Genomic DNA, 110,965 nt, shown 5'->3' on the forward strand with positions numbered 1-110,965 from the left:
CAGGCGGTGCTGGAGCCGCAGGTCTGGAAGGGCAGCGAGAAGACCGTCAAGCTGGGCCAGCCGCAGCCGATCGTGCTGGCGGTGCCGGCCGGCAGCGCCTCCAAGATCAAGACCCAGGTGGTCCGCCCGGATCCCCTGGTGGCGCCTTTCACCAAGGGCCAGCAGGTCGGCACGCTCAGGATCCTGTCCGGCGAGCAGGTCCTGCGCGAGGTGCCGCTGGTGGCCCTGCAGGGGGTGGAGCAGGCCGGCATCTTCGGCCGCGCCTGGGACGCCATGCGCCTCTGGATCAAGTGATCCGCCAGCCCCCTGCGCGGGGCTGACCCACCCGCCCGCTTGAGGGTTTCCCCCGTCGGGATATACTCGCGGGCTTTCCCGCAATTTGGGGCGGGAGAGGTATTTGTGTTGCCGCATCCGCGGCAATCGGTTTTCACGAACGTTTAGGGACGTTTTCTTAATGCCAACCATCAATCAACTGGTGCGTCAGGGGCGGGAAGTCGAGAAAGTCAAATCAATCCCCCGCGATGCAGAACAGCCCCCAGCGCCGGGGCGTGTGCACCCGCGTGTACACCACGACGCCGAAGAAGCCGAACTCGGCTCTCCGCAAGGTCGCCAAGGTCCGCCTGACCAACGGCTTCGAAGTCATCTCCTACATCGGCGGCGAAGGCCACAACCTGCAGGAACACTCCGTGGTGCTCGTGCGCGGCGGCCGTGTCAAGGACCTGCCCGGTGTGCGTTACCACATCGTCCGCGGTTCGCTGGACCTGCAGGGCGTGAAGGATCGCAAGCAGTCCCGTTCAAGTACGGCGCCAAGCGCCCGAAGAAGGCTTAACAGCCAGTCGTAGTTTGTCGGTGCTCGTTCGGCCCTGGCAGGCTGAAAGAGCGTAGTGACCCACTTCCGGGTCGAGTAAGCGGGCCAGCCTGATGGCGCCCTGGGTCCCTCGAGGGCCAGCTGAAGCAAATAGAGAGGTTTGAAATGCCACGTCGTCGCGAAGTCCCTAAGCGTGAAATCCTGCCGGATCCCAAGTACGGCAACGTCGAGCTCGCCAAGTTCATGAACGTCATCATGCAAGGCGGCAAGAAGGCGGTCGCCGAGCGCATCGTCTACGGTGCCCTCGAGCAGATCGAGAAGAAGAACCCCGGACGCGATCCCCTGGAAGCGTTCACCATGGCCATCTCCAACGTGAAGCCCATGGTGGAAGTGAAGTCCCGCCGCGTCGGCGGCGCGAACTACCAGGTCCCGGTGGAAGTGCGCCCCGTGCGCCGCCTGGCGCTCTCCATGCGCTGGATCAAGGAAGCCGCGAAGAAGCGCGGCGAGAAGTCCATGGCCCTGCGCCTGGCCAACGAACTCATGGAAGCCACGGAAGGCCGCGGCGGCGCCATGAAGAAGCGCGACGAAGTGCACCGCATGGCCGAGGCCAACAAGGCCTTCAGCCACTTCCGCTTCTAAAGTCCGTCCCCATCTTGGAGTGCGGGCCCGCCACGAGCGGGCCTGTGCCCTTTAACGAAAGACTCATCATCATGGCCCGCAAAACGCCCATCGAGCGCTACCGCAACATCGGTATCTCTGCGCACATCGACGCCGGCAAGACGACCACCACCGAGCGCATCCTGTTCTACACGGGTGTGAACCACAAGATCGGCGAAGTGCACGACGGCGCCGCCACCATGGACTGGATGGAGCAGGAGCAGGAACGCGGCATCACGATCACGTCCGCGGCCACCACCTGCTTCTGGAAGGGCATGGACATGTCCTTCCCCGAGCACCGCATCAACATCATCGACACCCCCGGCCACGTGGACTTCACCATCGAGGTGGAGCGTTCCATGCGCGTGCTGGACGGCGCCTGCATGGTGTACTGCGCCGTGGGCGGCGTGCAGCCGCAGTCGGAAACGGTCTGGCGCCAGGCCAACAAGTACCGCGTGCCGCGCCTGGCGTTCGTCAACAAGATGGACCGCACCGGCGCCAACTTCTTCAAGGTCTACGACCAGATGAAGCTGCGCCTGAAGGCCAACCCGGTGCCCATCGTGATCCCGATCGGCGCCGAGGAAAAGTTCACCGGCGTGGTCGACCTGCGCAAGATGAAGGCCATCTACTGGGACGAAGCGTCCCAGGGCATGAAGTTCACCTTCGAGGAAATCCCGGCCGACCTGGTCGAGCTGTCCAAGGAGTGGCGCGAGAAGATGGTCGAGGCCGCGGCCGAGGCGTCCGAGGAGCTGATGAACAAGTACCTGGAAGAAGGCGACCTGACGGAAGCCGAGATCACCCTCGGCCTGCGCACGCGCACGATCGCCGGTGAGATCCAGCCCATGCTGTGCGGCACCGCCTTCAAGAACAAGGGCGTGCAGCGCATGCTCGACGCCGTCATCGAACTGATGCCCTCGCCGATCGACATTCCCCGGTCAAGGGCATGGACGACGACGAGAAGCCGGTCACCCGCAAGGCGGACGACAACGAGAAGTTCTCGGCCCTGGCGTTCAAGCTGATGACCGACCCGTTCGTGGGCCAGCTCACGTTCGTGCGCGTGTACTCGGGCGTGCTGACCAAGGGCGACAGCGTCTACAACCCGATCCGCGGCAAGAAGGAACGGATCGGCCGGATCGTGCAGATGCACGCCAACAACCGCCAGGAAGTCGACGAGATCCGCGCCGGCGACATCGCGGCCTGCGTGGGCCTGAAGGACGTGACCACGGGCGAGACGCTGTGCGACCCGAGCGCCATCGTCATGCTCGAGCGCATGGTGTTCCCCGAGCCGGTGATCCGCCAGGCCGTGGAGCCCAAGACCAAGGCCGACCAGGAAAAGATGGGCATCGCGCTGCAGCGCCTGGCGGCGGAAGACCCGTCGTTCCGCGTGAACACCGACGAAGAGTCGGGCCAGACCATCATCGGCGGCATGGGCGAACTGCACCTGGAAATCATCGTCGACCGGATGAAGCGCGAATTCAGCGTGGAAGCCAACGTCGGCAAGCCCCAGGTGGCCTACCGCGAAACCATCCGCAAGAAGGTGACCGACCAGGAAGGCAAGTTCGTGCGCCAGTCCGGCGGCAAGGGCCAGTACGGCCACGTGGTGTTCACCGTCGAACCCAACGAGACCGGCAAGGGCTTCGAGTTCGTCGACGCCATCAAGGGCGGCGTGGTGCCGCGCGAGTACATCCCCGCGGTGGAAAAGGGCGTGGTCGAGGCGCTGAACAGCGGCGTGCTGGCCGGCTACCCGGTGGTGGACGTGAAGGTCACGCTGACCTTCGGTTCCTACCACGAGGTGGACTCGTCGGAACAGGCGTTCAAGATGGCCGCCATCTTCGGCTTCAAGGAAGGCGCGAAGAAGGCCCAGCCCGTGATCCTCGAGCCGATGATGGCCGTGGAAGTCGAGACGCCGGAAGACTACGCCGGTAACGTGATGGGCGACCTGTCGTCCCGTCGCGGCATGGTGCAGGGCATGGACGACATGCCCGGCGGCGGCAAGGTCATCAAGGCCGAAGTCCCGCTGTCCGAGATGTTCGGCTATTCGACGACCCTGCGCTCCATGTCGCAGGGCCGCGCGACGTACACGATGGAGTTCAAGCACTACGCCGAAGCTCCGAAGAACGTCGCCGAAGGCATCATCGCGGCGCGCGCCAAGTAATTCCAGACGGCCGCGCGAGCGGCCCGTCTGCGACTGCGTGCCCCCGTACGCCGGTGGCGGGGGAAACAGCAACGCAGTGCAGACGTAAAACCCATACACCGGCATTGCTCTTTATCGGAGATTTCTCAATGGCAAAAGGTAAGTTCGAGCGCACCAAGCCGCACGTCAACGTGGGCACCATCGGCCACGTGGACCATGGCAAGACGACCCTGACGGCGGCGATCACCACGGTGCTGTCGGCCAAGTTCGGCGGTGAGGCCAAGGCCTACGACCAGATCGACGCGGCTCCGGAAGAAAAGGCGCGCGGCATCACGATCAACACCGCGCACGTGGAGTACGAGACCAAGGCGCGCCACTACGCGCACGTGGACTGCCCCGGCCACGCCGACTACGTGTGAAGAACATGATCACCGGTGCCGCCCAGATGGACGGCGCCATCCTGGTGGTGTCCGCGGCCGACGGCCCGATGCCCCAGACGCGCGAGCACATCCTGCTGGCCCGCCAGGTGGGCGTGCCCTACATCATCGTGTTCATGAACAAGTGCGACATGGTGGACGACGCGGAACTGCTGGAACTCGTGGAGATGGAAGTTCGCGAGCTGCTGTCCAAGTACGAGTTCCCCGGTGACGACACCCCGATCATCAAGGGCTCGGCCAAGCTGGCGCTGGAAGGCGACAAGGGCGAGCTGGGCGAGCAGGCCATCATGAAGCTGGCCGACGCGCTGGACAGCTACATCCCCAACCCGGAGCGTGCCGTGGACGGCGCCTTCCTGATGCCGGTGGAAGACGTGTTCTCCATCTCCGGCCGTGGCACGGTGGTGACCGGCCGCGTGGAGCGTGGCGTGATCAAGGTCGGCGAGGAAATCGAGATCGTGGGCCTGACCCCCACCGTCAAGACCACCTGCACCGGCGTGGAAATGTTCCGCAAGCTCCTGGACCAGGGCCAGGCCGGCGACAACGTGGGTATCCTGCTGCGCGGCACCAAGCGCGAAGAAGTGCAGCGTGGCCAGGTGCTGGCCAAGCCGGGCAGCGTGAAGCCGCACACCCACTTCACCGCCGAGATCTACGTGCTGAGCAAGGACGAAGGCGGCCGCCACACGCCCTTCTTCAACAACTACCGCCCGCAGTTCTACTTCCGCACCACCGACGTCACCGGCGCCATCGAGCTGCCCAAGGACAAGGAAATGGTCATGCCCGGCGACAACGTGACCATCACGGTCAAGCTGATCGCCCCGATCGCCATGGAAGAAGGCCTGCGCTTCGCCATCCGCGAAGGCGGCAAGACCGTCGGCGCCGGCGTCGTTGCCAAGATCATGGAGTAATCGTCATGGCATCGCAGAAAATCCGCATCCGCCTCAAGGCCTTCGATTACAAGCTGATCGACCAGTCCGCCGCCGAGATCGTCGACACCGCCAAGCGCACCGGTGCCATCGTCAAGGGCCCCGTGCCCCTGCCGACGCGCATGAAGCGCTTCGACATCCTGCGTTCGCCGCACGTGAACAAGTCGAGCCGCGACCAGTTCGAGATCCGCACCCACCAGCGCCTGATGGACATCGTCGACCCGACCGACAAGACGGTCGACGCCCTGATGAAGCTGGACCTGCCGGCCGGCGTGGACGTGGAAATCAAGCTGCAGTAAGCCTGCGGCTGAGGTTTCGGGAAGGCCGCCTGCGGGCGGCCTTTTCGTTGCTTGGCAGTCCTGTAGGAGTACTGCTATACTTGCGGGCTTCGCTCGGTTTCAGGCCGGGCGGAGCTTTTTATCAACCCTCTTTCGTCTGTCCGTCCGCGGGCAGAACGTGGCAGCCAATTGCAGCGGCCCCGGCGAAAGCAACGGAGTAACAACATGAGTCTGAGCAGCCTCGGGTTGCTGGGCCGCAAGGTGGGCATGATGCGCCTGTTCACTGATGAGGGGGACGCTGTTCCCGTCACGGTGATCGACGTGTCGAACAACCGCGTCACCCAGGTCAAGTCCCAAGACACCGACGGCTACGTGGCCCTGCAGGTCACGTTCGGTGCGCGCAAGACCTCGCGCGTCACCAAGCCGCTCGCCGGCCACCTCGCCAAGGCGGGTGTCGAAGCCGGTGAAATCATCCGTGAATTCCGCGTCGAAGCCGACGTCGCCGGCAAGTACGCCGCCGGCGGCACCGTGCCGGTGCAGGACCTGTTCGCCGCCGGCCAGCGCGTCGACGTGCAGGGCACCTCGATCGGCAAGGGCTTCACGGGCACCATCAAGCGCCACAACTTCAAGTCGCAGCGCGCGTCGCACGGCAACAGCCGTTCGCACAACGTGCCCGGCTCGATCTCCATGGCGCAGGATCCCGGCCGCGTGTTCCCGGGCAAGAAGATGTCCGGCCACAAGGGCGACGTCACCGTCACCACACAGAACCTCGACGTGATCCGCGTCGACGAGACCCGCGGCCTGCTGATGGTCAAGGGCGCCGTTCCCGGTTCGAAGAACGGTTTCGTGACCGTGCTGCCGGCCGTCAAGGGCCAGCCCAAGCCGGTCGTCGCGAAGCCCGCCGCCGAGAAGGGGAAGAAGTAATGCAACTCGAACTCCTGAACGAGCAGGGCCAGGCCGCGTCGAAGTTCGACGCCCCCGAGACCGTGTTCGGCCGCGAATACAACGAAGCGCTGGTGCACCAGATCGTGGTGGCCTTCCAGGCGAACGCCCGCCAGGGCACGCGCGCCCAGAAGGACCGCGAGCAGGTCAAGCACTCGACCAAGAAGCCGTTCCGCCAGAAGGGCACCGGCCGCGCGCGCGCCGGCATGACCTCCTCCCCGCTGTGGCGCGGAGGCGGCCGCATCTTCCCGAACAGCCCGGAAGAGAACTTCACCCAGAAGATCAACAAGAAGATGTACCGCGCCGGCATGGCGTCCATCTTCTCCCAGCTGGCGCGTGACGGTCGCCTGGCCGTTGTCGACTCCCTCAAGATCGACAGCCCCAAGACCAAGCAGCTGGCCGCCAAGTTCAAGGCCATGAACCTGGAGTCGGTGATGGTGATCGCCGACGAAGTGGACGAAAATCTGTACCTCGCGTCCCGGAACCTGCCGAACGTGCTCATCGTCGAGCCGCGTTACGCCGATCCGCTGTCCCTGGTGCACTACAAGAAAGTGCTCGTCACCAAGGGCGCGATCGACAAGCTCAAGGAGATGTTCGCATGAGCGCAGCATCCAAAAAGTTTGACGAAGGCCGCCTGATGCAGGTGCTGGTCGCCCCGATCGTCTCCGAGAAGGCGACGATGGTGGCGGACAAGACCAACGCCGTGACCTTCAAGGTCCTGCAGGACGCCACCAAGCCCGAGATCAAGGCCGCCGTCGAACTGATGTTCAACGTGCAGGTCAAGGGCGTTTCCGTCGCCAACATCAAGGGCAAGACGAAGCGCTTCGGCCGTTCCGTGGGTCGCCGCGACAACATCCGCAAGGCGTATGTGACGCTGCAGGCCGGCCAGGAGCTGAACTTCTCCGGGGAGACCGCTTAATCATGGCAGTCGTGAAAATGAAACCGACCTCCCCTGGCCAGCGCCAGGTGGTGAAGGTCACGCGCGACCACCTGCACAAGGGTGATCCGTATGCGCCGCTGCTGGAAAAGAAGTTCCAGAAGGCCGGCCGCAACAACAACGGCCACATCACCGTGCGCCACAAGGGTGGCGGCCACAAGCACCACTACCGCGTGGTGGACTTCGTCCGCAACAAGGACGGCGTCCCGGCGAAGGTGGAGCGCATCGAGTACGACCCGAACCGCACGGCCCACATCGCCCTGGTGGTGTACGCCGACGGCGAGCGCCGCTACGTGATCGCCCCGCGTGGCCTGGAAGTGGGCGCGACGCTGGTCTCCGGCGCCGAAGCCCCGATCCGCGCCGGCAACACCCTGCCGATCCGCAATATCCCGGTGGGTTCGACGATCCACTGCATCGAGCTGCAACCCGGCAAGGGCGCGCAGATCGCGCGTTCGGCGGGCACCTCCGCCACGCTGCTGGCCCGCGAAGGCGTGTACGCCCAGGTCCGCATGCGTTCCGGTGAAGTGCGCCGCATCCACATCGAGTGCCGCGCCACCATCGGTGAAGTCGCGAACGAAGAGCACAGCCTGCGCCAGATCGGCAAGGCCGGCACCAAGCGCCACATGGGCATCCGCCCGACGGTGCGCGGCGTCGCCATGAACCCGATCGACCACCCGCACGGTGGTGGTGAGGGCCGCACCGGCACCGGCAAGCCGCCGGTGGATCCGTGGGGCAACCTGACCAAGGGCTACCGCACGCGTAACAACAAGCGCACGCAGACGTTCATCGTCTCGCGCCGCAAGAAGTAAGGGGTCGCACAAATGACGCGTTCTCTCAAGAAGGGTCCGTTTGTGGACCACCACCTGGTGGGCAAGGTCGAGAAGGCCAATGCCAACAAGGACAAGAAGCCGATCAAGACCTGGTCGCGCCGCTCGATGATCCTGCCCGATTTCATCGGGCTGACCATCGCCGTTCACAACGGCAAGCAGCACGTGCCGGTCTACATCACCGACCAGATGGTGGGCCACAAGCTGGGCGAATTCGCCCTGACGCGCACCTTCAAGGGTCACCCCGCCGACAAAAAGTCGTGAAGAAGTGAGACTGAACCATGGCTGAAACCAAAGCAGTCCTCCGCGGTGTGCGCCTGTCTGTCGACAAGGGCCGCCTCGTGGCCGACCTGATCCGCGGCAAGAAGGTGGATCAGGCCCTGAACATCCTGAACTTCACGCAGAAGAAGGGTGCCGTCATCGTCAAGAAGGTTCTGGAGTCCGCGATCGCGAACGCCGAGCACAACGACGGCGTCGACATCGACGAGCTGAAGGTCAAGACGATCTACGTGGAACAAGGCGCCGTGCTGAAGCGTTTCACCGCGCGCGCCAAGGGCCGCGGCAACCGCATCAGCAAGGGTACGTGCCACGTGTACGTGACCGTCGGGAACTAAGGAAGAACATGGGACAGAAGATCCATCCGACCGGCTTCCGCCTGGCCGTCACGCGCAACTGGAACAGCCGCTGGTACGCGAACAACCGCGACTTCGGCGACATGCTGGCCGAGGACATCAAGGTCCGCGACTACCTGAAGACCAAGCTGAAGAACGCCGCGGTCTCCCGCGTGCTGATCGAGCGCCCCGCCAAGAACGCCCGCATCACCATCTACTCGGCGCGTCCGGGCGTGGTGATCGGCAAGAAGGGCGAGGACATCGAGAACCTGAAGAAGGAACTGGCCACCCGCCTGGGCGTGCCGGTTGCCGTGAACATCGAGGAAGTGCGCAAGCCCGAAGTCGATGCACAGCTGATCGCCGACTCGATCACCCAGCAGCTCGAGAAGCGCATCATGTTCCGCCGCGCGATGAAGCGCGCCATGCAGAACGCGATGCGCCTGGGCGCGCAGGGCATAGATCATGTCCTCGGGCCGCCTGAACGGCATCGAGATCGCCCGTACCGAGTGGTACCGCGAAGGCCGCGTGCCGCTGCACACGCTGCGCGCGGACATCGACTATGGCTTCTCCGAAGCCAAGACCACCTACGGCGTCATCGGCGTCAAGGTGTGGGTCTACAAGGGCGACACCCTGGGCCGCAACGACCTGCCGTCCCTGGACAGCACGCCGCGTCCCGAAGGCGAAGAGCGTCGTGGCCCGCGTGGCCCGCGCCGTGACGGCGACCGCCGTGGCGGTCCCGGCGGTGACCGCCGTGGCGGCCCTGGCGGCGGCCGTGGCCCCGGCGGCGGTGCCGGCCGTTCGATGTCCGGCACGACCAACGTCGCGCCGGCCGACGGCAGCGACAAGCCGCAAGAAGCAACCGCAGGCGCTCCCGAAGCGCCGAAATCTACCGTTAAGCGCGTGCCCCGCAAGACCCCTGCGGCCGGCGCCGCGCCGGCCACCCCGGCCGACGGTAAAGGAGAGTAAACATGCTGCAACCCGCTCGCCGCAAATACCGCAAAGAGCAAAAAGGCCGCAACACGGGCATTGCCACCACCGGCAACTCCGTGGCGTTCGGCGACTTCGGACTGAAGTGCACCGACCGCGGCCGCCTCACGGCCCGCCAGATCGAGGCCGCGCGTCGCGCGATCTCCCGTCACGTCAAGCGTGGCGGCCGCATCTGGATCCGCGTGTTCCCCGACAAGCCGATCTCCCAGAAGCCCGCAGAAGTGCGGATGGGTAACGGCAAGGGCAACCCGGAGTACTACGTGGCCGAGATCCAGCCGGGCAAGGTCGTGTTCGAGATCGTGGGCGTGCCGGAAGAACTGGCGCGCGAGGCGTTCAAGCTGGCCGCTGCCAAGCTGCCGCTGCGCACCACGTTCGTGTCCCGCCAGCTCGGCGCCTGAAGGAGCGAAGAGAAATGACGAAAGCCAAGGATCTCCGCACCAAGGACGCCGCCGGCGTCGAAGCCGAAGTGAAGTCCCTGCAGAAGGCCCATTTCGGCCTGCGCATGCAGAAGGCGACGCAACAACTCAACAACACCGCCACGCTGCGTTCCACGCGTCGTGACATCGCTCGGGCCAAGACCATCCTGGCCCAGAAGCGTGCGGAATCCGCCAAGTCGTAAGGAGTGAACATGACGGAAGCCAAGACCTCCCTCAAGCGCACCCTGGTCGGCAAGGTGGTGAGCGACAAGCGCGCCAAGACCGTGACCGTTCTGGTCGAGCGCCGCGTGAAGCACCCGCTGTACGGGAAGATCGTGATCAAGTCGAGCAAGTACCACGCGCACGACGAGACCGGCCAGTACCACACCGGCGACGTGATCGAAATCCAGGAGAGCAAGCCGATCTCCAAGACCAAGAACTGGGTCGCCACCCGCCTGGTCGAGAAGGCCGCCGAGGTCTAACCCTCGCTGCCCTGCAGGCAATCCGGAAACGGCCCACAATCGTGGGCCGTTTTCTTTGTCCAACCCCAACGAGGAGATGACCATGATCAAGGTAGGCGACCAGCTGCCCGACGCGACGCTGATGGAATATTCGGAAGTCGAAGGCAACGGCTGCAGCATCGGCCCCAACCCGGTGAAGGTGAGCGAAGCCACCAAGGGCAAGACGATCGCGCTGTTCGCGCTGCCGGGTGCCTTCACGCCGACCTGCTCGGCCAAGCACGTGCCCGGCTACGTCGAGAAGTTCAACGACCTCAAGGGTGCGGGCGTGGACGAGATCTGGTGCGTGAGCGTCAACGACGCCTTCGTGATGGGCGCCTGGGCGCGCGACCAGAAGACCGCCGGCAAGGTGCGCATGCTGGCCGACGGCAGCGGCGACTTCGCCAAGGCCACCGGCCTCACGCTGGACCTCACCGCGCGCGGCATGGGCCTGCGCAGCAACCGCTATTCGATGCTGGTGAAGGACGGCAAGGTCGCTGCGCTGAACGTCGAGGCACCGGGCAAGTTCGAGGTGAGCGACGCGCAGACGATGCTGTCGCAGGTGAAGGGCTGACGCCGCTTCAGAGCCGGCTGCTCAGCGGAGCAGGCCGGCTGTCCCAGAGGTCCGCCTTCAGGTAGTGCGCCCCCGGGATGGGGTTGTGATAGTAGGGCGGGATGTCCTCGAAGCCGAGGTCCTCGTAGAGCGCGCGGGCGGCTTCCATGTCGTCCAGCGTGTCCAGCAGCACGCAGTCGTAGCCGGCGCGCCGTGCGGCATCGAGCGCTGCCTCCGCCAGCTGGCGGCCCAGCCCGAAGCCGCGGAAGGCCTTGCGCACGTACAGGCGCTTCATCTCCGAGGCATTGGGGTAGTCGGCGTTGTCCAGCGCGCGCAGGGCGCAGCAGCCCGCCAGTTCGCCATCCACGCGCGCCAGCAACAGTGCGCCGCGGGGCGGGGCGTAGTCGCCGGGCAGGCCGGCGAGCTCGTCCTCGAAATGCTGGAAGCACAGGTCGACGCCGAGCCCATCGGCGTATTCCCGGAAGATGACGCGCACCGCGTCGAGGTCGCGGGCGTTTTCCGGTGTCGTCAGTTCGATCAGGGGCAGGGGGCGGTGTCCAAGGTCGGGGAAGCGAGTCCATGGACGACGGATTTTAATCCCGCCGCAAGGTTGAGCTATTCCACCCGGGCCGTACCGCCGATGCCGACCACCCAGGCCACCAGCGCGCCGCAGGCCAGCAGCACCACGAGCGCGACCATGCGCGAGCGCAGGTCGTCGCGCGAGGACGGCGCGGGCGCCGCCAGCTCCTTGTCGCCCACCACCATCGGCCGCACCAGGTTCTGCTGCCTGCGATGCAGGTACCACACGACGGCGGCCACATGCAGCACGACGAGGCCGATCAGCAGCCACTGCCCGACCTGCTTGTGATACCAGGTCGCGCGCAGGCCGGCGGCACTCGAGACGAAGCGGTTGAGCGGGCCGGTGAAGGCGATCTCGTCATCGCCGATCAGGCCGGTGGCGACCTGCGCCAGCAGCACCAGCAGCATCGCGAACACCGAGCCCGCGCCGAGCGGGTTGTGGCCCACGAGATGGTCCGGATGCGCGCGTCCGCCGATGTACGCGAGGATGCTCGAAGGCCCGTGCAGGAAGTTCGCGAAGCGGGACCAGTGGCCGCCGATGAAACCCCAGACGATGCGAAACAGCAGCAGCGTGAGCACCGCGTAGCCGAAGCGCGCGTGCCATTGCATCGCGTTGCCGCCGGTGTAGCCCGTGATGACGAGACCGGTCACGAAAAAACAAGTAACCAGTGGAATAAACGAGTGGGCAGGTCCCAGACACGGACGCGATGCGACATGGAGTCCTCTTCTTGTTGGAGGCATGCGACGAAAGCCGTTGTGCGCCGCTGCCGGCTCCTAGTAGATTCCCGGGGTGCCTGCGTCATGCGCGAACTTTTTCACGCACTTCCGTCAACATCAGGCCTACCGGCAATCGCCACTTTAACCAACGGAGAAGAGTTCATGAAGTTTGCTGCCACCCTCGCCGTCGCCGCCGCAGCGTTCACGCTGGCAACCCCCGCCTCCGCCCAGTTCGCGAAGCCGGAAGACGCGGTGAAGTATCGCCAGAGTTCCATGTTCGTGCTCGGCCAGCACTTCGGCCGCATCGGCGCCATGGCCAACGGCCGCGTGCCCTACGACGCGCAGGCCGCCGTTGCGAACGCGGAAGTGGTCGCCGACATGGCCAAGCTGCCCTGGCCCGGCTTCCACGTCAGCACCAAGGACGTGACCCAGACCAAGGCCAAGGGCGAGATCTGGGCCGAGCAGGTCAAGTTCAAGGAAGGCGCCGACAAGATGCAGGCCGAAACGCAGAAACTGCTGGCCGCCGCCAAGACCAACAACCTCGACACCCTGAAGACGCAGTTCGGCCAGACCGCGCAGACCTGCAAGGCCTGCCACGACAACTACCGCAACCAGTGAGCACTGGCGGCACCATGAAGAAAGCCCCGCGACGCGGGGCTTTTTCCTTTGGGCTCGCACCTGCGGATCAGGTCTCCGCCAGCAGCTTCTCGATCAGCTGGTGCAGCTCGCGAAGTTCGGCTCGCCGACATAGCGCTTCACGATCTCGCCCTTCCGGTTCACCAGGTAGGTGGTGGGCGTCAGCTGCACGTCGCCCCAGGCCTTGGCGACGCCGCCGGTGTTGTCGATGGCGACGCTGAAGGGCAGCTTGCGCGTCTGCGCGAAGTTGACGACGTAGCTCGGTGGGTCGTAGCTCATGGCCACGGCCACGTGCTCGTAGCCCCTGGCCTTGTACTTGTCGAAGGTGGAGACCATCTTCGGCATCTCCGCCACGCAGGTGGTGCAGCTGGTCGCCCAGAAATTCACCAGGGCCACCTTGCCCTTGAGGTCGCTGGTGGTCTTCTTCGATCCGTCCAGCAGCACGAAGGTCGTCTCCGGCGCCGCGGACGATCCGCCTGCCACGAAGAATGCGCCCGCTGCCGCGATGGCCAGCGCCGCCGCTCCCAGGATCCACTTGCTCTTGCCCGCCATGTCTGCTCTGCCTTGTGCGCCATGGTGGCGCTGCAGGAAGGATTCTGGCCCAAGGGAAAAGTTCGCGCCGCGCGCCGCCTGCTTGACCCCTGGCAAGGCCCGCTCAGGCGCAGGCCACCAGCATGCGCGCCAGCTCCTGCGGCGCGCTCACCATCGGGTCGTGCCCGGTGGCCAGTTCGTGCACGCGGATGCCGCCGCCCGCGGACCAGGCGCCGTCCCAGAAGTTCGCATCGCGCACGCGCGGGCGGATCGAATCGATGGTGCCGAGGCGCGGCTGCACGCAGTCGATGAAGGTGCGCGGCACGGCCGCCACGCGCTTCGGGTCGAACTGCAGTGCCGCCTGGTAGGTGTGGCCGGGATGCGGCGTCTGGCGGCGCTGCACCCAGGCGTGGTCTTCGGCAGCCAGGCCGAACACCGCGGGATCGGGCGCGGGGAAGCTGTAGTCGTCGGAGGCCTTGGCGGCGGCGAGGCGCGCCTCGCGCGTGGCGCTGGCGTGTGTGCTGCTCCAGCTCTCGCCCGGCTTGGGCACCACCGCGTCCACGTACACCAGGTGCTTCAGGCGCTGCGGCATGCGGTCGGCGATGGCCGTGCCTATCATGCCGGCGTACGAGTGCGCGGCCAGCACCACGTCCTGCAGCTCCTCGGCCTCGATCAGGCCGGCGACGTCGGCGATGTGCGTCTCCAGCGTGATGAGCGGCGACATCAGGTGCGCCCGCTCGCCCACGCCGGTGAGCGTCGGCGCGAACGCACGGTGCCCTTGCGCATGCAGCGCATCCACCACCCGCCGCCAGCACCAGCCGCCATGCCATGCGCCGTGCACGAGAACGAAGTTCGCCATCAGATCACCTCCTGGGCGCGCAGCGCCGCAATGCGTCCGGCATCCCAGCCCAGGACTTCCGCCAGCACCTGGCCGGTGTGCTGCCCGAGCAGCGGCGGCGGGATGTCCGTGCGGACCGGCGTGCCACTGAGTTTGAGGGGACTCGCAACCAGGTCCAGCGCACCGGCGAGCGGATGATCCCACCGGTGCACCATGCCGCGGCCGCGCACCTGCGGGTCGGCGAACACTTCGGCCAGGTTGTTGATCGCGCCGCACGGCACCTTGGCCGCCTCCAGCGCCGGCAGCCAGTCGTACTTGCGCCGCGTCTTCATCACTTCTTCCAGCAGCGGCACCAGCACGGCGCGGTTGCGCACGCGGTCCTGGTTCTTGGCGAAGCGCGGATCGCCGGCGAGCTCGGGCCGGCCCGCCACCTGGCAGAACTTGGCGAACTGGCCGTCGTTGCCCACGGCCAGGATGATGTGGTCCTTGCTGCCGTCGGCCGCGGGTGCCACTTCGAACACCTGGTAAGGCACGATGTTCTGGTGCGCGTTGCCGGCGCGGCCCGGCGCCTTGCCGCTCACGAGGTAGTTGGCGCCCAGGTTGGCGAGCATCGCCACCTGCGTGTCCAGCAGCGCCATGTCCAGGTGCTGGCCTTCGCCGGTGCGCTCCGCGTGGCGCAGCGCCGCGAGGATGCCGACCGCCGAATACATGCCGGTGAAGAGGTCGGCTACCGCCACGCCCACCTTCTGCGGGCCGCCGCCCAGGTCGTCGCGCTCGCCGGTGATGCTCATGAGCCCGCCCATGCCCTGGATCGCATAGTCGTAGCCGGCGCGCTCGCGGTAGGGACCGGTCTGGCCGAAGCCCGTCACGCTGCAATACACGATGCGCGGATTGATGGCGCGCAGCGCCTCGTAGTCCAGGCCGTAGCGCGCCATGTCGCCGACCTTGAAGTTCTCCACGAACACCTGGCAGTGCTGCGCCAGTTCGCGGATCAGCGCCTGGCCCTCGGGCCGCGCGATGTCGCAGGTGACCGAGCGCTTGTTGCGGTTGGTGCCCAGGTAGTAGGCCGCTTCCGCCGTGTCCTCGCCCGCGCGGTCCTTCAGGAAGGGCGGGCCCCAGGTGCGCGTGTCGTCGCCGGTGCCCGGGCGTTCGATCTTGATCACGTCCGCGCCCAGGTCGGCCAGCGTCTGCGTGCACCACGGGCCCGCAAGCACGCGGGACAGGTCGAGCACGCGGATTCCATCGAGAGCATTCATGCGCTCCATTATGGGGAAACGGATAATGGGCGCAGCGGACGCCAGAGCCGCGCATCCCTCCATCCAGGAAGCTCATGTCCCTGCTCGCGCGCCGCCAGGTGGTGGCCGTCTTCCTTGCGTTCGCCTTCACGTACTTCTTCTCCGCACTGCTGCGGGCGATCACGGCGACCCTGTCGCCGACGCTGACGCAGGAGTTCCAGCTGCAGGCCGGCGACCTCGGCCTGCTGGCGGGTGGCTATTTCCTCGGCTTCTCGGCCATGCAGCTGCCGCTGGGCACCTGGCTGGACCGGCACGGGCCGAAGAAGGTGCTGGTGTGGTTCCTCGGCGTGGCGGTGGTCGGCTGCCTGGTATTCGCCTTCGCCACCAACTTCTCCACCTTGCTGGCGGCGCGCGTGCTGTGCGGCGCGGGTGTGGGAGCCTGCCTGATGGCGCCGCTGACCGGCTTTCGCCGCTGGTTCAGCCCGCAGGTGCAGTTGCGCACCAATTCCTGGATGCTGATGACGGGCTCCTTCGGCATGCTGGCCTCGACACTGCCTGTGCAGTGGCTGCTTCCGGTGGTCGGCTGGCGGCCGCTGTTCTGGGGCCTGGCCGTGCTGCTGGTGGTGGCGATCGCGGTGATCGCGCTGGTGGTGCCGAACTGGCAGGCCGTGCCGCACGAGCCCGGCAGCGAGCCCGGCAGCTACCGGGCCGTGTGGCGGCACCCCTATTTCTGGCAGATGTCGCCGATCGGCTTCTTCAACTACGGCGGCATGATCGCCGTGCAGACCTTGTGGGCCGGGCCGTGGATGGTGCGCGTGACCGGCTTCGACCCGCTCGCGTCCGCCGCCGGACTGTTCACCATCAACATCGCCATGCTGGTGACCTTCTGGACCTGGGGCCTGGTCACGCTGCGCCTGCAGCGGCGCGGGCTGGACGCCGACCGGCTGATCGCCTGGGGCACGCCGCTGAGCCTGCTGGCGCTGGCCGCGCTGATCCTGGCGGGGCCGCAGGCCGGGCCGCTGATGCTGGCCTTGTTCTGCGTCAGCACCACCTTCGTCGCCCTGGCCCAGCCCTCGGTCGGCATGGCCTTCCCGGCCTCGCTGGCCGGCCGGGCCCTGTCCGGCTACAACCTGGTGATCTTCGGCGGCGTGTTCGTCGTGCAGTGGGGCATCGGCCTGCTGATCGACGGCTTCGGGGCCCTCGGAATGGACGTGGTCAGCGCATTCCGTGCCGCCTTCGCCACGTACCTGGTCGCCAACGTGCTGTCCTATGGCTGGTTCCTGTGGAGCAGAAGCCATAATCGGCAGCAAAGCCCATGAACGCCATCCTGCTGATCGCCCACGCGCCCCTGGCCAATGCCTTGCGGCAGTGCGCGCTCCACGTGTTCCCCGACTGCGGCGAGCATGTCGTGGCGATCGACGTGCAGCCCAACCTGTCGCCGGACGAGACGCTGGGCGCCGCGCGCATCGCGCTCGACCAGCTGGGCCGCCTGCCGCAGATCAAGGGCGTCCTGGTGCTGGCCGACATCTTCGGCGCCACGCCGAGCAACGTGGCCCAGAAGCTCGTGGACGGCGTGTCCTCGCGCCTGATCACGGGCGTGAACTTGCCCATGCTGCTGCGCTCGGTGAGCTACCGCCACGAGTCGCTGGACACGCTGGTGTCGCGCGCGGTGGTCGGCGGCACGCAGGGCGTGATGCAGGTGGCGATCACGGCGCCGCAGAACCAGCCTCGACGCAACCATGATCAAGAAGAACACGACCATCAACAATAAGCTGGGACTGCATGCCCGCGCCTCCGCCAAGCTCACCAAGCTGGCGGGCAGCTATCCCTGCGAAGTCTGGATCAGCCGGGGAGCGGCGGGTGAACGCCAAGAGCATCATGGGCGTGATGATGCTGGCCGCGGGCATGGGCACGGAAATCACGCTGGAGACCAGCGGCGACAAGGAGCAGGAAGCGATGGACGCTGCTGGCGCTGATCCACGACAAGTTCGGGGAGGGCGAGTGACCTTCTCCGTCCATGGCATCGCGGTCGCGCGTGGCATCGCCATCGGGCGCGCCGTGGTCATGGGCTCGGGCCGCGCCGACGTGGTCCACTACTTCATCCAGCCCTCGCAGGTCGAGGCGGAGATCGAGCGCATCCGCGCCGGCCGCAATGCGGTCGTCGACGAGATCCACCGGCTGCAGCAGACGATCACGACCATGGGGCCCAAGGAAGCCCCGCACGAACTGTCCGCGCTGCTGGACGTGCACCTGATGCTGCTGCAGGACGAGGAGCTGATCAGCGGCATCAAGCACTGGATCACCGACCGCCTGTACAACGCCGAATGGGCGTTGACCACCCAGCTGGAAGCGCTGTCGCGCCAGTTCGACGAGATGGAGGACGAGTACCTGCGCGAGCGCAAGGCCGACCTCGAGCAGGTGGCCGAACGCATCCTGCGCTACATGAAGGGCATGCCCTCGCCCGTGCAGCAACCGGCGCCGCGCCGCAAGACGCAGCAGGACCTGCTGCTGGACGACAGCGTGGACGTGCCGCTGGTGCTGGTGGCGCACGACCTGTCGCCGGCCGACATGCTGCAGTTCAAGCAGAGCGTGTTCGCCGGCTTCGTCACCGACGTCGGCGGCAAGACCTCGCACACCGCGATCGTCGCGCGCAGCCTGGACATCCCGGCGGTGGTCGGCGCACGTTCGGCCAGCAACCTGGTGCGGCAGGACGACTGGGTGATCATCGACGGCGACACCGGCGTGATGATCGTGGACCCCTCGCCAATCATCCTGGCCGAGTACGGCTTCAAGCAGCGCCAGGTGGAGCTGGAACGCGGCCGCCTGGGCCGCCTGCGCCACACGCCCGCCGTCACGCTCGACGGCCAGAAGGTGGAGCTGCTCGCCAACATCGAGCTGCCCGAGGACGCCGAGGGGGCGCTGCGGGTGGGCGCGGTCGGCGTCGGCCTGTTCCGCAGCGAGTTCCTATTCATGGGCCGCGGCATCGGCGACATGCCCGACGAGGAGGAACAGTACCTCGCCTACCGCAAGGCCGTGGAGGGCATGCAAGGGCTGCCGGTGACCATCCGCACGCTCGACGTTGGCGCGGACAAGCCGCTGGACGAGAAGCCGCGCGACGAGGCGCACCTGAACCCCGCGCTGGGCCTGCGCGCGATCCGCTGGAGCCTGGCGGAGCCGGAGATGTTCCGCACGCAGCTGCGCGCCATCCTGCGCGCCTCGGCGCACGGCAAGGTGAACATGCTCATCCCCATGATCGCGCACGCCACCGAGATCCGGCAGACGCTGTCGCTGATCGACTTCGCGCGGGCCGAGCTCGACAACCGCGGCGTGCCCTACGGCAACGTGCCGATCGGGGCGATGATCGAGATCCCCGCGGCCGCGCTGTCCCTGCGCACCTTCCTGAAGTACTTCGACTTCCTGTCGATCGGCACCAACGACCTCATCCAGTACACGCTGGCGATCGACCGCGCCGACGAGTCGGTGGCCCACCTGTACGACCCCTGCCACCCGGCGGTGCTGCGCCTGATCGCCGGCACCATCTCCGAGTGCGTGCGCCAGGGCAAGGGCGTCAGCGTGTGCGGCGAGATGGCGGGCGACACGCAGTTCACCCGCCTGCTGCTCGGCCTGGGGCTGCGCAGCTTCTCCATGCACCCGGCGCAGATCCTCGCGGTCAAGCAGGAGGTGCTGCGCGCGGACGCCGGCCGGCTGGCGCCGTGGTCGCGCGAAGTCGTGGACTCCGAGGACCCTGGGCTGGCGCTGTCCGCCTGAATTCGCCGAGTCGATCTACCATCGCTCCCAACCAACAGGGAGCATGGACATGAAGCTGGATGCAGGTCCTTTTCGGTGGCTGTTCGCGGCTGCGCTGCTGCTGGCGCTGGCTGCCTGCGGCGGGGGCGGCGGCGGCGGCAGTGGCGAGATTCGCACGATCAGCCCCGGAGGCGCGGCGCTGCAGGGCACGTGGCTGCGCACCATCACCTTCCAGGGAGGGACGGTCGGCGCCACCTCCACGCAGCTCACGGTGACGGCAGCGGACGTGCCGACCGAAAGCGAGGCCGGCGCGTTCACGACCAGCACGGCCGCGGCATTGCAGGCGGGCCGGTTCCCGAACAAGACGGTGACCGCCAATGGCAGCACGATCTCGGTCACCGACCCCGACAGCGGCTTCACCGTGCAGGTGCACGGCCTGTCGATCACCAACTACGTGGGCTGCGGCTCCTGCGCAGTCGGCACGGCCGTCACCCTGACGATCACCGCCGACCTCACGGAGGGAGGACTGTTCGACGGGACCACGTTCACCACGGTCCGGCACAACGTGGTGCTGACCCTGCGCTACGAACGCGTCTCCTGACCAGGCGTCAGCGCGCCCGCGTCCCCAGCACCGCCGCACCGATGATCAGCGCCCCGGCGAACGCGATGCTCGCCGTGAACGCGCGTCCGGTGACCAGCACCAGCAGCGTGGTCGAAGCCAGCGGCGTGAGGTAGCTGAGGATGCCGATGTGGCGCGCGTCGCCGGTCTTCAGCGCCTTGTCCCAGAGGAAGAAGGCGGCGCCCAGCGGCCCCAGCCCCATCAGCGCGATGAACAGCCAGTCCCGTGAATGCAGCGTGGTCGCGGGCTCCAGCAGCGCATGGCAGGCGAGCGACAGCAGGCCCGAGACCAGGCCGAACAGGCCGATCGCCGCCGTCGGGAAGGCCGGCACGCGCCGCGTCCACAGCGAGTAGCTGGCCCAGATGAAGGCGGAGGCCAGCGCCGGCAGGTAGCCCCAGGACCAGGTGCCGCTGGCGCTGCCCGCGCCGAGGATGGCGATGGCCGCGCCGGCAAAACCGGCCAGCCCGGCCACCACGTGCGCCGCCTTCAGTCGCAGGCCCGGCAGGAACACCGGCGCCAGCACCACGATCAGCAGCGGCCACAGGTAGTTCACCAGGTTCGCCTCTACCGGCGGCGCCACGCGGAAGGCGATGAACAGCAGGAAGTGGTAGCCGAACAGGCCGTAGAGGCCCAGGGCCAGCGTGCGCGCCGGCACCTTCCACTGGCGCGCGAGCGGCCAGGCCGGCACGCTGCCGATCACGAGGGCCAGGCCGGTGAGCAGGAAGGGCGGGACGTGGCGCAGGGTGACGGCCAGCGAGGCGAGCGAGGCCCACAGCGCGATGGCACCGAGCGCGTAGAGCTTGGAATGCATGGGGCGCGAGCTTAGCGCGCCCGCCGGGCAGGGCCTCAGCCCTGGCCGTCGACCGCCACGCCCGCCGCGTGTGCCTGCTGGTCCGCGTGATAGAGAGTTGCGCACCATGGCGCCCACGGCGGCATGCGAGAAGCCCATCTCGTGGGCCTTCTGCTCGAACATCTTGAAGGTGTCCGGGTGCACGTAGCGGCGCACCGGCAGGTGCGAGGTGGTCGGCGCGAGGTACTGGCCGATGGTGAGCATCTCGATGTCGTGCGCGCGCATGTCGCGCATGGTCGCCAGGATCTCCTCGTCGGTCTCGCCCAGGCCGACCATCAGGCCGCTCTTGGTGGGGATGGCGGGGAACATCGCCTTGAACTTCTTCAGCAGGTTCAGGCTGAACTGGTAGTCGGAGCCGGGACGCGCTTCCCGGTACAGGCGCGGGATCGTCTCCAGGTTGTGGTTCATCACGTCCGGCGGCGCCGCCTTCAGGATCTCCAGCGCGCGGTCGTCGCGGCCGCGGAAGTCGGGTACCAGCACCTCGATCGTGGTGCCGGGCGAGAGCTCGCGGGTCTTGCGGATGCAGTCGACGAAATGGCCGGCGCCGCCGTCACGCAGGTCGTCGCGGTCCACGCTGGTGATCACCACGTACTTGAGCTTCAGGGCGGCGATGGTCTCGGCCAGCTTCTGCGGCTCGTTGGCGTCCAGGGGATCCGGGCGCCCGTGGCCCACGTCGCAGAAGGGGCAGCGGCGCGTGCACTTGTCGCCCATGATCATGAAGGTGGCCGTGCCCTTGCCGAAGCACTCGCCGATGTTGGGGCAGGAGGCTTCCTCGCACACGGTGTGCAGCTTCTGCTCGCGCAGGACCTGCTTGATCTCGTAGAAGCGCGAGCTCGCGGAGCCCGCCTTGACGCGGATCCAGTCCGGCTTCTTGAGGATCTCGCCCTGCTCCACCTTCACCGGGATGCGCGAGAGCTTGGCGGCCGCCTTCTGCTTGGCGGTGGCCTCGTAGGTCTCGACGGACTGCGCCTCGCGCACGACGTTGCTGGAGCTCATGGGGGTCCTTGCGGGTCAGGAGAGCAGCGCCTCGAGCTTGTGGCCCAGCAAAGCGGCAGCCTCATTCCATGTGGTGGAAACGCCGATTGTAGAAAGGTCCACCGTCCGAAGTCCTGCGTAACCGCAAGGGTTGATCCGTTCGAAGGGTTGCAGGTCCATGGACACGTTCAGGGCCAGGCCGTGGTAGCTGCAATGGCGGCTCACCTTGATGCCCAGGGCGGCGACCTTGCCGAGGCCGGCGAAGGGGTCGCCGCCGGGCGCCGGGCCGGTCAGCGCCTCGTGCGAGGACGGGTCGGCCAGCCGGACGTAGATGCCGGGGGCGCCCGCCACCCGATGGCCGGTCACGCCGTATTCGGCCAGGGTGCGGATCACCGCTTCCTCCAGCCGGTACACGTACTCCTTGACGAAGTAGCCGGCGCGCTGCAGGTTCACCAGGGGATAGGCGACCACCTGCCCGGGGCCGTGGTAGGTGACCTGGCCGCCGCGGTTGGTGGAGACCACGGGGATGTCCCCCGGATCGAGGACGTGGTCGGCCTTGCCCGCGAGCCCCTGCGTGAACACCGGCGGGTGTTCGCAGATCCAGAGTTCGTCGGGGGTGCCGGCGACGCGGCCTTCGGTGAAGGCCGCCATCGCCTGGTACGTGGGCAGGTAGTCCACCCGCCCCAGCACCTTGACTTGCATGGTGCTTACAGGACGACCTTGACCATCGGATGCGAGGTCAGCGCCATGTAGATGGCGTCGAGCTGCTCGCGGCTGGTGGCCGTGATGGTGATGGTGACGCCCAGGTAGTTGCCCTTGCTGCTGTCACGCAGTTCCACCGTCGATGCGTCGAAGCTCGGGTCGAACTGCGCCGCGATCTGCGTGACGGCGTGCACGAATCCATCCACCTTCGCGCCCATCACCTTGATGGGGAAGCGGGACGGATATTCGATGAGCGACTCCTTGCCGGCGGCGGCAAGGGACTTGGGCGGGAAGATGGAAGCGGACATTCTGGTCAGGAGCGTTTGGCTTGCTGGTAGCCTGAGAACAGCCTGTCGTAGATGGGGCCGGGCCGGCCGTTTCCAACTGGCTGTCCGTCCAGCGTCGTGCACGGCAGGATCTCCTTGGTGGCCGACGACAGCAGGATCTCGTCGGCCGCGAACACCTCCTCGCGGCTGACGCGGCGCAGCTCGAAGGGGATGCCGGCCTTGTCGCACAGGTCTTCCAGCAGGCCGTAGCGGATGCCTTCCAGCACCAGGTTGTCCTTCGGCGGGCCGAGCACCACGCCGTCCTTCACCACCCACACGTTCGAGGCCGCCGCTTCGCTGAGCCAGCCGTCGCGGAACATGATGGTCTCGTTGCCGCCCACGTCCGCGCTCATCTGCCGCGAGAGCACCGCGCCGGCCAGGCTGGTGCTCTTGATGTGCGCCTTCTTCCAGCGGAAATCGTCCGCCGTGACGCACATGACGCCCTTGGCCCGCTCCTCGGGCGTGTAGATGTACAGGCGGTTGACCATCGCGAACACCGTCGGCTCGATGTCCGACGGCATCACGTGGTCGCGCATCGCCACGCCGCGCGTGACCTGCAGGTACACCAGCTGGTTGGTCTCCGCCGGCTTCTTGCCGACGTGCTTCGCATAGGCGGCCACCAGGTCGTCCACCAGCTTGCGCCAGGAAGCGCGGTCCAGTGGGTTGCGGATGCGCAGCTCGCCCAGGCTGCGGTCCAGGCGGTTCATGTGTTCCTCGAAGCGGAAGGGGCGGCCGTCGTAGGCGGGCACCACCTCGTAGACGCCGTCGCCGAAGATGAAGCCGCGGTCCAGAACGCTCACCTTGGCTTCGCGGACCGTGCTGAATTCGCCGTTGAGGTAGCAGGGCAGGGCAGGGATGTCGTCACGCATGGCGTCATTCTCTCCGGTTCACGGATTCGCAGGCTGGCGGCGAGCGCCAGCGAACCCCAGCGCTGGGGTTCACGCTGTCGCGTTCACCGCCAGCCTACCGGATCAACGCCACAACAAGACCGCTGCGATCGCCAGCCACCCCAGCCCCAGGTTCACCTTCACCAGCATCGCGATCTGCCCGGCGCGCTTGCCGCCTTCCGGCCACTCCTGCGCCGCCACTGCGCGCTGCATGCGCCGCCACGGCCCGAAGAAGATGTGGCCGAACACCAGCACCATCAGCACGCCCAGTCCCGCCATCGCGTGCCAGCCGCGCGGCGCCTGCGCGCCAGGCACCTGCATCAGCAGCGGCCCGCCGGTGGCCAGCAGCACCACGATGCTGGCGATCACCACGACGAAGAAGCGCCGCAGCACCTGCACCATCAGCGGCAGGCGCTGCGGCGGCTGCAGCTGCGCGTGCAGCGCGGGGCGCAGCGCGAGCACCACGAAGGCCATGCCTCCCATCCAGAAGATGGCGGCGGCGAGATGCAGGAACAGGAGCAGGTTGCGCATGGAATTCCAGGGAGCGGAGGCCGCGGATTGTGCGCGCGCCGGCGGCGCGATGCGGCCCCGGCGTCTGAGCGGCATCAGGGGGCTTGGGGACGGCGGGGGTTTCTACTTATAATGGGAGGCTTTCCGAAATTTTCAGGACTTACAGCGGCGGTCCATGCCAACCAGAAGAATCGCCCCGCTGCCTGAAGAAGACACTCAGGAATCCCCGGTCCAGCCGCTGAGCGCCGACGAGGCGCGCCGCGTGCGCGAACTGAACCCCCGGTATCCCCGTGGTGGGTGGTGGTGGGACAGGCCGGGGTGGGGGTCGTGGCCGGGCTGGCCGCCTGGCTCCACCGGGAAGCACAACGTCGGATGGTCCGTCGCGTACGGAGCTCTGGCCGTGTTGATTCCCGCGGCGGTGTTCGCCCGGGGACTGACCGGAAAGTTTGCATCGCTCAATGCAGGGACGGCGGCAGTCGGATTCCTGCTGTGGGAGATGGTGAAGATCGCCTTGACGCTGGCTTTGATAGCCCTGGCGCCGAGGCTGGTGGCGGGACTGAGCTGGCCGGCATTGCTGATCGGCTTGGTCCTGGCGATGAAGGTTTACTGGGTTGCCCTGGCGTTCGTGCCGCGGCCCAAGACGAAATCGAGCTAAAGAAACATGGCTGCTGACAGCGCTGCCGCGGCGCACGGTCCGACCGCGGGTGAATACATCGTCCACCACCTGACGTTCTGGCAGAACAAGAAGCCGGCCAACGTCGTCGACTTCACCGTCTTCAACTGGGACTCGCTGTTCTGGGCGATCCTGATCGGCGTGGTCACCTGCTTCTTCCTCTGGAAGGCCGCGCGCAAGGCGACGCCGGGCGTGCCGGGCCGTTTCCAGGCCGCGGTGGAGATCCTGGTGGAGATGGTCGACTCCCAGGCCAAGGGCATCGTCCACAACGCCCAGAGCCGCAAGTTCGTGGCGCCGCTGGCGCTGACCGTGTTCGTCTGGATCTTCATGATGAACGCGATGGACCTGCTGCCGGTCGACCTGATCCCGTACATCTGGGAGCGCATCTACGGCGCCGCCGGCGGCGACCCGCACCACGCCTACATGCGCGTCGTGCCCACCGCCGACCTCTCCGTCACCATGGGCCTGTCCCTGTCCGTGCTGCTGGTGTGCCTGTTCTACAACGTGAAGATCAAGGGCCTGGGCGGCTGGATCCACGAGCTGTTCACCGCGCCCTTCGGCAGCCACCCGCTGCTGTGGCCCTTCAACTTCCTGATGCAGATCATCGAGTTCGTCGCCAAGACCGTCTCGCACGGCATGCGACTGTTCGGCAACATGTACGCCGGCGAACTGATCTTCCTGCTGATCGCCCTGATGGGCGGCGCCTGGTCGCTGTCCGCCACCGGCATCGGCCTGGCCATCGGCCACATCATCGCGGGCTCGGCCTGGGCGATCTTCCACATCCTGATCATCACGCTGCAGGCCTTCGTGTTCATGATGCTGACGCTCGTCTACGTCGGCCAGGCCCACGACGCGCACTAAAGAAACCCGAACCGCGGCCCCCGGGGCCGCGCAAGAAGAACCCTTCGTTTCCCTTTTCTCTCGTCAACCAAAGTCCTTAGGAGCAATCATGGAAGTTATCAGCTTTGTCGCCCTGGCCGCCGGCCTGATCATCGGTCTGGGTGCCATCGGCGCCTGCATCGGCATCGGCATCATGGGCAGCAAGTACCTGGAGTCGGCCGCGCGCCAACCCGAGCTGATGAACGAGCTGCAGACCAAGATGTTCCTGCTGGCCGGCCTGATCGACGCGGCCTTCATCATCGGCACGGGTATCGCGCTGTGGTTCGCCACCGCCAACCCGTTCCTGGGCCAGATCGCCAACCTGCCGAAGTAAGAAGTCCCATCCTTTCGCCAACCCATTCCCTGGAGCCCAGCGCCCCGGGAGCAAGGATGAAAAAGTGAGCATCACCGGCACCCTCATCATTCAGGTGATCGTGTTCCTGATCCTGGTCGGGTTCACGATGAAGTTCGTGTGGCCGCCGATCGCCGCCGCGCTCGACGAGCGCGCCCGCAAGATCTCGGAAGGCCTCGCTGCCGCCGACAAGGCGAAGTCCGAGCTGGCCGCCGCCGACAGGCGCGTGGAACAGGAGCTGGCGAATTCGCGCAACCAGACCGCCGCCCTGCTGGCCGACGCCGAGCGTCGCGCGCAGGCGATCGTCGAGGAAGCCAAGGGCCGCGCCACCGAAGAGGCCAACAAGATCATCGCCGCCGCCCGTGCCGAGGCCGAGCAGCAGACGGTGAAGGCCCGCGAGGCGCTGCGCGAGCAGGTCGCCGTGCTGGCGGTCAAGGGCGCCGAGCAGATCCTGCGCAGGGAAGTCAATCCCGGCGTGCATGCCGAGCTGCTCAGCCGCCTGCAGACCGAGCTGGCGTAAGGACAAGCCATGGCCGAACTCGCCACGATCGCCCGTCCCTACGCGGAAGCGCTGTTCAACGCGTCGCAGGGCGACCTGAACGGCGCCGCGCAATGGCTGGACGCGCTCGCCTCCGTGGCGGGCAATGCCCAGCTGCTGCAGTACGCCGGCAACCCCAAGGTCCGCGACCAGCAGGTGTTCGACCTCATCTCCGACGTCGCGCGCGTGCAGCTGCCCCCGCGGGGCAGAACTTCCTGCGCACGGTGATCGAGAACGGCCGCCTCGCGGCGCTGCCCGAGGTTGCCCAGCAGTTCCGCGAGATGAAGAACGCGCAGGGCGGCTCTTCCGACGCGGTGGTGTACAGCGCCTTCCCGATCGCGGGCGAGCAGCTGGGCGCCGTTGCTCAGGCACTCGAGAAGCGTTTTGGCCGTAAGCTCAATCTCACCGTGCAGGAAGACCCGTCCCTCATCGGCGGCATCCGCGTGGTGGTGGGCGACGAGGTGCTGGACACCTCGGTGAAGGCACGCCTGGAACAAATGAAAGTCGCGCTGACGGCTTGATGCCGCAGCCTCCTAAGGACAGAGTCATGCAGCTCAATCCCGCTGAAATTTCCGAACTGATCAAGAGCCGGATCGAAGGCCTGGCCGCCAGCGCCGACATCCGCAACCAGGGCACCGTGCTGTCCGTGACCGACGGCATCGTCCGCGTGCACGGCCTGTCCGACGCCATGGCCGGCGAAATGCTGGAATTCCCGCCCACCGCCGATGGCACCCCGACCTTCGGCCTCGCGCTGAACCTCGAGCGCGACTCGGTCGGCGCGGTGATCCTGGGCGAGTACGAGCACATCTCCGAGGGCGACACCGTCAAGTGCACGGGCCGCATCCTGGAAGTGCCCGTCGGCCCGGAACTCATTGGCCGCGTGGTCAACGCCCTGGGCCAGCCGATCGACGGCAAGGGCCCGGTCAACGCCCGCATGACGGACGTGATCGAGAAGGTCGCCCCCGGCGTGATCGCGCGCAAGTCGGTGGACCAGCCGGTGCAGACCGGCCTGAAGTCGATCGACTCGATGGTGCCGATCGGCCGTGGCCAGCGCGAGCTGATCATCGGCGACCGCCAGACCGGCAAGTCCGCCGTCGCGGTCGACACGATCATCAACCAGAAGGGTCAGAACATGACCTGCGTGTACGTCGCCATCGGGCAGAAGGCGTCCACGATCAAGAACATCGTGCGTTCGCTGGAAGCCAACGGCGCGATGGAATACACCATCGTCGTCGCCGCCTCGGCCTCCGAGTCGGCCGCCATGCAGTACGTCTCCGCGTACTCCGGCTGCACGATGGGCGAGTACTTCCGCGACCGCGGACAGGACGCACTGATCATCTATGACGACCTGTCCAAGCAGGCCGTCGCCTACCGCCAGGTCTCGCTGCTGCTGCGCCGTCCCCCGGGCCGCGAAGCCTACCCCGGCGACGTGTTCTATCTCCACTCCCGCCTGCTGGAGCGCGCCGCGCGCGTGAACGCCGACTACGTGGAAGCCTTCACCAAGGGTGAAGTCAAGGGCAAGACCGGCTCGCTGACCGCGCTGCCGATCATCGAGACGCAGGCCGGCGACGTGTCCGCGTTCGTGCCGACCAACGTGATCTCGATCACCGACGGCCAGATCTTCCTGGAAACGTCCCTGTTCAACGCCGGCATCCGTCCCGCCATCAACGCGGGTATCTCGGTGTCGCGCGTCGGCGGCGCCGCCCAGACCAAGCTGATCAAGTCCCTGTCAGGCGGCATCCGTACCGACCTGGCGCAGTACCGTGAACTGGCCGCCTTCGCGCAGTTCGCGTCCGACCTGGACGCGGCCACGCGCAAGCAGCTCGATCGCGGCGCCCGTGTGACGGAACTGCTCAAGCAACCCCAGTACAGCCCGCTGCCCATCTCGCTGATGGCCGCCTCGCTGTTTGCGGTGAACAAGGGCTATTTCGACGACCTCGACGTCAAGCGCGTCCTGGCCTTCGAAAGCGGCCTGCACGGCTGGCTGAAGGACAAGCACGCTGCCCTGCTGCAGAAGCTGGAATCCGACAAGGCGATGGACAAGGACGCCGAAGGCCAGCTGACCGCTGCCATCGAAGCGTTCAAGAAGACCTTCGCTTAAGTCGCCCGCAACCAAGGAAGACGGCAATGGCTGCAGGCAAGGAAATTCGCGGCAAGATCAAGTCGGTGGAGAACACCAAGAAGATCACCAAGGCCATGGAAATGGTGGCCGCGAGCAAGATGCGCAAGGCGCAGGAGCGCATGCGCTCCGCGCGTCCTTACAGCGAAAAGGTTCGCAACATCGCCGCCAACCTCGGCAAGGCCAACCCGGAGTACACGCACGCGTTCATGAAGACGAACGACGTGAAGGCTGCGGGCATCATCGTGGTCTCCACCGACAAGGGCCTGTGCGGCGGCCTCAACACCAACGTGCTGCGCGCCGTGACCCAGAAGCTGCGCGAGCTGCAGGGCCAGGGCGTGGCGATGCAAACGGTGGCCATCGGCAACAAGGGCCTGGGCTTCCTGAACCGCATCGGCGCGCAGGTGGTGTCGCACGTCACCCAGCTGGGTGACACGCCGCACCTCGAGCGCCTGATCGGCCCGGTGAAGGTGCTGCTGGACCAGTACGCGGAAGGCAAGCTGAACGCCGTGTACATCTCGTACACCAAGTTCATCAACACGATGCGCCAGGAGCCGGTGGTGGAGCAGCTGCTGCCGCTGTCGGCCGCCAAGATGGAAGCGGAGTCCAAGGCCAGCGCCGGCGGTGCCGAGCACGGCTGGGACTACATCTACGAGCCGGACGCGCAGACGGTCATCGACGACCTGCTGCTGCGCTACGTCGAGGCGCTGGTGTACCAGGCGGTGGCCGAGAACATGGCTTCCGAGCAGTCCGCGCGCATGGTGGCCATGAAGGCCGCCACCGACAACGCGGGCAACCTCATCGGCGAACTCAAGCTGGTCTACAACAAGACGCGCCAGGCCGCGATCACGAAAGAGCTTTCGGAGATCGTGTCTGGGGCGGCGGCTGTTTAAATATTCGGAGCGAAAAGATGGCTCAAGTCCAAGGAAAGATTGTCCAGTGCATCGGCGCCGTCGTCGACGTCGAGTTCCCGCGCGAGCACATGCCGCGCGTGTACGACGCGCTGAAGATGGAAGGCACCGCGCTGACGCTGGAAGTGCAGCAGCAGCTGGGTGACGGCGTGGTGCGCACCATTGCGCTGGGTTCGTCCGACGGCCTGCGCCGCGGCTCGATGGTGTACAACACCGGCGCCGCGATCACCGTGCCCGTGGGCAAGGCGACGCTCGGCCGCATCATGGACGTGCTGGGCAACCCGATCGACGAGCGCGGCCCGGTCGACCAGGCCGTGACCATGCCGATCCACCGCAAGGCCCCGGCGTACGACGAGCTGTCGCCCTCGCAGGAACTGCTGGAAACCGGCATCAAGGTGATCGACCTGATCTGCCCGTTCGCCAAGGGCGGCAAGGTCGGCCTGTTCGGCGGCGCCGGCGTGGGCAAGACCGTGAACATGATGGAGCTGATCAACAACATCGCCAAGGCCCACTCCGGCCTGTCGGTGTTCGCCGGCGTGGGTGAGCGTACCCGCGAAGGCAACGACTTCTATCACGAGATGGCCGACTCCGGCGTCGTGAAGCTGGACAACCTGGCCGAGTCGAAAGTGGCCATGGTGTACGGCCAGATGAACGAGCCCCGGGCAACCGCCTGCGCGTGGCGCTGACCGGCCTGACCATCGCCGAGTCCTTCCGCGACGAAGGCCGCGACGTGCTGTTCTTCGTGGACAACATCTACCGCTACACGCTGGCCGGCACCGAAGTGTCCGCGCTGCTGGGCCGGATGCCTTCCGCCGTGGGCTACCAGCCGACGCTGGCCGAGGAAATGGGCCGCCTGCAGGAGCGGATCACGTCGACCAAGGTCGGCTCGATCACCTCCATCCAGGCCGTGTACGTGCCCGCGGACGACCTGACCGATCCGTCGCCCGCCACCACCTTCGCCCACCTGGACGCCACCGTGGTGCTGTCGCGCGACATCGCCTCGCTGGGCATCTATCCCGCCGTGGACCCCCTGGACTCCACCAGCCGCCAGGTCGACCCGAACGTGGTCGGCCAGGACCACTACGAGACCACCCGCGCCGTGCAGTCCACGCTGCAGCGCTACAAGGAACTGCGCGACATCATCGCGATCCTGGGCATGGACGAACTCGCGCCGGAAGACAAGCTGGCCGTGGCCCGCGCCCGCAAGATCCAGCGTTTCCTGTCGCAGCCCTTCCACGTGGCCGAAGTGTTCACCGGCTCGCCCGGCAAGTACGTGCCGCTGTCGGAAACCATCCGCGGCTTCAAGATGATCGTGGCCGGCGAGTGCGACCACCTGCCGGAGCAGGCCTTCTACATGGTCGGCACCATCGACGAGGCCTTCGAGAAGGCCAAGAAGATCGCGGCGTAAAGACCATGGTCGATACCACGCACACCATCCACGTCGACGTGGTGAGCGCCGAGGAGTCGATCTTCTCCGGCGAGGCGCGCTTCGTCGCGCTGCCGGGTGAAGCCGGCGAGCTCGGCATCTATCCGCGCCACACGCCGCTGATCACGCGCGTGAAGCCCGGCTCGGTGCGCATCGAGCGCGCCGATGGTGGCGAGGAGTTCGTCTTCGTCGCCGGCGGCATCCTGGAAGTGCAGCCGAACCGCGTCACCGTGCTGTCCGACACCGCCATCCGCGGCAAGGACCTGGACGAGGAAAAGGCCAACGAGGCCAAGGCCGCCGCCGAGGAAGCCCTGAAAAACGCCAAGAGCGACATCGACCTGGCCAAGGCACAATCGGAACTCGCCGTCATGGCCGCCCAGCTGGCGGCCCTGCAGAAATATCGGCAAAAGAAGTAAGCGACGAAATAAGAACGGGCTAAAAACCAGCCCCTAAGCCCCGTGCCGCAAGTCACGGGGCTTTTTTATGGCCGGGTTGGCGCTACGATGCCGTCCAGCATGGCCGATACCCCGCACACCTTCCACGTCGACGTGGTCAGCGCCCAGGAGTCCATCTACTCGGGCGAGGCGCGCTTCGTGGTGCTGCCCGGCGAAGCGGGCGAGCTGGGGATCTACCCGCGCCACACGCCGCTGATCACGCGCGTGAAGCCGGGCTCCGTGCGCATCGAGAAACCGGACGGCAGCGAGGAGTTCGTGTTCATCGCCGGCGGCATCCTGGAGGTGCAGCCCCATCGCGTGACGGTGCTCTCCGATACGGCGATCCGCGGCAAGGACCTGGACGAGGAAAAGGCCAACGAGGCGCGCGCCGCTGCCGAGGAGGCCCTGCGCAACGCGAAGTCGGAGATCGACCTGGCGAAGGCGCAGTCGGAACTCGCCGTGATGGCCGCGCAGATCGCCGCGCTGCGCAAGTACCGCCAGAAGAAGTAGCCGCCGTGCGCCCGCCTGCCTGCGGGAGCTGCTCGTCGATCCCGCGGAGCACCCGCGGGGCCTGCCGCACCTGAGTGCCGCCAGCGGGCTGGTGCAGACCGGGCGCCACCTCTACGTGGTGGCCGACGACGAGCACCACCTGGGCGTCCTGCAGGCGGACGGCGAGCAGCCGGTGCAGCTGGTGCGCCTGCTCCCGTCCGACCTCCCGCAGGACAAGGAGCAGCGCAAGCGCCGCAAGCCGGACCTCGAGGCGCTGGCCCTCCTGCCGCCCCATGCAGCGTGGCCGCACGGCGCGCTGCTGGCGCTCGGCTCCGGGTCCCGCCCGCAGCGCTGCCGCGCGGTCCTGCTGTTGCTCGATGCGCACGGCGCGATCGCGGGCGAGCCGCGTGTGCTGGATGTCGCCGCACTGTATGCGCCGCTGCGCGAGCGCTTCGGCGACCTCAACATCGAGGGCGCCTTCGCATCGGGTACGGGCCTGCACCTGCTGCAGCGTGCGAACCAGGGTGCGGCGGTAAACGCCTGCATCGCCTATCCGCTGGCGGACATCGTGCAATGGATCGCGCAGGGTGGAGCCCTCCCGCCGGCGACCATCACGCCCTTCGAACTCGGGACGGTGCAGGGCGTGCCCTATGGCTTCACGGACGGGGCCGCGCTGCCCGGCGGCGGCTGGATCTTCAGCGCGGTCGCCGAAGACACCCCCGACAGCTATGCCGACGGCCGCTGCGCCGGATCGGCCCTCGGCACGGTGAACGCCGACGGCACCCTGCTGTCCCTGGAGCCCCTGCCCGGTGCCCACAAGGTCGAAGGGATCGCGCTGCTGCCCGATGGCCGGCTGCTGATGGTCACCGATGCCGATGATCCCGGCCAGGCCTCGGCGCTGCTGGAGTGGCGCGCTCAGGCGGCCAGCGACTCCATCAGCGCCGGGATTTCCGCCGGCAGCTCGCGCGCGAGGTAGCCGACGATGCCCACGCGCTGCGCGAGGTTCTCGCCGGCGCGGGCATGCAGTGCCACGCCCCACACGGCGGCCTGTTCCGGGGTCGCGCCCCGGGCGGCCAGCCCCGCGATGATGCCGGCCAGCACGTCGCCCGAGCCGGAGGTGCCCAGGCCCGGCGCGTGCGCGCAATGCAGCCAGCTGCGCGCATCGGGCGCGGCCACGCAGGTGGTCGGCCCCTTGAGCGCCACCACCGCGTTCCAGCGGCCGGCATAGCGCAGCGCCATGGCGTGGGGCGCTTCCTGCGCATCCGACTTCTCCGCGCCGGTCAGGTGCGCCATCTCGCCGGCGTGGGGGTGAGAATCACCGGCTGCGCGAAGCGGGTGCCTGCGCGCACCGCGTCCATCGCCAGCGCATCGAGCACCACGGTCGCCTCCGTGCACAGGGGCAGCAGCGCGCGCACGAAGGCCAGCGTGGAGGCCTCGCCGATCATGCCCGGCCCGGCCACCAGCGCAGCGGTCGCGCCGGCGATGGCCTGCAGCGCCTCCAGTCCCGCCAGCGCGGGGCCGCCGTCGGCCTCCTCGGGCAGGGCGATGACCCGTGCTTCCGGCAGCGCAGCCACCAGCGTCGGCACGGCGGACTCCGGCGTCGCGATCACCAGCTTGCCGGCGCCGGCGCGCAGGGCCGCGATGCCCGCCAGCGCCGCGGCGCCGGGCATCTCGCGGCTGCCCGCCAGCACCAGCACGCGGCCGCGCCGCTCCTTGTCGCCGTCCTTCGCCGCTTCGGGCAGCGGCCAGCCGCGCAGCAGCACCTCGTCCACGGTGATGCAGGCCTGCCCGCTCATGGCTTGGGTGCCGCCGGTGCGTCGGCCTCCACGGTGACGGGCGCGCCGGCCTCCAGCAAGGGCACCACGAAGTTCACCAGGTCCGGCCGCAGGCAGTGCCCTTCCAGGTCCAGCTGGTACGAGGTCACCGCGCAGTTGGGCACGTCGGCCATGCGGTCGATCTCCAGGATGCCGGCCTCGTCGAGGTTCTCGATCAGGTAGCGCATGCAGTTGACGATCACCTGGTGCGCGACGACCAGCACGCGCTCGCCGCCGCCGTGCTCGCGCGTCACCATCTCGGTCAGGCTGCGCAGGCGCAGGATCACGTCGCACCAGCTCGCGCCCCCGGGCGGGCGGAAGTAGAACTTGCCGACGTGGCTGCGCTGCTCGTGCAGCTCGGGGTACTTCTGCCGGATGCCGTGCTTGGTGAGCCGGTCCAGGATGCCGAATTCCTTTTCGCGCAGGCGCTCGTCGATGCGCAGGCGCACCTGCTCGCCTTCGCGCAGGCCGGCTTCCTGCATCAGCAGGCGGGCGGTGTCGCGCGCGCGCACGTAGGGCGAGCACAGGATCACCTGCGGCTGGTCCGCGCGCGGCAGCTTGCCGAACCAGCGGCCCAGGGCCCGCGACTGCTCCACGCCCAGCTGCGACAGCGGGGTGTCGATGTCGCGGAACTCGATGTCGATCAGCACGTGGCCGGCCTCCTCGGCGGCGTCGCGCGCGACGTTGCCGGCGCTCTGTCCGTGGCGGGCGACCCAGAGGGTGCGGGGCCAGTTCTCTTTCATGGCTTGCGTTGGATCAAGGCCTGCCAGTGTGGGCCCGCCGGCGGCCTCCGGCCTGTCCACCACGCTTGGCGGAAGGTGTAGGCTGCCACCACCTCACAGCCCGGCCGTGGACTCGGGTCAGACCCGAGGGGAAAATGGCTGAGCAGGAGTACCCTCCCTGACAGACGGCCGAAGCCGCACTTCGTTGGAGAATCCATGCGCATCCTTGCCTGCACCCTGCTCGTCGCGGCCGCTCCTGCCTGGCCCAGGAGATCGTCGTCGGACAGTCCGCTCCCCTGACCGGCGGCAACGCGGAACTCGGCAACGACATCCGCAACGGCGCACTCGCCTACTTCAAGAAGGTGAACGACGCCGGCGGCCTGCCGCAGGGCAAGATCAAGCTGGTCACGCTGGACGACAAGAACGACACCAAGTTCTCCGGCGAGAACACGAACAAGCTGGTGAAGGACCACGACGTGGTGGCGCTCTTCGGCTATGCCTCGTCCACGCTGAGCATCCCGGCCATGCCCACGGTGATCGAGCACAAGGTGCCCTTCTTCGCGCCCTTCACCGGCGCCGACACCATCCGCAAGCAGAACGATTACGTCTACACGATCCGCGCGACCTATGCCGACGAGATCGGCAAGATCATCAATTTCTGGGGCAACCTGGGCAACACGCGCGTGACGGTGCTGCACTACGACGACACGGTGGGCAAGCAGAACTTCGAGACGGTGGCCAACGTGCTGAAGAAGTTCGACCGCACCCCGGTGTCGGTGGCGATCAAGCGCAATGCGGAGATCACCGACCAGAACGTCAAGGATGCGATGGCCTCCGACCCGCAGGTGATGGTGGTGACCACGCTCTATGCGCCGGCCGCGCAGATGATCAAGCGGCTGAAGGCCGCGCACCGCGCCACCATGGTGACCAGCCTGTCCTTCGCGGGCGCCAGCCAGCTGGCCAAGGCCCTGGGGCCGGACGCCTCGGGCGTCTCGGTGGCCATCACGGTCCCCACGCCGCGGGCCAAGACGGTGCCGGTGGTCAAGGAGTGCGACGAAGCCTGGATCGGCGCGGGCCACAAGGAGCCGATGTCCGTGACCGCGCTGGAGTCCTGCATCGCGGCCAAGGTGCTGGTCGAAGGCATGAAGCGCGCCGGCCGCGAGGTGACGCGCGCCTCGCTGCACCGCTCGCTGTCCGCGCTGGGCCGCTACGACACGGGCGGCTACGTCGTCGACTTCAAGCCCAACTTCCGCCACGGCGGCACTTACGTGGGGATGGCGCTGCTGAAGCCCAACGGCGAAGTGCGGGACTGACGCCTCACCCCAGCACGGGTTGGTCGGGCAGCTCGTTCTCGTTGCCCGCCCCCGCAGCCGCGGGAAAGTGCTTCACCAGCAAGGCCGTGACCTCGTCCACCGCCTGCTTCAGGCCTTGCTCGTAGCGCCCGGCGCGGAACTGCTCGCTCATGTGGCGCACCACTTCCTGCCACTGCGCGTCCGGCACGTGCCGGCTCAGGCCGCGGTCGGCGACGATCTCGATGGCGTGCTCCGCCAGCAGCAGGTAGATCAGCACGCCGTTGTCCTGCTCGGTGTCCCACACCCGCAGCTTGCCGAACATGGCGATGGCGCGCTCGCGCGCGGGTGGCGTCGCGCCAGATGTAGCTGGCCGGCAGGCCGGCCTCGATGTAGATGCGGATCTCGCCCGTGTGAAGCCGCTCGCTCGCGGCCACGTGCTGCGCGAGGCGTTCGGACAGCGCGGGCGGAACGGCACGCGCGGTGTCGCCGTCGTCCACCCACCGGTGCCGGAACAGGCGTTGCAGTCGCTGCATCATCACCAGTCTCCCGAGGCGCCGCCGCCGCCGAAATCACCACCACCGCCGGAGCCGAAGCCGCCTCCGCCGCCACCGCCCCAGCCGCCACCACCGCCGCCGCCACCCCAGCCGCCGGGGAAGATGACCGGGCCGCCGTAGCCGCCGCGCCGGCCGCCGAAGGCCCGGCGGCGCCGGAGAGCAGCGAGAACAGCAGGGCGACGATGCCCGCGATCACCGCGATCACGAGGCTGGAGGTGAACATCATCGCCAGGAAGCCGAAGCCGCCGCCGGTGACCAGCGAGCCCAGCTTGCGGCCGAACATGGCGCGCAGGACGCCGCCCACCACCGGGACGGCGATGAACAGCAGGATGGCCAGGCTGAAGAAGTCGAAGCCGCCCTGGCCGCCGCCCTGCGGCTGCTGCGGCCGGCGCGGCTCGGGCAGGGCCTCGCCGCTGACCCGCGCGATCAGCTGGTCCGCCGCCGCCTGCAGGCCGCCGGCGAAGTCGCCCTGGCGGAAGCGCGGCGTGATGGCGTCGTCGATGATCATCCTGGCGGCCAGGTCGGGAACCGCGCCTTCCAGCGTCTTCGCCACCTCGATGCGCACCTTGCGGTCGTCCTTGGCGACGATCAGCAGGATGCCGTCGCCCACTTCCTTGCGGCCGATCTTCCACGCATTGCCGACGCGGTTGGCGTAGCTGGAGATGTCCTCGGGCAGCGCGTGGTCGGCACCATCAGCACCACGATCTGCGAGCCCTTCTTCTGCTCGAAGGCGGCCAGCTTGTCGTCGAGCGCCTTGCGCTGGATGTCGTCCAGCGTGCCGGTCTGGTCGATGACGCGGGCGGTGAGTTCGGGGACGGGCAGGACGCCCTGGGCGGCCGCCAGCCCGAAGGCCAGCAGCGCCAGCAGGAAGGTGAGGAAGCGCTTCAACACCCGGACAGGTCAGCGCGTGGCGCTGGCCGGCGCCGCGGTGCCCGGAGCGGGCAGCGCGCTGGCGGCCGGCGCGGCCGGCGGCAGGGTCGCGGAGACCGAGGGCGCCGCGCCCGGCGCCGCGGGCTTGCCGAAGTCCACGGTCGGCGGCACCGAGATCTGCGCTTCGTTCTGCACCGTGAAGGACGGCTTGGGGTCGTAGTTGAAGATCATCGCCGTCAGGTTGGTCGGGAAGCTGCGCGCCAGCACGTTGTACTGCTGCACCGCCTGGATGTAGCGGTTGCGCGCGACCGTGATGCGGTTCTCGGTGCCTTCCAGCTGCACGCGCAGGTCGCGGAAGCCCTGGTTGGCCTGCAGGGTGGGATAGCGTTCGCTCACGACCATCAGCCGCGACAGCGCGCTGGACAGCTCGCCCTGCGCCTGCTGGAACTTGGCGAAGGCCTCGGGATTGTTCAGCGTTTCCGGCGTGACCTGCACGGCGGTCGCCCGCGAGCGGGCCTCGATCACGCGGGTGAGCGTTTCCTGCTCGAAGTTCGCCTCGCCCTTGACCGTGGCGACGATGTTGGGGATCAGGTCGGCGCGGCGCTGGTACTGGTTCAGCACCTCGCTCCAGGCGGACTTGGTCTGTTCGTCCAGGGTCTGGAACTGGTTGTAGCCGCAACCACTCAGGGAGGCCAGCAACGCCACGATCAGCAGCCACTTCTTCATGGGGAGTCCTTGTCTCGGCGGGAATCCGCAAAGTTAGCATAGATGGGATGCGGCAGGACCCGGTTCAAGTGCTCCAGGCAGCGGCGCGTGGGACGCCATCGGAGGCGAAGCCGCGCCTGCTCATCGCCGGGGCCACCGGCGTCCTGGGCAACGAAGTGTTGCGGCGGCTGGTCGGCTCCTCCCGCTTCGGCGTGACCCAGGTGCTGGCGCGCGAGCCCATCACGGCCGGCCTGCGCGGCGTGCGCACGACGCTGGTGCCGTCGGAGGATCCGCAGGACTGGCCGCCCGCCGCGGCGGACACCGGCATCATCCTGTTCGATCCGCCGCGCATGTTCCACGAACGCGAGCGCGCCCTGTGGACGCCCACGCCGCGGCAGCTGCTGCCGCTGGCGCGCTGGATGCGCGCCGGTGGGGTTCGGACCGTGGCGATCGTGCTGCCGCACGCGCCCGGGCAGCTGCCCGAGGCGCTCAAGCGGGGGCTGGCCACGCTGGACGAACAGGCGATCGCCGGCCTCGGCTTCGAGCGGCTGCTGATCCTGCGTTCGGCGCAGAAGCCGCCGGAAACCCGGCATCCGGACGTCTTGGTCCGGCTGGCGCACTGGATGCTCGGCATCTTCAGGTACATGGTTCCCTCCAGCGAACAGCCGGTCCGGGCGGCCAAGGTCGCCGAGCTGCTGAACGTGGCGCTGCTGCTCGCCCGACCCGGCATCCACGTGGCGCCACCGGAACTGGTGTGGCAAGCGGCGCAACAGGACGTGCGAACGGTCGCCCGCGGCTGGCTCGGCTGAACAAGCTTGGGCACAATGCCTGCAACACGGCAGTTCGCGCATGCGCAAGTCCAAGCTCCAGGCAGCCCATCTCGAGGGTGACGCCGATGACATCGAAGCGGCTTTCTACGATGCCCTCCAGCGCGGGGACATCGATCGCCTCATGGCGTGCTGGGCGGACGAGGACGACATCTTCTGCATCCACCCGGGCGGGCCCCGGCTGGTGGGCGCCACGGCGATCCGCGCCACCTTCGAAGCCATGTTCAGCGACGGCGGCACGGTGCGCGCCTGGCCCGAGCGCGTGCGCAAGATCCTGGCCGTGGGCAGCAGCGTGCACAACGTGCTGGAGCGGGTGGAAGTGCTCACCTCCACCGGCCCGACCAACGCCTGGGTGATGGCCACCAACGTCTACCACCGCACCGCCCAGGGCTGGCGGCTGGTGGCCCACCACGCCAGTCCCGGCACCACCAGCGAGATCCAGGAAGTCTCGGATGCGCCTTCGGTCCTTCACTAGCGACTTCATGCAGAACTACCGGGCGCCCTGGTGGCTGCCCGGTGGCAACGCGCAGAGCATCTGGCCGGCGGTGTTCGCGCGGCGCACCCGCGGGCCGGTGCCCGAGTACCGGCGCGAGCGCTGGGACACGCCCGACGGCGACTTCGTGCACCTGGACTTCCTGGACAACGACGTGTCCTCGCGCCGGCCGATGGTCGTGCTGTTCCACGGCCTGGAGGGCTCCTCGCGCAGCCACTACTCGGAGGCCTTCGCCGACGTCGCCTGGCGCGGCAAGCTCACCTTCGTGGTGCCGCACTTCCGCGGCTGCAGCGGCGAGATGAACCTGGCGCCGCGCGCCTACCACTCGGGCGACCACGAGGAGATCGACTTCATCCTGCGCACGCTGCGCCAGCGCCACCAGGGCCCGATCGTCGCGGTCGGCGTCTCGCTGGGCGGCAATGCGCTGCTGCGCTGGGCCGCGGAGCAGGGCGAGGAGGCGAGCCGTGTCGCATCGGCGGTGGCCTCGGTGTGTTCGCCGCTGGACCTCGCCGCGGGCGGCCACGCCATCGGCCGCGGCTTCAACCGCATGGTCTACACCACCATGTTCCTGCGCACCATGAAGCCCAAGGCGCTGCACAAGTGGGCGCAGCACCCCGGGCTGTTCGACCGCGAGGCGCTGCTGCAGGCGCGCGACCTGTACGAGTTCGACAACATCTTCACCGCGCCGGTGCACGGCTTCACCAGCACCGAGGACTACTGGGCGCGCGCCTCGGCCAAGCCGCACCTGCACCGCGTGCGCATCCCGGCGCTGGCGCTCAATTCCTGCAACGATCCCTTCATCCCGGCGCACAGCCTGCCGCGGCCGGAGGAGGTGAGCGCGTCCGTCACGCTGTGGCAGCCGCAGCAGGGCGGCCACGTCGGCTTCCCCGCAGGGCCCTTTCCGGGCTACGTGTGGGCGATGCCGGAGGCGGTCAGCGCCTGGCTGCTCCAGGCCGCCGGCATCACGCCGGTGGTGCCGGCGGAGTGGCCGGAATACCCGATGACGGTGCCCGCGGCCCTCTGAAGCCGGCTCAGTCGCCGGCCGGGCGGGGCCCGGTGGCGGCCGGTGCGGCCGCCGGAGCGGGCGTCGCCGGCGCCACCGTCGGAAGGAAGGCGGGGTGGATGCCCTGGTTCACGGGCGGCGGGCTGGGCGTCGGGGGAACGGCCACCGCCGTGAGCGCCTGCGGGGCCGAGGCGGCGGCGAGCGCGCGCGGCGCCGATGCGGACGCCAGGCTGCGCTGCGCCGCTGCTGCGGAAGCCGCTGCTGCGGTCGCGGTCGCGCGCGACGAGGACGCGGCCGATGCGGCGGCCAGGGCGGCCGAGGCCGCGCCGGCCGGCGACAGCAGCGCACCGCCCGGCCCGGTGGGCGGCGGCCACGCGACTTCCGAGGCGACCCGGGGCGTGCCCACGGGGTTGGCCGCCTTGCCCTGGCGCACCAGCGCGAGGTCTTCCTCGCTGGGGTACTGGTTCATCAGGTAGTAGTCGAAGGCGCGGCGCGCGATTGGCGCGGCGGCCGCGGCGCCGAAGCCGGCGTTCTCCACGATCATCGCGATGGCGATCTTCGGGTCCTCGGCCGGCGCGAACGCGACGTACAGCGAGTGGTCGCGCTGGTGCTCCTCCAGCTTGGAGGCGTTGTACTTCGCGCCCTGCGCCACGCCCACGGCCTGCGCAGTGCCGGTCTTGCCGCCGGACAGGTAGCCCGCGCCCTGGAACACGCGGGTGGACGTGCCCTGCTGCGTCACGCCCACCATCGCCTTGCGGATGACTTCCAGGTGCTGGGGCTTGTAGCCCAGGTTCACGGGCGGGTCCCGCGGCACCGGCGTGTTCTGCTTGGTGGTGGAGTCCTGCGTGGCGATCACCAGGTGCGGCTTGTGCTTGACGCCGTTGTTCACCACGGTGGCCAGCGCCTGCGCCACCTGCAGCAGCGTGAAGCTGTTGTAGCCCTGGCCGATGCCCAGCGAGATGGTTTCGCCGGCGTACCACTTCTTCTGCTCCGGCTTCTTGTAGTAGTTGCGCTTCCACTCCTGGCTGGGAAGCACGCCGCGCACCTCGCCGAAGATGTCGATGCCGGTGTACTGGCCGAAGCCCAGGGGCTTCATGAAATCGTGGATCAGGTCCACGCCCATCTCGTTGGCCAGCGAGTAGTAGTAGACGTTGGAGGACTTGACGATGCTGGTGTGCATGTCCACCGCGCCCAGGCCGTGGTCGCCGTGGCTGCGGAACACGTGGCCGCCGAAGGCCCAGGAGCCGCCGTCGTGGATCACCTGCGTCGCCGAGCGCTTGCCGGTCTCCAGCGCCGCCAGCGCCATGAAGGGCTTGTAGGTGGAGCCGATCGGGTAGGTGCCGCGCAGCGCGCGATTGAGCAGCGGCTTGTCGATCGACTCGTTGAGCATCGACCAGTTCTCCTGGTCGATGCCGTCCACGAACAGGTTGGGGTCGAAGGTGGGCTTGCTCACGAAGGACAGCACTTCGCCGGTCTTGGGGTCGATGGCCACCAGCGCGCCGCGGCGGTCGCCGTACATGTCCTCGATCAGGCGCTGCATCTTGATGTCGATCGACAGCACCACCGTGTTGCCCGGCGTGGCCGGGCTGCTGGCCAGCTTGCGCACCGCGCGGCCGCCGGCGGAGGTCTCCACCTGCTCCACGCCGGTGATGCCGTGCAACTGCTTTTCGAAGCTCTGCTCCACCCCCAGCTTGCCGATGTACTCGGTGCCGCGGTAGTTGCCCTGCTCCTCCTCCGGCCAGTCCTCCATCTGCTTCTTCTCGGTCGTGTTGATCCGTCCGATGTAGCCGATGGCGTGGCTGGCGAGCTCGCCCCAGGGATAGTTGCGGAACAGGCGGGCCTTGATGTCGACGCCGGGGAAGCGGAAGCGCTGCACCGTGAAGCGGGCGACTTCCTCGTCGGTCAGCTTGGTGCGGATCGGGATCGAGTCGACGCTCTTGCTTTCCTCCTGGAATTTCTTGAAGCGGCGGCGGTCGCGCGGCTGGATCTCGATCACCTGCGCCAGCTCGTCGATCACCTTTTCCAGCGGGCGCGTCAGGCGCGAGGGCGTGATCTCCAGCGTGTAGGCGGAGTAGTTGGTGGCCAGCACGATGCCGTTGCGGTCCAGGATCAGGCCGCGGTTGGGCACGATCGGAACGATGGCCGTGCGGTTGGCCTCGGCCTGGTCGTCCAGCTCCTCGTGCTTGACCACCTGCAGCCACACCAGGCGCGACGCCAGCAGCAGGAAGCAGACGAGGACGACGACGCTGGCCGCCAGCACGCGGCCGCGGAAGCGCGAGAGTTCGGCTTCGACGTTGCGGAGTTCGGTCATGGGCCTTCGGGGGCGCCGGGGGCGGCGGTTTACAGCGGCCTATTTTCGTCCGGATCGGGCGCCCTGCGTTGGGGAGCCAGCAGGATCACGCTCACGATCGGCCAAAGTGCGGCTTCCAGCACGGGCGCCAGCAGCACGGCCGGGCCGGGGAAGGCGCCGCCGGCCAGCATGCGGATGGCCAGCTCGATGGCGTGCGCCGCCACGAACAGCGGCAGCACCTGGATCGTCTGCGACGGCACCTTGAACCACAGCAGCCGGCGGTGGATGGTGATCGCGAAGTAGCTCAGCGTGGTGTAGGCCAGCGCATGCTGGCCCAGCAGTGAGGCCATGTGCACGTCCACCGCCAGGCCGAAGATGAAGGCGGCGATCACGCCGATGCGCAGCGGCTGGTGCACGCTCCAGAACACCAGCACGACCGCCAGCAGGTCGGGCATCCAGGGCAGGCGGCCGACCGGCAGCATCATCAGGGTCATCGCGACGATCAGCGAGAACCAGATGAACAGGGGTTGGCCGGCAGCAGCAGCGGCTGCCCGGGACGCATGATCATGCGGGCTCGCTCCTCACTTGCGGATCGCCTGGCGCTTGGCCAGCGGCAGCACCGGATCCTCGGGCGCCGGCCGCGCGGGAATCTGGTTGAGCATCGGCTTGAGCACCATCACGTGCCGCGCGCCGTCCACCAGCGCCGCCGGGTGCAGCACGATGCGCGCGAAGGCGGAATCGGGCCGGCGCTCCACCTTCACCACCTTGGCCACCGGGATGCCGGGCGGGTAGACGCCGTCCACGCCGCTGGTGGTCAGCAGGTCGCCGGGCTGCACGTCCGCGTTGGCGGCCATGTAGCGCAGCTCCAGGCCGCCGGTGCCGTGGCGGCCGGCATCGCCATAGGTGATGCCGCGCACGCCGGTGCGGGTGTTGAGGATCGGGATCGCCTGGTCCACGTCGGTCACCAGGGTGACCTCGCTGATGAGCGGGTGCACGCGCGTGACCTGGCCGAGCACGCCGGATTCGTCGATCACCGGCGAGCCGGGTTCGATGCCCTGTGCCATGCCCTTGTCGATGATCACCTTGCGCGTGTAGGGGTCGGCGGCGTCATAGAGCACTTCGGCGGCCGCCGCCGGGGTGGACAGGCGCTCGCGCAGCGACAGCAGCTTGCGCAGCTGCGTGTTCTCGGTGGTGAGCTGCTCCACCTGGTTGGCGCGCTGCGACTGCAGGATGAGCTTGCGGCGCGCCGCTTCCTCGTTGGTGAGGGCGGAGTTCAGCGAGGTGAAGTAGTCCTGCACGGTGCGCACCGCCAGCACCGGCCGCATGGCCACCCACTGCAGCGGGAACAGCACGGTGGCGACCGAGGCGCGCAGCGGCTGGGTGATGCGGAAGCGCGCGTCGGCCACCATCAGGAACAGCGCCAGCGCGCTGCAGACCATCAGCTTCGAGAGAGCGGATGGCCCCTGCTTGAAGAACGGCGGCGGCGAGCGATCAAGGGTGCCTAGTGGCATGGCGGGATTGTGCCCCGGCCCCGCTGAGCCGGTGCGTCAGACGATCACTCGCTCGTGAAGATCGAGCCCAGCCGTTCCATGCGCTCGAGCGCGATGCCGCAGCCGCGCACCACGCAGGTCAGCGGGTCCTCGGCCACCAGCACCGGCAGGCCGGTCTCTTCGGCCAGCAGGCGGTCCAGGTCGCGCAGCAGGGCGCCGCCGCCGGTCAGCATCATGCCGCGCTCGGCGATGTCGGCGCCCAGTTCCGGCGGGGTCTGCTCCAGCGCGTTCTTCACCGCCGACACGATGTTGTTCAGCGGGTCGGTCAGGGCTTCCAGGATCTCGTTGGAGCTGATGGTGAAGCTGCGCGGCACGCCCTCGGAGAGGTTGCGGCCCTTGACTTCCATTTCCTTGACTTCGCTGCCCGGGAAGGCGGACCCGATCTGCTTCTTGATCGCTTCGGCGGTGGGTTCGCCGATCAGCATGCCGTAGTTGCGGCGGATGTAGCTGATGATGGCTTCGTCGAACTTGTCGCCGCCCACCCGCACGCTGCCCTTGTAGACCATGCCGCCCAGGGAGATCACGCCCACCTCGGTGGTGCCGCCGCCGATGTCCACCACCATGGAGCCGGAGGCTTCGGACACGGGCAGGCCGGCGCCGATGGCGGCGGCCATGGGTTCCTCGATCAGGTAGACCTCGCTGGCGCCCGCGCCCAGCGCGGATTCGCGGATGGCCCGGCGTTCCACCTGGGTGGAGCCGCAGGGCACGCAGATGATGATGCGGGGGCTGGGCTTCAGGACGGACCGGGGTGGACCATCTTGATGAACTGCTTGAGCATCTGCTCGGTGACGGTGAAGTCGGCGATCACGCCGTCCTTCATCGGGCGGATCGCCTCGATGTTGCCCGGCACCTTGCCCAGCATCGCCTTGGCCTCGTGGCCGACCGCCTGGATCGACTTCTTGCCCTGGGGCCCGCCTTCGTGGCGGATCGCCACCACCGACGGCTCATCGAGGACGATGCCCTTGTCGCGGACGAAGATGAGGGTGTTGGCCGTGCCCAGGTCGATGGCCAGGTCCGTGGACAAATAGCGTCGGAAAGCTCCGAACATTGGGGGAATCCTCTGTTTCTTCTGTGAAACCGGCCGCATTGCGCGGCCGTTGCACCGGCGGCGGAGACCGCGCGCCGAACGGCGGGATAATACCCGATCCCCTGTGCCGGACCGCTGCTGCGCAAGCCTCGCGCAAGCTGTGTGTGGCTCTGGCGCAATGACTTTTTCCACCATGTCGCTCAACTCCCAAGACATCGCCCGCATCGCCAACCTGGCGCGGCTCGAACTCCAGCCCGCCGAAAGCGAGCGCATGCTGGCCCAGATCAACGGCTTCTTCGCCATCGTGGAGAAGATGCGGGCCGTGGACACGGCGGGCGTCGAGCCCCTGAACCACCCCGTGGCGGCGGTGCAGGACGTGCAGCTGCGCCTGCGCGAGGACGTGGCCAGCGAGCCGAACCAGCGCGAGGCCAACCAGCGCAGCGCCCCGGCGGTCGAACGCGGCCTGTTCCTGGTGCCCAAGGTGATCGAATGACGGCGCTGCACGATTTCACGGTCGCCCAGCTGGCCGGCGAGCTGAAGGCGAAGAAGGTGTCGGCGGTCGAAGCCGCGAAACACTTCCTTGCACGTGGCCGGCAGCATGCGGGACTGGGCGCCTTCCTGGCGACCAACGAGGAGGCGACGCTGGCCCAGGCGCGGTCGGCGGACCAGCGGCTGGCCGCCGGCGACGCCGCGCCGCTCGTCGGCGTGCCGATCGCCCACAAGGACATCTTCGTCACCCGGGACTTCCCCAGCACCGCCGGCTCGAAGATGCTGGAAGGCTACCGCTCGCCTTTCGATGCGACGGTGGTGCGCAAGCTGGCCGAAGCGGGCACGGTGAACCTGGGCAAGCTCAATTGCGACGAATTCGCCATGGGCTCGTCCAACGAGAACTCCGCCTATGGCCCTGTGAAGAACCCCTGGGACACGAGCCGCATTCCCGGCGGCTCCTCCGGCGGCAGCGCGGTGGCGGTGGCCGCCCGCATGGCGCCGGCGGCCACCGGCACCGACACCGGCGGCTCGATCCGCCAGCCCGCGTCCTTCTGCGGCATCACCGGCATCAAGCCGACCTACGGCCGCGCCTCGCGCTACGGGATGATCGCGTACGCCTCCAGCCTGGACCAGGCGGGGCCGATGGCGCGCACGGCGGAAGACTGCGCCCTGCTGCTGTCGGCGATCTGCGGGCCCGACCCGGACCGCGATTCCACCTCGCTGGACGTGCCGGCCGAGGACTTCAGCCGCTCCCTGGGCGGCTCGCTGGAAGGCCTGCGCATCGGCGTGCCCAGGGAGTTCTTCGCCGAAGGGGTGACCGCGGACGTGCGATCGGCCATCGAGTCGGCGCTGCAGCAGTACGAGAAGCTGGGTGCGAAGCGCGTGGAGATCTCGCTGCCGCGCACCGAGCTCGCCATCCCCGTCTACTACATCATCGCCCCGGCCGAGGCGAGCTCCAACCTCTCGCGCTTCGACGGCGTGAAGTTCGGGCACCGCGCGAAGCAGCACGGCGACCTGCTGGACATGTACAGGAAGACGCGCGCGGAGGGCTTCGGCGACGAGGTCAAGGCGCGCATCATGATCGGCACCTACGTGCTCTCGCACGGCTACTACGACGCCTACTACCTGCAGGCGCAGAAGATCCGCCGCCTGATCGCCGACGACTTCCAGCAGGCTTTCCAGCAGTGCGACGTGATCGCCGGCCCGGTGGCGCCCAGCGTCGCCTGGAAGCTGGGCGAGCACGGCGGCGACCCGGTGGCCGACTACCTGGCCGACATCTTCACCCTGCCGGGATCGCTGGCGGGGCTGCCCGGCATGAGCATCCCGGTGGGCTTCGGCGCCGGCGGCATGCCGGTGGGCCTGCAACTGCTGGGCAACTACTTCGGCGAGGCCAAGCTGCTGAACGTGGCGCACCGCTTCCAGCAGGCCACCGATTTCCATCTGCGCAAGCCGGAGGGCTTCCAATGAGCAAGCTCGTCCACGGCTGGGAAGTCGTCATCGGCTTCGAGACCCACGCGCAGCTGTCCACCGACAGCAAGATCTTCAGCCGCTCGCCGACGAAGTTCGGCGCCGAGCCCAACACGCAGGCCTCGCCGGTGGACCTGGCGCTGCCCGGCACGCTGCCCGTGATGAACGTGGGCGCGGTCGAACGCGCGATCCGTTTCGGCCTGGCGATCGGCGCGCACGTGGCGCCGCGCAGCATCTTCGCGCGCAAGAACTACTTCTATCCCGACCTGCCCAAGGGCTACCAGATCTCGCAGTACGAGATCCCGGTGGTGCAGGGCGGCGTCGTCGAGTTCTACCTGGGCGAAGAGAAGAAATCCGTGCGCTTGGTGCGCGCCCACCTGGAGGAGGACGCCGGCAAGTCGCTGCACGAGGACTTCGTCGGCCAGTCCGGCATCGACCTGAACCGCGCCGGCACGCCGCTGCTGGAGATCGTGACCGAGCCGGACATGCGCTCGTCCGACGAGGCGGTGGCCTACGCCAAGGAGCTGCACAAGATCGTCACCTGGATCGGCATCTGCGACGGCAACATGCAGGAAGGCAGCTTCCGCTGCGACGCCAACGTGTCGGTGCGCAAACCTGGGCAGCCCTTCGGCACGCGGCGCGAGATCAAGAACCTGAACTCCTTCAAGTTCATGAAGGAGGCGATTGACTTCGAGGTGCGCTGGCAGATCGAGCAGCTGGAGGACGGCATCGCCATCCAGCAGGCCACCGTGCTGTTCGACCCCGACACGGGCGAGACGCGCGCGATGCGCACCAAGGAAGACGCTGCGGACTACCGCTATTTCCCGGACCCCGACCTGCCGCCTCTGGTGGTGGCGCCCGAGTGGGTGGAGCGCGTCCGGCGCGAGATGCCGGAGCTGCCGCGCGTGATGGCGGCCCGCTTCGTCAACGACTTCGGCCTGCCGGAGTACGACGCGACCACGCTCACGCAGAGCAAGGCCATGGGTGCGTACTTCGAGGAAGCGGCGAAGGCGAGCGGCCAGGCCAAGCTGGCCAGCAACTGGATCATGGGCGAGGTGTCGCGCCGGCTGAATGCGCAGGAGATCGCGATCGAGGCCGCGCCCGTGCAGGCGCCGACGCTGGCCCGGCTGATCCAGCGGATCGCCGACGGCACGGTCTCCAACAACGCCGCGCGCCAGGTGTTCGACGCCTTGTGGACCGGCGAGGGCAGCGAGGTCGATGCCGTGATCGAGGCCAAGGGCCTCAAGCAGGTCAACGACAGCGGCGCCCTGGAAAAGATCGTCGACGAGGTGATCGCCGCGAACGCCGCCAACGTGGAACAGGTGCGTGCCGGCAAGGACAAGGCCTTCAACGCGCTGGTCGGCCAGGCGATGAAGGCGAGCAAGGGCAAGGCGAATCCGCAGCAGGTGGGGGACCTGCTGCGCAGGAAGCTCGGGGTGTGACGCGCCGAACGTCGGGGTTCGCCTGCGGGCTCACCCCGACACCGCACTCAGCGCGTCACCGCACGGTGACCGGCGCCGAGGCCGCCGCCTGCTGCCCCCACAGCCTCTTCAGCCGCACCAGCTGCTCGTCGTAGCGCCTGGTGATCCGCGCCTTCTCTTCTTCCTGCGTCGCGACCGTGCGGGCCTGCGCCGCGGCCTGCTGCTCGTTGTCTTCCAGCTGGCGCTTGAGTTTCGCCACGGCCTCGGGCGGTGCCTTGGTCGCATCCGCCTGCGTGCGCAGCTTCTTCTGCTGGTCCTGCAGTTCGGCGATGCGCTTGCGGCTGCTGGCGATCGCCTCGTCCACCGGCTGCAGGGCCTTGGCGCGTTCGGCGTCGTGCGCGGTCTGGCTGGGGTAGCGGGCCACCAGCAGCTTCTGCGTCCGCTTTTCCTCGGCCTGGCGCTGCTGCTCCTCGGCCAGCTTGCGGTCCTGTTCATCCTTCACGGCGCGTTCGGCCGGCGTCAGCGTCGGCGGAATGGTGCGGCGGACCGTGCCGAGCGGGCTGAGTTCCTTCTGCTCGCGGTCGCTGCACTCCGGGATCGCGCGGTCGGACGTGAGCCGGCGGCCCTTGGCGTCGACGCAGGAGTAGATCCGCGACTGGGCCCATGCACCGGCCACGGCCCCGGCGAGGGCGCAGGCCAGGACGACGTGACGCAGCAGGGCGGACATGGTTCTTCCTTTCAGCCGGCTCCGTAGCGGTCCCGGTAAGCCAGCACCTTCGCGTGGTGCTGCCCGAGCGCATCGCCGGCATGCATGTCGAGGTACTGCAAGAGGTCTGCCAGCTTGGCGATGGCGCACACCTGCAGGCCCAGTTTTTCACGGACATATTGCACGGCGCTCCAGGAAACATCCTGCCCGCCCTCGGTGGCCTTCTCCTGCCGGTCCAGCGCGATCGCCACCGCCTGGGGGTGGCACCGGCCGCCTGGATCAGCGCGATCGACTCGCGGGCGGCGGTGCCGGCGGACATCACGTCGTCCACGATCAGCACCTTCCCGCGCACCGGCGCGCCCACCAGCGAGCCGCCCTCGCCGTGGTCCTTGGCCTCCTTGCGGTTGTAGGCATAGGGCACGTTGCGCCCCAGCCGCGCCAGCTCGATCGCCACCGCCGCCGCCAGCGGGATGCCCTTGTAGGCGGGGCCGAACAGCATGTCGAATTCGATGCCGGACGCGAGGATGCGCTGTGCATAGAATTGCGCCAGCCGCCCCAGCTTCTCGCCGTCGTCGAACAGTCCGGCGTTGAAGAAGTAGGGCGACAACCGCCCCGCCTTGGTCTTGAATTCGCCGAAGCGCAAGACCCCGGAGCGCACCGCGAACTCCACGAAATCCTGCGCCAGCCGGTCCTGGCCCGTCACCGCCACCATGGGAAATTCCTTGTTCAAACTGACCAGCCTCAACCTGAACGGCATCCGCTCGGCCGCCAGCAAGGGCGTGGAGGCCTGGGTCGCGCAACACAGCCCGGATTGTATTTGCGTGCAGGAAGTGAAGGCCCAGGCCGAGGACGTGCACGGCCGGCACGACCAGCTCGCGGGCCTGCGGGGCCACTTCCACTTCGCGCAGAAGAAGGGCTATTCGGGCGTGGGCGCCTTCACGAAGCACGAGCCCAGCGAGGTGATCGTCGGTTTCGGCTGCGAGGAGTTCGACGCCGAGGGCCGCTATGTCGAGCTGCGCTTCGACACGCCGCAGCGCAGGCTGTCCATCATCAGCTGCTACTTCCCCTCCGGCTCCTCCGGCGAGGACCGCCAGCAGGCCAAGTTCCGCTTCCTGGACGCGCTCGACCCGCACCTGGTGCGCCTGAAGCAGTCGCGCGACTTCATCCTGTGCGGCGACATCAACATCGCCCACAACGAGAAGGACCTGAAGAACTGGAAGGGCAACCGTAAGAACAGCGGTTTCCTGCCCGAGGAACGCGCCTGGATGACAAAACTGTTATCCGAAACGGGTCTGGTCGACGTTTATCGTCATCTGCACCCCGAGACCACCGACGACTGCTACACGTGGTGGAGCAACCGCGGCCAGGCCTATGCGAAGAACGTGGGTTGGCGGCTGGACTACCAGATCGCCACGCCGGGCATCGCGGAGAAGGCGCGGGAAGCGGCGATCTACAAGACGACCCGTTTCAGCGACCATGCGCCGCTGACGATTCATTACGAGTTGCCGATCTGAGAAGCGCGGGTTGGAGCGGCTCGCGCTGGCCGCCCTCTACCTGGGTTTGCCTGCGTGGTTGCTGCTCCGGCTGCTGGCTTCGTGAAAGCCGGAGCACTGGCGTTACGGCCGGACGCCGTTGAACACGATCGCCTGGCCGCGGAAATCCCTGAAGGGGTCGAACACCACTGCCGCCTCCAGCCGGCGCTCGGCCGGGTGGAACAGGACGACCCCCTTGAAGGGCAGGTTCGTCAGCAGGCAAGGCGCCGGCCCGCTGATGACGATGGTCAGGTCGAAGGCGTTCGCGTCGGATCGGGGCGTGGCCTTGCCGTTGATGGGGCAGCCGTTCACCGAGCTGCTGACTTCGCCGGTCGCGGTGACGTTGAACACGGCAGGGCGGTCGCCGGCCCGGAACGAGACCGTCCCGGTGAACGACCCGGCCAGCTCCGAGAGCCTCGCCTCGTCATCGAGGTCGCGCACGTAGCTCACGGCGAAGGGCAGGCTGGCCGGTGCGTTCACCGAACCAACCACGGACTGGCGCGCGCTCAGCTTGCCGGACAGGGGGCGTTGGCGGACGACAGCGGGAAGGGGCCGTACTTGCCTTCCCAGTTGTAGTCGCGGCCGTTGTCCGCGGTGAACTTGGCGCCGTGGAAATCGCCGGTGCCGACGTAAACGCCGCCCAGGGTGGACACACCGGGCTTCGAATACATCATGTAGTAGGTGCCATCCCCCAGGACGATCGCATTGGCCTCGCGGTTGCCGTCGACGGTGCCCTTCCAGAGGCCGGCATAGGGATCGCCGCCCCCGCAGGAGGACAGCAGCAGGCCGGCGAGCAGGGCGAGGGACAGGCGGGTGGCGCGGGTGAACAGCTTCATACGTAACCTTTCGATACGCGGACTGCCGAAGGGTTGCAGTTGTGTGCCTAGCCGTCAAACCCGTCCGGGCACCTGCCCGACCGTTCGGCGCCCGTTTCCCTACCGCTCATCGCCGCCGGGGCTTAAGCGTGATCCCTACCACTCGGACAGGCTGACCCCTATGGTGAACACGGACCGCCGCCGGTTGAAGTCGAGCAGGGTGTCGCCGTAGCCGGTGAAGAAGCCGGTGTACAGCTGCAGGCCGCCGGGCGCGAGGTCGCCGCCATCCCACAGGGTGCGCGACCACTCCAGCCGCAGCGAGCCGCGGGCGGCGCGGCGCAGGCTGTGCCTGGCGGTGACCGTGACGTGGTTTTCGGCGTTCTGCCAGCCCGCCTGCAGCTCCGCCCGGCCGAAGTAGTTGCTGATGCCGGGGTTGTCGTCGTTCGCGCGGTCTTCGTCGATGCGCTGCCAGATCGGGGCCTGCAGCTGCACCTTGTGGCGCTCGGCCCCGGCCATCAGGTAGGCGCGGTTCCAGCTGCGCGAGTAGGGCAGGGACTGGCCGTTGGAGTGGTGCACGATGCCCAGCCCTCCATAGCGCAGGCGCCAGCCCGCCAGGTCCGCGGTGAACGGGTAGATGTAGAACAGCTCGGGCTCGTGGTCGGTGCTGCGGAAGGGGCGCGAGATGCCGGGCGTGAACAGCTGCCAGTACGACTGCTGGCTGTAGGCGAACCACACGGAGTCGCTGAAGTTGGAGGCATCGGGGGTCAGCATGCCCTTGGCGATCTTGCTGCGCACCGAGACCTGCAGCCGCATCTCGCGCGTGCGGTAGTCGGTGGCGGTGATCGCGTTGTTGGCAGGATTGTCGGAAGTGGGCTGCCGGTTGACGGTGTCGCCGAAGGCGGCTGCCGCGATCATCGGCCGCAGGCTGCGCAGGCCGAACACGCCGCAATCGCTGCCGCGCTCCAGCTCCCAGAACCGCGAGAGGTGCGTGTAGGCGGTGTCGCGGCAACCCTCGCGCGCGGTCAGGCGCGCGCTGCGCGCGGATTCGGCGACGGCGGCCGGGGCGGCAACAGGCGGGGGCAGCACGGGGGCCGTGGCGGCGGCGGGCGCACGCTGGCCCTCGGCCCAGCGATCGAAGCAGGCCAGGCGCTGCGCGGCCTCGCCCATTGCCGCGCATGCCTGCCAGCCGTCGGCCCCGGTTTGCGCGTGGACCGGCAGCAGCAGGAAGGCGGCAGCCGTTGCGAAGAGGAATCTGGACATGCGGCATCCTAGCCGCGGCCGGCGCGTGCGCGTTACTGCTTGCGCAGGATGAAGGGGCGGCCGGTCTGCTCGCCGTCGATCGTCCAGGTGCCGCGCACCTCGCGGCCGCAGGAGCCTTCGACGACTTCGCCGATCCAGGTGGCGCTGATGCGCTTACCGTCGGCGCTCTCCTCCAGCGTGAACTCGCCGTCCTCCACGTCGCCCGCGACCGCGCGGCGCTCGCCGTTGCGATTGATGGTGCCGCGGAAGCTCTCGGCATAGTGCGGATGCTTTTCCAGCAGCAGCGTGCCGGCATGGCCGCTGCCCTGCAGCTCCGCGCGCCACAGGCCCAGCATGTGCGACTGGCCCACCTCGCTGGCGTGCGGGCAGCTTTCCTGGGCCCACGCCGGGGCGGCGCACAGCGCCAGCAACCAGAGCCAGCGCCTCATGCGGTCCCCGGCGATGCGGCGGCGGCAGCGGCGGCGTCCGCGCTCTTCTTGGCGAATTCCGCGCGCAGCGCCTTGAGTTTCTCGCGCGGGTCTTCCTTCACCGTGGTCTTGTCCAGCGCCATCTCCGCGATGAAGCGGCTGGGCTGGGCGGCGATCATCTCGCGGCCCTTCTTGCGCTTCCTGCTCCAGCTCACCGCCAGCGAGCGCTGCGCGCGCGTGATGCCCACGTACATCAGGCGCCGTTCCTCCTGCAGCCGCAGCGCGAAGGATTCGCTCACCGCCGCGCCGCCTCGTCCTCGGGCTTGAAGGGCAGCATGCCTTCCACGCAGCCGGCCAGCAGCACGTGCGGCCACTCCAGGCCCTTGGAAGCGTGCAGCGTGGACAGGGTCACCACGTTCTGGTCCTTCTCGCGCTCGCTGATGGTGGACAGCAGCGCGATGGTCTGCGCCACCTCCAGCAGGTTCTTGCGCTCGCTGGCGATCGCCACGCCGGCCGCGTCGTCGATCTCGCCGCCGCAGCGCTGCGCCATCCAGTCGCAGAACTCCAGCACGTTGGTCCAGCGGGCGGCGGCCACCTTCTCGTTGTCCTCGCCGTCGTACAGGTGCTTCTCATAGCCGATGTCCTTGAGCCACTCGGTCATGAAGGCGCGCGCGTCCTCCGCGCCCACGGTGTGGCGGGCGCGGTACTCGAGGTCGTTCACGTAGCGGCCGAACTCGTGCAGGCTGCCCACGGCGCGCGCGTTCAGCACGCTGCCCAGCGAAGGCGAGAACAGCGCCTCGAACAGCGAGCTTGTACTGGCTGGCGAACACGCCCAGCGAAGCCAGCGTCTGGTGGCCGATGCCGCGCTTGGGCGTGGTCACCGAACGCAGGAAGGCCGGGTCGTCGTCGTTGTTCACCCACAGGCGCAGCCAGGCGCACAGGTCGCGGATCTCGGCGCGGTCGAAGAAGCTCTGGCCGCCCGAGACCTTGTAGGGGATCTGCGCCTTGCGCAGCGCCTGCTCGAACACGCGCGCCTGGTGGTTGGCGCGGTACAGCACGGCGAAGTCCTTCCAGTCCTTGCCCAGGCCGTTGGCGCGGATCGACTGGATGCGCGCCACCATGCGCTCGGCTTCGTGCTCCTCGTTGTCGCAATCGACCACGCGCACCGGCTCGCCTTCGCCCAGCTCGGAGAACAGCGTCTTGGGAAACAGCTTCGGGTTGGGCTGGATGACGTTGTTGGCCGCGCGCAGGATCGCGCTGGTGGAGCGGTAGTTCTGCTCCAGCTTGATGACCTTCAGGTTCGGGTAGTCCTGCGGCAGCTTGCGCAGGTTGTCCAGCGTCGCGCCGCGCCAGCCGTAGATCGACTGGTCGTCGTCGCCCACGGCGGTGATGCGGCCGCGCTCGCCCACCAGCAGCTTGAGCAGCTCGTACTGGGTGGCGTTGGTGTCCTGGTATTCGTCCACCAGCACGTGGCCCAGCAGCTTCTGCCACTTCTCCCGCACTTCGGGGAAGTCGCGCAGCAGCTTGAGCGGCATGCCGATCAGGTCGTCGAAGTCCACGCTCTGGTAGGCCGTGAGGCGCTCCTCGTAGCGCGCCATGATCCTGGCGACCATCTTCTCGATGTCGTCCTTGGCCTGTGCCTCGGCCTGCGCGGCGTTCAGGCCCGCGCTCTTCCACGCGCTGATGGTCCACTGCCACTGGCGCGCGGTCGCGGCATCGGTGGTGCCGCCGGCGTCCTTGAGGATGCTGGTGACGTCGTCGGTGTCGAGGATGGAGAACTGGGGCTTGAGGCCCAGCGCGCTGCCGTCCTGCCGCATCATGCGCACGCCCAGCGCGTGGAAGGTGCAGATCACCACGTCCTTCGCGTCGCGGCCCACCAGCGACTTGGCGCGCTCGCGCATTTCGGCGGCGGCCTTGTTGGTGAAGGTGATGGCGGCGATGCGTTTGGCCTCCAGCCCGCCCTGGATCAGGCGCGCGATCTTGTGCGTGATCACGCGCGTCTTGCCCGATCCGGCGCCGGCCAGCACCAGGCAGGGCCCATGCATGTAGTTGACGGCTTCTTGCTGGGCGAGGTTCAGTCCGGCGGACATCGATTGGGCAAACGGGTACTGCGGGGGAGACAGCGGCAGATGATAAGCGGCGCCGGGTGTTGTCATTCCGCGATGCGCGGGTACCCAAGCGACAGCCCAGTGATGAGTTGCAAGGACAATACGCGCGTGCTAAGCGTCCTTGCGGTCACTTTTCCCTTCTTCGCCCTGGTGTTCGCCGGCTACCTGGCCGCGCGGCGCCGCGTGCTGCCCTTCGAGGCGATCGGCGGCCTCAACACCTTCGTGCTGTTCTTCGCGCTGCCCTGCATGCTGTACCGCTTCGGCGCCAGCACGCCGATCGCGCAGATGCTCGACCCGGTCGCCATGGCGGTGTGGCTGGCGTGTGCACTGCTGGTGGTGGCCGGCACCGTGAAATTCAGCATGAACGAGCGCATCCGCTGGAACGACGCTTCCTTCGGCGCGCTGGTGGCCGCCTTCCCCAACACGGGCTTCATGGGCGTGCCGCTGCTGGTGGCGCTGCTCGGCGCGCAGGCGGCCGGGCCGGCGATCCTCACCATCTCGATCGACCTGGTGATCACCAGCTCGCTGTGCATCGCGCTGTCCAGGCTGGACGGCGCCGACGAACACGGCGCCGCGCTGGCGGCGAAGAAGGCGCTCAAGGGCGTCGCGCTGAATCCCATGCCCTGGGCCATCCTGCTCGGGGGCTGTCGTCCGCCTTCGCCTGGAGGCCGGTGGCGCCGGTGATGAACACCATCGGCCTGCTGGCCGATGCCGCCTCGCCGGTAGCCCTGTTCACCATCGGGGCCGTGCTGGCGCGCTCGCAGTTCGTGGCCGCGCAGGGCGAGCACGGGCCGCTGCCGCTGCGCGACTTCGTGCCGGTGTCGCTGGTCAAGCTGGTGGTGCATCCCCTGATGGTGTGGGGCGTGGGCCTCGCGGTGCGCGCGGCGGGCGTGCCGCTGGATGCCTTCACGCTCACGGTGATGGTCCTGGTGGCGGCCTTGCCCAGCGCCAGCAACGTGTCGGTGCTGGCGGAGCGCTTCGGCGCCGACACCGGACGCATCGCCCGCATCATCCTGCTGACCACGGCGGCGGCCTTCCTCACCTTCTCGGCGGCGGTGGCGCTGTTGAAGCAGTGAAGCGGCTGGCCGTCGCAGCGACCTGCGCGCTGCTCGCATCCTGCGTGCTGGTGCCGCGCACGGTGCACGGCTGGGACCCGGAGTGCCGCGTCACCGTGCGCAGGATGGAGCTGGAACCGGTGCAGATAGCCTCCATCCAGCATTGCCACAACGAAGGCTGCCTTGCGCTGCTGGCCGCCGCCGGCGCCACCGCCGCCGCCAGCGCGGTGATCTCCGGCAGCATCACCATCGTCGGCAACGTCGTCTACTGGCTGGAAGAACGCGGAAGCTGCAAGCGCGCGTCGTAGCCGCGCTCGGGTGGACGGCAGTGCATTGCCGACGGACGGACAGCGCTGTGCCGTTCTGCCAACAAGGCGCCGCCATGCGGCCTGGCGGCGCTGACACAGCGCGCACTCACCCCCTATATTCCTTCGAACGAGGCCGGCGAGCCTCGGAGGAGGAGAGAGCATGAGCACTGCCGGCGGCTTCTACGCGCTGTCCGACGACCAGTTGAAGCGCCTGCTCGCGGGCGAGCTCGCCTACGCGGGTTTTCTCGGCAAGGGCGGCGGCGAGCAGCCGCGCGAGCTGCATGCCGAAGCCCTGCAGGTCTGGTACGAACTGAGCCAGGTGCTGCAGGGAGAAGCCGCCTGCGGCGCCGAGCAGACTGACAAGATCCCGACGATGGTGGGCTACTCGTTCTCGCCGCAGGTGCAGGCCACCGCGGCCAGGCTCGCGGGCCTGCCGGATGCCGAGATCCGCACGCGCTGCGAAAGCGCGCTGATGGAAGCGACGCCCGACCAGGTGGTCGCCGCGGTGCAGGGACTCAAGGCCTTCTACCAGCGTGCCGCCCAGAACAAGGACGCGGTGCTGTTCCGCGTCGCCTGACCCCACCCACCTGCCGCCCGAGCGGTGCAGTACCCCATGTCGGCCCAGACCCAGATCCGTTTCGCCTCCCTCGCCGCCGCCGCCTACGGGCTCGTGCTCGTGAGCGGCATCGTCCACCACTTCCAGCGAACGGGCAGCCTGCGCGCGCTGGTCCACAGCCTGTCGCAACCCGCGGTGTGGATCGCGCTTCTCATCGCGGCGCTGGTGGCCTTCGGCTTGTGGAAGCGCTACGCCTGGGCCTGGTGGCTGGGGGTGGGGGCCGCCGCCGCCTACCAGGTCTTCCGCATCACCCTGGCCTACGTGCAGGGCGGCGCCTTCGGGCGTGTGCCGGGCTTCGCGACCCTGCTGGCATTGGCGCTGCTGGTCGTCCTGCTCGTGCTGCTGCTGCCACGCAAGGCGCGGCTCGGTTGCAGCCGGTGAACGGCCTGCCATGAAGCACTGGATGAAATCCTGGAACGGCAACGCGCTGCTGGCATGGCTGGCGGTGCTGGCCTTCGCGGCCGCCGCATTGTGGCCGCGCGTGTTCGAGGGCGACATCCCGCTCGTTGGATTGCGCGCGCTGTCGGACCTGCGCATCGGCGTGCCGCTGTCGCTGGCCGCGCTGGCGATGGCCGTGTTCCTGTCGGTGCCCGCCTGGGCCAGCCGCGACGGACTGCTGGTCTGCGCCGGCGCTTCCCTGTGCCTGTTCGCCGTGGTCGCCTACGCGGTCGGTGCGTCGGCGGCGCTGCCCTTCGCCTTCATCGGCGGCAACATCCTGCGCGAGTCGCGTGCGGCCCGCGCGCGCTCTTCGCCCCTGTGGGCGGAAACCATCCGATAGGGAGAGCAAGCCATGCCGATCGTCGGCTTCGGACTGTATTTCGCGCTGGCCATCTTCTGCGCGGTCCACGTGGTGCGAACCGGGCAGCCGCTGTACTGGCTGATGATCCTGTTCGCTTTCCCCATCGTCGGCAGCCTGGTGTACTTCGTGGCGGTCTACCTGCCCAACTCGCGGCTGCAGCGCAACGCGCTGAAGGCCGTGTCGGCCGCCGCCAAGGCGATCGACCCGCAGCGCGAGGTGCGCGCCGCGCAGGCCGCCTTCGAGGAAACGCCGACCGCGCAGAACCAGATGCGGCTGGCCGCCGCGCTGCTGGACGTGGGCGATGCGCCGGCGGCGGCGCGGGCCTACGAGGCCTGCATGGCCGGGCCGTTCGCACGCGACCCCGAGATCCGCCTGGGCGCCGCCCGCGCCTGCGTGGAATGCCAGCGCCATGCCGATGCCTTGCGCCACCTGGAGCCGCTGCGCCGCGAGCAGCCCGACTTCCGCCCCGAGCAGGTCGCGCTGCTGCTGGCGCGCTCGCTGGCGGGGACTTCCCGCGATGCCGAAGCACGTGCCGAGTTCGCCGAAGCAGAGTCGCGCTTCGGCACCTTCGAGGCCAAGGCGGAATACGCGATCTGGGCCTACGCCATCGGCGACCGCGTGACCAGCGCACGCCTGCAGGCGGAACTGGACAAGGTCGCCGCGCGTTGGAGCCCGCTCACGCGCGAGCTGAACGAGCCTTCGCTGCGCCGGCTGCAGGCCGCGAGGGAGCTCGCGGCGAAGACGGCCTGAGCGTCACAACACCGGCGACAGCAGCGCCGCCACCCGCTCGCGCGCCTTCTCCAGCGCGGGGCGCCGCTGCCAGTCCTGCAGCGTCACCTTCTTGCAGCGCTGCAGGTCCTGCTCGAACACGTTGGTCAGGTGCCGCGCGAATTCGCGGTCGTACACGTTGAGGTTGGCCTCGTCGTTCAGGTGGAAGGAACGCGGGTCGAAGTTGGTCGAGCCGACGGACGCCAGCAGGCCGTCCACGATCACCACCTTGCAGTGGTACATGGTCGGCTGGTACACGTGCATCTCCATGCCCGCTTCCAGCAGTTCGCCCCAAAGCGCGCGCGAGGCGTGGCGCACGGTCTGCTGGTCGATCTTCTTGCCGGGCGTGATCACCCGCACGCGCACGCCGCGCTGCAGCGCCGCCACCAGCGCGACGCGCGCCATCTCGTCGGGCACGAAGTAGGCGCTGGAGATGTCGATGGTCTTCACCGCCGCCGTGATGGCGATCAGGTACATCAGCTGCATGCTCTCGCTGCCCCCGCTGGGCGAGCTGTGGAACATCTGCGCCTTCTGCGGCCCGGCATCTTCCAGGGTGGGAAAGTAGTCCTCGCCGTGCAGGATGCGGCCGGTGGTCTTGCTCCAGTTGGACAGCATCACGCTCTGCATCTGCGCCACCACCGGCCCTTCGACCCGTAGTGCGTGTCGCGCCAGTGCTCCTCGTCCTGCGCGTGGCCGGTCCAGGGCGGCGCGATGCCGACGCCGCCGGTGAAGCCGATGCGGCCGTCCACGATCAGCAGCTTGCGGTGCGTGCGGTTGTTGATGCGGCCCAGGTTGTACCAGCGCAGCGGATGGAAGCGGTGCACCTCCACGCCCGCGTCGCGCATGGTGTCCACCATCTGGTTGTCCACCTTGATGCTGCCCAGCCAGTCCAGCAGCACGTGCACCTTCACGCCGGCGCGCGCCCGCTCGGACAAGGCCCTGGCGAACTCGTCGCCGATCTCGCCCGACCAGTAGATGAAGGTCTCGAACAGCACCGTCTTGCGCGCGCCCCGGATCCCCTCCAGCATTGCCGGGAAGATCTCGTCGCCGTTGTTCAGCGCGTGCACCTTGTTGCCGCTGACGATGTCGGGGCCCAGCAGCATGCCCATGGCGCGGAAGAACTGCGGATGGTCCACCGGGTACAGGTGGGGAATCTCGTGCGTGACGCGGCGCTCCCCGGCGCTGAGGTTCACGTAGAGGAGGGCGGCGATGAGGGCGAGGCCTACGCCCAGGGCGATGTACATCCGTCTTGCGCTTCGTTTGGCGAAGCGTGGATGCTAACGAGACTCGGCAGTCACGGGGGCTCGCCGTTACCAGGTGTCGATGAGCGGCCGGTGCGGCTCGTTGCTCATGCGTGAGGCCGCCAGCCCGCGCGACAGCCACGCGCGCGTCTCGGTGGGGTCGATCACGGCGTCGATCTCGAGCGTCGCGGCCATGTTCATCGCCTGGCCGGCCTCGTACTGCCTGGCGACCAGCCGCTCGAACAGCGCCTCGCGCTCCGCTCCCTCGGGCACCGCCTCCAGTTCCTTGCGATAGCCGAGCCGCACCGCGCCTTCCAGCCCCATGCCGCCGAACTCGCCGCTCGGCCAGGACACGGTGGACTCCGGCGCGTGGAAGCCGCCGGCCGCCATCGCCATGGCACCGAGGCCGTAGCCCTTGCGCAGCACCACGGCGAACAGCGGCACGCGCAGGTGCGCGGCCGCGATGAACATGCGGCTGACGTGGCGCACCTGCGCCTGCTCCTCGATTGCCGGGCCGACCATGAAGCCGGGCGTGTCGACCAGGCTCACGATCGGCAGCCCGTGCGCATTGCACAGCTGCATGAAGCGCGCCGCCTTGTCGGCCGCATCGGCATCGATCGCACCGCCCAGATGCAGCGGGTTGTTGGCCAGCAGGCCGACCGGGCGCCCTTCGATGCGGCCGAGCGCCGTGTGGATGCCGGCGCCGAAGCCGGTGCGCGCTCCAGCAGCGAGCCGGTGTCGGCAATGCCGCGCAATGCAGCGCGGCTGTCGTAGGAGCGCAGGCGGTTCTCGGGCACCACCTGGCGCAGGGCGGCAGTGTCGGGCGCCTCGAAGGTTGCCACGCTGCCCTGGAAGAAGGAGAGGTAGTGGCGTGCCGCGGCCACCGCGGCCGCCTCGTCGTCCACCAGCACGTCGATCACGCCATTGGCGTGCTGCACCGCGGACGGCCCGATCTCTTCCGGCCGGAACACGCCCAGGCCGCCGCCTTCCACCATCGCCGGGCCGCCCATGCCGATGTTGCTGTCGCGCGTGGCGATCACCACGTCGCAGCAACCGAGCAGCGCGGCATTGCCCGCGAAGCAGCGGCCGGCGACGATGCCCAGCACCGGCACCTGGCCGTTCAGGCGCGCGAAGCTGGCGAAGGTGGGGACATGGAGCCCGGCCACGATCGGCATGTCGGTGTCGCCCGGCCGGCCGCCGCCGCCCTCGGCGAACAGCACCACCGGCAGTTGGTGCTTCAGCGCGATGCCCAGCAGGCGGTCGGTCTTCTGGTGGTTGCGGAAACCCTGCGTGCCGGCCAGCACCGTGGCGTCGTAGGCGAGCACGGCCGCCTGCGAGCGCTCGGGCGGGAACCAGTCGCCATTGATGCGGCCGATGCCGGTGACCATGCCGTCGGCCGGCGTGTTGCGCACCAGGTCGTCCTCGCTGCGCCGGCTGCGCTGCGCCGCGACGGCCAGCGCGCCGTACTCGCTGAAGCTGCCCGCATCGCACAGGTCGGCGATGTTCTCGCGCGCGGTGCGCAAGCCCAGCGCGTGGCGCTTGTCGACAGCTTGCGCGCGGGCGGCGTCGAGGGTGAGCGCGTGGCGGTCGAGGACGCGCTGGAGGTCGGGGCGTGGGGAACCAGGACGGGCTTCCTCCCTCCCCTCCCGGGGAGGGCCGGGGTGGGGCGCCGTGCGCCACCTCGATCGTCAGCAGCACCTCCCGCTCCTGCACACCCTCCCCTTCCTCCACGAACCGCTCGCGCACCCGGCCATTGCCCGGGCTGCGCACCTCGTGCTCCATCTTCATGGCCTCGAGGATCACCACCACGTCGCCCGCGCGCACCGCGTCGCCGGGGGCGACCAGCCACTGGACGACCTGGGCCTGCAGGGGGAGCGCAGTTCGGTCATGGCGCGCATTGTGCAGAATCCCTGCATGGCATCCCTCGTACCCCTGGTCGAAACTTCGCGCGGCGGCACCCGCGAGTGCGTGCACTTCGGCGCCCTGGCCGTCACGGACACGCGGGGCCGCGTGCTCGCGCAGGCCGGGGATCCGCACTGGCTCACCTTCACCCGCTCCACGCTCAAGCCGCTGCAGGCGCTGCCCTTCGTGCAGGGCGGCGGCGTGCGGCACTTCGGGCTGGACACGTCCCAGCTTGCGCTCCTGTGCGCCAGCCACAACGGCGAACCCATGCACGTGCAGCAGGTGGAACGCATCCTGGGCAAGGCGGGCGTCGGTTACCGGCGCCTGCAGTGCGGCTGCCACATCCCCATGTTCGCGGAGCTGGGCGACTGGCCGCCGCCCGCGCCGGGCAGCTACGACGAGCGCCACCACAACTGCAGCGGCAAGCACAGCGGCTTCCTCGCCTACTGCGTGCAGCACGCGCTGGACCTGGATACTTACCTGGATCCCGCGCATCCGCTGCAGCAGGCATCCGCGCCAGCGTGGCCGAGGCGGTCGGCCTGCAGGAGCACCAACTGGCCATGGGCATCGACGGTTGCTCGGCACCGAACTACGCGATGCCGCTCGCGCACCTGGCGCGGGGCTTTGCGCGCCTGGCCAGCGGCACGCGCGATGCGCGCTTCGGCGAGAGCTTCGCGGCCCTGGCCGATGCGATGACTTCCCATCCGGACCTGGTCTCGGGCACCGGCCGCAACGACCTCGCCTTCATGCAGGCCGGCCGCGGCGACTGGGTGACCAAGGTGGGCGCCGACGGCGTGCAGGTGGTGGCCAGCCGCAGCCGGGGCGAGGCGCTGGCGCTGAAGCTCAGCGACGGCAGCAAGCTCGCGCTCTACGCCGCGACGGTGGAGGCGCTGGACCAGCTCGGTTGGCTGGATGCCGCGCAGCGCGAGGCGCTGCGCCCCTGGCGAAACGAGACGATCGCCAGCATCAAGGGCGCCCCGGTCGGGGAGCGGCGCGCCGTGTTCAGGCTCGAACGGCCTTAGCGGCGCTCTCGTCCAGGGACCGTCCCTGTCCAGCACCGCGCCGGCGATGAAGGCCTTGCGGATGACGACCTCGCTGTTGCAGAGCCAGTCGGCCGGCCCGGCTGTCCCGTGCTTGCGACACAATGCGGCCAGCAGCGCAGCGGGAGAAGCACGACATGACCACCGTCAGCCTCATCGGAGCCCCCACGGACGTCGGCGCCAGCGTGCGCGGCGCGGGCATGGGGCCGGATGCCTTGCGCGTGGCCGGCTTGGACGAGGCGCTGCGCGCGCACGGCTTCGAGGTGATCGACCGCGGCAACCTCGCGGGTCCGCCCAATCCCTGGAACCCTTCCGTCAACGGCATCCGCCACCTGCAGGAAGTCGTTCAATGGAACCGCGCGGTGTTCGACGCCGTCTCCACGTCGCTCGCGATGGGCCACGTTCCGCTGCTGATGGGAGGCGACCACTGCCTGGCCATCGGCTCCATCAGCGCCGTGGCGCGGCAGTGCCGGCAGGAGCGCAAGAACCTGCGCGTCATCTGGCTGGACGCCCACACGGACGTGAACACGGAAACCATCAGTCCGAGCGGCAACATCCACGGCATGCCGGTGTCCTGCCTCCTCGGGCACGGCCCGGCCGACCTCGTGGGCTGGAGCGGCGAGCGCGCGGCGATCGCGGCCGGCGAGATCGAGTTCATCGGCATCCGCAGCGTGGACGCGCAGGAGAAGCAGGCGATCCGCGCGCTGGGCCTGCAGGTCTTCGACATGCGGCACATCGACGAGCACGGCATGCGCAACACCATGACGGAGGTGCTGCAGGACGTGGACGAGGACACGCACATCCACGTGAGCTTCGACCTCGACTGCCTGGATCCGATGGAGGCGCCGGGCGTGGGCACCGGGGTGCGCGGCGGACCCACCTACCGCGAGATGCAAGCTGTGCATGGAGATGATCGCGGACACCGGGCGGCTGGGCTCGCTCGACGTGGTGGAGATCAACCCGGCGCTGGACGTGCGCAACCGGACGGCGGAACTGGCTGTGGAATTCATCCAGAGCCTGTTCGGCGCCTCGACGCTGGCGCGCTAGGGCTGCGGCACGGTAGAGTGGGGGCGTGAACCCGAATCCCCCGCCCCCGCGCCGGACGACCGCGAGGCGCGCCGCGTCCAGGCGCTGCGCGGCCTCGGCATCCTGGACACGCCCTCCGAGGCGCTGCTGGACACCCTGGTGCGCAGCGTCGCCGCCGCCTGTGCCGCGCCCACCGCTGTCCTCAACCTGCTGGATGACCAGCGCCAGTGGACGAAGTCGCAGGCCGGCGGGACGCCGCTGGCGGACATGCCGCGCGCGGATTCGATCTGCACGCTGGTGATCGATTCGTCCTCCTACCTGGAGATCCCGGACACCCGGCGCGACCCGCGCGTGGCGCATAAGCCCTGCGTGGCGGGCGAGCCCCGGCTGGCCTTCTACGCCGGGGCTCCGCTGGTCACGCCGGAAGGCTACGTGGTGGGGACGTTGTGCGTGCTGGACTACGTGCCGCGTCCCGGCGGCCTGCAGGACCACCAGCGGCAGGCGCTGCAGCAGATGGCCCTGGCCGCGATGCAGTCGCTGCTGCTGCGGCAGGCCGCGCACCGCATGCTGCTGTCTTCGAACGAGCAGATGTTCCGGGAGCTGTCGGAGGCCTGTCCGGTCGGCATCTTCCACACCGACGCCAGCGCCAAGGTGATCTACGTGAACCCCGAAGGCGCGCGCATCTTCGGCCGCGAGCCGCGGGACCTGCTGGGCGACGACTGGGTCGACAGCGTGCACGAGGAGGACCGCAGCGAAGTCGTCTCGCGCTGGCACGCCACGGCGGCCGCGGGCAGGATCTTCGACCACACCTACCGCGTCGTGCGGCGCGACGGCCGCACCGTGCACGTGCGCGTGCGCGCGCAGGCCGTGCGGCTGCCGGGAGGCTCCACCGGCGGCTACGTGGGCTCGGTGGAGGACGTGGGCGAGCAGATGGTCTACGAGGCGCAGCTTCGCGCCGGCAAGGAAGCCATCCAGCGAAGCGAGGAGCGCCTGCACCGCGCCCTGGAGGGTTCCGGCCTCGCGCTGTGGGACCTGGACGTGCGCACGCAGCACGTGTACCTGTCCGAGCAGTGGTCGCTGATGCTGGGCGGCCCGCACAGGGAAACGCGCTGCACGACGGCGGAACTGCTGGAGCTGGTGCCCGACGAGGACCGCGCAAGCGTGCAGGCCGCGCTGGATCCCGTGCTGCGCGGCACGTCCTCGCTTTACGTCGTGCAGCACCGCGTGCGCCGCCGCGACGGCACGCTGCTGTGGATCCACAGCGAGGGCGGCGTCGCCCAGTCGGACCCGCAGGGCCGGCCGATCCGGATGGTGGGCACCAACCGGGACATCACGCAGAGCAAGCGCGCGGAGCAGGAACTGCGGATCGCGCGCGACGCGGCCGATGCCGCCAACAGCGCGAAGAGCCACTTCCTGGCCACCATGAGCCACGAGATCCGCACGCCGCTCAACGGCATCATCGGCATGACCAAGCTGATGCTGGACGAGAAGCTGCCGCCGGAGGTGCGGCGGCACGCCGACCTGATCGATCGCAGCGCGCACTCGCTGCTGTCCCTGGTCAACGACATCCTGGACGTGTCCAAGATCGAGGCCGGGCAGATGGAGATCGAGCGCGTGCCCTTCGACCTGCACGAACTGGTGCAGGACCTGGCCACGCTGTACCGCCTGCGCGCCACCGAGAAGAGCCTGCTGTTCCGCGTGCGCCTGGACCCGAGCGTGCCCCAGCACGTGCTGGCCGATCCCACGCGGCTGCGCCAAGTGCTGGTGAACCTGCTGGGCAACGCGCTGAAGTTCACGTCCTCGGGCTGGATCGGCCTGGACGTGAAGGCGACGCAGGAAGACGCCGCCTACGTGCTGCAGTTCACCGTGGCGGACACCGGCATCGGCATCCCGCCGGAGGTGCAGCCGCAGCTGTTCACGCGCTTCATGCAGGCCGACAGCTCCACCTCGCGCAAGTTCGGCGGCAGCGGCCTCGGCCTGTCGATCGTGCGCCAGCTGGTGGACCTGATGGGCGGCAGCGTGGAGGTGTCCAGCATCACGGGCAAGGGCTCGCGCTTCACGGTGAGCATCCCGGTGCTGGCCGCCGAGGAATCGCCCGCCGCCTCGATGTGGCAGGACCTCGCGCCGGCCTCGCGCACCGCACGCATCCTGATCGCCGAGGACAACACCACCAACCAGGTGGTCGCCTTCGGCATGCTGCGCAAGCTCGGCTACGAGGACGTGAGCGTGGCCAACGACGGCGCGGAGGCGCTGCAGATGGCGCAGCAGGAGCACTACGACGTGATCCTGATGGACTGCCAGATGCCGGAGATGGACGGCTACGAGGCGACGCGGCGCCTGCGCGAGGCGGGCTGCGATTCGGCCATCGTCGCGATGACCGCCAATGCGATCAAGGGCGACCGCGAGCGCTGCCTCGAGGTCGGCATGAACGACTACCTCACCAAGCCGATCGACCTGAAGGTGCTGCGCACCATGCTCGCGCGCTGGGCGGGGACGCCGGCGTCGAAGCTGGGCGATCTGCCGCTGTTCGACGGCGACGCGATGGACTCGCGCTTCGGCGGCGACCTGGAACTGAAGGAAGTGGCGCTCAGCACCTTCCGCAAGACCACGCCGGCGCTGCTGGCGAAGCTGCGGGCGGCGCTGGAGGCCGGCAACCGCAAGCAGGTGGCCCTGCTGGCGCATTCCGCCAAGGGCGGCGGCTCGATGATCGCGGCGGAGCGCTATGCCGGGATGGCGGCGGTGCTGGAGGAGCGCGCGATGAGCGCGCCCGACGACGAACTGCGCCGCCTGCTGGACGACCTGCAGGCGGCTTTCGAGCAGTTCGACGAAATCGTCGCGGTGCTTACTGCGCGTTGACGGGCTGGCCGGCCAGCACGGGGGCGGGGGCCGCCGGCGCGCGCTGCGCCAGCCAGGCCGCGCCGCTGTCCTCGCCGGTGGTGGCGGCGACGGCTTCGCGCGACTGGATGTACTCGGCGGTCACCTGCGCGCGGGTCTTGCTGCCGGTGAAGGACTGCAGCGGGTTGAAGTCCTGCGCCCAGGGATTCACGCCGGCGCTGCGGAACTGCTGCAGTTCGGCCTGCACTTCGGCGCGCGACTTCGCGGACGTGAAGGGCGTGTTGTCGATGGTGATGTCGTCGGCCAGCACGGAGCCGGCGGAGGCGATGAGGACGAGGGCGGCGGCGAGGGACTTGCGGTTCATGATGCTTCCTTGGGTGGTGGTTGACTGGACGACATCGCGTTGTCCATGCCCGTGACTTTAGGGATGCATCGCTTGCACCGATGTGCGTTTGCGCACCGGTTTCCTCATGTGCGTTTTCGCACGCTCAGGCCTCCAGCCGCACCTCCGTCACGATCCGCTCCAGCCGCTCCACGTCGGTCAGCACGATCCCCGTGCCGTCCTTCTCCAGCAATCCCTGCTTCGTGAGCGCGGAGAACTCGCGCGTGACCTGCTCGCGGTAGGTGCTCACCTGGCTCGCGATGTCCGCGTGCTTGGGCGCGGGGTCGATGCGGATGCGGTTGCCGCCTTGCCCGCTGGTGCGCGCAAGCCGAAGCAGTTCCGCGTGGATGCGGTTCTGCACTCCGAGCGTGCTCAGCTCGATGACGCGCTCCGACAGCAGGCGCACCAGGCCGGCGAGCCGCTGCAGCACGCGTTCGCGCACCAGCGGCTCCGCGGCGATCAGGTCGCGGAAGTGTTCGGGCGAGAGCGAGGCCACCAGCACGCTGTCCAGGGCCAGCACGTCGGCCGAGCGCGGCTTGGCGTCGATGGCCGCGAGGTCGCCGAACATTTCGCCGGCTTCCTCGTCGCGGAAGGTCACCTGCTTGCCGCCCGCCGAGAAGCTGGTGACGCGCACCCGTCCGCTCACCACGAAGTGCACGTCGCGGTCCGGGCTGTTCCGCGCCACAATCACCTGCCCGGGTTCCACGCGGCGCCAGTTGCACTGCGCGGCGAGGATCTCCAGGCGTTCCTGCGACAGGCCCTGCAGCAGGAGGACCGTCTTGAGGCCCAATGTCGAAGCTTGAACCGTTGTCATCGCCAGTCGAGATTTGAAGTCCATCCATCTTAGTACCCGCCGCCTGCGCCTGGCCTCCGGCCTCGTGCTGCTGTTCTACGTGCTCACGCACCTGTCGAACCACGCGCTGGGGCTCGCGTCGCTGGCCGCCGCCGAGGCCGGCCGCCTGGTGTTCACCGCCTTCTGGCGCAACCCGGTGGTGACGGTGCTGTTCTACGGCAGCATCCTGCTGCACTTCGCGCTGGCGCTGGCGGCCGTGTACGAACGCCGCTCGCTGATGATGACCCTCACCGAGTTGCTGCGCGTGGTGCTCGGCTTCCTGGTGCCCTTCCTGCTGGCGGCGCACTTCACGCAGACGCGGCTGGTGCACGAGCTCTACGCCGTGGACGACACCTACCGCCGCAACGTGTCGCTCATGTGGTTCAACGACTACTCGAGCTGGCAGCTGACCCTGGTGACCGTGGCCTGGCTGCACGGCTGCCTGGGCATCCACTTCGCCTTCCGCCATCGCGCCGAGTACCGCCGCTGGCAGACCACCTTCGTGGTCGCCGCGACCCTGCTGGCGGTGCTCGCTGCCACCGGCTACCTGTCGATGGCGCGCGAGCTGGCGTCGCAGCCGCTCTACGTGGATGCGATCAACATGCGGCAGGTCGGCGTGCTGCAGGCCACCGCCGACTGGATCGCCTGGAGTTCGCTCGGTCTCCTGCTGGCGACGCTGCTGGCGCGCTGGCTGCGCAACGCCTGGGCGCGGCGCCGCCAGGGGATGGTGCGCATCCGCTATCCCGGCAGGACGGTGGAGGTCCCGCGCGGCTGGTCGGTGCTGGAGGCGAGCCGCGCCAACGGCATCCCGCACCTGTCGGTGTGCGGCGGCCGCGCGCGCTGCTCCACCTGCCGCATCGACGTGCAGGCCAGGCCGGGCGACCTGCCGCCGCCGCAGGGCGACGAGCTGCGCACGCTGAACCGCATCGGCGCGCTGCCCTCGGTGCGGCTGGCCTGCCAGCTGCGGCCCACGGGCGACGTGCAGGTGCGGCCGCTGCTGTCGGTGAAGACGGCGGAGCGCGCCTTCGAGCCGCTGGGCTCGGCGATGGAGCGCGAGGTGGTGGTGCTGTTCGCGGACCTGCGCCGCTGGACCGGCCTGTCCGAGGAGCACCTGCCTTTCGACCTGGTGTACGTGCTCGATCGCTATTTCGAAGTGGTGGGCGACGCGGTGCGCGAGGCCGGCGGCATCCCCAACCAGTTCATCGGCGACAGCGTGATGGCGCTGTTCGGCATCGACACCGACCTGGCCACGGCCGCGCGCCAGGCGCTCGCGGCGGCGGCCAGCGTCGAACAGCGCATGGAGGCGCTGAACGAGACCATGCAGCACGAGTTCGGCCGGCGGCTGGACTTCGGCATCGGCATCCACGCGGGCATGGCCGCCGTGGGCACGGTGGACTACCGAGACGCGCACGCTGACGGCGGTGGGCGACGCGGTGAACACCGCCAGCCGCCTGCAGGAACTCACCAAGCACTTCGGCGCGCACCTGGTGGTGTCGGAGGACGTGCTGCGGCACGGCGGCCGCAACCACGACGACCTGGTGCCGCACGACATCGACGTGCGCGGCCGGCGCGGCCGGCTCACGGTCTATGCGCTGCCGGCAATCCCGCGCGCGTGCAGCGAGGCCGGCACGGCAACGGTCTAGCAGCCTGCGCCGCGCAGGCTCCCAGCCTTACTGCGGTTCCAGTCCGATCTTCTTGACCAGCGCGGCGTACTTCGCCAGTTCGCTGCGGAAGGCGGCCTGCGCCTGCTCGGTGCTGCTGATCTGGATCGTGTTGCCCTGCTTGGCCATGGTTTCCTTGACCACCGGGTCGTTGAAGGCGGCCACCACGGCGTCGTGCGCCTTCTTCACGCTGGCCGGGCTCATGCCCTTGGGGCCGATCACGGCGAACCAGGCTTCCACCGCGAAATCGCGCAGGCCCTGTTCGGCGAAGGTGGGCACTTCGGGGAGGGCTTGCGTGCGCTGCGGCGCCAGCATGCCGATCGGGCGCAGCGCGCCGGTCTTGATGTGCTGCTGCACGCTGGGCAGCGCCACCGTCGCGAAGTCGATCTGGCCGCCCAGCAGGTCGGTGACCATCGGGCCCACGCCCTTGTACGGGATGTGGCGGGCCTTGGTGCCGGTGGCGTCCAGGTAGATCTCGGTGGCCAGGTGCAGGATGGTGCCGTTGCCGCCGGAGCCGAAGTTCAGCTCGCCCGGCTTGTTCTTCAGCAGCGCGCTGAATTCGCGGCTGTTGGTGGCGCTCACCTTGGCCGGGTTCACCACCAGCACCATGGGCGTCGCGCCGACCACAGCGATCGGCGTGAAGTCGCCGGGCATGTCGAAGGGCAGCGCCTTGATCACGCTCGGGAAGATCACGACGTTGTTCGACACCACCGACAGCGTGTTGCCGTCGGGCGCCGAGCGCGCCAGGGCCTGCAGGCCGACGATGCCGCTGGCGCCGGACTGGTTCTCGACGACCACGGACGCGTTCAGCGCCTTGGCCAGCGCCGGCGCGGCGGCGCGCGTGATCGCGTCCACGCCGGAGCCGGTGGCGTTCGGCAGGATGAACTTGACGGTGCCGCTCTGGGCGAACACCGGGCTGCCCGCGGCGGAAGCGGCGAGCGCCAGCAGCACGCTGCGGCGAGAGAGGGAATGATGCGATTTCACTTCTTGTCTCCTTGGAATCCGTATTGTGTCAGGCGACGACGGCGCGGTCCTTCAGTCCGTCGATGTCCCGGTCGGCGAGCCCCAGCGAGCGCAGCAGTTCGCGGCTGTGCTCGCCCAGGCGGGGCGGCTGCAGGCGCACGCCGAGCCGGCTGCCGGCCATGGTGATGGGGAACAGGGTGGTCTTCACCTGCTGGCCGGCCTTGTCGCCGTCGGGCAGGGTGACGTCGGCGAGGCCGCCGGTGGCCAGCAGGTGCTCATCTTCCAGCAGGTCTTCCGGGCGGCGGATCGGCGCGAAGGGCAGGCCCGCGCGCTCCATCGCGGCTGCGAGTTCGGCGGCGCTGCGGCTGGCGAGCCGCTCGCGCAGGGTCGCGAGCAGGCGGGGCCGCTGCTGCACGCGCTGGTTGTTGGTCGCCAGTTCCGGCTCGCCCTTCAGGTCGGCAAAACCGAGCGCGTCGCAGAAGGTCTGCCACTGCGCGTCGCTGACGGCGGCCAGGAAGATCTGCTCGCCGTCCCTGACCGTGAATACGTCGTACACGGCCCAAGGGTTGTCGCGCGCCGGCATGGGGGCGGGGTGCTTGCCGGTCATCGCGTACTGCAGCATGTGCTGCCCCATGAGGAACACGTTGTTCTCGTACAAGGCCGACTGCACCTCCATGCCGCGGCCGGTGATGCCGCGCTGGATGAGCGCGCCGAGCGCCCCGATCGCGCCGAACAGCCCGCCCATGATGTCGTTCACGCTGGTGCCGGCGCGCAGCGGGTCGCCGGGACGGCCCGTCATGTAGGCGAGGCCGCCCATCATCTGCACCACCTCGTCCAGCGCGGTTCGGTGGTCGTAGGGACCGGGCAGGAAGCCCTTGTGGCTCACGTAGATCACGCGCGGATTCACGGCGGCGAGCGCGGCGTAGTCCAGCCCGTACTTCTCCATCGTGCCCGGCTTGAAGTTCTCCGCCACCACGTCGGCGCTCGCGCACAGCTTGCGCGCGAGCTCCGCCCCCTCGGGCCGGTGCAGGTCGATGCCGATGCTCTTCTTGTTGCGGTTGAACATGGGAAAGAACCCGGACCCCGCGCCGAGGAGGCGGCGCGTGCGGTCGCCATCGATCGGCTCGACCTTGATCACTTCCGCGCCCATGTCGGCGAGCACCATCCCGCAGGTGGGGCCCATCACCATGTGGGTGAATTCGACGACGCGCAGGCCCCTCAGGGGCTGCGGCGGGGTGTGGTTGTCAGGCATGCGCCTCTTCCTTCTTGATGGTCTTCGGCAGGCCGGTTTTCCAGATGGTGCCGTGGGTGGGTTCCCCGGCGAGCCACTTCACCACCTTCGCGCGCAGCGCGAGCAGGCGATCGAAGTCCAGGCCGGTTTCGATTCCCATGCTGTGCAGCATGTAGGTGAGGTCCTCGGTGGACACGTTGCCGCTGGCACCCGGCGCGTGCGGGCAGCCGCCGATGCCGGCGGTGCAGGCGTCGAAGCGCGCGATGCCCAGCTGCATCGCCGCATAGACGTTGGCCAGCGCGAGGCCGCGCGTGTCGTGGAAGTGGCCGCAGACCAGGCGCTCGCCGGCAACGCGCAGCACGCGCTCGAACAGGCGCGAGACCATGGCGGGATCGGCATAGCCGACGGTGTCGGCCAGGCTGACGGCGTCGACGCCCGCGTCCAGCACCGCCTGCACCAGGCGCACCACTTCCTCGGGATCCACTTCGCCCTGGATCGTGCAGCCGAAGGCGGTGCTGATGCCGACCTCGATGCGCGTGCGCGCGCCGGTGGCGTCGCGCTCGGCGCGGATGCGCGCGATCTCGCCCACCACCTCGTCGGGCGCCTTGCGCAGATTCGCCAGGCTGTGGGCATGGCTGGCGGACAGCGGCACCAGCATCATCTCGGCGTCCGCGGCCATCGCACGCTCCGCCCCCTTGAAGTTCGGTACCAGCACGGTGGCGCGCAGCCCGGGCAGGGTTTGCGCGAAGGCCAGCACCTCGCCGGTGTCGGCCAGTTGCGGCAGCAGCTTCGGCGGCACGAAGGAGCCGACTTCGATCTCGCGCTGGCCCGCGTCGTAGGCGTCGCGGATCCATTCGAGCTTGGCGGCGGTGGGCACGATGGTGGCGACGCTCTGCAGGCCGTCGCGCAGGCCCATCTCGCGCACGACGGCGCGGCGCGGGAGCTTTGAAATGAGGGAAGCGGGATGCATGGAGCGAGTTTAGAATTTCCGGAACGAGCCGACACCTCAATTCCGGAACTCTGAAGTTCCGATTTGGAATACCTTGCGCGATTTCGATCTCACGACCCTGCGCCTGTTCGTCTCCGTCTGCGAGTCGGGCAACATCGCGCGCGCCGGCGAGAAGGCGAGCATCGTCGGCTCCGCCATCAGCAAGCGGCTGGCCCAGCTGGAAGACCAGGTGGGCACGCCGCTGCTGCTGCGCAAGCGCCATGGGGTGGTGCCCACGCCGGCCGGCCAGACCCTGCTGGAACACGCGCGCGGCATGCTCGACAGCGCGGCGCGCATCGAGCGCGACATGCAGAGCTACGTGGCGGGCAGCCGCGGGCAGGTCCGTATCCTCGCCTCCGTGTCGGCGATGAGCGAGTCGCTGGCCGACGACGTCGCGGCCTTCCTGCGCCAGCCGGCGCACGCCAGCATCCGCGTCGACCTCGAGGAGCGCGTCAGCCCGGAGATCGTGCGCGGCGTGCGCGAAGGCCTGGCCTCGCTGGGCGTCTGCTGGGACGCGACCGACCATGCGGGCCTGCAGGCGCGGCCCTACCGCCGGGACACGCTCTGCGTGGTGGTGCCCGCCGGCCACCCGCTGGCCGCGCGGCGCAAGCTGCGCTTCGCCGACACGCTGGACTACGAGCACGTGAGCCTGCCCGTGAACAGCGCGGTGCAGCTGATGCTGCAGCGGCAGGCGGCGCAGGCGGGCCGCAGCGTCAACCACCGCATAGTCGTCACCAACTTCGAGGCTGCGCTGCGCGTCGTGCACGCCGGTCTGGCGATCAGCCTGGTGCCGCGCGAGGTGGCCGAACCCGTCGCCGCGGCGATGGGGCTGCAACTCATCCCGCTGGCCGAGAGCTGGGCCCAGCGGCGTTTCATCCTCTGCTATCGCGACGCGCAGAACCTCACGCCGGCAGCCAAGCTGCTGGTGGAGCACCTGGCATCGCTCGCCCCGCCATGAATTCCACCCTCGACCTGGGCGCGCCCGCGCGCATCCTGTTCCTCGCGCAGTCCGCCGACGCGGTGCGCGCGCAGCTTCGCCGGTGCCGCGCTCACGCGCGCGCAGGCCGGGCCGCTGCGCGACGACATCTCCACCGACGAGATCACGCCGGTGCGCATCATGTCCCACTACGACGACAGCCTCGCGCGCTTTCCCTACATCGGATTCACCACCGAAGGCGCGCGCCCGGTCGCGCCCGGCGCCGTGCAGGCCGCGGGCTTCCGCGTGGTGGTGGGCGGGCGGCGCTACGGAAAGGGCTCGTCGCGCGAGCACAGTCCCGCCGCCGAGAAGCTGGCGGGCGTGCGGCTGGTGATCGCCGAGAGCTTCGAGCGCATCTACCGGCAGAACGCGGACAACATCGGCCTGTTCACGTCCACCGACTTCGGGCTGCTCGATCGCATCGAGCGCGGTGAAGCGATCACGGTGGACGAGCTGGTGGCCGGACGCGACACGCTGGCGGCGGCCATCCTGCGCGCGGGCGGCCTGCTGCGTTTTGGACAGGCCCACCTGCGCGGCGCGCAGCCGGTCGCCGCGGGCGCCGTCGCCCGGCCCCTGACGCTGTTCGAGAAGATCGTGCAGCGCCACATGCTGCACACCCCGGTGACGCCCGACGCGCCGGCCGCCGGCGAAGGCTGCTTCGTGCGCGCCGACTGGCGCTTCATCCACGAGTACTACACGGGCATGGCCGCGCACATGCTGCACGCGACCTTCGGCCAGCCCTTGCCGCTGCACGGCAGGGACACCATCGTGGTGTTCGAGGACCACACCTCCTACATGGAGGAGAGCCCCGCGCACGCCGGTTCGCCGCTGCTGCCCAACATGCATGCCATGTGCGAGGCGCAGCGGCGCTTCGTCGCGGATCACGCCTTGCGGCACCACCGAACGCTCACCGAGGAGGAGGCACGCGCCGACGACGGCAGCAATGCCGCGGGCATCTCGCACGCGATGATGGCGGAGCACTACGCGCTGCCCGGCCAGCTGGTGGCCGGCACCGACTCGCACACGCCGCACAGCGGCGCGCTCGGCTGCGTCGCCTTCGGCGTCGGCACCACCGACATGGCCAACGCCTTCGTCACCGGCGCGGTGCGCCTGACCATGCCGCGCGTGCTTCGCGTGGAGCTGGAGGGCGCGCTGCCGGCCGGCGTGGCTGCCAAGGACATCGTGCTGCACCTGCTGCAGCTGCCCGCCATGCGCGCCGGCAGCGGCGTCGGCAAGGTGTTCGAGTTCGGCGGGACTGTGTTGCGCGCGTTGTCCACCGACGAGCGCGCGACGCTGACCAACATGACGGCGGAGCTGGGCGGCTTGACGGGCATCGTCGAACCCGACGCGGAAACCGTGCGCTTCCTGAAGGAGCGGCGCGGCGTGGAGTTCGCGCTGGAGCCCTGGATGCGCAGCGACCAGGGCGCCCCGTACAGCGAGGTCGTGCGCGTGGACTGCAGCAGCCTGTCGCCCATGGTGGCGCGGCCCGGCGATCCCGGCAACGGCGTGCCGCTCGCGCAACTGCAGGAGAAGGTGCGCGTGGACATCGCCTACGGCGGCTCCTGCACGGCGGGCAAGCGCGAGGACTTCGACCAGTACCACGCGGTGCTTGCCTGGGGCCTGGCCCAGGGATGGAGGGTGCCGCCACACGTGCAGCTGTTCCTGCAGTACGGGACCACGGCCGTGCGCGACTACTGCGTCGCGCGCGGCTACGACCGCACCTTCGCCGCGGCCGGTGCGCGCATCCTGCAGCCGTCCTGCGGCGCCTGCGCCAACTGCGGGCCGGGATCCTCCAGCGAGGCCGGGCAGGTGACGGTGAGCGCGATCAACCGCAACTTCCCCGGCCGCTCCGGCCCGGGCCAGGTGTGGCTGGCCAGCCCGGCGACGGTGATGGCCAGTGCCCTGGCGGGCGAGCTCTGCGCGTGGGGGGACTTGCAGGCGCGCTCCCCGCAACCCGCCCAGGGTGTATCGTGCAGCTCGAACGTGCCGTCGCCGACGGCCGGCTCCCCTTGACCAGCCCTCCCGGACCCACTGCATGACTGCCAAGAAGACCCCGACCACCGCCGCCAAGGAATCGGAGGCCGAAACCCGCCTCAAGGAAGCGCAAGCCAGGGTGAAGGTCGCCAGCGACAAGCAGGCCGCGATCGTTTCCGTCATGAGCCGCCTGGGCGTGTCCCCGGCGGAACGCAGGCTGGCCCAGTCGGAAAGCAAGAAGGTCGAGCGCGAACTGCAGGAGGCGACCCGCATGCTGCGCGAGGCAGAGGCGGCGGCAGGAACGAGCAAGGTGCGCACCGCGTCCTGACGGCCATCGCAAGGGCATGGACGCCCTGATTTCCGCCGCTGCCCGTGCGCTCGCCGCAGGCGATGCCTTGGGCGCGCTCAAGCGGGTGGCGCTGCGCGACGATCCGTCGGCACTGGCGCTGCGCGGCATTGCGATGGCGCAGCTGGGCGAGCACGTGCGGGCACGCGAGCTGCTGCGGCGCGCGGCTCGCCTCTTCGGCCCGCGCGAGCAGCTGGCCCGCGCGCGCTGCGTGCTGGCGGACGCGGAGGTGGCGCTGGCCATGCGCGAACTGGGCGGCTCCTCGCACGCGCTCGAATCGGCCTCGGCCACGCTGGAGAAGCACGGTGACCGCGCCAATGCACTGCACGCCCGCCTGCTGGCGGCGCGCCGTGCGCTGCTGATGGGACGGCTGGCGGAAGCCGCGGCGCTGCTCGCGTCGGTGGACGCAGGCAGCTTGCCGCCCACCCTGGCCGCGGTCGCCGAACTCGCGGCCGCCGAGCTCGCGCTGCGCTCGCTGCGCTCCGCCGCCGCACGAGCGGCCCTCGCGCGCGCGCACCAGGCCGCATTCCGCGCCGGGATCCCTTCGCTGATCGCGGAAGTCGCGCAGGCGCACGGCGTGCTGGAACGGCCCGCCGCGCGCCGCGTCGCGGCGGGCGAGGCGCTGCCCCTGAAGCTGCACGAGGTCGAGGCCTTGCTCGCGTCGGGCGCCCTGGTGATGGACGCCTGCCGCCGCGGACTGGCGCTGGGCGGCGCCTGGCAGTCACTGGCCCGCCGGCCCATCCTGTTCGCGCTGGCGCGCGAGCTGGCGCAGGCCTGGCCCGCCGACGTGGAGCGCGATGCACTGATCCACGCCGTGTTCCGCACCCGCCGTCCGGATGAAACGCATCGCGCACGGCTGCGCGTGGAGATCGGCCGCCTGCGCGCGCTGGTCAAGCCCATGGCAGGCATCGACGCCACGCCACGGGGCTTCGTGCTCAGCCCCCGCGACGCGGCAGGGGTCGTCGTGCTCGCACCGCCCATCGATGGCGAACAGGCCTCGGTGCTGGCCCTGCTGGCCGACGGCGCGGCCTGGTCCACCTCCGCCCTCGCGCTCGCCCTGGACGCCAGCCAGCGCACGGTGCAGCGCGCGGTGGCCGAGCTCGAAGCGACGGGGCAGGTGCGCGCCGTGGGGCAGGCCCGCGCCCGCCGCTGGGTCGCCGCGCCCCTGGTGGATTTCACGACAATCTTGTTACTCCCCTCCGCGCTGCCGGGTGCGTAGAGTCCTTCCATCGCCTCCCGCCAGGCACGAAAGGAACCCGAGATGCCCGACACCACGCCCCGGCCGCCGATCGCCCACCCGGCTTCGTATCCGCCCGCGCACCCCGCCGAGATCGTGCGCGAGTTCGGCCCCTTCCCGGGTGCCGCCAGCATCGCCGGCGTGAGCCACGACGGCGAGCACGTCTGGGCAGCGGCCGGCACCCAGCTGCTGGCGATCGATCCGCAGTCGGGCGCGGTCAAGCGCTCGCTGCCCTGCGCCTGCGACGCCGGCACCGCCTTCGACGGCAAGCATCTGTGGCAGATCGCGGAGTCGCGCATCGCCAGGATCGACCCCGCGACGGGCCAGGTGCTGGCCTCGATCCCGGCACCGGGCGGCGGCGGCGATTCGGGCCTGACCTGGGCCGAAGGCAGCCTGTGGGTGGGCAACTACCGCGGCCGCAGGATCCACCAGGTCGATCCCGCCACCGGCGCGATCCTGCGCACCATCGAATCCAACAGCTTCGTCACCGGCGTCACCTGGGTGGACGGAGAGCTGTGGCACGGCACCTGGGAAGGCGACGAAAGCGAGCTGCGCCGGCTGGACCCGCGAAGCGGCGACGTGCTGGAGCGCCTGCAGATGCCGCCGGGCGCCGGCGTGAGCGGCCTCGAATCCGACGGCGCGGACCTGCTGTACGCCGGCGGTGGCGGCAGCGGCAAGGTGCGCGCCGTGCGCCGGCCCCGCGCCCCCGGCTAGCCGCTTCCATTTTCCCTCTGTGCAGCGCACCGGCTGGGTCCGGTCGGGCCGCTGCATGGGCCATCGATTCATCAACCGGGCTCGCCGAGTCCAAGGAGCACACCATGAGCACCCTCGCAACTCCCGCCGCCGCCGGCGGCCATCCCGTCGTCTCCGGCACCGCCTGGACCGAGGCGCGCAAGCAGCTGCTGGCGCGCGAAAAGGAACTGACGAAGCTGCACGACCAGGTCGCCGGCGAACGCCGCGCCTTGCCCTGGCGGCGCGTGGACAAGGACTACGTGTTCGACACGCCCGATGGCCCGCGCACGCTGGCGCAGCTGTTCGCCGGGCGGCGCCAGCTCATGGTGCAGCACTTCATGTTCGGCCCGGGGTGGGAACAGGGCTGCCCCAGCTGCTCGTACATGGCCGACCACGTCGACGGCATGAACGTCCACCTGGCGCACCGCGACATCGGCTTCGTCGCCGTGTCGCGCGCGCCGCTGGCGGACATCCTGCGCTTTCGCCAGCGCATGGGCTGGCGCTTCGACTGGGTCTCCTCGCACGGCAGCGACTTCAACTTCGACTTCCGAGTGAGCTTCACGCAGGAGGAACTGGCCAGCGGCGAAGTGGACTACAACTACCGCAAGGGCTTTTTTCCGGCGGAGGAAGCGCCCGGCATCAGCGTGTTCTGCAAGGACGACGCCGGCCATGTGTTCCACACCTATTCCACCTTCGGCCGCGGCGTCGAGGTGATGATGGGCGCGTACATGCTGATGGACCTCACGCCGCAGGGCCGCAACGAGCGCGACGTGTTCTACAAGATGGAGTGGGTGCGGCACCACGACCGCTACGAAACCGGCCAGCGCTACCAGCCCGCGCCGGAGGCGAAGGCGCCACCGGCGGCCGCCTGCCCCCACTGCGAGGCCTGAGCGCCATGGGCACCGTGCTTGCAGGCCTGTGGCCCTGGCTGGCCGTGGTGGCGGCCGGCGCGCTGCACGGGCTGAACCCGCTCACGGGCTGGGCCCTGGCGGCCTGGCCTGCGTCGCACGGGAAGGCGGCGCAGCGGCCGCGGCTGCTCGTGCCGATCGCGGCGGGGCACCTGGGCGCGGTGATCGTGGTCGCCGCCGCCGTGCCGGTCGGCCTCTCGTTCGGAATCGCGTTCGAGCCCTGGATGGCGCAGGCGATCGCCGCGGGCTTGCTGCTGTTGATCGCACTGCAGCATTTCGGCGGCGGAGGGCATGGCAACAGCGACGCGGTACAGGGCCGGACGGCGCTCACCTTGTGGTCCTTCATCCTGGGCATCGGCCACGGTGCGGGATGGATGCTGATGCCGGCACTGGCGTCCCTGTGCGCGAGCGACGTGCCCGGGCGCGAGATCACCGCATCGGGGTCCTTCCTGCTGGGAATTGCCGCGGTGTGCATGCATCTGGCGGCGATGCTGGGGACGACGGCGGCCATGGCGGCCGGCGTGCGGGCGTTCCGTGCACGCGCCGCCTCCGGAGCGTGCGCTCACCCCTGACATCCCAACACAACTCAGCGCGACGGCCGGCCTGTCCGCGCCGACCAGTGCCAGCGCCGCGCCGCATGCAAGCTGCTCTACTGCGCCCCAAGGGGAGTTGTATGCCCATGTCCGCCGAGTACCGCAAACTGATCCTGGCCGCGGTCCTGTCCGCGGCGCCGTATGCGGCGCAGGCGCAGCCGAAGGCACCGCCGCAAACGAAGGCCCAGGCACAGGCGCAGGCGCAAATGCCGGGCGAGGACGCGAAGACGCAGGCCCAGGCCGGCGCCGTCGCGGACGGCGTGTCGTCCTTCGTCGGCATCGCTGCCGGCACGCCGATCAACCCCTTGCTGCCCGTCCTCGGCGTGGCCTTCAAGGCGGCGACCTTCCACCATGCCGAAAGCCTGCCGGAGGCCGAACGCCCGCGCGCCTATGCGATGGCCGCCGCCGGCTGGCAGGGCAGCGCCGCGGGCAACGCCTGCGCCGCGGTGTCCATTCTCTCGGGCGGCTCCTTCCTGCCGGCCTGCCTGCTGGTGGGTGTGGGCTGGGGCTGGAAGACCTGGAACGCGACCGAGCGCGAGCGGCTGGAGGCCGAACGCTGCGCCGCGCCGCGCACGGCGGCCGGCAAGCCGAAACCGGGCTGCGTGGTCAAGCGGCCGCGCGTCGAGAAGACGGTGCCGCCCGTGCGCACCTTCCTGGCCGCCCAGGACCTCGTGGCGCCCTGAGCGCGGCGGCTCCCCGCCGCTCCCCGACGCGAACAGCGGCCCGCAGAGGGCCAGAATGGCTCCTGGGGCCGGCGCGCCCAAGGAGAAAGCCATGAACGACGAAGAGCTGAACATCAGCATCCGCAAGTTCCTGAAGATGGTCGGCGTGAGCTCGCAGCGCGAGATCGAGCGTGCGGTCGCCGCGGCGCTGCAGGCCGGCACGATCGCGGGCACGGAAAGCTTCCCGGCGAAGATGACGCTGGAGATTGCGGGCCTGCGCCTGGACGTGGCGTTCGAGGGAGAGATCCGGCTGGAGGGGCGCGACGCCGCGCCCTGAGCCCGGTCAGCCGAGGCAGGAAGCGGCCTTACTTGGCCGAGGTGGAGACGAGCGGCGTGCGCTTGGGCGGCGCAGCCGGCGGGGGATGGGTCGGCTTGCGGCGCTGGTCTCCGCGTCGACGTGGGCCGGAAGTTGCGCGAAGCGATAGACGCCGGCGGCGACCAGGACCGTCAGGAGGATCATGTAGCGCTTTTCCGCCTTCCGGTTGCCGCTGAACAGCACCAGGAGCAGGGCGCCCGCGATCCCGACAACCAGCATCTTCAGGTCCAGCGTGAGTGAATTGAAGAAGTCCATGTTGGGGCTCCAACGGAGGAAAGACCCACTCTAGCGAAGGCCGTACTGGACAGCCAGCGCCGTTCCTTTTTGTTTCCGCCCGGCGTTGCTGGATGTCTGCATCTGCTAGGGATCCGGCCCGGCCGCATCCCCTGGAGATCCCGTGACCCCCAGGAGACGACCCTGAGCCGAAGGACCCCGCTGCGCGCCTGGCCGCGTGCTGCATCGGCGCCCCCACGGAACTCGCGCAGGGGACGGTGCGGTAGACCTCACACCTCAGGGGAAACGCGGACGCAGGCGATCATCGGCCGGCACCTGGAATGGGAAGCCGAGCACGACCGCTCGACCCCGTACGCGGTTTTGCGCCTGACAACGTCGGGTGCAGTCGGTTGCAGGCGGTGCCACTTCGACGGCGTCCTCGCCCGACACGAAGCCCATGCGCCCGCCGCTGGCAACCGACCACTTCGACTGGCCGCCGCAGTGTTGGACCGTGACGATCGCGCCCGTGCGTGTGTCGATGGGTGTCGAACACCGTGGTTCGGGAATGCGTTGCGCCACCTGTGGGCTGTCGCGCGCAACGAAACGGGGTGAAAAGTCGTTTGCGATGTTGATGCGTGCCGGCACCACCACCGTGGTGTCCTTGTAGGGAACGACATCGCCCTCGCGCGCGCGAAAGCGCGCGTTGTCGAAGTAGAAAGGCAGGACATTTCCGGGCGCATCAGCGAGTGTGTGGGTGATCACCGTGGCCGTCCCGTCGCCGCGCTCGGGTTCCATCTGGAACACGCCGCCCTGGGCGCAATCCTTGGCCTGGATCTTCATCGACAGGCCGGGGCCGAAACGTTGCATCTCAAGCACCTCCCCATCGAGCGACAGTTCGATGACGGAATTGAGAGCCAGGCCGCGGTGATCGGGTGTCTTGCTCGCGAACACCGGCGTGGCCACACCGCTGGTCATGTCGAGCGGATTGGTGGTCGGCAGGAACGCGTAGTTCTCGATCGCGAAGGTGGCGGCGACCACATCAAACTGCACGTACTTGCCCTGCACCCGGAACCGCGCGGGCACGCTGCTTGCCGGCACGTCCACTTCGACATCGCCACTGCGGCCCAGCACGGCAAAACCACCCCCTCGCACCCGGCCGACGAAGCCGCGATGGCCGGCAAGCTCAACGCGCTGACCACCAGAACCCCCGCGCATTGAACCGCCCGGAGACGTACGTTCCCAAGCGATCGAGGGCGTCGGTTGATATTCATGGTTTCTCCTTTGGGATCAGACCGCACGGTCGCCGTGCGGGGCGGCGCCTTGAAGCCATGGGACAAAGCGCGGCGCCATTTGAGCCACAGGCAGCTCGGCTGCCGTGAGGCGCTGCAAGGGAGTGTTACGGACAGTGCGTTCGCAGCCCCTCTTGCACAATCGGGACGACCCTTTCGAGGCCGCATCCGCAATCAATGCCGGGCGGCCTGTCCGCACGAAGGCTCAGGGCCGGGGTCCACGTTCCCTGAGCAAGGCAACTGGACGGCAAGTAAGTGTGGCACTTGCACATTTACTTGACTGTGCGACTTGCACATTTCCGCCCAGACGGAGAAGCCCGGCGCGACCATCAGCGAGTGTCTGGCGCCCCATCGCATCCATCGAGCAGGCCACGCTCGCCAAGCGCGCTCTCCACGTCCCTCGGGCTCCTTACCAGCACAGCCTGCAGGCCCAGCGCGCGCGCACCTTCCACGTTCGCCTCCAGGTCGTCGAACAGCAGCACCTCCGCCGGCGGCAGCGCGATCTCGCGCAGCACGTGCTGGAAGGCGGCGGCATGCGGTTTGCGGTGCCCGATCTCGTGCGATGCGAACACGCGCGTGAAGCGGGGCAGGAAATTGGGATAGGCGCGGGCGATATGCGACAGGTGCGCCGGGTTGGTGTTGCTGATGGCGTAGCAGGGCACCTGCCGGCGGAGCACCTCCAGCAGCTGCACGGTCTCCTCGATCTCGCCGATCAGGATCTGGTTGAAGCCCGCCTCCACCACCAGCAGGTCGCATTCCAGCGCCAGCGCCTGCCGCAGGTGCGCGAAGAAGCCGTCGTTGTCGAGTTGCCCGGTCTCGTGGCGGTGGAAGCTGTCGTGGTGGCGGAAATCGTCGCGCAGCTGTGCGGGCGGCAGCCGCGAGTGCGGCGCCCAGGCCTGCAGCGCGCGCTCGAAATCGATGTCGAGGAGCACGCCGCCCAGGTCGAACAGGACGGCGCGGGTGGCCGGCACGCTCACTCCGCCTTGGCGCCCGAGTCCTTCGCGAGCTTGGCCCAGAAGCGGTTCTCCTCCCGCAGGAAACCCGCGTAGTCCGCGGGCGAGGAGGACACGGAGATGTCGGTGCCTTCGCGCGCCAGCGCCGCGCGCACTTCCGGCCGCTGCATGGCGACCATGGTCGCGTCGTACAACTTCTTCACGATCTCGGGCGAGGTGCCGGCCGGCAGGAAGAAGCCGTACCAGAAGTCCATCTTGTAGTTCGCCAGGCCCGCTTCCTTCATGCCCGGCAGGTCGGGCACCAGTGGCGAGCGGTCAGGGCTGGACACCGCCAGGCCGATAAGGCGGCCCGACTTGATGTGCGGCAGCACCGAGGGCGGCGTGGCGAAGGTGACCTGCGTGTCGCCGGCGATCACCGACTGCACCGAGGGCGCGCCGCCCTTGAAGGGAATCGCCTGCATCTGCGTGCCGGCGAGCTGGTTGAACAGCACGCCGCCCAGGTGCGGCGCCGAGCCCATGCCGGCATGCGCGAAGTTCATCTTGCCCGGGCTCTTCTTCGCCATGTCCACCAGGTCCGCCACCGACTTGATCCCCGTCGTCGGATTCACCGCGATCACCAGCGGCGAGGCGGTGACCTTGGTGACCGGGATCAGCGAGGCGACGCTGGGCCCCCACTTCGGATCGATCGCCGGGTTCACGCTGATGGAGCTCGGGCTGGCGAGCAGCAGCGTGTAGCCGTCGGGGGCCGCCTTGGACACGAACTCGGTGGCGATGCTGGAGCCGGCGCCCGGCTTGTTGTCCACCACGATCGGCTGGCCGAGCACGCGGGACAGCGCCTCGCCCACGGTGCGGCCGACGTAATCGGCGGCACCACCGGGCGTGAAGCCCACCACCAGCTTGATCGGCTTGTCGGGCCAGGCGGCCTGCGCGGCGGCGCCGGCACTCGCGAGTGCCAGCGCGCAGCCGGCGGCAAGGGTCTTCCACATCTTCATGTCTCCTGCTTGTTCTTCGGGCCGCCCTCAGGCGGTGATGACGATCTTGCCGACGTGCGCGTTGGCTTCCATGTGCGCGCGCGCCGCCGGGAATTCCGCGAAGGGATAGACGCGATCGATCAGCGGCCGCAGCTTGCCCGCCGCCACCAGCGGCAGCATCTGCTCGGCGAACGCTCGCGTGCTGTCCGCCTTCTGCGCCGGGCTGGTCATCTTCTGCGAGACGCCGAACAGCACCAGCCGTTTCGCGTGCAGCGCCTGCAGGTCGATCTCGGCCTTCAGCACGTTGTCCACGTAGCCCACGGTCGCCAGCCGCCCCTCGAAGGCGAGGCAGCGCACGGCCTCGGCGAACACGGTGCCGCCGACGTTGTTCACCACCAGGTTCACGCCCGCGCCGCCGGTGGCGTCCATCACCTGCGGCTGGAAGTCGGCCTGGCGGGTGCAGATCGCCACGTCCAGCCCGAGCGCCTTGAGCTTGTCCAGCTTCTCGCGCGAGCCCGAGGTGCCGATCACCCTGGCTCCGATCGCCTTGGCGATCTGCAGCGAGGCGACGCCCACGCCGGAGCTCACGCCGGTCACCAGCAGCCAGCCGCCGGACTTGAGCCCGCCCTGCAGCAGCAGCATGTCGTGCGCGACCATGTAGGTCGTGGTCAGCGATCCGGCTTCTTCCCAGGACATGCCTTCGGGGACCGCCATCGCCTGCGCTTCCTCGGCCAGCACGTATTCGGCCATCGCGCCGGGAAAGCGCCCCATCACCCGCGCGCCGGGCGCGAAGCGCTTCACCTGCGCGCCGGCCTTCACCACCTCCCCCGCCCCCTCGATGCCCAGCGGCTTGGCGGTGCCGGCCTTGGTGAGGCCGCCGATGATGAATTCGCCGCGGTTGACGCCGGCGGCGCGCACGCGCACCAGCATCTGCGTCGGGCCCGGCTCGGGCAGGTCCGTTTCGCGCAGCTCGACGCGCGCCTCGGTCTCGCTCGCGACCATCCACCAGGAACGCATCTTCATTTCCCCTGGAAGGCCGGCTTGCGTTTTTCCATGAAGGCCTTGCGGCCCTCCGCGTAGTCCTCGCTCTCGAAGCAGTCGAGGATCAGCCGCTTGCACATGTCGCGGTCGAGGTCGGCGTCGTCCTTGAGCATCTCCTCGATGATCTTCTTGCCGGCATACACGGTCAGCGGTGCGTTGGCGGCCATCGTCGAGGTGTATTCCGCCAGCAGTTCCGGCAGCTGGTCGGCCGGGGCGACCCGTGTGATGAGCCCGACCGACTTCGCCTCGGCCGCATCGATGCGGCGGGCGGTGAAGAACAGGTCCTTGGCCACGCCCACGCCGACCAGGTTCACCAGGTTCTTGAGCGCCGAGAGCCGGTAGCCCAGGCCCAGCCGCGCGGCCGGGATGGAGAACACCGCGTCCTCGCTGGCGATGCGGATGTCGCAGCTGATCGCCACGTTGACGCCGCCGCCGATGCAGAAGCCGCGGATGCAGGCGAGCGTCGGCTTGGCGCAGCGGTAGATGCTCATGAGCGCCTCTTCCGCCATCACCTCGTAGTGCTTGACGGCCTCGCGGGCGGCGCGCATGTCCTCGAACTGCGAGATGTCGGCGCCGGAAACGAAAGACTTCTCCCCGGCGCCCGAGAACACCACCAGCCGCAGGGCCGGGTCCTTCTCGGCCTGCGCCAGCAGCGGCGGCACCGCCTGCCACATGTCCACGGACAGGGCGTTGTGCTTGGCGGGATTGTTGAAGCGGATGTGCAGGGTGGACCCCTCGGTCCAGGCCTGCACGCGTTCGGTCGGCGAGTGGTACGCCTGCGGCTGCGGTTCGGTCATGCGCCGAGTATGTCGGCCGCCGGAATGCCCCCGGATACGGGGTTTCCCCCTTACGCCTCCACCGGGCTCAGCAATGCCAGCGGCGGCGCGTCCTTGACCAGCAGCACGCTGCAGGGCGCTTCGGCGGCCACGCGCGCGGGCACCGTGGGGATCCAGCGCTGCAGCGCCAGGCCGTGGGTGGCGGCGCCCATGACGATCAGGCTCACGTGGTTGGCGTGCGCATAGGCCAGCAGGGCGCCGGCGGGATCGTCCGACTGCAGCACGTGGAAGGAGACCTGCCGGTCCTCCAGGTCGAGGCCGCGCACCCACTGCCGCAAGAGCTCGCTGTGGAAGCGGTGCATCGCCGCCTCGTCTTCCTGCGCGGCACCGGAGCCGACCACCGTCACGCAGGCCAGGCGCGCGCCGGGGCGGATGCCCAGGGACCGGCTGGCGGCCTGGCGCAGCGCGTACAGCGTGGCGTCGGTGGTGTCGCGGTGCGGCACCGCCGCCATCACGATCGGCACTTCGCCCACGCGCGTGCTGGGCAGGGGACTCGGCTGGTATTCCATGCCGGCGGCCTTGAACCAGCGCTTCAGGTGCGCCGAGAACTTGGTGCGCGCCGTGCGCAGGCCGCGCGGGCCGACCACGACCTGGTCCGGGTGGCCGAGGTCGAAGGCCAGGTGGGCGGCCGAGGGCGGTCGCTGCGCCGCGGTCGCCTCCAGGCAGTGCAGGATCACTTCCTGCAGCCAGGGCGGCACCGCGGGATTGAGCGCGCGCGGCGCCGCCGGCACCATCCACAGGCGCTGGCGCAGGCCGCCGGTGGTGGCCGGCGCGCCGAAGGGCAGTTCGCCGGTGGCCAGTTCGTAGAGCATCACGCCGATGGCGAACACGTCGCTGCGCGGGTCGCCGCGCACGCCCACCACCTGCTCGGGCGCCATCCATGCCGGCGAGCCGATGGCCGGCCGCATCTCGGCGGCGAGCAGGTCGGGGTAGTGCGCATGCCAGCTCAGGCCGAAGTCCACCAGCACGCAGTCGCCATCGGGCTTCAGGATCACGTTGGCGGGTTTCAGGTCCAGGTGCACCGCTTCCTGCCGGTGCAGGCTGTGCGCCGCGACCGCGATGGCGCGGCCCCAGCGCGCGATGTCCTCGGCCGCGGGACGCCGTTTCGCGGCGGCCGCTTCGTCCAGGATGTCCTGCAGCGTGCGGCCCGGGATGTACTCCATCACCAGAAAGGGCAGGCGGCCCATGTCGCCGGCCGCCACGAAGCGCGGCAGGTGCCGGCCCTCGATCACCTGCAGCATCTGGTGTTCGACCTCGAAGCCCACCAGGTTCTCGGCGCCCTCGCCGCCGCCCATGCGCGGCACCTTCATGATCATGGGAAAGCCCGGGTCGGGGCGGCCGCCGTCGTAGGTGACGCGGTACAGCTCCGCCATCGCGCCCGAGTGCACCCGCGGCCCGATCACGAACCCGTCGATCACCGATCCCTGCTCCAGCCTCGTCATCGTCCCCGCTCCAGTCGCCGCGCAAAGCCTTCCGGCAGCCCGGCCGCGCGGATCGCGGCCGCGGTGCCGGCATGGTCGTAGGCTATGCGGTGGAAGGCAAGGCGCGCCTGCGCCACGTCAAACAGCGCGTACATCGCCCGCGGATCGCCGTCGCGCGGCTGCCCGACCGAGCCGACCAGGGCCAGCCAGGACCGGTGCGAGGCCAGCGGCACCGGCACGCCGGGGACCGGGCTGAAGGCCATCGGCTTGCCGTCGACCCCGCGGTAGTACAGCACCTGCTCGTGGACGTGGCCGCAGAACACGCGCTTCAAGCCCCATTCGGCCTGCGCCGCCAGCAGGCAGCGCTTGGCCATCTCCGGGCGGTCCACGTACTCCCACTGCTGCGGGTCGCGGGCGCTGGCGTGCACCAGCAGCGTGTCCTCCACCGTGGCGGTCAGGGGCAGGTGCAGCAGGAAGGCGCGATGCACATCGGAGAGCTGCGCGTGCGTCCAGGCCGCGGAGAGGTCCTGCGCCGTCTGCCGCACCGCGGGTTCGTGCAGGGCCGCGTCGTCGTGGTTGCCGCGCACCACGATGGCGCCCCCGGCCACCAGGTCCATGACGCGCTGCAGCACCTGCACCGGCTCCGGCCCGTAGCCCACCAGGTCCCCGAGGATTGCGAAGCGGGTCGCGCCGGCCGCGCGTGCATGGGCCAGGCACGCGTCCAGTGCGCGCAGGTTGGCATGCAGGTCCGACAGCAGGGCCAGTTTCACGCCGGCATCATGGCCTAAAAGCACGCGAGCCCAGGACCCGTGCCCCTTTGACGCATGTCAAGACCCTTCGCGGCCCCTGCCCCAGACTGGCAGCCAGAGTTCGCAGCAGCGAAGGAGCACACCATGGAACAGCGTCCCGCGGCCCCGGCCGGGCCGGAACTGCAGCCGCCCATCCGCCAGTTCAGCGGTGCGCACGACGGCATCCTGCGGGGCCTGAACGACCTCGCCGAAGTGCCGGAACTCGCCAAGGCGATGGAGCGCGCGCGCAGCAAGGCCGCCGCCGTGATCGAGCTGTTCGACAAGGTCGTGCTGGTGCACCACGCCGACGAGGAGCAGGAGCTGTTCGTCTCCGTCCAGCGCAGTTGCCGCGACGCACGCGAGGCGGCGCACGTGCAGACCCTGGTGGACCGCCTGAAGTCGGAGCACCGGACCCTCGAGGCGCTGTGGGCGAAGATCCGGCCCGCGCTGGCGCACACCGCCGCGGGCAAGGTGCACGGCACCCCTTCGCGCAGGACGTGGAGAAACTGGTGCGCTTGTATGGCGAGCACGCCCGGATGGAAGAGTCCGTGTTCCTGCCGCTGGCCGACGAGATCCTGGCGCGCAATGCCAACCACATGGCGGCGCTGGACATCGCGCTGCACCTGCGGCATGCAGCGCCGCCGCGCAGTTCCTACATCTGACGCGGCCCGCTGCCCGTGGCCCCGCTCAGGGCGACTGCAGGGCACGCACCCAGGCGGCGATCGCGTCCGCCAGCTCCTCGATCACTTCGCCATCGCTGCGCCCCGAGCGCGCCAGCACATGGAAGGCGTGGTCCGCGCCCTCGACCACGTGCAGGGTGGCGCGTTCGCCCAGCGGCGGCACCACGGCGCGCACCAGGTCCATCTCGGCCAGCGCGTCGCGCGTGCCTTGCAGGAACAGCATGGGCAATCGCACCTCGGCGAGGTGGTCCGCGCGCGAGGTCGACGGCTTGCCGGCAGGGTGCAGCGGGAAGCCGACGAACACCAGGCCGGCCACGCGCGGCAGCGCTTGCGTCGCCTGGGCCTGCGAGCTCATGCGGCCGCCGAAGGACTTGCCGCCCGCGAACAGGGGCACGCCGGGCAGCCGCCGCGCGGCCTCGTCGACGGCCGCGCGCACGGCGGCCTGCGCGACCGCCGGTGGATCGGGCCGGCGGGTGCCGGCTTCCATGAAGGGGAACTGGAAGCGCAGCGTGGCGATGCCGCGGCCGACCAGTGCGTGGGCCAGCAAGCCCATGAATGCGTGCTGCATGCCCGCCCCGGCGCCATGGGCGAAGACGTAGCAGGCTTGGGGAGCGGAGGGGGTGTCGAGCAGGGCGGAGACGGTTCCGCCGGCCGGCAGGGAGAGGGTGAGGGGCAGCGCGCGGGCGGTCACGCCCGCATCTTGCCCCTCCCGGGAAATCAGTGCAGCGCGGAGGCTTCGACGGCGGGAGCCGACAGCTCGCGGCCGACCATGGCACGGGCGTAGAAGTAGTTGTTGCGCGCGCGCTCGCTCATGCCGTCCAGGTCGACGTGGCCCGTCGGGTCGCACGGGAACGCAAAACCGCGGCCGCTGTGGAACAGCGATTGGAAGCGGAGTTGGTAGGCGCTGGTGCTGGATTCGGTCATTTCGATTCTCCTGCGGTGAAGGGCATCGCCCTTTCTGTGTCTTCACTATCGTGCAGGGACCGGGTTCCGGCGATCAGCGCTTGCTGAATTGCAGCCTCGGCGGGTTCCGATTCAAAGGCGCGCGCGCCGCCGAGGCTGCATAGGAAACGTCCTATGCCGGGGAGTGTTTGGCGCATGCCTCAGGACCTGTCCGCTGACCCAGCGGGAGCGGGCATCCAGCTGTACGGCATGTAAACGACGAGGCAGGGCGCGCGCTGCCGTGGATGAGCGAGGCAAGCCCGGCCGTGGGCTTCAGGCGCCTCGCAGGCGGTCCAGCAGAGCCAGCGGATCGGCGGGAATCGCATCCCCGCGCCACGCGACGTGCTGGTCGTCGCGGCAGATCAGCAGCTTGTGGCGGTATGCGGCCGGCACTTGCGCCCCCGCCACGTCCACCACGGACAGCGGCATCCGGCGTTCGCGCGCCGCTGCGAGCAGCGGCGCCACGTCCACGCCTTCGTCCAGTCGCAGCAGCGTGTAGCCCTGGCCGAAGGCGTCGTACAGCGAGCGGCCGTCGGCCAGCCAGAAGTGCGGTGCCCGGCAACCGGGCACCGTGGAGGGCGTGAAGTCGCCCATGGTGTAGGGCGGCGGCGCCTCGCCGTCCGAGGCGATGATGGGCGAGCCCTCGTAGTAGTAGCCGAAGTTCAGGCCCGCGCAGCAGAACTGCTGCACGTTCAGCGCATAGGCTTCGCGGCCCAACTCTTCGCGCGCACGCTCGCCGTCCGCGTCCTGCGCCTCGACGTTGGCAGGCACCGCGCGCCGCGCCCTGATCATCTTGGCGGCGTGGTCCATCGCGAAGTTCGACACCTGCATGGTGATCGGCTGGCGCTCGGCCTCGTAGGCGGTGAGGATGGCCTCCGCGCCCCAGCCCTGCACGCGCGCGGCCAGCAGCCACGAGAGGTTGAGCGCATCGGCGATGCCGGCATTCATGCCGTAGCCGGCATAGGGCACCCACAGGTGCGCCGCATCACCGGCGATGAACACGTTGCGGTCGCGGAAGCGGTCGGCGACCAGGCGGCGCCCGACCCAGTCCTCCTTCGTGATCACCTCGTACGCGAAGTCCGCGCCGACGCCCAGGATCTGGCGGATCGCCCAGTCGCGGTCCACGGAATCGAATTCGGGTTCGTCGGGGTTCAGGTGGTTGTGGACCAGCCAGGTCTCGTGGCCGTCGATGGCGAACACCGTGCCGCAGCGGCGCGGGTTGACCGCGTAATAGGACCACGCCGGCTTGCCGGGCAGCAGCGCGCGCAGGCCCGGTGCGCGAATATGAGTCGACTGCACGCGCTGGATCACCGGCGTGCCTTCCAGCTTCGCGCCGATCGCCTTGCGCACCATCGAGCTGCCGCCGTCGCAGCCCACCAGATACCGGCAGCGCACCCGCCGCTCCTGCCGCGTGTCCAGGTCCAGCAGGGTCGCTTCGACCACGTGCTCGTGCTGCGTGAAGCCGGTGACCTGCGTGCGGTTCCACAAGGTGACGCCGGGCAGCTTCGCCGTGTGTTCCAGCAGGATGGGCTCGAGGAACAGCTGGTTGATGCGGTGCGGCGGCTCGGGCGTGGGCCACCAGGTGTCCGGGCCCTCGCGCGCGGTGTAGCGCTCGGCGCGGCAGGGAATCGGGATGCGCGTGAGCTCGATGCCGCACAGGCTGGTGCGGAACACCACGTCGTTCGGGTAGTCCGCGGGCAGGCCGGCGTCGCGCAGCTTGTGCGCCACGCCCAGCCGCCGGAAGCGCTCCATGGTGCGCGCGGCCACGTGGTTGCACTTGACGTTGGGCGGCTCGGCGTAGCGGCGGATCTCGGCGATCGCCACCTGCACGCCGCGGGCGGCGAGGTCCATCGCGAGCGTCAGGCCCACCGGCCCGGCGCCCACCACCAGGACGTCGGTGTCCAGGGCGCGCGAACTCACTGGTCGATCTTGATGCTCGCCTGCCGGATCACCTTGCCCCACTTGGCGGTTTCGGCGCGGATGTAGGCTTCGAACACTTCCGGCCGCGTCGGCGCCGGCTCGACGCCGAGGTTGCGCATGCTGGTCCTGATCTGTTCGTCGTTGAGCGCGGCGGTGATCTCCGCGTTCAGGCGGTTCACCACGGCCTGCGGCGTGCGGCCGGCGCCACCACGCCGAACCAGCCGGTGGAGTCGTAGCCGGTGAGGCCGCCTTCGGAGGCCGTGGGCACGTCGGGCAGCTGCGGCAGCCGCTGCGGGCTGGTCACCGCGTACGCGACCAGCTTGCCGGCCTTGATGTGCTGCAGGGCGGAGGGCAGGTCGACCACGGCCAGCGGCACGTTGCCTGCCAGCACGTCGAGCGCCGCCGGGCCGGAGCCCTTGTACGGGACTTCCACCAGCTTCACGTCCGCCATCTGCGAGAACAGCGCGGCCGAGAGGTGCATGGCGGTGCCGTTGCCGCCGTGCGCGATCGAAAGCTTGCCGGGCTGCGCCTTCGCCAGCGCGATCAGCTCCTGCTGCGACTTCGCCTGCAGCCCGGGGTGGCCGATGATCACGAAGGGAATCGCTGCCAGCATGGTCACCGGCTTGAAGTCCTTGACCGGGTCGAAGGGCATCTGTGCATACAGGCTGCTGTTGGCCGACAGCGCGCCGGCTGCGCCCACGCCCAGCGTGTAGCCGTCCGCCGGCGCCTTGGCCACCAGCGTCAGGCCGATGTTGCCGCCGGCGCCCGGGCGGTTGTCCACCACGACCTGCTGGCCCAGCCGTTCGGTGAGGCGCGGCACCAGCATGCGCACCACCGCGTCGGCGCTGCCGCCGGGCGGGAAGGTCACCACGATGCGCACGGGCTGTTTCGGGTAGTCGGCGGGTGCCTGGGCCATCGCGGTCGTGGCCATCGCGGAACACAGCAACGCCGCGGCGGCGCGCATGAAGGGATGCATGGACGGGTCTCCTGTTGCGGCCATTGGAGCGGCAAACCCGGCCGGGCACCACCGAGGATTTCCCGGTCCCGCTTTCGTTCGCTGCAGAGCCACCTTGTGCTAGGACAAGGCGTGTCGGTGATCCCGCACAGGCGGAAGCATCCGGACCCGACTGCCGCGGGCACCGGGTGCGGCGAGCATGGAAGCATCACCGAACAGGAGCACGGATGAACGACACCAAACAACACCAGGTCCTCTGGGGCCTGATCAAGGACACCCGCTTTTGCATGCTGTCGCACCGCCACACCGACGGCACGCTGCACTCGCATCCCCTCACCACGCAGAACAAGGAGCTCGGCGAGGACGGCTGCCTCTATTTCTTCGTCTCGCGTTCCAGCGAGGTCGGCCAGCGCCTGCAGCAGGACGGCAACGTGAACCTCGCCTATGCCAACGTCGAGAAGGACACCTGGGTGTCCGTCACCGGCACGGCGCGCGTCTCGCAGGACATGCAGAAGAAGAAGAAGCTGTTCAACGTGATGGCCAAGGCCTGGTTCCCGGGCGGGGTGGACGACCCGAACCTGGAACTGGTGGAAGTGAAGATCGAAGAGGCCGAGTACTGGAACGTCAAGGAGAACAAGCTGCTGCAGCTGCTCAAGATGGGCAAGGCCGCGGCCACCGGCACCCGTCCCGACGGCATGGGCGAACACGCCGAAGTGCACTTCGACTGAGGGGAAACCCGAGGGGCCGGGGCCGCTTGAGATTTGTCAACTGGACCGGGCAACTGCTGCGTCATCGTGGAGTCCTGCCACCAAGGACTCCACATGAACCAACCCGTCGACCTGCGTTTCATCGGCATGCTCTCCAGCGAGAGCGCCGAAGCCGCCGCGCTGGGCGGCATCACCGCGCTCGACGAGGCGCACCGGCAGGTGCGCGGGTGGAAGGTGAGCATGGAGCCGCCGCAATCCGCCTGGGGCCTGCCGGCCTACGCAGTGCAGGTGCAGGCGGAGCTGGACGAAGGGGCGCTGGTCGCCACCCGCGCGCACGGCTCGGACCTGATGGCCGCGATGCAGGACGCGTTCGAGGGCATGCAGCAGCTGCTCGGACGCCGTGCGTCCGCGCAGCCGCAGCACGTCACTTCTTCGTACTGATCGACTGCAGGTAGGCGACCACGTCGCCGATCTGCTCGTCCGTCAGTTCTTCGCCCCACGGAGGCATGTACTCGGAACGGGCCACGGCCTTGCCGCCGCTGCGGATGATCAGCCGCATGTAGGCCGCGTTCTTGTCGCTTTCGCGCAGGTTGGCCGGCTTGGGGTTGTACAACTTGGCCGCGCGGCCGCTGCCGTCGGCATTGGGGCCGTGGCAGGTCACGCAGTAGTTGAAGAACACCAGGCTGCCGCGGAAGTGCGCGGCGTCCGGGCCGTCGCGCGCCAGCAGCGGCGTCGCGGTGGCCTGGACCACCTGGGCATGGGCGTCGGAGATCTGGCCCTGCGCCTGCATCGCCAGCAGCAGGCCGGCGGCCAGGGCGAATTTCTTCATTTCTTCACCTCGATCACCAGCTTCATGTCGGGGTGCACCGCGCACTCCACTTCCACCGTCCCCGCCTTGTCCATCACGACCGACTTGGACAGGCCCTGGCCGTAGGAGCCGAGGTCGAAGCTCTTCACGTCCGAGAGCGAGAAGATGTTGTGCGCGAAGGGGTCGTCGTTGATGAACTTGACGTTGTCGCCCTGGTTCACGTTCAGGCGCTTGACCGAGAAGGCCTTGCCCTTCTGGCTGACGACGTGCTCGGCCGCATGCGCGGGCCCGCAGACGAGGATGGCCAGGGCGGCGGCGGCTGGCAGGATGGTTCGCATGGTGGTGACTCCCGTGGATGGCTCAGGTCAGGCCTGAAGGTTGGAAAGGCGTTGCGTCAGCGCCGCGGAGGTTTGCGACAGGGACGCGGAGGTTTCGTCGAGCAGGCGCGCGTGGCGCTCGCCGTCTGCGAGGGCATGGGCGAGCGCCTGCGATTCGCGGTCCATGAACTGGACGCGATCGACCTGGCGCTGGAAGGATTCGCGGAAGCCCTGCACTTCCTTGTGCATGCCGTCCACCAGCGACTGGTTGGAACGCGCTGAGGTATCGAGGGCGGCGATGCGGCCGGCCCCTTCGTCCATCAGCACGCTGGTTTCCTGCACCGCCGCGGTGGTGGCGCCGAGCTGGCGGGTGATGTCCTCGCTGGCGCGGCGGATCTGCAGGGCGGCCTGCTGCGTGTCTTCGGACAGCCTGCGCACGGAGCTCGCGATCACCGAGAAGCCGCGTCCCGCATCGCCTGCGCGGGCGGCTTCCACCGCGGCGTTGAGCGACAGCAGGCGGGTGGTGGAGGAGATCACCTCGATCTGGTCGGCGAAGCGCGCGATGTCGCTGCGGCTCTTGGCCAGCGCGGTGGTCGCTTCCAGCAGCTTGTGCAGGCGCGCGGTGGTCCCCTGGATCTGCTCGGCCACCAGGCCGGCCTCGCCGGCGTGCTGGCGCGACATCTCGGCCGATGCGTTGCAGGTCTCGCCGAGCTGGTCCACGTCGTCCAGGCACACGCGCGCTTCCTGCAGCATGGACTGCATCGCGTCCTGGCAGCGTTCCAGCAGCTCGCGCAGGCGCTGGTTGGCCTGCTGCACGTCGCCGTTGACGCCATCGAGCTGGCTGCCGCCGGTTTCCAGTTCGCGCGCGCTGTGCGCCACTTCCTCCAGCAGCTGCTCCACCGGGGCGAAGCGGCGCTTCAGGCGTTTGTAGAACAGCACGCCACCCGCGGTGCTGACCGTGGCGGCGAGCACCAGGCCCCACAGCATGCGCTCGAACAGCTGCGAACGCTCCTCGGTGGCGCGCAGCCGCGCCTCGCCTTCGCGGGCGAGGATGGTGGTGGACAGGGCGTCGATCTGCCTGAGCTGTTCGACGATGCCTTCGCGCGCGGCCGCGGCCTGCGCCCGCTCGCCCTTGCGGGCCAGCATGATCACGTTGACGCGCGGCGTCTTCACCGCATCCACCAGTTGGCTCATGCGACCGACGTCGGTGCTCTGGGGCATGGCGGCGCGCAAGGCGGTCACCGCGTCCTCCAGCTTGGAGGCGGCGGCGATGGAGGCCACCGCGGCCGCGCGCACGCGGGCCGCGTCCTCCTCCGCCATCGTCTGCGACAGCAGGCGGTCGACTTCCAGCACGGCGAGCCGCGCTTCGACGGCGGCGCGCGAGCGGGTCTCGTTCACCGTTTCCGCCTGCGCCACCGAGTTGATCACGTGCCACATGGCCGCGGCCGACACGGCTGCCACCGCCACCACCAGCAGCGTGATGCCGGTGGCGAACCAGCTCAGCTCACGCTTCCAGCGGGCCACCAGGCTGCCCGAGCGGCCCGAGCGACGCGCCGTGGCGGCCGCTTGCGGGTTCGCGTCGTACGACACCTGGGGGAGCGATAAAGGAGCGCCCATGACTGCTGCCTTGGCCATGCCTGCCTGCTTTGCGGCCTAGTGCGGAAGCTGGGGCGCGACCACGACGACGGGCTGGCCCGTCAGCGAGCGCATGAAGGCGACCAGGTCCGACTTCTCCTGCTCCGACAGCGTCAGCTGCTTCATGTCGGCGGAGAGGTTGCTGCGGTCGTCGCCGCCCGCGCGCGTAGTGCTCCACGACCTCGCGCAGCGTCGCCGCGGAACCGTCGCGGAAGTAGGGCGCGGTCAGCTCGATGTCGCGCAGCGTCGGCGTCTTGAAGGCGCCCTTCATCGAGGCGACCTTGCGGATGTTGAAGCGGCCCAGGTCGGGCGTGCCCGCGCTCTTGATGCCGATGTTGTGGAAGCCGTTGTCGGTGAAGTTGGGACCGCTGTGGCACGAGGAGCAGTTGCCCTTGGCCGGGTCGGTGAAGACCCTGAAGCCGCGGTGCTGCTCGGGCGTGAGCGCCCTGGTGTCGCCGGCCAGCCAGCGGTCGAAGGGCGCATTGCGCGAGATCACCGTGCGCTCGAAGGCGGCCAGCGCCTTGGCGATGGTCTCCTCGCCGATCGCTTCGCCGGGGTAGGCCTTGCCGAACATGGCCTTGTACGCCGGCATGCTGCCCAGCCGCGCGATGACGGTCGGGAAGTCGCTGTTCATCTCGTCGGGCGCCTTCATCGGGCCCAGGGCCTGGTCTTCCAGCGACTTCTTGCGGCCGTCCCACATGAACTGCGTGTTGAAGGCGGTATTGATGATCGTGGGCGTCGCGCGGCCGAGCACGGCGCCGCCGAAGCCGACGGCCGTCTTCTGCCCGTCCGACCAGCCCAGCGAGGGGTTGTGGCAGGTGGCGCAGGAACTCGCCCCGTTGCCGGACAGGCGCGGATCGAAGAACAGGGCGCGGCCCAGTTCGACCCGGGCGGGCGAGCTCACGTTGTCCTTGGGCATCGGCACGGCCGGCAGGCGCCAGGCCGACTTGTCGTCCGCGCTGGGCGCCGGTACCCTGTCCGAAGCCAGCAGCGTGGTGGCGGACAGCACCGCGGCGGCGGCGATGCAGGAAAGGATTGCGGTCTTGGCCATGTGTCGGGCTCCTGGTGACGTGGCCCCGCCGAGGTAACGGCAAGGGTGGTGTCACTTTAGGAGACAACTGCTACAAAGTGCAACAGCCATCCCGTGGATGCAACGCCCGCCCGCGCCGCGAGTCCGGCCGCCCGTCGGGAATCAGGGGATAACGGTTAGGGACGACGCCTTAAGCATTCGCCCTAGACTCGGCTTCCAGGCCTTTCCGTCTCACTGCAGGCAGTAGCTGCTGCCCCGCCGGTGGCTGGCGCCCCAGGTCCGGTAGGCGGTGCGGTCGATGTGGATGCGGCCGCTCGGATAGCGGCTCATGCCCATGTCCCAGGCCTGGCCCTCGTCCCGCCAGAAGCGGCACAGGCGCTGTCCTTCCTCCTCGGGCACCGGGGCGATGTCGACCGCGAAGCGCACATGCGAGCTGCCCGGCGCCCCGCCGGCACAGCGGTTCAGCTGCGGGTCACGGTAGGCGGAGACGACCTCGAAGCCGGTGAGCACCTGCCGCTTCTTGAGTTCGCGCAGCAGCACCAGCAGGTCGCGCACCGTCGGCCAGGCCTGCGCGGGCGGCAGCTGGAAGGGCTCGGCCCGGCACTCCTTCCACATGGAGGCGCTGCGCAGCAGCTGGTACATGGGCACCACCTGGGCGACCTGCTCCGCCACCAGGAACTGCTCGAAGGCGTCGACGTCGGCCACGTGCTTCGCGCGCCAGGCCGCAAACAGGACCGCGTCGCGTTCCGGATCGGCCAGCACCTCCGCGGGGAGAGCGGGCGCAGGTGCGGGCGCCGGTGCCGGCGCGGAAGGAGCGGGTGGGGGTGCCGGCGGCCGCGCTTCCTGCCGCGGCGTGCAGGCGGCGAGCGTGCCCAGCAGCAGCGCAAGAACGAGGCGCAGGTGGCGCAGCGAACCGGGCTTTCCCATGGCAAAAGCCTAGCGCAGGCCCGCGCTCCCGGGTGCAGGACGGATTCAGCCCTCGAGTGGGAAGCCGAGCTCGAAGCGCACGCCGTCGCCGCTGTTGAGCGCCCGCACGGTCCCGCCCATCTTGGCCATGTAGGTGCGCGCGACGAACAGGCCCTGGCCGCGCCGGCCGGACGGTTCCGCCGCGGCCGCGTCGCTGACGCCATAGTCGAAGATGCGTTCCAGCAGCGCCTCGGGAATGGCCGGGCCCTGGTTGTGGATGCCGACCACGGCCTGACGCTCGCGCACGTCCAGCGTGAGCACGATCGGCGTGCCGGGCGTGCGATGCCGCTGCGCGTTGCGCAGGATGTGCGTCACCACGTCTTCCAGCGAGAAGGCATCGGCGCGCACCATGACCGGCCGCGCCTGGCCCTCGTAGCGCACGTCCCCGATGCCGGCGAACTGCGCATTGGCCGCCACCTCGCGCAGGAAGGCATCCAGGTCCAGCGGTGCGAGCTCCAGCTGCGCCGCCGCCAGTGCTTCGCCCGGCGAGGCCTGTCCGTACAGCACGCGCACGGCCTGCTGCATGCGCTGCACGTAGCGGTGCGCCGGATCGTCCGCATCCGGATGCAGCACCATCAGCGACTGCAGCGGCGACAGGATCTCGTGGCCCACCGCCTGCAGCATGTTGCGCTCGCGTTGCGCGCGCAGCTGCTCGCGCTGCACGTCGCTCTTCACGCGCTGCAGCAGGTCGGCCAGGCCGCCGGCCAGGATGCCCAGCTCGTCGCGCCCGCGCAGGTCGGAGACATCGAGCTGGCCGATGCGGGCATCGCCGCTGGCATCCATCTGCACGTTGTACGAGACGGCGGCCGCGCGCCGCGTCAGCACCGCGATGCGGCGGATCAGGCCGACCTCGATCACCAGCCAGGCGAGCACGATCGCGCCCAGCATGGCCGCCACGTACCAGGACATGCGCGTGGCGATCACGCCCAGGCTGCGGTCGATGCCGCGCGCGTCGCCGGCCAGCCGCACTTCGAAGCTGCCGGTGGGCGTGGCGATGGTCTCGCGCGCCTGCACCGGCTGCGGCCGCGTGGCCACGGGCAGCTGGTCGATCACGCGCAGGATCAGCGGCGAGCTGCGGCCGGCGCCATCGTCGCTCGCCTTGAGCTCCGCGACCGGGCCGCGGCGCGGGCCGCCATGCGTGATGGTCAGCACTTCGCCCGGCTGCAGCGTGCGCTGCAGGTCCTGCAGCGAGGCCGGCGGCAGCGCGCCGGGCGCGTTGCTGTCGAACAGGGGGCGGCGGCGCCGGGCGGCAGCATCTGCAGCTGCACGCGGATGCGGTCCAGGTCGGCCGGCGGCCACTCCGGGCGCGCGGCGGACAGCGCTTCGCGGAAGGCTTCCAGCGGCAGCCGCAGCGCATAGGACACGCGGCGCGGGCACTCCGGCAGCTCGCCGCCCGCGGAGCAGGCCGCGCTTTGCCACAGCCAGCCGCGGAAGTCGCGCACCGGCCGGGTGTCGGCGTCCAGGCTGCCGTCGCGGTTGCTGGTGAAGGCGGCGAAGCGTCCGCGCACCAGCGGCTCGCCGCGCAGCGAGAGCCGCTCGAACACCGCCACCCAGGTGCGCAGCTCGCCGCGCATCTCGAGGCGGATGCGCGCGTGGTGCACGGACTGCAGGTCGAGCTCGCCATCGGCACGGCCCGCCAGTTCGCCCGCCGTGAAGTGGCCCACGAGATAAAGGAAGCCGCCGGCATAGGCGTTGCTGCCCACGGCCACGCACAGCGCGCTGTCGTCCGGGTAGACGACCGAGCAGCCGGCCACGTCCACCGCCTGCTGCGCCTTGCCCGGGTCGTCGATGTCCAGCGAGGGGTAGGGCAGCACGAGCGGCCGCAGCGGCACCGGCTCGCGCGCGGTGCCCGCATTCATCAGCGCGAGCTGGCCCGAGGGCTGGCGCAGGCGCGTGATGAGTTCGGCCTGCGCCTTGCGGAAGCCCTGCTGGTAGTTGCGGTAGCTGCGCTCCTTCTCGTCCTGCAGCAGCACGGCGGCCAGGGCGAGCGTCGCCACCGCCAGCAGCAGGAACACCAGCCGGATCAGGATCCGGCGGCGGAACGAGGCCAGGCCCAGCCGCGGCACCTCCAGCCTGGACAGCGCGAGGTCCGGCAGGCCCAGCCCGGGCAGCTTCATGCGCGCGGCTTCCTCGCGCCGTCCACCCAGCGGAAGCCGCGCATCGGCACGTTCTCTATGCCTTCGAAGGACGGGTCCACTTCGCGGAAGGCATCGCGGATCGTGCTGACGTGCTTGCGCACGTTGTCGCGGTTGCGGCCGCTCTTGACCACGTCGAACAGGTCCTCGTAGGACACCACTTCGCCGCGCCGCTGGTAGAGGGTGGCCAGGATGCGCTGCGCCGTCAGCGGTAGGTTGATGCGCTCGCCGCGCCAGGTCGGCGTGCGCTGCCACAGCGGATCAGGGAGAGCTCCGCCGCAGCGGCCGCTGGTGGCGCCTCCTGCTCGGCGCGCCGCTCGCGCGCCACCCGCAGGATCTCCAGGAAGGTCTCGATGAAGTCGGCTTCCTCGAAGGTCGTCTTCTGCAGGTAGTCCCAGGCGTCCAGCGCCTTCATGATGCTGCGGTAGATCGCCGCCGGCATGGCCGATACCACCAGCACCGGCACGCCGGCACGCCGCTTGTTGATGGCGTTGATCAGGGCGACGCCGGCGTGGCGCTCGCGCCCCAATTCGATGTCCAGCAGCACCACGTCGTACTGCTCGCGCGCCAGCGCCGCTTCCGCGGCATCGCGGTCGAACCACTGGTGCACCTCGATGCCCGGGCGCGCCGCGCGGATCCAGCCGGCCAGCTGGTTGCTGGTGGGCACATCGTCCTCGATCACTGCGACGCGGGTCATGCGCGGATTATGGAATGGCGCTGCGGACGCAGCCCCGGAAGATTTCTTCCGGGGCGTGAACGAAGCCGCCCCGCGGGCGCATTGTTCCTTCGCGGGCCGCTGCGAAGAATCGCTTTCATCGTCAACCCAAGGAGAAGCACGATGACAAGCCGCACCACCACCACCCGCGCCCTGGCCCGCTTCGCGCTGGTCGCCGCCGCAGCCGTCGCCGCGGCGTCGCTGTGGGCCGGCAGCCGCCCCGAGCAGGGCCTGCTGCTCGATGCGCAGACCTGGCAGGAGGAAGTGACCACCGCCAGCACCGGTCCCTGGCCGGCCGATGGCTGGTACCGGCTGGAGCCGCGCGAGCGCGGCGTCGACGTGCGCGCCGTGCAGCCCGTCGAGGCCGGCGCCGTTCCGGCCAACGCGCTGTTCTTCCGCCTGCCCGGCACCGCGCTGAAGACCGGCCTGCGTGCCAGCTACCGCCACCTGGAAGTGCTGGCGCAGCCGCGCCTGGGCCGCGACCACGAGCTGAGCCTGGGCACCAGCCGTTTCAGCATCCGCGTGGAGGAAACGCCGGTGGGCATCGAATACGCCATCGGCTACGGCGGCCAGACCTACACCTACGTGCTGGCCCCGGTGGGCGCGAGCACCAGCGTGGTGGACGTCGCCGACCTCGACGGCGACAACCGGCCCGACTTCCTGGTGGAGGTGGAGGACAACACGACCTACCTGCTGCTGTCCACGAAGGCGAAGCCGGGCATGAACCTGCCCACCGCCGAACTGCCGGCGCACGGCTGCTGAAAGCGGGAAGGAACGAGGAGAACACCATGCTGGCCCGCCTGAATTCCATCGTCCGCGCCCTGCGCATCGGTCTTGCCCGCAGGCTGCGCCGTCCCGCGCAGGGGGAACTGCTGTATGCCGACGGCGTGTTCGGCCGCGTGCTGCAGGCGCGGCGCGCGGTCGGCATTGCCGCCGTGGTCGGCGCCGCGGGCTGGGTGCTGCTGTCGCATCCGCCGATCGCCACGGTGGGCGCCGGCGAAATGGGCGTGCGCACCAACGTGCTCACGGGCGACGTCGTGCAGTGGCGCGAAGGCTCCATCCTGGTGATCCCGGGCCTGCACGAGGCCCAGGTGTTCACGATGCGCGACCGCACCTACAAGCCCGCGCAGCTCGCCAATGCCGCCGGCAGCGCACCGGTGCAATCGGTCGAAGGCCTGTCGGTGGGCATCGACCTCACGGTGCGCTATGCACTGGATCCCTCGCGCCTGGCGCACACGGCGCGCACGCTGCCGGGCAACGTGGACACCGAGCTCGTCGAGCCGGCCGTGCAGAACGTGGTCTACAAGGTGTTCGCGCGCTACACCGTGCGCGAGATCTTCTCCACCAAGCGCGCCGAGATCCAGCAGACGCTGGACGCGGACCTGCGCCCGCGCCTGGCCGCCGACGGCGTGCTGCTCAAGGGCGTGCTGGTCGGCAAGGTGGACCTGCCGGCCGACTACGGCATGGAAGGCCTGCTGGCCGAGGAGCTGGAGACGCAGAAGATGCGCTACACGCTGGAACTGAAGGACAAGCGCGTCAGGGAAACCGAGCTGGAAGCCTCGGCCGAGAAGGTGCGGCGCGAAGTGCGCGCCGAAGCGGCCGCGCGCGAGCAGGTGATCGCCGCCCGCGCGCAGGAAGAGGCGATGAAGCACGTGCTGCCCTTCAAGCAGCGGCAGATCGAGCAGCGCCGGCTGGAAGCCGAAGCGGAGAAGGAGTCGCGCATGAAGATCGCCGAAGGCAACGCCCAGGCGCGCCGCATCGAGGCGAACGGCGAGGCCGACGCGCGCAAGAAGCTCGCGGAGGCGGAGGCCTTCCGCATGGAGAAAGTGGGGCAGGCCAACGCGGAGCAGATGGCGCGCGAAGGCAGCCTGCTGTCGCGCCATCCGCTCCTGATCCAGAAGACGCTGGCCGACAAACTTTCCGACAAGGTGCAGGTGATCATCGCCCCGCCCGGCTCCGGCGGCGGCTTCCTGGCGGCCAACCTGCTCGGTGGCGGGCCGCAGGGACGCGAGGGTCCGCAGCACGTGGTGGCCAAGCCTCGCGAGGAGGACTGACATGCTGGCCACCGTCCTTGCGGCTGCCGCGGCGGCCACGCTGGGCAGCGCGCTCGTGAGCACCGACCAGGCGGTGCTGCGCGCGGCGCCGCGCGAGTCCGCGCCTCAGCAGGCGCAGCTGTGGCAGGGCGAGCTGCTGGAGGTGCGCGGCGAGCGGCTCGACTACCTGCAGGTCTGGGACCATGCGCGCGAGCGTGGCGGCTACGTGAAGGCGAGCCAGGTGCGGCGTACGACCCTGGCCGTCAGTGAAGCACCGGACCCGCTGGCGGTGCTGCGCTTCCTGCGCGAAGCGCCCGGCGCCGAGTCGCTCGGCATAGGCGTCGCGGCCGCCTGGCTGCAGGCGGCGCCCGCCGATGCGGTGCGCGGACCGGCGGGTGCGGAAGCGCTCGACGCGCTGGGCAGCTTCGCGGACCGTCTCGCGCAGCGCGCCTCCGGCGACAGCGCGGCGGGCAAGCCGGCACAGGCCGCGCTGTCCGCGCACCTAGAAGTCGCGGCGCGCTACGGCGTGAAGTTCGCGAGCTACGAGCGCGACGGCCGCATGCGCATCTGCTACGACGGCGACGCCTTCCGGCGCGTGCTGGCGCTGCCCGCGCAGCCGCAGCAGAAGGCGCGGGCAGCGCTGGCGCTGACCAATCCGGATTGCGCCGACCCGGCGCTGCAGCCCCTGCAGCGGCACCAGTGGAACCTCTGGCGCGCGCAGGTGCTGGAACACGTGGAGGGCAAGGACCTGCCGGGGCACGTGAAGAACCGCGTCGCGCTGCGGCGGGCGGCGGTGTGGAGCACGCTGGCCTACGAGCACACCCGGCTGGGCGAGCCCGCGCAGGCAGCGGCCGGGCGCGCGATCGCGGAGCTGGCCTCGGTGCAAAAGGGCGAACTCGCCGAGGACGACCAGGCCGCGTACAACGACGCCGCGATGCGCGTGAACGCCTCGCGCTGGGCGGCGATGCCGGCGCGGTCCACTCCGGCCGATCCGAAGCGGCCCTCCATCGTGACGCAGCCAGGCCAGCCCGGCGAGACCTGCGTGCTGCTGGTGGATGCCAGGCACGATGCCGGCAACCCGCTGGCGCGCCGCTGCACCTATGCGGTGGTGTGCCGCAGTCGGCCAGCCTCAACCGCGAAGGCAATGCGCTGGCACTGGCGGTGCAGCCGGTCGACGGCTGGCGCGAGCTGTGGGTGTTCCGCAAGCGCGGCGGGCAGTGGAGCGTCGACATCGTGCCCCCGGCAGGCCTGGTGCCCGGCATCGGCTATGCCGAATTCGCCGGCTGGGTGCCGGGCGGGCAGCAGGTGCTGGTGGCGCGCGAGGCGCGAGCGGAAGGACGTTACCGCCGGACCTATGAAGTGGTGAGCCTGGATTCGCTGGCGACGCAGCGGCAGGCGGCCGAAGCGACCGCGCTCGGACCATTCCAGCGCTGGCCGGATCGGGGGTGGAAGGAGATGTCGGTGAGCTTGCGCTGAGGCGACCGCGACTCAAGGCGCGGCAGCCACCGCCCCCGCCTTCCCACTGCGCGCCTTCGCCCGCCGCACGAACTCCGGCAGGAAACTCCTGCGGCTGCGGTCCGCGAACACCACCGTGACCTGGGTCCCGCTGGCTTCCTCCACCACCCCGCGCCCGTAGCGCCGCACCTCTACCAGATCCCCGCGCGTGAACACGGTCGGGCCGCTGGTTTCCTCCTCTACCACGGCGTCGTCCCCGACCTCGCCATTGCGCCGCAGCAGGTCCTCCACCACCGCCTCGTGCGCCTTGATGCGCCGGCAGTTGTCGCAGTGCTCGCAGCGTTCGAGCGGCGAGCCGTCCTCCAGGTGTTCCAGCAGCACGCGCCAGCGGCACTGGCCGGTCTGCGCGTAGAAGACCATGCGCTCCAGCGCCTCGCGGTCCAGGTCGCGCTTCTTGCCGTAGCCCTCGGTGAGCTCGCGCAGGCGTTCGCCGAACGCGCCCGTCTTCAGCAGGCGAAGGGTGCCGTCGCGGGCCATGGCGACGATCCTGTCCTTGCGCAGCAGGCCCAGCGCGACCTGCAGCTTGGATTTCGGCCGGCCCACTTTGGCCTGCAGCAGCGGCAGCGACCAGGCCTCGGCTTCCGCCGGCTTGTCCTGCAGCGCCTGCACGATCGCGGTCGCGTCCTCCTCGCCCGGATAGCGCCCGGCCATGAAGAACTGCTGGATCGCCTTGTCGCCGCGCAGGAACAGCAGGGTGCATTTCGCCGTCTCGCCGTCGCGCCCGGCGCGGCCGGCTTCCTGGTAATAGGACTCCAGCGTCGCCGGCAGCTGGTAGTGCAGCACGAAGCGGATGTCGGCCTTGTCGATGCCGAGGCCGAAGGCGTTGGTCGCCACCATCACGCGGCAGTGGCCGCCCATGAAGGCGTCCTGTGCGGCCCCGCGCTCCTGCGGGGAGAGCTTGCCGTGGTACAGCCCCGCCGGCTCGCCCGCATCCTGGAGCGCCTCATGCACGGCGTGCGCCGCCTTGACGGTGGCGGTGTAGACGATGCCGCTGCCGGGCGTGGCGCCCACCAGCTTGAGCACCTGGGCCAGCTTCTCGGATTCATCGGCCACCGCGACCACCCGCAGGTCGAGGTTGGGCCGGTAGGAACTGGTGTTCACCACGCCGTTTTCGGGAATGCCGAGCTGCTTGCAGATGTCGGCGGCGATGTCGTCCGTGGCCGTGGCGGTCAGCGCCAGCACGATGGGCTTGCCCAGGCGCGGCAGCGCATGCGCGATCTCGAGGAAGGCCGGGCGGAAATCGTGGCCCCAGTGCGAGATGCAATGCGCCTCGTCCACGGCGAGCAGCGCCACGGGATGCGCCTGCAGCATCTCCTGGAAGCCCGGGTCGGCCAGCCGCTCGGGCGTGGTCATGATGATCTTCGCGCTGCCGTCGGCCACGGCCTGTTCGGCCGCGCGTTCCTCTTCGCTGTCGATCGCGCTGTTCACCTGCACCGCGGCGATGCCCAGGGCCCGCAGCGACTCGCACTGGTCCTTCATCAGCGCGATCAGCGGCGACACCACCACCGTGCGCCCTTCCAGCAGCAGCGCCGGCAGCTGGTAGCACAGCGACTTGCCGGCACCGGTGGGCATCACCGCCAGCGTGGCCTGGCCGGCGAGCACGCGCTCGATGACGGCGGCCTGCCCGGGCCGCAGCCGGGTCAGGCCGAAGGTGTCGCGCAACACGGTGCGCACCCGCACCGGAAGCGCGGGCGTGGTGCCACGGGGCATGGCGCTCAGCGCTCTTCGTCGGAGGCGTCGCCGTCGGCCTGCGCCTGCACGGTGTCGCTGTCCAGGTCGGTCATGTCCAGGTCTTCCAGCTCCGTCTGCGCAAGTCCTTCGTCGTCCGCCATGTTCACGATGCGGTCCGGCATGATGTCCGCGCCTTCGCGCGCGTCGGGTCCCGCCACGACGCCGCGGTCGCCGGTGCCGCCGGCATCGGTGCTGTCCGCGTCCGCCTCTTCGGTGCCGATGGTGTCGCTGCCCGAATCCGAGTTGTCGCTCGGGCCCAGCAGTTCCGCCTCGCGGCCGCTGGGGTGCGAGGGTGCCTGGTCCGCGCCGAGGATGCTGCTGTACGCCATGGTCGTTCTCCTTCCGGGTGGGTGATGCGCACAGTCTGGGGGCGCACCCCGCGGCCGGGCGTCGGCACCGGCACATGCGTACTGTCGGACACAGCCGTCCGCAAGCTGGTGGGTGACAGGCACGCCACGCCCGCTGACGTACAGTGCGCGGGACAAGGAGACGAGCTTGAATTCCGCACCGACGCCGGCGCCCGCGGGCCTGCCGCCCTTTCGCGCCATCCCCGACCTGATCCGCGAGAACGCACGCGCGCGACCGCAGCACCTGGCGCTGCGGCATGGCAGCGGCCGCATGACCTGGGGCGAGCTCGACGCGCAGGCCGACCGGGTCGCGGCCCGCCTGCAGGCGGAAGGCCTGCAGCCGACGCAGAGCATCGCGATCTGCGGCGCCAATTCGATCCCCTACGTCGCGCTCTTCCTCGGAGGACTGCGCGCCGGCCTGGCGGTGGCGCCGCTGCCCACCGGCGCGCTGCCGGAACAGCTGTCCGGCATGGTGGCCGACAGCGGTGCCCGCTTCCTGTTCGCGGACGCGGGCGTGCCGCAATTCGCCACGGCAGCGACACGCGTGCCGCTGGAGCAGCTCGATACCTGGCTGGGCAGCGGGCGGCAGGCGCCCCGGCCCGTGGCGATCGATCCGGCCTGGCCCTTCAACATCATCTATTCCTCGGGCACCACCGGCACGCCCAAGGGCATCGTGCAGCCGCACGCCATGCGCTGGGCGCACGTGGCGCGCGGCGAGAACTACGGCTACGGTCCCGACGCGGTGGCCATGGCAGCCACCTCGCTGTGTTCCAACACCACGCTGGTGTCGGTGTTCCCGTGCTTGGCCAAGGGCGGCACCGTGGTGATGACCGAGGGCCGCTTCGATCCCGCCGGCTACCTGGCGCTGGCCGAGGACGCGCGCGCCACGCACGCGATGCTGGTGCCCGTGCAGTACCAGCGGCTGATGGCGGTGCCGGACTTCGGGCGCCACGACCTGTCGTCCTTCCGCATGAAGTTCTGCACCAGCGCGCCCTTCGCGGCAGCGCTGAAAGCCGACATCCTCCAGCGCTGGCCCGGCGGGCTGGTGGAGTACTACGGGATGACCGAAGGCGGCGGCACCTGCATCCTGGAGGCGCACAACTTCCCGGACAAGCTGCACACGGTGGGCAGGCCGGCCGAAGGGCACGACATCCGCCTGATCGACGAGGAAGGTCGCGAGCTGCCGGCCGGCGAGATCGGCGAGGTGGTGGGCCGCTCGGCTTCGATGATGACGGGTTACCAGAACCAGCTGGGCAAGACGCGCGAGGCCGAGTGGTACGACCCCGAGGGAAACCGCTACATCCGCACCGGCGACGTCGGCCGCTTCGACGCCGACGGCTTCCTCACCCTGATGGACCGGCGCAAGGACATGGTGATCAGCGGCGGCTTCAACATCTACCCGAGCGACCTGGAGGCGGTGCTGCGCCAGCACCCGGGCGTGGCCGATGCGGCGGTGGTGGGCGTGCCTTCGCAGGAGTGGGGCGAGTCGCCGGTCGCCTTCGTGGTGCCGCATTCCGGCGCACCGTCCGCGCAGGAGCTGCGCGCCTGGGCCAACGAACGCCTGGGCAAGACCCAGCGGCTGGTCGACGTGCGCTACCTGCAGGAGCTGCCGCGCAGCGACATCGGCAAGGTGCTCAAGCGCCAGCTGCGGGACAGCTACCAGGCGGGCTGAGGCTTCCGCGCACTGTTGATCTTGCCAGCGGGCATTTGGCTGACACGTCGCTTCCCGCGCGGCGCGGTGTCCGCTGTGCTTGGCGCTGACGCGGTGCGCCGCGCCATGCCTGCGCCAGGAAGCACGCCACACCCACAGGCGCGGCCCCCGCACCGGAGCATTCTGGAGTCCTACCAGGGAGATGCTCCAAATGAAATACATGCACAAGGCGATCTGGCAATCCGACGGCAACCTCGTGATCCGCGGCAACACCCGCGCGCTGCTGTTCCGCGCGCTGGACGACATGCGCGCCGATCTCGACAAGCGCGACGGTGACGCAGACCAGCTGAAGCGCACCCTGGCGGCCCTGCAGGAAGTGCTGGGCGCCTACGACGGCAAGCTGCCCAGCGCCACCGAGCTGCTGGGCGACCCCGTTAAGCAACGCATCTCCCGAAACCTGCTCAAGGTCTAGCAATCCGCGGCCCCGGAGCCGCTCCCGTCCACTATTCCGCACATCCCCGCCGGAATCGTTTGCCACCAGGGCCCGAATCGCTCACACTGAACGAGTTGATACACGCGGTTACACCTGCGGGTTGAACCGTCTCTCCCTGGAGGAGGTTTCGATGCGAGTCTGGTCTGCCATCCAAGGGCGCGGGATCGCCATGCGCCTGGCTGTGGGATTCGGTGCGGTCCTGCTGCTCTTGCTGCTCGTTGCGGGCGCAGGTGTGGTTCAGCTGCAACGACTGCAGCGACAAGCCGACGAACTGGTCACGCAGCACATCGCCATGCTCGACGCGCTCGGGCGAATGCAGGAGACCGGGTCCGAACGTGCGCTGCTCCTGCGTGATCTGGTGTTGGGGTACACCATGGACGAGCGCCGGGCGGTCGAGCGGCTGCTCCAGGTCAACGGTGCCGCGCACACCGGGACCTCCCGCCGGCTGGCCGACGTGGCAGATGCCTCCCAGGTGGGCGCCGCCCGTCACGTCCTGCAGCGCGTGGTGGAGCTTGGCGAACGCATGGCGGCGCTTGAAAAGACTCTTATGGAGCATGCCGCTGCCTGGCGCATGGACGACGCCAAGACCGTGCTGGCCGAGCTCGGCCCGCAGCAACAGGGCATGAACCGCCTGCTGCGCGAGTCCTTCGTCGCGACCATGGCGGATGCGGAAAGCTCCGTGCAGGAAAACCGCGCCCAGCACCGCTGGATGGTGACCGTCGTCGGCGTGTCCACCGGGCTGTGCGTGCTGCTGGGTGTCGCCATCGCCTTCTTCACGGGCCGCGGCATCCTGCGGCCGGTCGGCGAGGCCAAGGCGTCCGCCCTGCGCATCGCGGGCGGCGACCTGACGCAGCCGATCACGGCGCGGTCGGGCGACGAGGTGGGCCAGCTGGTGGAGGCGCTCGAGCTGATGCGGCGGGCACTGTCCGGGTCGGTCGCCGACATCCGGCAGGCCGCCGAGCGGGTGCGCAGCGGGGCCTCGCGCATCGAGCAGGGCAGCGGCGATCTCGCGTCGCGCACCGAGGAACAGGCGGCCAGCCTGGAGGAGAGCGCGTCCAGCATGGAGGAGTTCACCGCCACCGTGCAGCAGAACGCTCAGGGCGCCAATGAGGCGAGCAAGCTGGCGCGCAGCACGTCGGACGTCGCGGCGCGCGGCGGCGAGGCGGTGCGCGGCGTGGTGACCACCATGCAGGGCATCCACACCGCCTCCACCCGCATCGGCGACATCATCGGCGTGATCGACGGCATCGCGTTCCAGACCAACATCCTCGCGCTCAACGCGGCGGTCGAAGCCGCGCGGGCGGGCGAGCAGGGCCGCGGCTTCGCCGTGGTGGCGAGCGAGGTGCGCTCGCTGGCGCAGCGCTCGGCCGAGGCGGCCAAGGAAATCAAGGCCCTGATCCAGGACGCGACCGGCCGCGTGGACGGCGGCGTGCGCCAGGTGGAAGAGGCCGGCCGGACGATGGACGAGATCGTCGGATCGGTGAAGAAGGTCAATGCGCTGGTCGCGGAGATCGCGCACGCGAGCGCCGAGCAATTGGCCGGCATCGAGCAGGTCAACCGGGCCATCGCGCAGATGGACGGCACCACGCAGAGCAACGCGGCGCTGGTGCAGCAGGCCGCGGAGTCGGCGCAGGCGATGGCGGGGGAGGCTGCGAACCTGGTGGACACCGTGGCCCGGTTCCGGCTCGCGGATGCCGAGTCCGCCCAGCCTGCGAGGGTCGGGCAGCAGGAGCAGCCCGCGAGGCTGCAGGAACTGCCGCGCCGCCGCCGGATGCCGCGCTTCGCGGCGACGATGCCGCCGGACTCGGAGATGCTCTCCTTGCCCGCGCCGCTGAACTAGGCGAGCAAGGCCACGTTGCCGCCCGCGGCGGTGGTGTTGATCGTCACCGTCTGCTCCGCGCAGAAACGCGTGAGGTAGTTCGGCCCGCCCGCCTTGGGCCCCGTGCCCGACATCCCTTCGCCGCCGAAAGGCTGCACGCCCACCACCGCACCGATCATGTTGCGGTTGACGTAGACGTTGCCGATGCGCGCCTCGCGTGCCAGCGCCTCCGCGCGGCTGTCGATGCGCGTCTGGATGCCCAGCGTGAGGC

Annotated in this window: 105 protein-coding genes and 26 pseudogenes (2 of these 131 running past the window's edge); 71 read left to right on the plus strand and 60 right to left on the minus strand. The window is 69.3% G+C overall.

The genetic code is table 11. The features are described from left to right. The 17 genes and pseudogenes from HK415_RS20680 to HK415_RS20760 form a co-directional block, all read left to right on the plus strand. Positions 1–294: the 3' end of a D-alanyl-D-alanine carboxypeptidase family protein gene (locus HK415_RS20680; RefSeq protein WP_253262354.1), read on the plus strand. The gene continues 852 nt to the left of window position 1, outside the view; the window shows 294 of its 1,146 coding nt (coding positions 853–1,146); its start codon lies beyond the left edge, outside the window; the stop codon is at positions 292–294. Positions 295–454: 160 nt separating this feature from the next. After that, a pseudogene (rpsL, locus tag HK415_RS20685) lies at positions 455–829 on the plus strand (30S ribosomal protein S12). A gap of 144 nt (positions 830–973) precedes the next feature. Then, the gene (gene rpsG / locus HK415_RS20690) at positions 974–1,447 is read left to right on the plus strand and encodes a 30S ribosomal protein S7 (protein ID WP_171562548.1); all 474 of its coding nucleotides are present in this window, start codon (positions 974–976) and stop codon (positions 1,445–1,447) included. A gap of 71 nt (positions 1,448–1,518) precedes the next feature. After that, positions 1,519–3,620, plus strand: a pseudogene (fusA, locus tag HK415_RS20695) (elongation factor G). A gap of 128 nt (positions 3,621–3,748) precedes the next feature. Then, a pseudogene (tuf, locus tag HK415_RS20700) lies at positions 3,749–4,941 on the plus strand (elongation factor Tu). A 5-nt stretch (positions 4,942–4,946) separates the two neighbouring features. Further along, the gene (rpsJ, locus tag HK415_RS20705; RefSeq protein WP_171562550.1) at positions 4,947–5,258 is read left to right on the plus strand and encodes a 30S ribosomal protein S10; all 312 of its coding nucleotides are present in this window, start codon (positions 4,947–4,949) and stop codon (positions 5,256–5,258) included. A 204-nt stretch (positions 5,259–5,462) separates the two neighbouring features. After that, positions 5,463–6,161, plus strand: coding sequence for a 50S ribosomal protein L3 (gene rplC, locus HK415_RS20710; protein ID WP_171562552.1), 699 nt, complete (start codon positions 5,463–5,465; stop codon positions 6,159–6,161). Continuing rightward, entirely contained in the window at positions 6,161–6,781 is a 621-nt protein-coding gene (gene rplD / locus HK415_RS20715; RefSeq protein WP_171562554.1) for a 50S ribosomal protein L4, read from the plus strand. Before rplC ends, rplD begins: the two co-directional genes overlap by 1 nt. Further along, complete coding sequence (rplW, locus tag HK415_RS20720; protein ID WP_171562556.1) at positions 6,778–7,098, plus strand: 50S ribosomal protein L23; 321 nt, start codon at positions 6,778–6,780, stop codon at positions 7,096–7,098. The genes rplD and rplW overlap by 4 nt, the downstream gene beginning before the upstream one ends. Before the next feature lie 2 nt (positions 7,099–7,100). Beyond that, the gene (gene rplB, locus HK415_RS20725) at positions 7,101–7,925 is read left to right on the plus strand and encodes a 50S ribosomal protein L2 (protein ID WP_171562558.1); all 825 of its coding nucleotides are present in this window, start codon (positions 7,101–7,103) and stop codon (positions 7,923–7,925) included. 12 nt (positions 7,926–7,937) lie between these two features. Further along, the gene (gene rpsS, locus HK415_RS20730) at positions 7,938–8,207 is read left to right on the plus strand and encodes a 30S ribosomal protein S19 (protein WP_171562560.1); all 270 of its coding nucleotides are present in this window, start codon (positions 7,938–7,940) and stop codon (positions 8,205–8,207) included. Between the two features lie 17 nt (positions 8,208–8,224). Next, positions 8,225–8,557 (plus strand): 50S ribosomal protein L22, encoded by a 333-nt coding sequence (gene rplV / locus HK415_RS20735; protein ID WP_171562569.1) that lies wholly within the window; start codon positions 8,225–8,227, stop codon positions 8,555–8,557. Between the two features lie 8 nt (positions 8,558–8,565). After that, positions 8,566–9,520: pseudogene (gene rpsC, locus HK415_RS20740) on the plus strand (30S ribosomal protein S3). Positions 9,521–9,522: 2 nt separating this feature from the next. Beyond that, positions 9,523–9,939, plus strand: a complete 417-nt coding sequence (gene rplP / locus HK415_RS20745; protein ID WP_171562572.1) for a 50S ribosomal protein L16 — start codon at positions 9,523–9,525, stop codon at positions 9,937–9,939. A 14-nt stretch (positions 9,940–9,953) separates the two neighbouring features. Then, complete coding sequence (rpmC, locus tag HK415_RS20750; protein WP_171562574.1) at positions 9,954–10,160, plus strand: 50S ribosomal protein L29; 207 nt, start codon at positions 9,954–9,956, stop codon at positions 10,158–10,160. Between the two features lie 9 nt (positions 10,161–10,169). Next, entirely contained in the window at positions 10,170–10,439 is a 270-nt protein-coding gene (gene rpsQ, locus HK415_RS20755) for a 30S ribosomal protein S17 (RefSeq protein ID WP_171562576.1), read from the plus strand. An 82-nt stretch (positions 10,440–10,521) separates the two neighbouring features. Further along, the gene (locus tag HK415_RS20760; RefSeq protein ID WP_171562578.1) at positions 10,522–11,028 is read left to right on the plus strand and encodes a peroxiredoxin; all 507 of its coding nucleotides are present in this window, start codon (positions 10,522–10,524) and stop codon (positions 11,026–11,028) included. Between the two features lie 7 nt (positions 11,029–11,035). Here the strand turns inward: HK415_RS20760 and HK415_RS20765 are convergent, their stop codons facing one another. Together HK415_RS20765 and HK415_RS20770 are read right to left on the minus strand one after the other, a co-directional pair. Next, complete coding sequence (locus HK415_RS20765; protein WP_171563588.1) at positions 11,036–11,554, minus strand: GNAT family N-acetyltransferase; 519 nt, start codon at positions 11,552–11,554, stop codon at positions 11,036–11,038. 68 nt (positions 11,555–11,622) lie between these two features. Next, positions 11,623–12,237 (minus strand): cytochrome b/b6 domain-containing protein, encoded by a 615-nt coding sequence (locus HK415_RS20770; protein ID WP_373684623.1) that lies wholly within the window; start codon positions 12,235–12,237, stop codon positions 11,623–11,625. Between the two features lie 228 nt (positions 12,238–12,465). Here HK415_RS20770 and HK415_RS20775 point away from each other — a divergent pair, with 228 nt between their 5' ends. Next, positions 12,466–12,921 carry a c-type cytochrome gene (locus tag HK415_RS20775; protein ID WP_171562580.1) on the plus strand — a complete coding sequence of 152 codons (456 nt, stop codon included), beginning with the start codon at positions 12,466–12,468 and terminating at the stop codon, positions 12,919–12,921. Between the two features lie 67 nt (positions 12,922–12,988). Here HK415_RS20775 and HK415_RS20780 read toward each other — a convergent pair. The 3 genes and pseudogenes from HK415_RS20780 to HK415_RS20790 form a co-directional block, all read right to left on the minus strand. After that, positions 12,989–13,491 (minus strand): annotated as a pseudogene (locus HK415_RS20780) (TlpA family protein disulfide reductase). 103 nt (positions 13,492–13,594) lie between these two features. After that, on the minus strand, positions 13,595–14,329 hold the full coding sequence (locus tag HK415_RS20785) for an alpha/beta fold hydrolase (RefSeq protein WP_171562582.1): 735 nt from the start codon (positions 14,327–14,329) through the stop codon (positions 13,595–13,597). Further along, positions 14,329–15,564: a CaiB/BaiF CoA transferase family protein gene (locus tag HK415_RS20790; RefSeq protein WP_171562584.1), complete on the minus strand. Its 1,236-nt coding sequence runs from the start codon at positions 15,562–15,564 to the stop codon at positions 14,329–14,331. Before HK415_RS20790 ends, HK415_RS20785 begins: the two co-directional genes overlap by 1 nt. 74 nt (positions 15,565–15,638) lie before the next feature. Between HK415_RS20790 and HK415_RS20795 the strand changes: the two genes are divergently transcribed. The 5 genes and pseudogenes from HK415_RS20795 (at position 15,639) to HK415_RS20815 (ending at position 19,891) form a co-directional block, all read left to right on the plus strand. After that, complete coding sequence (locus HK415_RS20795) at positions 15,639–16,862, plus strand: MFS transporter (protein WP_171562586.1); 1,224 nt, start codon at positions 15,639–15,641, stop codon at positions 16,860–16,862. Next, positions 16,859–17,314: a PTS sugar transporter subunit IIA gene (locus HK415_RS20800; protein ID WP_171562588.1), complete on the plus strand. Its 456-nt coding sequence runs from the start codon at positions 16,859–16,861 to the stop codon at positions 17,312–17,314. Before HK415_RS20795 ends, HK415_RS20800 begins: the two co-directional genes overlap by 4 nt. Further along, positions 17,283–17,548 (plus strand): annotated as a pseudogene (locus HK415_RS20805) (HPr family phosphocarrier protein). Before HK415_RS20800 ends, HK415_RS20805 begins: the two are co-directional and overlap by 32 nt. Further along, positions 17,545–19,311 carry a phosphoenolpyruvate--protein phosphotransferase gene (gene ptsP, locus HK415_RS20810; RefSeq protein ID WP_171562589.1) on the plus strand — a complete coding sequence of 589 codons (1,767 nt, stop codon included), beginning with the start codon at positions 17,545–17,547 and terminating at the stop codon, positions 19,309–19,311. Before HK415_RS20805 ends, ptsP begins: the two are co-directional and overlap by 4 nt. A 49-nt stretch (positions 19,312–19,360) precedes the next feature. Beyond that, positions 19,361–19,891 (plus strand): hypothetical protein, encoded by a 531-nt coding sequence (locus HK415_RS20815; protein ID WP_171562592.1) that lies wholly within the window; start codon positions 19,361–19,363, stop codon positions 19,889–19,891. Positions 19,892–19,898: 7 nt separating this feature from the next. Here the strand turns inward: HK415_RS20815 and HK415_RS20820 are convergent, their stop codons facing one another. From HK415_RS20820 to HK415_RS20845, 6 genes and pseudogenes are all read right to left on the minus strand, one after another. After that, entirely contained in the window at positions 19,899–20,720 is an 822-nt protein-coding gene (locus HK415_RS20820) for a DMT family transporter (protein ID WP_171562594.1), read from the minus strand. A 35-nt stretch (positions 20,721–20,755) separates the two neighbouring features. Continuing rightward, positions 20,756–21,755: pseudogene (lipA, locus tag HK415_RS20825) on the minus strand (lipoyl synthase). Between the two features lie 15 nt (positions 21,756–21,770). Continuing rightward, a complete protein-coding gene (lipB, locus tag HK415_RS20830; protein ID WP_171562596.1) occupies positions 21,771–22,436 on the minus strand; it encodes a lipoyl(octanoyl) transferase LipB in 666 nt (221 codons plus the stop codon). Positions 22,437–22,441: 5 nt separating this feature from the next. Next, complete coding sequence (locus HK415_RS20835; protein WP_171562598.1) at positions 22,442–22,744, minus strand: YbeD family protein; 303 nt, start codon at positions 22,742–22,744, stop codon at positions 22,442–22,444. A 5-nt stretch (positions 22,745–22,749) separates the two neighbouring features. Then, positions 22,750–23,631, minus strand: a complete 882-nt coding sequence (locus HK415_RS20840) for a D-amino acid aminotransferase (RefSeq protein WP_171562600.1) — start codon at positions 23,629–23,631, stop codon at positions 22,750–22,752. A gap of 102 nt (positions 23,632–23,733) precedes the next feature. Beyond that, the gene (locus HK415_RS20845) at positions 23,734–24,180 is read right to left on the minus strand and encodes a CopD family protein (protein ID WP_171562602.1); all 447 of its coding nucleotides are present in this window, start codon (positions 24,178–24,180) and stop codon (positions 23,734–23,736) included. Between the two features lie 154 nt (positions 24,181–24,334). Between HK415_RS20845 and HK415_RS27295 the strand changes: the two genes are divergently transcribed. The 11 genes and pseudogenes from HK415_RS27295 (at position 24,335) to HK415_RS20900 (ending at position 32,956) form a co-directional block, all read left to right on the plus strand. Continuing rightward, positions 24,335–24,814: an ATP synthase subunit I gene (locus HK415_RS27295; RefSeq protein WP_373684624.1), complete on the plus strand. Its 480-nt coding sequence runs from the start codon at positions 24,335–24,337 to the stop codon at positions 24,812–24,814. A 6-nt stretch (positions 24,815–24,820) separates the two neighbouring features. Next, positions 24,821–25,693, plus strand: a complete 873-nt coding sequence (gene atpB, locus HK415_RS20855) for a F0F1 ATP synthase subunit A (RefSeq protein ID WP_171562605.1) — start codon at positions 24,821–24,823, stop codon at positions 25,691–25,693. A gap of 88 nt (positions 25,694–25,781) precedes the next feature. Next, complete coding sequence (gene atpE / locus HK415_RS20860) at positions 25,782–26,045, plus strand: F0F1 ATP synthase subunit C (protein ID WP_112189215.1); 264 nt, start codon at positions 25,782–25,784, stop codon at positions 26,043–26,045. A gap of 64 nt (positions 26,046–26,109) precedes the next feature. Further along, a complete protein-coding gene (locus tag HK415_RS20865; protein WP_171562607.1) occupies positions 26,110–26,583 on the plus strand; it encodes a F0F1 ATP synthase subunit B in 474 nt (157 codons plus the stop codon). Between the two features lie 9 nt (positions 26,584–26,592). Continuing rightward, a pseudogene (locus HK415_RS20870) lies at positions 26,593–27,122 on the plus strand (F0F1 ATP synthase subunit delta). 26 nt (positions 27,123–27,148) lie between these two features. Next, positions 27,149–28,702 (plus strand): F0F1 ATP synthase subunit alpha, encoded by a 1,554-nt coding sequence (atpA, locus tag HK415_RS20875; protein ID WP_171562609.1) that lies wholly within the window; start codon positions 27,149–27,151, stop codon positions 28,700–28,702. Between the two features lie 26 nt (positions 28,703–28,728). Further along, positions 28,729–29,613: a F0F1 ATP synthase subunit gamma gene (atpG, locus tag HK415_RS20880; protein ID WP_171562611.1), complete on the plus strand. Its 885-nt coding sequence runs from the start codon at positions 28,729–28,731 to the stop codon at positions 29,611–29,613. Positions 29,614–29,630: 17 nt separating this feature from the next. After that, positions 29,631–31,039: pseudogene (atpD, locus tag HK415_RS20885) on the plus strand (F0F1 ATP synthase subunit beta). A 5-nt stretch (positions 31,040–31,044) separates the two neighbouring features. After that, complete coding sequence (locus HK415_RS20890) at positions 31,045–31,473, plus strand: F0F1 ATP synthase subunit epsilon (RefSeq protein ID WP_171562614.1); 429 nt, start codon at positions 31,045–31,047, stop codon at positions 31,471–31,473. Positions 31,474–31,572: 99 nt separating this feature from the next. After that, positions 31,573–32,001, plus strand: a complete 429-nt coding sequence (locus HK415_RS20895) for a F0F1 ATP synthase subunit epsilon (RefSeq protein ID WP_171562616.1) — start codon at positions 31,573–31,575, stop codon at positions 31,999–32,001. A gap of 70 nt (positions 32,002–32,071) precedes the next feature. Next, positions 32,072–32,956: a DUF6929 family protein gene (locus tag HK415_RS20900; RefSeq protein ID WP_373684664.1), complete on the plus strand. Its 885-nt coding sequence runs from the start codon at positions 32,072–32,074 to the stop codon at positions 32,954–32,956. Here HK415_RS20900 and HK415_RS27300 read toward each other — a convergent pair. Further along, positions 32,896–33,776: pseudogene (locus HK415_RS27300) on the minus strand (NAD(P)H-hydrate dehydratase). The gene HK415_RS20900 and the pseudogene HK415_RS27300 overlap by 61 nt on opposite strands. Continuing rightward, positions 33,773–34,537, minus strand: coding sequence for a histidine phosphatase family protein (locus HK415_RS20910; protein ID WP_171562618.1), 765 nt, complete (start codon positions 34,535–34,537; stop codon positions 33,773–33,775). Before HK415_RS20910 ends, HK415_RS27300 begins: the two are co-directional and overlap by 4 nt. 251 nt (positions 34,538–34,788) lie before the next feature. Between HK415_RS20910 and HK415_RS20915 the strand changes: the two genes are divergently transcribed. Then, the gene (locus HK415_RS20915; RefSeq protein ID WP_309246865.1) at positions 34,789–35,829 is read left to right on the plus strand and encodes an ABC transporter substrate-binding protein; all 1,041 of its coding nucleotides are present in this window, start codon (positions 34,789–34,791) and stop codon (positions 35,827–35,829) included. A gap of 4 nt (positions 35,830–35,833) precedes the next feature. Here HK415_RS20915 and HK415_RS20920 read toward each other — a convergent pair. The 3 genes and pseudogenes from HK415_RS20920 to HK415_RS20930 form a co-directional block, all read right to left on the minus strand. Next, a pseudogene (locus HK415_RS20920) lies at positions 35,834–36,344 on the minus strand (TPM domain-containing protein). Continuing rightward, positions 36,344–37,250 (minus strand): annotated as a pseudogene (locus tag HK415_RS20925) (TPM domain-containing protein). Before HK415_RS20925 ends, HK415_RS20920 begins: the two co-directional pseudogenes overlap by 1 nt. Before the next feature lie 12 nt (positions 37,251–37,262). Next, complete coding sequence (locus HK415_RS20930; RefSeq protein ID WP_171562620.1) at positions 37,263–37,958, minus strand: LemA family protein; 696 nt, start codon at positions 37,956–37,958, stop codon at positions 37,263–37,265. Positions 37,959–38,026: 68 nt separating this feature from the next. On the opposite strand from HK415_RS20930, the gene HK415_RS20935 reads away from it, so the two are divergent. From HK415_RS20935 to HK415_RS20945, 3 genes are read left to right on the plus strand one after another with little or no spacing between them, the layout of a single operon-like run. Next, positions 38,027–38,746, plus strand: coding sequence for a Rossmann-fold NAD(P)-binding domain-containing protein (locus tag HK415_RS20935; RefSeq protein ID WP_309246778.1), 720 nt, complete (start codon positions 38,027–38,029; stop codon positions 38,744–38,746). Between the two features lie 40 nt (positions 38,747–38,786). After that, positions 38,787–39,239 carry a YybH family protein gene (locus tag HK415_RS20940; protein WP_171562624.1) on the plus strand — a complete coding sequence of 151 codons (453 nt, stop codon included), beginning with the start codon at positions 38,787–38,789 and terminating at the stop codon, positions 39,237–39,239. Then, positions 39,217–40,281, plus strand: a complete 1,065-nt coding sequence (locus HK415_RS20945) for a YheT family hydrolase (RefSeq protein WP_373684625.1) — start codon at positions 39,217–39,219, stop codon at positions 40,279–40,281. The genes HK415_RS20940 and HK415_RS20945 overlap by 23 nt, the downstream gene beginning before the upstream one ends. A 7-nt stretch (positions 40,282–40,288) precedes the next feature. Here HK415_RS20945 and mrdA read toward each other — a convergent pair whose 3' ends face one another. From mrdA to HK415_RS20965, 4 genes and pseudogenes are all read right to left on the minus strand, one after another. Further along, on the minus strand, positions 40,289–42,571 hold the full coding sequence (gene mrdA / locus HK415_RS20950; RefSeq protein WP_171562629.1) for a penicillin-binding protein 2: 2,283 nt from the start codon (positions 42,569–42,571) through the stop codon (positions 40,289–40,291). A gap of 29 nt (positions 42,572–42,600) precedes the next feature. Continuing rightward, positions 42,601–43,118: pseudogene (gene mreD, locus HK415_RS20955) on the minus strand (rod shape-determining protein MreD). Positions 43,119–43,131: 13 nt separating this feature from the next. Continuing rightward, positions 43,132–44,061, minus strand: coding sequence for a rod shape-determining protein MreC (gene mreC, locus HK415_RS20960; RefSeq protein ID WP_171562631.1), 930 nt, complete (start codon positions 44,059–44,061; stop codon positions 43,132–43,134). A gap of 44 nt (positions 44,062–44,105) precedes the next feature. After that, a pseudogene (locus tag HK415_RS20965) lies at positions 44,106–45,148 on the minus strand (rod shape-determining protein). A gap of 172 nt (positions 45,149–45,320) precedes the next feature. On the opposite strand from HK415_RS20965, the gene gatC reads away from it, so the two are divergent. From gatC to gatB, 3 genes are read left to right on the plus strand one after another with little or no spacing between them, the layout of a single operon-like run. Then, positions 45,321–45,620 carry an Asp-tRNA(Asn)/Glu-tRNA(Gln) amidotransferase subunit GatC gene (gene gatC / locus HK415_RS20970; RefSeq protein WP_171563591.1) on the plus strand — a complete coding sequence of 100 codons (300 nt, stop codon included), beginning with the start codon at positions 45,321–45,323 and terminating at the stop codon, positions 45,618–45,620. Next, positions 45,617–47,083 (plus strand): Asp-tRNA(Asn)/Glu-tRNA(Gln) amidotransferase subunit GatA, encoded by a 1,467-nt coding sequence (gene gatA / locus HK415_RS20975; protein ID WP_171562633.1) that lies wholly within the window; start codon positions 45,617–45,619, stop codon positions 47,081–47,083. The genes gatC and gatA overlap by 4 nt, the downstream gene beginning before the upstream one ends. Beyond that, positions 47,080–48,525: an Asp-tRNA(Asn)/Glu-tRNA(Gln) amidotransferase subunit GatB gene (gatB, locus tag HK415_RS20980; protein WP_171562635.1), complete on the plus strand. Its 1,446-nt coding sequence runs from the start codon at positions 47,080–47,082 to the stop codon at positions 48,523–48,525. The genes gatA and gatB overlap by 4 nt, the downstream gene beginning before the upstream one ends. Before the next feature lie 55 nt (positions 48,526–48,580). On the opposite strand, the gene HK415_RS20985 is transcribed toward gatB, so the two are convergent. After that, positions 48,581–49,231, minus strand: a complete 651-nt coding sequence (locus HK415_RS20985; protein ID WP_171562638.1) for a DUF4124 domain-containing protein — start codon at positions 49,229–49,231, stop codon at positions 48,581–48,583. 11 nt (positions 49,232–49,242) lie between these two features. After that, positions 49,243–49,922, minus strand: a pseudogene (gene pyrE, locus HK415_RS20990) (orotate phosphoribosyltransferase). Between the two features lie 10 nt (positions 49,923–49,932). Between pyrE and HK415_RS20995 the strand changes: the two are divergent. Continuing rightward, positions 49,933–50,724: an exodeoxyribonuclease III gene (locus tag HK415_RS20995; RefSeq protein WP_253261975.1), complete on the plus strand. Its 792-nt coding sequence runs from the start codon at positions 49,933–49,935 to the stop codon at positions 50,722–50,724. A gap of 102 nt (positions 50,725–50,826) precedes the next feature. On the opposite strand, the gene HK415_RS21000 is transcribed toward HK415_RS20995, so the two are convergent. The 5 genes and pseudogenes from HK415_RS21000 to HK415_RS21020 all read right to left on the minus strand — a co-directional run bounded on the left by HK415_RS21000 (position 50,827) and on the right by HK415_RS21020 (position 55,314). Beyond that, positions 50,827–51,222, minus strand: coding sequence for a hypothetical protein (locus HK415_RS21000; RefSeq protein WP_171562643.1), 396 nt, complete (start codon positions 51,220–51,222; stop codon positions 50,827–50,829). Between the two features lie 26 nt (positions 51,223–51,248). Beyond that, positions 51,249–51,578 (minus strand): hypothetical protein, encoded by a 330-nt coding sequence (locus HK415_RS21005; RefSeq protein ID WP_171562645.1) that lies wholly within the window; start codon positions 51,576–51,578, stop codon positions 51,249–51,251. 135 nt (positions 51,579–51,713) lie between these two features. Continuing rightward, positions 51,714–52,817: a phospholipase A gene (locus HK415_RS21010; protein WP_171562647.1), complete on the minus strand. Its 1,104-nt coding sequence runs from the start codon at positions 52,815–52,817 to the stop codon at positions 51,714–51,716. 32 nt (positions 52,818–52,849) lie between these two features. Continuing rightward, on the minus strand, positions 52,850–53,245 hold the full coding sequence (locus HK415_RS21015; protein WP_171562649.1) for a hypothetical protein: 396 nt from the start codon (positions 53,243–53,245) through the stop codon (positions 52,850–52,852). Then, a pseudogene (locus HK415_RS21020) lies at positions 53,242–55,314 on the minus strand (ATP-dependent helicase). The gene HK415_RS21015 and the pseudogene HK415_RS21020 overlap by 4 nt, the downstream one beginning before the upstream one ends. A 126-nt stretch (positions 55,315–55,440) precedes the next feature. Here HK415_RS21020 and HK415_RS21025 point away from each other — a divergent pair. The 6 genes and pseudogenes from HK415_RS21025 to HK415_RS21050 all read left to right on the plus strand — a co-directional run bounded on the left by HK415_RS21025 (position 55,441) and on the right by HK415_RS21050 (position 58,860). Further along, positions 55,441–56,408: pseudogene (locus HK415_RS21025) on the plus strand (AEC family transporter). After that, on the plus strand, positions 56,405–56,695 hold the full coding sequence (locus tag HK415_RS21030; protein ID WP_171562651.1) for a hypothetical protein: 291 nt from the start codon (positions 56,405–56,407) through the stop codon (positions 56,693–56,695). Before HK415_RS21025 ends, HK415_RS21030 begins: the two are co-directional and overlap by 4 nt. Before the next feature lie 160 nt (positions 56,696–56,855). Next, complete coding sequence (locus HK415_RS21035; protein WP_171562653.1) at positions 56,856–57,272, plus strand: DUF1877 family protein; 417 nt, start codon at positions 56,856–56,858, stop codon at positions 57,270–57,272. A gap of 36 nt (positions 57,273–57,308) precedes the next feature. Then, positions 57,309–57,692 (plus strand): hypothetical protein, encoded by a 384-nt coding sequence (locus HK415_RS21040; protein ID WP_171562654.1) that lies wholly within the window; start codon positions 57,309–57,311, stop codon positions 57,690–57,692. A 22-nt stretch (positions 57,693–57,714) separates the two neighbouring features. Next, a complete protein-coding gene (locus HK415_RS21045; RefSeq protein WP_171562656.1) occupies positions 57,715–58,089 on the plus strand; it encodes a hypothetical protein in 375 nt (124 codons plus the stop codon). A gap of 12 nt (positions 58,090–58,101) precedes the next feature. Further along, on the plus strand, positions 58,102–58,860 hold the full coding sequence (locus HK415_RS21050) for a tetratricopeptide repeat protein (protein WP_171562658.1): 759 nt from the start codon (positions 58,102–58,104) through the stop codon (positions 58,858–58,860). Between the two features lie 3 nt (positions 58,861–58,863). On the opposite strand, the pseudogene cls reads toward HK415_RS21050, so the two are convergent. The 3 pseudogenes from cls to HK415_RS27305 form a co-directional block, all read right to left on the minus strand. Beyond that, positions 58,864–60,122 (minus strand): annotated as a pseudogene (cls, locus tag HK415_RS21055) (cardiolipin synthase). Between the two features lie 66 nt (positions 60,123–60,188). Then, positions 60,189–61,642: pseudogene (locus HK415_RS21060) on the minus strand (acyl-CoA carboxylase subunit beta). A 220-nt stretch (positions 61,643–61,862) separates the two neighbouring features. Further along, positions 61,863–62,093 (minus strand): annotated as a pseudogene (locus HK415_RS27305) (acyl-CoA carboxylase biotin carboxyl carrier protein subunit); the annotation flags it as partial. Between HK415_RS27305 and HK415_RS21065 the strand changes: the two are divergent. The 3 genes and pseudogenes from HK415_RS21065 to HK415_RS21075 all read left to right on the plus strand — a co-directional run bounded on the left by HK415_RS21065 (position 62,034) and on the right by HK415_RS21075 (position 66,943). Further along, a pseudogene (locus HK415_RS21065) lies at positions 62,034–63,043 on the plus strand (asparaginase). The pseudogenes HK415_RS27305 and HK415_RS21065 overlap by 60 nt on opposite strands. 155 nt (positions 63,044–63,198) lie before the next feature. Then, positions 63,199–64,108, plus strand: a pseudogene (gene rocF, locus HK415_RS21070) (arginase). Between the two features lie 138 nt (positions 64,109–64,246). After that, a complete protein-coding gene (locus HK415_RS21075) occupies positions 64,247–66,943 on the plus strand; it encodes an ATP-binding protein (protein WP_171562660.1) in 2,697 nt (898 codons plus the stop codon). Here HK415_RS21075 and HK415_RS21080 read toward each other — a convergent pair. Both HK415_RS21080 and HK415_RS21085 read right to left on the minus strand, forming a co-directional pair. After that, positions 66,930–67,286: a DUF4148 domain-containing protein gene (locus HK415_RS21080; RefSeq protein ID WP_171562662.1), complete on the minus strand. Its 357-nt coding sequence runs from the start codon at positions 67,284–67,286 to the stop codon at positions 66,930–66,932. The genes HK415_RS21075 and HK415_RS21080 overlap by 14 nt on opposite strands. 124 nt (positions 67,287–67,410) lie before the next feature. Beyond that, positions 67,411–68,118, minus strand: coding sequence for a Crp/Fnr family transcriptional regulator (locus HK415_RS21085; protein WP_253261976.1), 708 nt, complete (start codon positions 68,116–68,118; stop codon positions 67,411–67,413). Positions 68,119–68,131: 13 nt separating this feature from the next. Between HK415_RS21085 and HK415_RS21090 the strand changes: the two genes are divergently transcribed. Continuing rightward, positions 68,132–69,835, plus strand: a complete 1,704-nt coding sequence (locus HK415_RS21090; protein WP_171562665.1) for an adenylate/guanylate cyclase domain-containing protein — start codon at positions 68,132–68,134, stop codon at positions 69,833–69,835. Here HK415_RS21090 and HK415_RS21095 read toward each other — a convergent pair. The 3 genes from HK415_RS21095 to HK415_RS21105 are packed head-to-tail and all read right to left on the minus strand — an operon-like array spanning position 69,807 to position 72,961. Further along, on the minus strand, positions 69,807–70,781 hold the full coding sequence (locus HK415_RS21095; RefSeq protein WP_171562668.1) for a Bug family tripartite tricarboxylate transporter substrate binding protein: 975 nt from the start codon (positions 70,779–70,781) through the stop codon (positions 69,807–69,809). The two genes, HK415_RS21090 and HK415_RS21095, sit on opposite strands and share 29 nt — an antisense overlap. 28 nt (positions 70,782–70,809) lie before the next feature. Then, positions 70,810–72,012, minus strand: a complete 1,203-nt coding sequence (locus HK415_RS21100) for a CaiB/BaiF CoA transferase family protein (RefSeq protein WP_171562670.1) — start codon at positions 72,010–72,012, stop codon at positions 70,810–70,812. Next, the gene (locus HK415_RS21105) at positions 72,005–72,961 is read right to left on the minus strand and encodes a hydroxymethylglutaryl-CoA lyase (RefSeq protein WP_171562671.1); all 957 of its coding nucleotides are present in this window, start codon (positions 72,959–72,961) and stop codon (positions 72,005–72,007) included. Before HK415_RS21105 ends, HK415_RS21100 begins: the two co-directional genes overlap by 8 nt. Positions 72,962–73,034: 73 nt before the next feature. Between HK415_RS21105 and HK415_RS21110 the strand changes: the two genes are divergently transcribed. The 9 genes and pseudogenes from HK415_RS21110 to HK415_RS21150 all read left to right on the plus strand — a co-directional run bounded on the left by HK415_RS21110 (position 73,035) and on the right by HK415_RS21150 (position 80,744). Continuing rightward, the gene (locus HK415_RS21110; RefSeq protein WP_171562673.1) at positions 73,035–73,937 is read left to right on the plus strand and encodes a LysR family transcriptional regulator; all 903 of its coding nucleotides are present in this window, start codon (positions 73,035–73,037) and stop codon (positions 73,935–73,937) included. Continuing rightward, a pseudogene (locus tag HK415_RS21115) lies at positions 73,934–75,968 on the plus strand (aconitase family protein). Before HK415_RS21110 ends, HK415_RS21115 begins: the two are co-directional and overlap by 4 nt. A 22-nt stretch (positions 75,969–75,990) precedes the next feature. After that, positions 75,991–76,257 (plus strand): hypothetical protein, encoded by a 267-nt coding sequence (locus HK415_RS21120; RefSeq protein WP_171562675.1) that lies wholly within the window; start codon positions 75,991–75,993, stop codon positions 76,255–76,257. A gap of 16 nt (positions 76,258–76,273) precedes the next feature. Then, positions 76,274–77,494, plus strand: coding sequence for a helix-turn-helix domain-containing protein (locus tag HK415_RS21125; RefSeq protein WP_171562677.1), 1,221 nt, complete (start codon positions 76,274–76,276; stop codon positions 77,492–77,494). A gap of 42 nt (positions 77,495–77,536) precedes the next feature. Next, the gene (locus tag HK415_RS21130) at positions 77,537–78,226 is read left to right on the plus strand and encodes a Vgb family protein (protein WP_171562679.1); all 690 of its coding nucleotides are present in this window, start codon (positions 77,537–77,539) and stop codon (positions 78,224–78,226) included. Positions 78,227–78,330: 104 nt separating this feature from the next. Then, positions 78,331–79,134: a DUF899 domain-containing protein gene (locus tag HK415_RS21135; protein ID WP_171562680.1), complete on the plus strand. Its 804-nt coding sequence runs from the start codon at positions 78,331–78,333 to the stop codon at positions 79,132–79,134. Positions 79,135–79,139: 5 nt separating this feature from the next. Next, positions 79,140–79,724 (plus strand): hypothetical protein, encoded by a 585-nt coding sequence (locus HK415_RS21140; RefSeq protein WP_171562682.1) that lies wholly within the window; start codon positions 79,140–79,142, stop codon positions 79,722–79,724. 101 nt (positions 79,725–79,825) lie between these two features. Further along, positions 79,826–80,428 carry a hypothetical protein gene (locus HK415_RS21145; RefSeq protein WP_171562684.1) on the plus strand — a complete coding sequence of 201 codons (603 nt, stop codon included), beginning with the start codon at positions 79,826–79,828 and terminating at the stop codon, positions 80,426–80,428. Between the two features lie 91 nt (positions 80,429–80,519). Further along, complete coding sequence (locus HK415_RS21150; protein ID WP_171562686.1) at positions 80,520–80,744, plus strand: DUF6494 family protein; 225 nt, start codon at positions 80,520–80,522, stop codon at positions 80,742–80,744. Positions 80,745–80,750: 6 nt separating this feature from the next. Here HK415_RS21150 and HK415_RS21155 read toward each other — a convergent pair whose 3' ends face one another. From HK415_RS21155 to HK415_RS21190, 8 genes are all read right to left on the minus strand, one after another. Further along, a complete protein-coding gene (locus tag HK415_RS21155; protein ID WP_171562688.1) occupies positions 80,751–81,038 on the minus strand; it encodes a hypothetical protein in 288 nt (95 codons plus the stop codon). 255 nt (positions 81,039–81,293) lie between these two features. Continuing rightward, complete coding sequence (locus HK415_RS21160; RefSeq protein WP_216369849.1) at positions 81,294–82,127, minus strand: hypothetical protein; 834 nt, start codon at positions 82,125–82,127, stop codon at positions 81,294–81,296. Positions 82,128–82,614: 487 nt separating this feature from the next. Further along, positions 82,615–83,256 (minus strand): HAD family hydrolase, encoded by a 642-nt coding sequence (locus HK415_RS26650; protein ID WP_171562690.1) that lies wholly within the window; start codon positions 83,254–83,256, stop codon positions 82,615–82,617. 2 nt (positions 83,257–83,258) lie between these two features. After that, positions 83,259–84,230: a Bug family tripartite tricarboxylate transporter substrate binding protein gene (locus HK415_RS21170; RefSeq protein ID WP_253261977.1), complete on the minus strand. Its 972-nt coding sequence runs from the start codon at positions 84,228–84,230 to the stop codon at positions 83,259–83,261. Between the two features lie 27 nt (positions 84,231–84,257). Then, positions 84,258–85,232 carry a quinone oxidoreductase family protein gene (locus HK415_RS21175; protein ID WP_253261978.1) on the minus strand — a complete coding sequence of 325 codons (975 nt, stop codon included), beginning with the start codon at positions 85,230–85,232 and terminating at the stop codon, positions 84,258–84,260. Next, the gene (locus HK415_RS21180) at positions 85,229–86,047 is read right to left on the minus strand and encodes an enoyl-CoA hydratase (protein WP_171562692.1); all 819 of its coding nucleotides are present in this window, start codon (positions 86,045–86,047) and stop codon (positions 85,229–85,231) included. Before HK415_RS21180 ends, HK415_RS21175 begins: the two co-directional genes overlap by 4 nt. Before the next feature lie 50 nt (positions 86,048–86,097). Further along, positions 86,098–87,528 (minus strand): serine/threonine protein kinase, encoded by a 1,431-nt coding sequence (locus tag HK415_RS21185; RefSeq protein ID WP_171562693.1) that lies wholly within the window; start codon positions 87,526–87,528, stop codon positions 86,098–86,100. Then, the gene (locus HK415_RS21190; RefSeq protein WP_171562695.1) at positions 87,525–88,277 is read right to left on the minus strand and encodes a metallophosphoesterase family protein; all 753 of its coding nucleotides are present in this window, start codon (positions 88,275–88,277) and stop codon (positions 87,525–87,527) included. The genes HK415_RS21185 and HK415_RS21190 overlap by 4 nt, the downstream gene beginning before the upstream one ends. Positions 88,278–88,400: 123 nt before the next feature. On the opposite strand from HK415_RS21190, the pseudogene HK415_RS27310 reads away from it, so the two are divergent. Continuing rightward, positions 88,401–88,700: pseudogene (locus tag HK415_RS27310) on the plus strand (hemerythrin domain-containing protein); the annotation flags it as partial. A 92-nt stretch (positions 88,701–88,792) separates the two neighbouring features. Continuing rightward, complete coding sequence (locus tag HK415_RS21200; RefSeq protein WP_171562697.1) at positions 88,793–88,957, plus strand: hypothetical protein; 165 nt, start codon at positions 88,793–88,795, stop codon at positions 88,955–88,957. Between the two features lie 25 nt (positions 88,958–88,982). Here HK415_RS21200 and HK415_RS21205 read toward each other — a convergent pair whose 3' ends face one another. From HK415_RS21205 to HK415_RS21220, 5 genes are all read right to left on the minus strand, one after another. Beyond that, positions 88,983–89,666 (minus strand): alpha/beta hydrolase family protein, encoded by a 684-nt coding sequence (locus HK415_RS21205; protein WP_171562699.1) that lies wholly within the window; start codon positions 89,664–89,666, stop codon positions 88,983–88,985. 26 nt (positions 89,667–89,692) lie between these two features. Further along, positions 89,693–89,899, minus strand: coding sequence for a hypothetical protein (locus HK415_RS21210; RefSeq protein ID WP_171562701.1), 207 nt, complete (start codon positions 89,897–89,899; stop codon positions 89,693–89,695). 291 nt (positions 89,900–90,190) lie between these two features. Continuing rightward, positions 90,191–91,837 carry an FAD-dependent oxidoreductase gene (locus tag HK415_RS21215; RefSeq protein ID WP_309246779.1) on the minus strand — a complete coding sequence of 549 codons (1,647 nt, stop codon included), beginning with the start codon at positions 91,835–91,837 and terminating at the stop codon, positions 90,191–90,193. After that, the gene (locus HK415_RS25670) at positions 91,834–92,016 is read right to left on the minus strand and encodes a tripartite tricarboxylate transporter substrate-binding protein (protein ID WP_309246780.1); all 183 of its coding nucleotides are present in this window, start codon (positions 92,014–92,016) and stop codon (positions 91,834–91,836) included. The genes HK415_RS21215 and HK415_RS25670 overlap by 4 nt, the downstream gene beginning before the upstream one ends. Next, positions 92,013–92,813, minus strand: coding sequence for a Bug family tripartite tricarboxylate transporter substrate binding protein (locus tag HK415_RS21220; protein ID WP_253261980.1), 801 nt, complete (start codon positions 92,811–92,813; stop codon positions 92,013–92,015). The genes HK415_RS25670 and HK415_RS21220 overlap by 4 nt, the downstream gene beginning before the upstream one ends. A 206-nt stretch (positions 92,814–93,019) precedes the next feature. Between HK415_RS21220 and HK415_RS21225 the strand changes: the two genes are divergently transcribed. Beyond that, entirely contained in the window at positions 93,020–93,520 is a 501-nt protein-coding gene (locus HK415_RS21225) for a pyridoxamine 5'-phosphate oxidase family protein (protein ID WP_171562703.1), read from the plus strand. Between the two features lie 93 nt (positions 93,521–93,613). Continuing rightward, positions 93,614–93,940, plus strand: coding sequence for a hypothetical protein (locus HK415_RS21230; protein WP_171562705.1), 327 nt, complete (start codon positions 93,614–93,616; stop codon positions 93,938–93,940). Here the strand turns inward: HK415_RS21230 and HK415_RS21235 are convergent. The 9 genes from HK415_RS21235 to HK415_RS21265 form a co-directional block, all read right to left on the minus strand. After that, the gene (locus HK415_RS21235; protein WP_216369850.1) at positions 93,924–94,328 is read right to left on the minus strand and encodes a c-type cytochrome; all 405 of its coding nucleotides are present in this window, start codon (positions 94,326–94,328) and stop codon (positions 93,924–93,926) included. The genes HK415_RS21230 and HK415_RS21235 overlap by 17 nt on opposite strands. Further along, on the minus strand, positions 94,325–94,645 hold the full coding sequence (locus tag HK415_RS21240; protein WP_171562706.1) for a cupredoxin domain-containing protein: 321 nt from the start codon (positions 94,643–94,645) through the stop codon (positions 94,325–94,327). The genes HK415_RS21235 and HK415_RS21240 overlap by 4 nt, the downstream gene beginning before the upstream one ends. Before the next feature lie 27 nt (positions 94,646–94,672). Then, a complete protein-coding gene (locus tag HK415_RS26655) occupies positions 94,673–96,214 on the minus strand; it encodes a methyl-accepting chemotaxis protein (protein WP_171562708.1) in 1,542 nt (513 codons plus the stop codon). Continuing rightward, a complete protein-coding gene (locus tag HK415_RS21250) occupies positions 96,129–97,310 on the minus strand; it encodes a cytochrome-c peroxidase (protein ID WP_216369851.1) in 1,182 nt (393 codons plus the stop codon). Before HK415_RS21250 ends, HK415_RS26655 begins: the two co-directional genes overlap by 86 nt. A 210-nt stretch (positions 97,311–97,520) precedes the next feature. Further along, entirely contained in the window at positions 97,521–98,216 is a 696-nt protein-coding gene (locus HK415_RS21255) for a D-Ala-D-Ala carboxypeptidase family metallohydrolase (RefSeq protein WP_171562710.1), read from the minus strand. Positions 98,217–98,261: 45 nt separating this feature from the next. Next, positions 98,262–99,164 (minus strand): sensor histidine kinase, encoded by a 903-nt coding sequence (locus tag HK415_RS26660; protein ID WP_309246866.1) that lies wholly within the window; start codon positions 99,162–99,164, stop codon positions 98,262–98,264. Positions 99,165–99,400: 236 nt separating this feature from the next. Next, on the minus strand, positions 99,401–100,372 hold the full coding sequence (locus tag HK415_RS26665) for a hypothetical protein (RefSeq protein ID WP_309246781.1): 972 nt from the start codon (positions 100,370–100,372) through the stop codon (positions 99,401–99,403). Beyond that, positions 100,369–100,647: a winged helix-turn-helix domain-containing protein gene (locus HK415_RS27315; protein ID WP_373684665.1), complete on the minus strand. Its 279-nt coding sequence runs from the start codon at positions 100,645–100,647 to the stop codon at positions 100,369–100,371. The genes HK415_RS26665 and HK415_RS27315 overlap by 4 nt, the downstream gene beginning before the upstream one ends. Then, a complete protein-coding gene (locus HK415_RS21265) occupies positions 100,596–101,087 on the minus strand; it encodes a response regulator (RefSeq protein WP_373684626.1) in 492 nt (163 codons plus the stop codon). Before HK415_RS21265 ends, HK415_RS27315 begins: the two co-directional genes overlap by 52 nt. Before the next feature lie 141 nt (positions 101,088–101,228). Here HK415_RS21265 and HK415_RS21270 point away from each other — a divergent pair, with 141 nt between their 5' ends. The 3 genes and pseudogenes from HK415_RS21270 (at position 101,229) to HK415_RS21280 (ending at position 104,614) form a co-directional block, all read left to right on the plus strand. After that, complete coding sequence (locus HK415_RS21270; RefSeq protein ID WP_171562712.1) at positions 101,229–101,867, plus strand: hypothetical protein; 639 nt, start codon at positions 101,229–101,231, stop codon at positions 101,865–101,867. A 26-nt stretch (positions 101,868–101,893) separates the two neighbouring features. Further along, complete coding sequence (locus tag HK415_RS21275) at positions 101,894–103,159, plus strand: SPFH domain-containing protein (protein ID WP_171562714.1); 1,266 nt, start codon at positions 101,894–101,896, stop codon at positions 103,157–103,159. 1 nt (position 103,160) lies between these two features. Further along, a pseudogene (locus tag HK415_RS21280) lies at positions 103,161–104,614 on the plus strand (SH3 domain-containing protein). A 12-nt stretch (positions 104,615–104,626) separates the two neighbouring features. On the opposite strand, the gene HK415_RS21285 reads toward HK415_RS21280, so the two are convergent. Continuing rightward, positions 104,627–106,363 carry a RecQ family ATP-dependent DNA helicase gene (locus HK415_RS21285; RefSeq protein ID WP_171562716.1) on the minus strand — a complete coding sequence of 579 codons (1,737 nt, stop codon included), beginning with the start codon at positions 106,361–106,363 and terminating at the stop codon, positions 104,627–104,629. A gap of 5 nt (positions 106,364–106,368) precedes the next feature. Beyond that, positions 106,369–106,713, minus strand: coding sequence for a hypothetical protein (locus HK415_RS21290; protein WP_171562718.1), 345 nt, complete (start codon positions 106,711–106,713; stop codon positions 106,369–106,371). A 166-nt stretch (positions 106,714–106,879) separates the two neighbouring features. Here HK415_RS21290 and HK415_RS21295 point away from each other — a divergent pair, with 166 nt between their 5' ends. The 3 genes from HK415_RS21295 (at position 106,880) to HK415_RS21305 (ending at position 110,715) form a co-directional block, all read left to right on the plus strand. Next, positions 106,880–108,403, plus strand: a complete 1,524-nt coding sequence (locus HK415_RS21295) for a class I adenylate-forming enzyme family protein (protein WP_171562720.1) — start codon at positions 106,880–106,882, stop codon at positions 108,401–108,403. Between the two features lie 190 nt (positions 108,404–108,593). Continuing rightward, entirely contained in the window at positions 108,594–108,854 is a 261-nt protein-coding gene (locus HK415_RS21300) for a hypothetical protein (RefSeq protein WP_171562722.1), read from the plus strand. 121 nt (positions 108,855–108,975) lie between these two features. After that, on the plus strand, positions 108,976–110,715 hold the full coding sequence (locus HK415_RS21305; RefSeq protein ID WP_216369852.1) for a methyl-accepting chemotaxis protein: 1,740 nt from the start codon (positions 108,976–108,978) through the stop codon (positions 110,713–110,715). Here HK415_RS21305 and HK415_RS21310 read toward each other — a convergent pair. Continuing rightward, positions 110,712–110,965: pseudogene (locus HK415_RS21310) on the minus strand (L-glutamate gamma-semialdehyde dehydrogenase) (it continues 2,714 nt past the right edge of the window). The gene HK415_RS21305 and the pseudogene HK415_RS21310 overlap by 4 nt on opposite strands.

The sequence above is a fragment of the Ramlibacter montanisoli genome, from assembly GCF_013087525.1.
In the GTDB taxonomy this organism is placed as follows: domain Bacteria; phylum Pseudomonadota; class Gammaproteobacteria; order Burkholderiales; family Burkholderiaceae_C; genus Ramlibacter; species Ramlibacter montanisoli.

Excerpts from the sequence above, each read along its gene's own strand:
- rpsS (WP_171562560.1), top strand. The coding sequence starts at position 7,938 with ATGACGCGTTCTCTCAAGAAGGGTCCGTTTGTGGACCACCACCTGGTG.
- HK415_RS21005 (WP_171562645.1), bottom strand. The coding sequence starts at position 51,578 with ATGAAGCTGTTCACCCGCGCCACCCGCCTGTCCCTCGCCCTGCTCGCC.
- atpG (WP_171562611.1), top strand. The coding sequence starts at position 28,729 with ATGGCTGCAGGCAAGGAAATTCGCGGCAAGATCAAGTCGGTGGAGAAC.
- rpmC (WP_171562574.1), top strand. The coding sequence starts at position 9,954 with ATGACGAAAGCCAAGGATCTCCGCACCAAGGACGCCGCCGGCGTCGAA.
- mreC (WP_171562631.1), bottom strand. The coding sequence starts at position 44,061 with ATGCCACTAGGCACCCTTGATCGCTCGCCGCCGCCGTTCTTCAAGCAG.
- HK415_RS20785 (WP_171562582.1), bottom strand. The coding sequence starts at position 14,329 with ATGGCGAACTTCGTTCTCGTGCACGGCGCATGGCATGGCGGCTGGTGC.
- HK415_RS21015 (WP_171562649.1), bottom strand. The coding sequence starts at position 53,245 with ATGAGGCGCTGGCTCTGGTTGCTGGCGCTGTGCGCCGCCCCGGCGTGG.
- HK415_RS21270 (WP_171562712.1), top strand. The coding sequence starts at position 101,229 with ATGACAAGCCGCACCACCACCACCCGCGCCCTGGCCCGCTTCGCGCTG.
- HK415_RS26660 (WP_309246866.1), bottom strand. The coding sequence starts at position 99,164 with ATGTCCTGGTACGTGGCGGCCATGCTGGGCGCGATCGTGCTCGCCTGG.
- HK415_RS20940 (WP_171562624.1), top strand. The coding sequence starts at position 38,787 with ATGCGCAAGTCCAAGCTCCAGGCAGCCCATCTCGAGGGTGACGCCGAT.
- rpsJ (WP_171562550.1), top strand. The coding sequence starts at position 4,947 with ATGGCATCGCAGAAAATCCGCATCCGCCTCAAGGCCTTCGATTACAAG.
- HK415_RS20930 (WP_171562620.1), bottom strand. The coding sequence starts at position 37,958 with ATGAAGAAGTGGCTGCTGATCGTGGCGTTGCTGGCCTCCCTGAGTGGT.
- HK415_RS21185 (WP_171562693.1), bottom strand. The coding sequence starts at position 87,528 with ATGACGAGGCTGGAGCAGGGATCGGTGATCGACGGGTTCGTGATCGGG.
- HK415_RS21080 (WP_171562662.1), bottom strand. The coding sequence starts at position 67,286 with ATGAACCGCAAGTCCCTCGCCGCCGCCCTCGTCCTCATCGCCTCCGCC.
- atpB (WP_171562605.1), top strand. The coding sequence starts at position 24,821 with ATGGCTGCTGACAGCGCTGCCGCGGCGCACGGTCCGACCGCGGGTGAA.
- HK415_RS21040 (WP_171562654.1), top strand. The coding sequence starts at position 57,309 with ATGTCGGCCCAGACCCAGATCCGTTTCGCCTCCCTCGCCGCCGCCGCC.
- HK415_RS26665 (WP_309246781.1), bottom strand. The coding sequence starts at position 100,372 with ATGAAGCTGCCCGGGCTGGGCCTGCCGGACCTCGCGCTGTCCAGGCTG.
- rplB (WP_171562558.1), top strand. The coding sequence starts at position 7,101 with ATGGCAGTCGTGAAAATGAAACCGACCTCCCCTGGCCAGCGCCAGGTG.
- HK415_RS21120 (WP_171562675.1), top strand. The coding sequence starts at position 75,991 with ATGACTGCCAAGAAGACCCCGACCACCGCCGCCAAGGAATCGGAGGCC.
- HK415_RS21250 (WP_216369851.1), bottom strand. The coding sequence starts at position 97,310 with ATGGCCAAGACCGCAATCCTTTCCTGCATCGCCGCCGCCGCGGTGCTG.
- HK415_RS20815 (WP_171562592.1), top strand. The coding sequence starts at position 19,361 with ATGAAGCTGGATGCAGGTCCTTTTCGGTGGCTGTTCGCGGCTGCGCTG.
- HK415_RS20775 (WP_171562580.1), top strand. The coding sequence starts at position 12,466 with ATGAAGTTTGCTGCCACCCTCGCCGTCGCCGCCGCAGCGTTCACGCTG.
- rplC (WP_171562552.1), top strand. The coding sequence starts at position 5,463 with ATGAGTCTGAGCAGCCTCGGGTTGCTGGGCCGCAAGGTGGGCATGATG.
- rplD (WP_171562554.1), top strand. The coding sequence starts at position 6,161 with ATGCAACTCGAACTCCTGAACGAGCAGGGCCAGGCCGCGTCGAAGTTC.
- HK415_RS21225 (WP_171562703.1), top strand. The coding sequence starts at position 93,020 with ATGAACGACACCAAACAACACCAGGTCCTCTGGGGCCTGATCAAGGAC.
- HK415_RS20985 (WP_171562638.1), bottom strand. The coding sequence starts at position 49,231 with ATGTCCGCCCTGCTGCGTCACGTCGTCCTGGCCTGCGCCCTCGCCGGG.
- HK415_RS20845 (WP_171562602.1), bottom strand. The coding sequence starts at position 24,180 with ATGCGCAACCTGCTCCTGTTCCTGCATCTCGCCGCCGCCATCTTCTGG.
- HK415_RS20790 (WP_171562584.1), bottom strand. The coding sequence starts at position 15,564 with ATGAATGCTCTCGATGGAATCCGCGTGCTCGACCTGTCCCGCGTGCTT.
- HK415_RS21010 (WP_171562647.1), bottom strand. The coding sequence starts at position 52,817 with ATGTCCAGATTCCTCTTCGCAACGGCTGCCGCCTTCCTGCTGCTGCCG.
- rplP (WP_171562572.1), top strand. The coding sequence starts at position 9,523 with ATGCTGCAACCCGCTCGCCGCAAATACCGCAAAGAGCAAAAAGGCCGC.
- lipB (WP_171562596.1), bottom strand. The coding sequence starts at position 22,436 with ATGCAAGTCAAGGTGCTGGGGCGGGTGGACTACCTGCCCACGTACCAG.
- gatA (WP_171562633.1), top strand. The coding sequence starts at position 45,617 with ATGACGGCGCTGCACGATTTCACGGTCGCCCAGCTGGCCGGCGAGCTG.
- HK415_RS21135 (WP_171562680.1), top strand. The coding sequence starts at position 78,331 with ATGAGCACCCTCGCAACTCCCGCCGCCGCCGGCGGCCATCCCGTCGTC.
- HK415_RS20895 (WP_171562616.1), top strand. The coding sequence starts at position 31,573 with ATGGCCGATACCCCGCACACCTTCCACGTCGACGTGGTCAGCGCCCAG.
- rplW (WP_171562556.1), top strand. The coding sequence starts at position 6,778 with ATGAGCGCAGCATCCAAAAAGTTTGACGAAGGCCGCCTGATGCAGGTG.
- HK415_RS20835 (WP_171562598.1), bottom strand. The coding sequence starts at position 22,744 with ATGTCCGCTTCCATCTTCCCGCCCAAGTCCCTTGCCGCCGCCGGCAAG.
- HK415_RS21285 (WP_171562716.1), bottom strand. The coding sequence starts at position 106,363 with ATGCCCCGTGGCACCACGCCCGCGCTTCCGGTGCGGGTGCGCACCGTG.
- HK415_RS21050 (WP_171562658.1), top strand. The coding sequence starts at position 58,102 with ATGCCGATCGTCGGCTTCGGACTGTATTTCGCGCTGGCCATCTTCTGC.
- HK415_RS21130 (WP_171562679.1), top strand. The coding sequence starts at position 77,537 with ATGCCCGACACCACGCCCCGGCCGCCGATCGCCCACCCGGCTTCGTAT.
- rpsQ (WP_171562576.1), top strand. The coding sequence starts at position 10,170 with ATGACGGAAGCCAAGACCTCCCTCAAGCGCACCCTGGTCGGCAAGGTG.
- HK415_RS20820 (WP_171562594.1), bottom strand. The coding sequence starts at position 20,720 with ATGCATTCCAAGCTCTACGCGCTCGGTGCCATCGCGCTGTGGGCCTCG.
- HK415_RS21275 (WP_171562714.1), top strand. The coding sequence starts at position 101,894 with ATGCTGGCCCGCCTGAATTCCATCGTCCGCGCCCTGCGCATCGGTCTT.
- HK415_RS21175 (WP_253261978.1), bottom strand. The coding sequence starts at position 85,232 with ATGAAGATGCGTTCCTGGTGGATGGTCGCGAGCGAGACCGAGGCGCGC.
- HK415_RS21170 (WP_253261977.1), bottom strand. The coding sequence starts at position 84,230 with ATGAAGATGTGGAAGACCCTTGCCGCCGGCTGCGCGCTGGCACTCGCG.
- gatB (WP_171562635.1), top strand. The coding sequence starts at position 47,080 with ATGAGCAAGCTCGTCCACGGCTGGGAAGTCGTCATCGGCTTCGAGACC.
- HK415_RS21290 (WP_171562718.1), bottom strand. The coding sequence starts at position 106,713 with ATGGCGTACAGCAGCATCCTCGGCGCGGACCAGGCACCCTCGCACCCC.
- HK415_RS20760 (WP_171562578.1), top strand. The coding sequence starts at position 10,522 with ATGATCAAGGTAGGCGACCAGCTGCCCGACGCGACGCTGATGGAATAT.
- gatC (WP_171563591.1), top strand. The coding sequence starts at position 45,321 with ATGTCGCTCAACTCCCAAGACATCGCCCGCATCGCCAACCTGGCGCGG.
- HK415_RS20945 (WP_373684625.1), top strand. The coding sequence starts at position 39,217 with ATGCGCCTTCGGTCCTTCACTAGCGACTTCATGCAGAACTACCGGGCG.
- HK415_RS21300 (WP_171562722.1), top strand. The coding sequence starts at position 108,594 with ATGAAATACATGCACAAGGCGATCTGGCAATCCGACGGCAACCTCGTG.
- HK415_RS20795 (WP_171562586.1), top strand. The coding sequence starts at position 15,639 with ATGTCCCTGCTCGCGCGCCGCCAGGTGGTGGCCGTCTTCCTTGCGTTC.
- HK415_RS21210 (WP_171562701.1), bottom strand. The coding sequence starts at position 89,899 with ATGACCGAATCCAGCACCAGCGCCTACCAACTCCGCTTCCAATCGCTG.
- HK415_RS21085 (WP_253261976.1), bottom strand. The coding sequence starts at position 68,118 with ATGACAACGGTTCAAGCTTCGACATTGGGCCTCAAGACGGTCCTCCTG.
- HK415_RS21220 (WP_253261980.1), bottom strand. The coding sequence starts at position 92,813 with ATGCATCCCTTCATGCGCGCCGCCGCGGCGTTGCTGTGTTCCGCGATG.
- HK415_RS21035 (WP_171562653.1), top strand. The coding sequence starts at position 56,856 with ATGAGCACTGCCGGCGGCTTCTACGCGCTGTCCGACGACCAGTTGAAG.
- HK415_RS20800 (WP_171562588.1), top strand. The coding sequence starts at position 16,859 with ATGAACGCCATCCTGCTGATCGCCCACGCGCCCCTGGCCAATGCCTTG.
- HK415_RS20910 (WP_171562618.1), bottom strand. The coding sequence starts at position 34,537 with ATGAAAGAGAACTGGCCCCGCACCCTCTGGGTCGCCCGCCACGGACAG.
- HK415_RS27295 (WP_373684624.1), top strand. The coding sequence starts at position 24,335 with ATGCCAACCAGAAGAATCGCCCCGCTGCCTGAAGAAGACACTCAGGAA.
- atpA (WP_171562609.1), top strand. The coding sequence starts at position 27,149 with ATGCAGCTCAATCCCGCTGAAATTTCCGAACTGATCAAGAGCCGGATC.
- HK415_RS21230 (WP_171562705.1), top strand. The coding sequence starts at position 93,614 with ATGAACCAACCCGTCGACCTGCGTTTCATCGGCATGCTCTCCAGCGAG.
- HK415_RS21240 (WP_171562706.1), bottom strand. The coding sequence starts at position 94,645 with ATGCGAACCATCCTGCCAGCCGCCGCCGCCCTGGCCATCCTCGTCTGC.
- HK415_RS21045 (WP_171562656.1), top strand. The coding sequence starts at position 57,715 with ATGAAATCCTGGAACGGCAACGCGCTGCTGGCATGGCTGGCGGTGCTG.
- rpsG (WP_171562548.1), top strand. The coding sequence starts at position 974 with ATGCCACGTCGTCGCGAAGTCCCTAAGCGTGAAATCCTGCCGGATCCC.
- HK415_RS21265 (WP_373684626.1), bottom strand. The coding sequence starts at position 101,087 with ATGACCCGCGTCGCAGTGATCGAGGACGATGTGCCCACCAGCAACCAG.
- HK415_RS21145 (WP_171562684.1), top strand. The coding sequence starts at position 79,826 with ATGCCCATGTCCGCCGAGTACCGCAAACTGATCCTGGCCGCGGTCCTG.
- HK415_RS21235 (WP_216369850.1), bottom strand. The coding sequence starts at position 94,328 with ATGAAGAAATTCGCCCTGGCCGCCGGCCTGCTGCTGGCGATGCAGGCG.
- HK415_RS21105 (WP_171562671.1), bottom strand. The coding sequence starts at position 72,961 with ATGCATCCCGCTTCCCTCATTTCAAAGCTCCCGCGCCGCGCCGTCGTG.
- mrdA (WP_171562629.1), bottom strand. The coding sequence starts at position 42,571 with ATGACCGAACTCCGCAACGTCGAAGCCGAACTCTCGCGCTTCCGCGGC.
- HK415_RS21150 (WP_171562686.1), top strand. The coding sequence starts at position 80,520 with ATGAACGACGAAGAGCTGAACATCAGCATCCGCAAGTTCCTGAAGATG.
- rplV (WP_171562569.1), top strand. The coding sequence starts at position 8,225 with ATGGCTGAAACCAAAGCAGTCCTCCGCGGTGTGCGCCTGTCTGTCGAC.
- atpE (WP_112189215.1), top strand. The coding sequence starts at position 25,782 with ATGGAAGTTATCAGCTTTGTCGCCCTGGCCGCCGGCCTGATCATCGGT.
- HK415_RS21100 (WP_171562670.1), bottom strand. The coding sequence starts at position 72,012 with ATGCCTGACAACCACACCCCGCCGCAGCCCCTGAGGGGCCTGCGCGTC.
- HK415_RS21140 (WP_171562682.1), top strand. The coding sequence starts at position 79,140 with ATGGGCACCGTGCTTGCAGGCCTGTGGCCCTGGCTGGCCGTGGTGGCG.
- HK415_RS21125 (WP_171562677.1), top strand. The coding sequence starts at position 76,274 with ATGGACGCCCTGATTTCCGCCGCTGCCCGTGCGCTCGCCGCAGGCGAT.
- HK415_RS21255 (WP_171562710.1), bottom strand. The coding sequence starts at position 98,216 with ATGGGAAAGCCCGGTTCGCTGCGCCACCTGCGCCTCGTTCTTGCGCTG.
- HK415_RS21155 (WP_171562688.1), bottom strand. The coding sequence starts at position 81,038 with ATGGACTTCTTCAATTCACTCACGCTGGACCTGAAGATGCTGGTTGTC.
- HK415_RS20840 (WP_171562600.1), bottom strand. The coding sequence starts at position 23,631 with ATGCGTGACGACATCCCTGCCCTGCCCTGCTACCTCAACGGCGAATTC.
- HK415_RS21180 (WP_171562692.1), bottom strand. The coding sequence starts at position 86,047 with ATGACCGAACCGCAGCCGCAGGCGTACCACTCGCCGACCGAACGCGTG.
- HK415_RS20890 (WP_171562614.1), top strand. The coding sequence starts at position 31,045 with ATGGTCGATACCACGCACACCATCCACGTCGACGTGGTGAGCGCCGAG.